Below are 115,343 nucleotides of genomic sequence, written 5' to 3'. Positions count from 1 at the left end.
CGAGCCGCCAGCTGGTCAGGAGGGCCGCGACCGCGCCGGCGGCGACGGCCGCGCCGATCCGGTACAGCCAGCGGCGGATCTTGGGGTCGTCGAGCGCCGCCGCGGCGGCGCTGCCCTCCAGCCGCTCCTTCACCGGAGTCTCGTCATGCTCGTCACGCGCCTCTTCGGACTCGGGTCGCGCCCTGGCATTCTGCGTGTTGCCCCGCTCCATGATCGCCATTTGTGACGCTCCGTGTTCCTTTCCCATCGGGGGCATGATCCTCCGTGCGCAGAGTAATCATCGGGAGGGTGGGCGACCAGTCATGCCGGGTTAATAGTTTTGTCGCCCCACGTCAGTGATTCTCTTACGGCACGGATGGGTAGGCCAGTACTAATCTCCTTCCGCCGGTGTTGTCCTGTGTGCCCCCTTTGATGCCCCCGCACACGGCGTCTAGCGTTCCGGTGTGACACAAACCCATGACCTCACCGCCACCCGGATGGCCGCGGCCGTCCGCGACCGGGACGTATCCCCGGTCGAGCTCGCCGACCATTACCTGGACCGCATCGAACGGCTGGACGAGCAGGTGGGGGCCTACGTGACGGTCACCGCCGAGCGCGCCCGCGAGGAGGCGCGCCGCGCCGAGAAGGCGGTGCTGGAGGCGGACGACCCGGCGGAGCTGCCGCCGCTGCTCGGCGTCCCGGTGCCGATCAAGGACCTGAACATGGTGAACGGCGTCCGGATGACGTTCGGCTCGGCGGTCTACGCCGACCTGGACGGGTTCGCCGACGACCACGTCGTGGCCAAGCTCGCGGCGGCCGGGACGGTGCTCCTCGGCAAGACCGCGTCCCCCGAGTTCGGGCTGCCCTGCTACACCGAGGGCGCCGTGTCGCCCCCGGCCAGGACGCCGTGGGACCCGTCCCGGTCGGCCGGCGGTTCGAGCGGCGGCGCCGCGGCGGCGGTCGCGGCCGGGCTGGCGCCGATCGCGCAGGGCAGCGACGGCGGCGGCTCGATCCGGATCCCGAGCAGCGTCTGCGGGCTCTTCGGGATCAAGCCGACCCGCGGCCGGGTCTCCCAGGGGCCGGTCATCCCCGACCTGTTCGGGCTCTCCACCAACGGGCCGATCGCGCGCACCGTCCGCGACGCCGCCCTCATGCTCGACGTCATGTCGGGCCACATGCCGGGCGACCTCTACCGGGCGCCGGAGGCGGACGGGCCGTTCCTCGCCCGCGCCGACCGCGCGCCGGGACGGCTGCGGATCGCGCGGAGCCTCCAGCCGCCGGTGCCGGACGTCGAGGTCCACCCCGACTGCGTCGCCGCCTACGAGGACGCGTCGGCGCTCCTCGAGGAACTGGGCCACGAGGTCGTGGAACTGCCGCAGGTGCTCGGCTCCGACCTAGTCCCCCACTTCGCGGCGCTGTGGGGCGTGATGGCGACGATGACGCCCGTGCCGGAGGGGGGCGAGGACCTGCTCCAGCCGCTGACCCGGTGGCTGCGCGGGCACGGCGAGCGGACGACGGCGCCGCAGCTGTTCCAGGCCCACGCGGCGCTCCAGGGGGCGCTGCGCGCGGCGTTCCCGGTGATGGACGAGTTCGACGCGATCCTGCACCCCACGCTGGCCATGCCGCCCGTGCCGGTCGGGTACTTCCACGACCAGGAGCCGGAGGAGAACTTCCGGCGGCAGACGCACTTCACGCCGTTCTGCGCGATGTACAACATCTCGGGGCAGCCCGCGGTGAACGTCCCGCTGCACTGGACCGGCGACGGCCTGCCCATCGGGATCATGCTCGCCGGGCGGCTGGGCGGGGAGGGCACGCTGATCTCGCTGTCCGCCCAGCTGGAGGAGGCGCGCCCCTGGATCGGCCGCAAGCCGCCTGTCTGGACGGCGTGACGCGGCCCGCAAAGGGCATGGTGCAGGCGTGGGCGACGACGAACTGATCAGACTGGCCGGGCACCACGGTGTCGCGACGCGCTACGAGGACTGGCGGGGACGGGAGACGGCGGTCCCGCGCGACACGCTCGTCGCCGTCCTCGCGGCGCTGGGGGTGGACGCCTCCACCCCCGGCGCCGTCCGGACGGAGCTCGACCGCCACCGGGAGCGGGCGCGGGGACTGCCGCCGACCCTCGTCGTCCGCCGGGCCGGCGGCGGCACGGCCGACCGGATCCGCGCCGCCCTCGCCGGCCACCTCGGCGGCGGCGCCGAGGTGGAGGTCGAGTCCGCCGCCGACGAGGTGCTGGCGCCGCCGCGCCCCGCCGACGCGTCCCCCGCCGAGCGCTCCTTCGAGCCGCTGGACGCCCTCGGCGACGTCCCGCCCGGCTGGCGCGGCCTGCGTGTCCGGGACGGGGCGCGGACGCAGTACACGCAACTGCTGGTGGCCCCGGACGCGCTGGAGCCCCCGCCCCGGATGTGGGGGTTCACGGCGCAGCTGTACTCGGTGCGGTCCGCCGCGTCGTGGGGCCTCGGCGACCTGGGGGACCTGGCCGACCTCGCGCGGTGGAGCGGCGGGGAGCTCGGCGCGGGCTTCGTCCTGGTCAACCCGCTGCACGCGACCGAGCCGGTCCCGCCGGTCGGGGCGTCGCCGTACTCGCCGATGAGCCGCCGCTTCCCCTCGCCGCTCTACCTGCGGATCGAGGACATGCCCGAGTACGCGGAGCTGCCCGCCGGGGACCAGGAGCGGTTCGCGGCCCTCGCCGCCGGGCTTCGCGACCGGCAGGGCCTGCTCGACAGGGATGCGGTCTGGGCGGCCAAGCTGGAGGCGCTGGAGGCGATGTACCGCCACCGCCGGTGGCGCGACCCGGAGTTCGAGGAGTTCCGGCGCCGCGAGGGTGCGGCACTGGAGGGCTTCTCGACGTGGTGCGCCATCAGCGAGGAGCAGGGGACGACGGACTGGCGGCGCTGGCCGTCCACGCTGCGGCGGCCCCACGGCCACGGCGTCGTGGACGCCCCGCGGTACCACGAGCGCGCCGGCTTCCACGAATGGCTCCAGTGGCGGCTTGACGAGCAGCTCGCGGCGGCGCAGCGCGCGGCTCGCGACGCCGGCATGCCCGTCGGGATCGTCCACGACCTGGCGGTGGGGGTGCCGCACGGCAGCGCCGACGCCTGGATCTACCGCGACTCGTGCGCGCCGGGGATGAGCGTCGGCGCGCCCCCGGACGAGTTCAACCAGCGCGGCCAGGACTGGGGGCAGCAGCCGTGGCGGCCGGGCGCGCTCGCCGACTTCGGCTACCGGCCGTTCCGCGAGATGGCCGCGGCCGCGCTCAGGCACGCCGGCGGGATCCGCCTGGACCACGCCATGCAGGTGTCGCGCCTGTGGTGGGTGCCCGAGGGGGCGTCCCCCGCCGACGGCACCTACGTCCGCTACGACCGGGACGCCCTGCTCGGCTCCCTGGCCTGGGAGGCCGAGCGGTTCGGCGCCGTGGTCGTCGGCGAGGACCTCGGCACCGTCGAGCCGGAGGTCCGCGAGGCGCTGGCCGACAGCGGCGTCCTCGGCACGTCCCTGCTCTGGTTCGAACGGGACGGGAAGGGCCGCCCCAAGCCGCCGGGCCGGTGGCGGGAGCTCTCCCTCGCGACCGTCGGCACCCACGACATGCCGCCGATCACCGGGTTCGTGCACGGCGACCACATCGACCTCCGCGACCGCCTGGGGCTGCTGACCCGCCCCCGCGCCGAGGAGGAGGACGACCATCGTCGGCAGCTGGCCGACTGGCTCGCCGTGCTGCACGCCGAGGAGCTGCTCTCCGACCCGCCGGCCGAGGTGATGCGGGCGCTGGCGGACGGCTCCGCCGCCTACGACGAGGAGATCGTCACCGCCCTGCAGGAGTTCCTGACCCGCACCCCGGCCCGTCTGATCGGCATCTCCCTGGCCGACGCCGTGGGCGAGCGCCGCACCCAGAACCAGCCGGGCACCGTCGACGAGTACCCGAACTGGCGGGTCCCGCTGGGGGACGCGGAGGGCCGTCCGGTCCTGCTGGACGACCTCAAGACCCGCGACGCGCTCAGGCTCTTCAGGCGAGCGCCGATGTGATGCGCTTCGTGACGTCGTGGAGAAGCGTGTCGGGGGCGATGTCGGCCGCCGCGACCGCGGAGAAGAGGGCGGGCAGCCCCGGAAGGGGGTAGTCGTCGTCCGCCAGGACGGCCTTGCCCAGCGGGTGGCGGGAGAGGGATTTGCGGGCGCGCGCCCAGGCGGCCTGGACCTCCTCGGGCGAGGGGACGCCGAAGCCGTGCCCGACGGGAGCGGCGTGCCGGAGCTTCACCAGGGCGCCGTCGGTGAAGTCGGCGGCGAGCCTGCAGCGGTCGCCGAGGTCGGCGCGGACGAGGACGTCCAGGCGGGTCATGACCGTGCAGGGGGTGCGGCAGCGGGCGGCGCAGTCGCCCAGCGCGGACGCGACCTGGCTGTGGTGGCGGTCGAGGTAGGCGCGCCAGCCGGGCGGCGGCTCCTTGGCGACGCGCAGGGTGCGCTCGCAGGCGGCGCGTTCCGGCCGGGTGTGGTCGCACACGCGGGTCGAGCCCGGCTCGACGGGGACGCCGAAGCGGCTGCCCTCGCCGCCCACGGCCGCCGCGATCAGGGCCGGGTCGCCCGCGTGGCCGAGGACGGGCTCCCAGGCCAGCATCGGGAGGTACTCGCCGGCGATGTGGACGGCGGAGACGAGCGCGGCCATGTCGCGGCGGTGCCAGCGGATCGCGATGACCTCCAGCAGGAGGCGGTACGCGGGGCGGAGGCTGGCGAGCGCCCCTCGGGGCCGCTCCCGGGGCGCCTGCGGCATGCGGCTGGCGCGGGCCCGGTCGAGGAGGTCCCGCGGGACCTCGCCGGCCTCCTCGGGCATGCCGAAGTCCTCGGCGTCGAGGTCGAGGACGCGCTGCCCGAACGCGCACAGCGCCGCGACCCGCGCCGCGCGGCCGTCCGCGACCCGTGCGGAGCGGCCGTCCGCGACCCGCGCCGCAGAGCCGTCCGCGGCCCGTGCCGCAGGGCGGTCGGCGGGCCGCGCCGCAGAGCCGTCCGCGGCCCGCGCCGCAGGGCCGTCCGCGACCCGCGCCGCAGAGCCGTCCGCGGCCAGGGCGCCTTCGGCGACCAGCGCCTCCAGGTCGCCGAAGGCGTAGCGCCGCGCCAGTGCCGCCAGAACGTCCCGAGCCGTCTCCACCGCGTCCCCTCCCCGTGACCATGCAACGATCGCATGGTCACGGGGCCTGTGGGACAGCCAGGGGCGGCCAGGTTAGGGCGATGCCTCACCCTCCGGTCAGGCGATTACCTTGTGGGGGGCGACCCTCCACACCCCCCGGTCAGGCGATTACCTTGTGGGGGGCGACCCCCCACACCCCCCGGTCAGGCGATTGCCTTGTGGGGGGCGACCCCCACACCCCCCGGTCAGGTGGAGGCGGCGTCCTTCGCACGGGCGCGCAGGGCGCGCGCGACGCCGTCGCGCCCCTCCGACAGCAGCCGGCGCAGCGCCGCCGGCGGGTCGCTCTCCGCGATGTAGGCGTCGGTGCGGTCGACCGTGGACTGCTCGATCACCAGGAAGGGGTAGGCGACCTCGGCGAACGTCTGGGACATGTCGCTGGTCCACTCCTTCCACACGCGCCCGACCTCGGCGAAGTACTCGTCGACGTAGGGGACGAGCAGCTCGGCCTGGTCGGGCTCCACGAAGCCGCCGAGCGTCGCGCGGTAGACGGCGTTCGGCAGGTCGCCCGCGATGATCCGCTCCCACGCGGCCGCCTTCGCCTCGGCGGTCGGGATCGCGGCCTTGCAGGCGGCGGCGTGCCGCTCGCCCGCGGCGGTCCGGTCCCGCTCGTGCTCGGCGTCGATCTCGGCCTCGCCCGCCTTGCCGGTGACGACGAGGCGGCGCAGCAGCGCCCAGCGCAGGTCGGTGTCGACGGTGAGGCCGTCGAGGACCTGCGAGCCGTCCAGCAGGCCCTGGACGAACGCCAGGTGCTCACCGGTGACGGCGGACGCGGCGAACGCCTGCGTGTAGGCGAGCTGGAGGTCCGAGCCGGGCCGGGCCTCGCGGGCCAGCTCCGACAGCGTGTCCGCCATCAGGGCGAGGCCCTCCTTGCGCCACGCCGGGTCCGCGTACTGCTGGACGGCGGTGCGCGCCTGCCGCAGCAGCGTCTGCGTGACCGAGATGTCGGTGACGCCGCGGATGCCCTTCACGACGAGCCGGACGTAGTCGCGCGTCGCCATCTCGGCGTCGCGCGTCATGTCCCACGCCGACGACCAGCACAGCGCGCGCGGCAGGCTCTCGGTGATCTCGCCGATGTCCTCGACCAGCGTCTTCAAGGAGTGCTCGTCGAGCCGCACCTTGGCGAAGGTGAGGTCGTCGTCGTTGACCAGGACGAGGTCGGGCCGCTTCTTGCCGACGAGCTGCGGGACCTCGGTGCGGGCGCCGACCACGTCCAGCTCGACCCGGTCGCGCCGGACGAGGCCGTCGGCGGTCCTGTCGTACAGGCCGATGGCGAGGCGGTGGGCGCGCAGCGTCGGGTAGTCGGCCTTGGCCTCCTGCAGCACGGCGAACGAGGAGAAGTTCCCGTCGGCGTCGAGCTCGTACTCGGGCCGCATCGTGTTGACGCCGGCGGTCTCCAGCCACTCCTTCGACCAGGACGCCAGGTCGCGGCCGGACGTCTCCTCCAGCGCGCCCAGCAGGTCGGTCAGGACGGTGTTGCCCCACGCGTGCCGGTCGAAGTAGCGCCGCACGCCCTCCAGGAAGTTCTCGAGGCCGACATAGGCCACGAGCTGCTTCAGCACGGACGCGCCCTTGGCGTAGGTGATCCCGTCGAAGTTCACCTCCACCGCGCGGATGTCGGGGATGTCGGCGGAGATCGGATGCGTGGAGGGCAGCTGGTCCTGCCGGTAGGCCCACGCCTTCTCCAGGTTCGCGAACGTCGTCCACGAGCCCTTCCACTTGGTGGCCTCCGCCTGGCACAGGACGCTCATGTACGTGGCGAACGACTCGTTCAGCCACAGGTCGTCCCACCAGCGCATGGTGACGAGGTCGCCGAACCACATGTGCGCCATCTCGTGCAGGATCGTCTCGGCGCGCCGCTCGTAGGCCGCGTCGGTCACCCGGGACCGGAAGACGTAGTCCTCCAGGAACGTGACGCAGCCCGCGTTCTCCATGGCGCCCGCGTTGAACTCGGGCACGAAGAGCTGGTCGTACTTGGAGAACGGGTACGGGCGGCCGAAGACCTTCTCGAAGTAGCCGAAGCCCTGGCGGGTCACGTCCACGATCGCGTCGGCGTCGAGGTGCTCGGCCAGCGAGGCGCGGCAGTACACGCCGAGCGGGATGACGGTGCCGTCCTCGCGGCGGTACTCGTCCCGGACGACGTGGTACGGCCCGGCCACGAGCGCGGTGATGTAGGTGGAGATCTGCGGCGTCGGCAGGAAGTGCCACGTCCCGCCCTCGGCCGTCTCGGCGGCCTCGTTGGTGACGACCTGCCAGTCCTGCGGCGCCTTCACGGTCAGCTCGAAGGTGGCCTTCAGGTCGGGCTGGTCGAAGCAGGTGAACATGCGGTGCGCGTCGGCGGTCTCGAACTGCGAGTACAGGTACACGCTGTCGTCGACCGGGTCCACGAACCGGTGCAGGCCCTCACCCGACCGTGAGTACGCGCAGTCGGCCACGACCCGCAGCTCGTTGTCGGCCTCCAGGCCGGGCAGCGGGATCCGGCCCTTCTCGGCGTCGTAGGAGCCGGGGTCCAGGGCCTTGCCGTTCAGCGTCACCTCCCGCACGACGGCGCCGTGCAGGTCGATGAAGGTGGACGCGCCGGGCTCGGCGCACCCGAACCTGACGGCGGTGGTGGAACCGAACCGCTCCTCACCCGTCGTGAGGTCCAGGTCGACCATGTACGACGCGACGCTGAGCAGCCGGGCCCGTTCCCGCGCCTCGTCGCGCGTGAGGTTGCCTGCCACATGAACTCCTTGGTCGGCTTAAAGGCTTGGTGCCCTCATGTCTACCAACCGGACGGCCGATCGGCCCGTCCGCCACGGTCTTCGGCGGCCTCTCGCCGAGGGGAATCGGGACGGGGACCCCCGGGTTGTGGCATGGGAGACATGGACACTTTCTAGGAGGCGACGTTGCCCGAGGACGTTCCCACACCGGTGGACTTCTGGTTCGACCCGCTCTGCCCCTGGGCGTGGATCACCTCCCGCTGGATCCTGGAAGTGCAGGAGCAGCGGCCGATCGACGTCCGCTGGCACGTGATGAGCCTGGCCGTCCTCAACGAGGACAAGGACATCCCGGAGGACTACCGCCGGGGGCTCGCCGACGCGTGGAAGCCCGTGCGCGTGTGCATCGCCGCCGAGCAGAAGTACGGCCCCGAGGTGCTCGGACGCCTCTACACCGAGATGGGCACCCGCAGGCACCACGAGCGGCAGAAGTTCGACCGCGCCTTCTTCGAGGCGTCGCTGACGGCGGCCGGGCTCGACCCGGGCCTCGCGGACGCCGCCGAGTCCACCGACTACGACGGCGCCGTGCGGGCCTCCCACAAGGACGGGATCGACCGCGTCGGCCAGGAGGTCGGCACCCCGGTGATCGAGGTCGAGGGCCACGCCTTCTTCGGCCCGGTCGTCACGCCCATCCCGCGCGGCGAGGACGCGGTCAAGCTCTTCGACGGCGTGCTGGCGGTCGCGAGCACCCCCGGCTTCTTCGAGCTCAAGCGCACGAGGACCGAGGACCCCAGCTTCGACTGAGCGAAGGCCGCGGCCGCCCGTGCGGACGGGCGGCCGCGGCCCCGCGCGCCCCGGCCTTCCCGGCGAGCCACACATGGGTTGCTATTGCGAGCATGTTGCAACAACCACGTGAATGCCGACAAACTGGTCCTGCTAGCTGCGAAGAGGTAGGGGTGGTCAAGTCGTGCACGTACCGGACGGATTCATCGACGCACCGGTCTCGATCGCGGCGGGCGCCGTCGCGGTGGCCGGGGTCGGGGTCGCGCTGCGCGGGGCCCGGCGCGAACTGGACGACCGCACGGCGCCGCTCGCCGGGCTGACGGCTGCGTTCGTGTTCGCCGCCCAGATGCTCAACTTCCCCGTCGCCTCGGGGACGAGCGGCCACCTGCTCGGCGGGACGCTCGCCGCGATCCTCGTCGGGCCCTATACCGGCGTCCTCTGCGTCTCGGTCGTCCTGCTCATGCAGGCGCTGCTGTTCGCGGACGGCGGCCTCACCGCGCTGGGCGTCAACATCACCACGATGGCGCTGGTCACCGTGGTCGCGGGCTACGGGCTGTTCCGGCTGCTGCTGCGGGTGCTGCCCAAGTCGCGCGCCTCGGTGTCCGGGGCCGCGTTCGCCGCGGCCGTCGTCTCGGTGCCCGCCGCGGCCGTCGCCTTCACCCTGATCTACGCGGCGGGCGGGACGGCGGACGTCTCGATCGGCAAGGTCGCCGCCGCGATGATCGGCGTCCATGTGCTGATCGGCATCGGCGAGGCGCTGATCACCGCCGTGACCGTGTCGAGCGTGCTCGCCGTCCGGCCCGACCTCGTGCACGGCGCGCGCGGCCTGATGAAGCCGCTGGAACTGCGCACCGCCGGCCGCGACGCCGCCGAACCCGAGCCGTCCCGGGCCTGAGGAGGAAACGATGACCACCAAGCGCTTCCTCGCCGGGTTCCTGCTCGTCTCGCTCGTCCTGGCCGGGATCGTCAGCTACTACGCCAGCGCCAGCCCGGACGGCCTGGAGAAGGTCGCCGAGGACAAGGGCATCAGCGCCAAGGAGAAGGACCACTCGCTCGAGGACTCCCCGCTCGGCGACTACGGCGTCAAGGGCGTCGACGACGCGCGGCTGTCCGGCGGGCTGTCCGGCGTGATCGGCGTCGGCGCCGTGCTCCTCGTGGGCGGCGGGCTGTTCTGGGCCGTCCGGCGGCGCGGTCCCGCCACCGCGGATACGGCCCCGGAGCACGACGACACGGCGCCGTCCGAGCCGGCCCGGAAGGGCTGATGGGCGCGGGCCATGCGCACCGGCTCTACGTGCCGGGCGCCTCACCGGTGCACCGGCTGCCGCCGCAGTGCAAGCTCGTCGCCGTCCTGGCGTTCGTCCTGCTCGTCGTCGCCACCCCCCGCGAGCGGATCTGGGCGTTCGGCGTGTACGCGCTGCTGCTCGCCGCCGTCACGGCGGCGGCCCGGATCCCGTTCGGGACGGTCGCGCGGCGGATCGTGATCGAGGTGCCGTTCGTCGCGTTCGCCTTCCTCATGCCGTTCGTCGCGAACGGTGAGAAGGTCGCCGTCCTGGGGCTGAGGCTGAGCGAGAGCGGGCTGTGGGGCGCCTGGAACATCCTCGCCAAGGGCACCCTCGGCGTCGTCGCCTCGATCCTGCTGGCCGCGACGACCGAGCCGCGGCTGCTGCTGCTCGGCATCGAGCGGCTGCGGATGCCGCAGCTCATCACGCAGATCGCCACCTTCATGCTGCGGTACGGCGACGTCGTCGCGGCGGAGCTCGGACGGATGAGGGTCGCGCGGGCGTCCCGCGGCTTCGAGGCGCGCGACATCCGCGCGACCGGCGTGCTCGCCAAGTCCGTGGGCGCCCTGTTCCTGCGCTCCTACGAGCGCGGTGAACGCGTGCACCTGGCCATGGTGAGCCGCGGATACGAGGGCCGGATGCCGGTCGTCGACGCCGTGGGCGCGACCGCCGCGCAGTGGACGGCCGCCGCCGCGCTGCCCTTGGCCGCGGCCATCGTCACTTTGGCTGCTTGGATGGCCCCTTGACCCCGTCGCTTGAGGTGAAGGGCCTCGCCTACGCGTACCCCGACGGCACGCAGGCGCTGTTCGGCGTCGACCTGACGGTCGGGCGCGGCGAGCGCGTCGCGCTGCTCGGACCGAACGGCGCCGGCAAGACCACGCTCGTCCTCCACCTGAACGGCATCCTGCACGGCGGGCTGGGCGAGGTCCGGGTGGGCGGCCTCGCGGTCGACCCGAAGGACAGGAAGGCCCTGCGGGAGATCCGCCGCCGCGTCGGCATCGTCTTCCAGGACCCCGACGACCAGCTGTTCATGCCGACCGTCCGGGAGGACGTCGCGTTCGGCCCGGCCAACCTCGGCCTGCGCGGCCCCGACCTCGACCGCAGGGTGCGCGACGCGCTGGCCCGCGTCGGCATGCTCGACGCCGCCGACCGCCCGCCGCAGCACCTCAGCTTCGGGCAGCGCCGCCGCGTCGCGGTCGCCACCGTCCTGGCGATGGAGCCGGAGATCCTCGTGCTGGACGAGCCGTCCTCCAACCTGGACCCGGCGAGCCGCCGCGAGCTCGCCGAGATCCTGCTGAGCCTGGACGTGACGGTCCTGATGGTCACGCACGACCTCCCGTACGCGGCGGAGCTGTGCCCGCGCTCGGTGATCCTCGCCGGCGGCGTCATCGCGGCCGACCGCCCCACCCGCGACCTGCTCACCGACGCCGAGCTGCTCGCGGCGCACCGCCTGGAGCTTCCGTTCGGGTTCGACCCGGCGGCCGCCCTGCGCTGACCGCGCCCTGACCTGCGCGCCGGCCCCGCGCCGGCACTTCCGCCGTTCCGCTTGCCTCCCCGGCGACGCTCCGCCAGACTCGTTGTCCTGACCGTGGAAACGATTTTCATACCCAGAATGGGGGCATTCGTGAAGGTTGCGTTCGTCGGCAAGGGCGGCAGCGGCAAGACGACCCTGTCGGCGCTGTTCGTCCGCCATCTGGCCGGGCTCGGGCTGCCCGTGGTCGCGATCGACGCCGACATCAACCAGCATCTCGGCGTGGCGCTGGGGCTGGACGAGGGCCGCGCCGCCAAGATCCCCGCGCTGGGCGACCGGCTCGCCGCGCTCAAGGAGCACCTGCGCGGCGACAACCCGCGCATCTCCTCGGCGTCCGCGATGGTCAAGACCACCCCGCCCGGCGCCGGGTCGCGGCTGCTGCGGTTCCGCGGCGACGACCCGTTCCACGAGGCCGGCCAGGAGGTGGACGGCGTCACGCTGCTCGCCACCGGCCCGTTCAACGACGACGACCTCGGCGTGGCCTGCTACCACTCCAAGACCGGCGCGGTGGAGCTCTACCTCAACCATCTCGTCGACGGGTCCGGCGAGTACGTCGTCGTCGACATGACCGCCGGCGCCGACACGTTCGCCTCCGGGCTGTTCACGCGGTTCGACCTGATGTTCCTGGTCGCCGAACCCACCCGCAAGGGCGTCGGCGTCTACCGGCAGTACACCGAGTACGCCCGCGACTACGACGTGGCCATCCGCGTCGTCGGCAACAAGGTCCAGTCCGAGGAGGACCTCGCCTACCTGCGCGAGCACGTCGGCGACGACCTGCTCACGTGGCTCGGCCAGTCCGCCGCCGTCCGGGCGCTGGAGCAGGGCCGGCGCGGCGTCGACCTGGAGGAGGGCAACGTCGCGGCCCTCGACCGCATGCGCGCCGAGGTGGACGGGTGCGCCAAGGACTGGGACGAGTTCCAGCGGCAGGCCGTGGAGTTCCATGTCAAGAACGCGCGGAGCTGGGCGAGCCGGGCCGTGGGGGAGGACCTCGAAGCCCAGGTCGACCCCGGTTTCCGCTTCCCCGTCCCCGCCTCGTAGTGCCTACCGCGGGTAGTCCGGGCCCTACCGGCGGAGACGAAACCGCACTACCCTGCCCGCCATGACGATGCGGCGGATGCTCGCGATGACGGGCGGCGCGGTGGTCCCCATGGCCCTCCTCGCCCTGGTCTTCGGAAACCAGTGGGTCGTCGAGGAGATCAACAAGAGCCACATCAAGTACGACGAGGGCATCGGGCCCGTGGTGACGTGGCTGTTCACGCTCGCCTGGCGGATCACCCCCGCGGGCGGCCTGGACGTGAAGCAGGTGGTCCTGGACGACTTCAGCCTGCTCGTCTTCTTCGGCGTGCTGGTGGCGCTCGTGATGGCGGGCGCCCGGCTCGCCGATCCGGAGCGCGGCCCGTTCGGCGCGCTGATCATCGGCTGGTGGGCGGCGGTCGTGGCGGGCGGCGTGTCCGGGATCGTGGCCGCGCCGCTCACCCGCTGGGCGTTCGAGTTCCGGGAGACGCCGTTCGGCAGCACCTTCAGCAGCACGGTCGGCCAGGGCGCATCCTTCGGCTTCGCGTTCGGCTGGCTGGCCGGGCTCGGCGCCCTGGGCGGGTTCTTCCTCGCCCGCTCGCGCGGGGGCGGAGCCCTGCCTCAGCAGCCGTACGCTCCGGCCCAGCCCTACCCGGGCCCGCAGGGCATGCCGCAGCAGCCGTATTCGCAGCAGCCCTATCCGCAGCAGATGCAGCCGCACCCCTCGGCCGTCCCCTACGTCCCGCCGCAGGGGCAGCCGCAGCAGCCCGTGTGGGGCGCCGGGCCCGGCCAGCAGGCCCCGCAGCCGGGGCAGCCTCCGCAGCCGGGCCGGTTCGGTGTGCCGTCCGTGCCGCCGCAGCCCTCCGCGCCTCCGCAGGAGCAGGAGGCCCCCGCCGGGCAAGAGGAGCCGGACGGGCGGCAGGAGAAGCCGGACGAGGCGCCGAAGGGGCCGGAGGAGCCGAAGGACGGCCAGGAGAAGGCCGAGAACGGCCCGGAGGAGCCTGAGGGCGGAGCCGGGGACGCGCCGGAGGACGCCCCCGAGGAGGACGACCTCGACCTCGCCGACCGGACGATGATCGACCGCAGGCGGGACGACGACACCTGACCCGCTCGCGCGTGCACGTCGCGGGCCTGCGACAATCGGGCCCATGCGCGTGTTTCTTGGATCCGACCATGCCGGCTTCGAACTGAAGGAGCACCTGGTCTCCTGGCTGAAGCAGAACGGGCATGAGGCCGTCGACTGCGGCGCGTTCGTGTACGACGCCGTCGACGACTACCCGCCGTTCGTCCTGCGGGCGGCCGAGCGGACGGCGGCGGAGCCGGGGACCCTCGGCGTCGTGATCGGCGGCTCCGGCAACGGCGAGGCGATCGCCGCGAACAAGGTCAAGGGGGTGCGGGCCGCCCTGGTCTGGAACGAGGACACCGCAGTGCTCGCCCGCGAGCACAACGACGCGAACGTGATCGCTCTCGGGGCGCGGCAGCACGACCTCGACACCGCGACCCGCTTCGTGGAGCTGTTCCTCGGGACGCACTACTCCAAGGAGCCGCGCCACACCCGGCGGATCAGGATGCTCGGCGCCTACGAGCACACCGGCGAGCTGCCCCCGCTGCCGCGCGAGGGCTGAGCGCCCGGAGCCGTCCGGCTAGCGCCCGTTCTCCGGGGGCTTGCGGGGGCCGCGCTTGTCGAGGCGGCGCCGCTCGTTCTTCGCCGCCCTGGTCCGCCTGGCGGTGTCGCCGGCCTTCCCCCCGCCCGTTCCGGACGCGGCCGCGGTCCCCGGGTCGGCGGCGGGCGGCTCCCCGCCCGCGGGGCGCGGGCGCGAGACGTCGCGGGCCCGCATCGCCGCGTCCACCGTGATCCGCATGCCCGGCTGCACCATGGGCCGCTCCTTCCGAGATAGTCGCAAGGCCACATTTACCCCGTTTTCGCGTAGCATGATCGTTACACCGGGTCACTGGTGCCCTCGGATACTGACCCTCCGGGTGCATTGCTCGGTACAGTGCCGGAGTCATGCTTCAACGTCTGGTGCAGCTGCTCCCGCCGCGAGTGCGTGCCGTGCTGCGCAAGATCCCGTTCCTGGTCGTGCTCTACCGGTGGCTGAGACGGGGCTCTCTCACCAGGGATCGGTACGTCTTCGCCGCGCTGGCGCTGCTCGCGGTCGCGATCGGGCTGGCGTCCGGCGACTCGCGGGGGCTGGCCCCGTCCGGCGCGCTGGTGCTGATCGTGGTGGTCGGCGGGCTGCTGCTGAAGGTGCGGAGCCTGGTCGCCCTCCTCGGCGTCGTGGTCGCGATGGCCGCCTACAACGCCTGGAAGGACGTCGCCGCGATCGGGCCCGGCATGATCGCGACGCTGGCCATCACCGCGGTGCTCGCGCTCACCCTGGCCCGGACGCGCCAGCAGCTCGGCGTGCAGGGCCTGCGCGGCGACTCGATGCTGCTGGAGCTGCGCGACCGGCTGCGCCGGCACGGCGAGATGCCCGAGCTGCCGGACGGCTGGAACTCGCAGGTCGTGATGCTGCAGGCCGGGGGCTCGTCGTTCGGCGGCGACTTCGTGGTGTCGGCCTCCGACGGCGACACGCTGGAGGTCGCGCTGGTCGACGTCTCCGGGAAGGGGACCGACGCCGGCACGAGGGCGCTGATGCTGTCGGGCGCCTTCGGGGGCCTGCTTGGATCGGTCCAGCCCGGGAGTTTCCTGCCCGCCTGCAATACCTATCTCCAGCGCCAGCGGTGGGACGAGGGCTTCGTGACGGCCGTGCACGTCGTGGTCGACCTGCGCACGGGCGAGTACAGGGTCGAGTCGGCGGGGCATCCGCCGGCCGTCCAGTTCGACGCGGGCAGCGGCGCCTGGCAGGTCAGCTCCGCCAAGGGCGTCGTGCTCGGCGTGGTGCCCGACCTGAACTGCGTCCCCGAGCGGGGGCAGCTGCGGCCGGGCGACGCGCTGCTGCTCTACACCGACGGCCTGGTCGAGTCGCCGGGCAGCGACCTCGACGCCGGGATCGACCGGCTCCTCGGTGAGGCGGAGCGGCTCGTCCCGCAGGGGTTCGGCAGCGGCGCGCGGGAACTGGTGGAGACGATGGCCGCGGCCCGCGACGACGACTGCGCCCTCGTCCTGATCTGGCGCACCTGACGGGTTCGCGCCTGCCGAGCCGGCACCGTGCTCCTACCTGCTCAGTGCTTGTGCTTGCTTTTCGCTTTGCCGTGCTTCGCCGGGTGCTTCGCCTTGGGAACCGGCTTGTGCTTCTTCTCCTGCGGTTTCTGCTTGGGCTTCTGCTTGACCGCCTTCGCGGGGGGCCGCTTGGAGGATCCGACCCGGATGGCGGTCGGCTTCTTCTTCGCGGGCGCGTCGGTGACCGCCGGCGCGGACGGGGCCGGTGCGCCCGGTCGGGCGGGGGAATCGGCCTTGGCCCCGGTGAGCCCGAGGACGATCGCGCCCAGCAGGAGCGTTCCCGCCGCGGCGCCGGCGCCCGCGAGCAGCCGGGTCCGGGTGGACGTCGTGGCGTCGGCCACGCCGAGCGGTGTGTACGCCCTGGTGTCCTCGGCGCTGGAATCCCGGGACCGGAACGGCGTCGGGGCGCCCGGGACGGGGCGCCGCCGGGAGCGCGGCGTCAAGGAGGACCGCGGTGCGGCGGGCGCGGTGTGCAGGGGCGCCTCCTGCGCCGCCGCGGGCGGCGGCGTGAGGCGTCCGGCGACCTGCGGCTGCGGCTGCTCGACGAGGGCGAGCAGGAGGTCGGTCGCGGTGGGGCGGTCCGCCGGGTCCTCCGCCAGCGCCCACCGGACGGCCGGGACCAGCGAGTCCGGCAGGCCGGACAGGTCGGCGTCCCCGGCGGCGGTGCGCAGGGTCGCGGGGTCGCCGCCGATCGGCATCTGCCCCGTCCCGGCATGGGCGATGAGGCAGCCCCAGGCGAAGATGTCGGCCGCCTGGGAGGCGGGCCCTCCGACGAGGACCTCCGGAGCGATCCACCCAGGGGTGCCGAACACCTGACCGGTCGTGGCGGTCTCCTCGACCGCGTCCTGGCTTCCCGCGATGCCGAAGTCGATGACGCGGCATCCGGACAGGGTGAGCATCACGTTGGCGGGCTTGATGTCGCGGTGCACGAGGCCGGCGGCGTGGATCGCGGCGAGCGCCGAGGCGACGCCGACGGCGACGCCGTGCAGGTCGGCGGGCGGCAGCGGGCCGCCGGCGGCGAGCCGGTCGTGCAGGGACACGCCCCCCACGTAGTCGGTGACGAGGTACGGGAGTCCGTCGTCCTCGCCCTGCGCGAGGACCCGCGCGGTGCAGAACGAGGCGACCCGGCTCGCGAGGCTCGCCTCGTCGTGGAAGCGCCTCCGGTAGGACGGGTCGTCGGCGAGGTGCGGGTGGATCGTCTTCACCGCGACGCGCCCGCCGGACTCCGGGTCGGCCCCGAGGTAGACCGTTCCCATGCCGCCGGATCCGAGCCTGCCCAGCAGCCGATGGCCGCCGACCTCTCGGGGGTCGGCGGGTTCGAGTGGCCTGAAGTCAGTGTCCATACGGTGCTCCAGCACCCCCCTTCCGTCTCTCCCGTCCACCCATCCCCTTTCGGCGGCGAATTATGGCGGCTTTTCCGGAGGAAGGTCGAAACGTGATCGTCACGTCGATGTAGCACCCAGTGCACCGGGGGCGTGCACAGTGAATGAAGCGGTGCCCGCGCGGGCGGCTCCCCAGGGGTGGGAGGCGCCGCCCGCGCGGGCACCGGTCCGGTATGTGGTGATGTTTCGCAGGGCAATGGCCCGGTAAGAACCAGTTCTGCGTCACCCCCCGACGCGTCGACGCGGCGCGGCGCCGGCCGCCGCGTGCGAGCGGGAAGGGGGAGGGGCGCCGGGTGCGGATACTCGGGGACCTGCTGACGCCGTCGTGCTGGTCGGTGCGGACCCGCGTGACCGTCGCCGCGACCCTGATCGTCGCGGCCCTCCTGATCGTCGGCGTCACGCTCTTCTACCAGGTCCTACGCAGCACCATCTACGGGGGCCTGCACGACCGCGGCACCCTCGCGGTCAACGACCTCGCCACGCACGTGCGCGAGACCGACATCAGAGGGACGCTTCCCGTCCAGGATCCCGGCGTCCCCCTCCTCCAGGTCGTGGACGGCGAGGGCGGCGTTCTCGCGGCCAGCGAGCCCCTGCGCGGCCACGGCCCGGTGAGGGTGCCGGTCTCACCGCAGCCGGGCCGTCCCGAGTACCGCACCCTGCATTGGACGGAGACGTCCGACGTCTACTTCGTCTCCGAGCGGGTGAACACCCGTTTCGGTGAGCGGATCGTCTTCGCGGGCGCGCCCATCACGACGTTCACCCGCTACCGGGGCGTGTTCGTCGGACTGCTCACCGTGACGGTGCTGGTGGCGACGGCCGCGGTGGGCTGGATCGTGTCGCTGTCGGTGCGGCGGGCGCTGCGGCCGGTGCGGGTGATGCGAACCGAGCTGGCGGAGATCACCGGCGGCGCCGACCGCCGGGTCACGGTGCCGGAGCCGAACGACGAGGTGTCCGACCTGGCGGAGTCGGTGAACGTGACCCTGGACCGCCTGGAGGACGTCCTCGCACGGCAGCGCGCGTTCGTCGCGGACGTCTCGCACGAGCTGCGCAGCCCGCTGACCGGCCTGCGCACCCAACTGGAGGCTGCGCTGGAGCGGCCGCTGGACGAGGACTGGCCCGCGGTCGCGCGGGCGGCCCTCGGCGACGCCGACCGGCTGCAGGGCATCGTCAGCGACCTGCTCATCCTGGCGCGGCTGGGCGCGGGCGTGCAGGTCCCGCGGGAGCGGATCGACCTCGGCGAGCTGGTCCGGGCGGAGGCGAGCCGACGGCCCCGCCGGGTCCCGGTCGAGGTCGCGGCCGAGGAGGGCGTCACGGTCCGCGCCACCGAGGCCCATCTGATCAGGCTGCTGACGAACCTGCTGGACAACGCCGAGCGGCACGCGGAGTCGCGGATCTGGATCACCGTGGCCGCGGACGGCCCGGACGCGGTGCTGGAGGTCCGCGACGACGGCGCCGGGATCGCGCCGGAGGACCGCGAGCGGATCTTCTGGCGGTTCCACCGGCTGGCCGAGGGCCGCGAGCGCGACCGCGGCGGCACCGGCCTCGGGCTGACGATCTCCCGCGACATCGCCCGCGCGCACGACGGCACGCTCGTCGCCGCCGACAGCGACCGGGGCGCCCGGTTCGTCCTGCGCATCCCCCGCGAAGAGCCCTAGGGGAGGGCGAGGGGCGGGCGGCGTTCGCCGTGCCGGGTCGCGCGCTCGAACGCGCGGCCGATCCGCAGGACGGCGAGGTCCGCGTGGTGGGGGCCGACGATCTGCAGCCCGACCGGCAGCCCGTCCGAGGTGAACCCGGCGGGCACCGACAGCGCGGGGCACCCGGTCGCCGAGATCAGGTAGCACGACCGCATCCACTCCAGGTAGTCGCGCATGGGCCGCCCGGCGACCTCCTCCGGGTACTCGGCGGCGGCGTCGAAGGGCGGGACCTGGCTGACCGGCATGAGCAGCGCGTCGTAGCGCTCGAAGAACTCCCGGACGCGGTGGAACAGCGCCGTGTGGAGCGTCTCGGCACGGCCGAGGTCGGCGCCGGTGAGCGAGCGGCCTGCGTCGATGTTCGCGGCGAGGGAGGGCTTGAAGTCGGCGCGGCGCTCGTCCAGCAGGGGGCGCAGGGTGATGTCCCAGTGCCAGGCCCGCAGGGTCCGGAACACCTCGTCGGCGCCGGCCAGGTCGGGCGAGGCCTCCTCGACCGCGCAGCCCAGCTCCTCGAACACCTTGGCGGCCGGTTCGAGGGCGGCGGTGACGGCCGGGTCGACGGGGATCGTCCCGCCGAGGTCGGGGGACCAGGCGAGCCGCAGCCCGGCGAGGTCGCGGTCGAGCGGCACGGCGAACGCCGAGCCGGGCGTCTCCAGCGCGATCGGGCTGCGCGGATCGGGCCCGGCGAGCACCGACAGCAGCAGCGCGACGTCGGCGACGTCGCGGGCCATCGGGCCCTGCACGCCCAGCGTCGACCAGCCCGCGAGCACCGGCCAGGACGGCACCCGGCCCGGCGACGGGCGGAACCCGACGACGTTGCAGAACGACGCGGGGTTGCGCAGCGAGCCGCCCATGTCGCCGCCGTCCGCGAGCGCCTGCATCCCGCACGCCAGCGCGGCCGCGGCGCCGCCGCTGCTGCCGCCCGCCGACCGGGACGGGTCGTAGGGGTTGCGGGTGAGGCCGAACACGGGGTTGAAGGTGTGGGACCCGGCGGCGAACTCCGGGGTGTTGGTCTTGCCGAGGGTGACGGCGCCCGCGGCGCGGATCCGCTCGACGACCAGTTCGTCGCGGTCCGGGACGTGGTCGGCGAAGATCGGCGATCCGGACGTGGTGCGGACGCCGGCGGTGGCGTGGGTGTCCTTGTGCGCCACGGGCAGGCCGTGCAGCGGGCCCGGCGGCTCCCCGGCGGCCAGCCGCTCGTCGGCCTCGCGCGCCTGCCGCTCCGCCCGCTCCGCGACCAGCGTGACGATGGCGTTGACCTGCGGGTTCGTCCGCTCGATCTGATCGAGATGGGCCTGCAGGACCTCGCGCGCAGACAGGTCGCGGGCGGCGATCCTGCGCGCCAGGTCGCGGGCGGACGCGAAACAGATCTCCTCGGACACGTGCCCTCCTCCTGCGCGGGGTCCCCACCAGTGTCCACCCCGCATGCCGGGTGTTCACAGGGTGAGGTCATCATGCAGGGGAGGCCGACGGAAGGGGCGCCGTGACGGAGCGGGTCGGGGCGCGCGGGCTGCTGCGCCGCGTGCTGGACGGCGGCGCCTGGACGTCCTGGGACGTCCCGCCCGCCGGGGGGCCGCCGCCAGGCTCCGAGTACGCCGGGGACCTCGCCGCCGCCCGCGAGCGCAGCGGCTGCGACGAGGCGGTCCTGACCGGGGAGGGCCGGCTGCGGGGGCGCCGGGTCGCGTTCGTCGTGTCGGAGTTCCGGTTCCTCGCGGGCTCGATCGGCCTCGCCACCGCGGACCGGATCGTCGCGGCCGTCGAGCGCGCCACCGCCGAGGGCCTCCCGCTGCTCGCCGCGCCGTCCTCCGGCGGCACCCGCATGCAGGAGGGGACGGCCGCCTTCGTGCAGATGGCGCGCATCACCGCCGCGGTGATGGCGCACCGCGCCGCCGGCCTGCCCTACCTCGTCTACCTGAGGCATCCCACGACCGGCGGGGTGTTCGCCTCGTGGGGCTCGCTCGGGCATGTGACGGCCGCCGAGCCCGGCGCGCTGATCGGGTTCCTCGGGCCGCGCGTCTACGAGGGCCTGCACGGGGAGCCGTTCCCGCCGGGGGTGCAGGTCGCCGAGAACTTGGCGGCCAAGGGCCTGCTGGACGCCGTGGTGGCCATCGACGATCTCGCGGAGGTCGCCTCCGCCGCCCTGGACGTCCTGTGCGGGCGGCCGCCCTCGGCTCCGGCGCCCCTGCCCGAGAGCGTTCCCCCGGAGGGGACGGCGTGGGACTCGATCGAGCGGTCGCGCCGCCCGGACCGTCCGGGGGTCCGCGAACTGCTGCGCCACGGCGCCACGGACGTGACGCCGCTCTCCGGCACCGGCGAGGGGGAGGCGGAACCCGGCCTCCTGCTCGCCCTGGCCCGTTTCGGCGCGGCGCCGTGCGTCCTGGTGGGCCAGGACCGGCGCGGCCGGCGCGGCGGCCACCCGCTCGGCCCGGCCGGGCTGCGCGTCGCGCGGCGCGGCATGCGGCTGGCCGCCGAGCTGGGCCTGCCGCTGGTCACCGTGGTCGACACGCCCGGCGCCGTCCTGTCGGCGGACGCGGAGGAGGGCGGGCTCGCGGGCGAGATCGCCCGCTGCCTGGCCGACCTGATCACCCTTCCGGCGCCGACGCTCTGCCTGCTGCTGGGCGAGGGCACGGGCGGCGCGGCGCTGGCGCTCCTGCCCGCCGACCGCGTCCTGGTGGCCCGGCACGCCTGGCTCTCGCCGCTGCCGCCCGAGGGCGCCTCGCTGATCGTCCACCGGACCCCGGCGCGGGCCGGCGAGATGGCCGAGGCGCAGGGCGTCCGGTCGGCGGACCTGCTGCGCGGCGGGCTGGCGGACGCGCTCGTCGACGAGCGCCCGGACGCCGCCGACGAGCCGGAGGCGTTCTGCCGCCGCGCCGCCGCCGCGGTGGAGCGGGGGCTGTCCGGCCTCGCGCCGACCGGCCCGGCCGCCCGCCAGGCCCGCTACCTGAATGCGGGCCGGTACTCCGGCTTTCAGGCGGGGTGAAGGCCCGCGCTGGTAGGGCTGCTAGGCCCAGGCAGTGCCTTGACCGGGACGGTTCTGCTGGTCGATGTACTGCTTGACGACGCTCAGCGGTGCGCCGGCGACGGGCACGGCGAAGTACTGGAACTGACCAGAGCTTGCCGGCCCGGTGGTGGTGCACCAGGTGGGGGAACTCCTGCCGCAAGCAGCTCCGGCTCGATACGCTCGTGGTCGTGCAGTTGCGGTACAACTACCGGGTGTACCCGGACGCTGCTCAGCGCGTCGCGCTGGCTCGGGCGTTCGGGTGTGCCCGTGTGGTTTTCAACGACGGTCTGAGGCTGCGCCAGCGGGCCCGCGAGGCGGGCGAGGAGTACATTTGCGACGCGGAGCTGTCCCGCCGGGTCATCACCGAGGCCAAGAGGACCCAGGACCGGGCGTGGCTGGGCGAGGTGTCGGCCGTGGTGTTGCAGCAGGCCTTGGCGGACCTGAATACGGCGTACCGCAACTTCTTCGCCTCGTTGTCGGGCAGGCGTAAGGGCCGCGCGGTCGCTCCGCCCCGGTACCGCTCGCGCAAGGACAACCGGCAGGCCATCCGTTTCACCAGGAACGCCCGGTTCAAGGTCCTGGTCAACGGCCGTCTTCGGCTGCCGAAGATCGGCGATGTACCGGTGCGCTGGTCCAGGAGCCTGCCGTGCGAGCCGACCTCCGTGACGGTGGTCAAGGACGCGGCGGGGCGGTATTTCGCCTCGTTCGTCGTCACGGCCGACGACTGGCCCCTGCCGCCGGTGGAGTCGAAGATCGGTATCGATCTGGGGTTGACTCACTTCGCGGTCCTGTCGGACGGCACGAAGGTGACCGCGCCGAAGTTCATGCGCCGCGCCGCCCGCAGACTCAAGCGGCTGCAGCAAGACCTGGCGCGTAAGCAGAGGGGCAGCAACCGCCGCAAGAAAGCCGTCGTGCGGGTCGCCCGCGCTCACGCGCGAGTGGCCGACACCCGGCGGGACTGGCAGCACAAGCTGTCCACGGCGATCATCCGCGACAACCAAGCGGTGTACGTCGAGGACCTGTGCGTGGCCGGTCTGGCCCGGACCCGGCTCGCCAAGAGCATCCTTGACGCCGGGTGGGCCGACTTCACCGCCATGCTGGAGTACAAAGCCGCCCGGCACGGTCGCACCTTCGGCCGGGTGGACCGGTTCTTCCCCTCCACACGCATGTGCTCGCGGTGCGGCCGGATCAACCAGAAGATGCCGCTCGACGTCCGGTCGTGGGCCTGCCCGTGCGGGGCGGTGCACGACCGGGACGTCAACGCCGCGATCAACATCCTGGCCGCCGGGCAGGCGGACAGGCTAAACGACCGTCGAGCGCGGGTAAGACCGGGACTCGTCCCGGCACCGCGCAGTGAAGCGGTAACCTACCCGGACGCCGCGCGGTCCACGCGCAGCGTGGAGGGAATCTCCGTCCCTTAGGACGGAGAGGATGCCAACGTCAGGGATCATGACCGAGACCGTGCCGCAGGCCTACGACGCCATCGCCGACCTCTACGCCGACCTCTTCCGCGACGCGCTCGACGAGCTCCATCTGGACCGGGCGATGATCAGCGCGTTCGCGGCGATGGTCCCGGCGGGGCCGGTCGCCGACCTCGGCTGCGGCCCCGGCCGCGGGACGGCGCTGCTGCACGACCTCGGCGTGGACGCGTTCGGGCTCGACGTGTCGCCCGGCATGATCGCGCGGGCCCGCGCCGACCATCCGCACCTGCGTTTCGACGAGGGCGACATGACGGCGCTCGACCTCCCCGACGGCGGGCTGGCGGGCGTCCTCTCGTGGTACTCGACCATCCACCTGGCGCCGGAGGAGCTCCCGCTGGCCTTCGCCGAGTTCCACCGGGTGCTGGCACCCGGCGGCCTCGTCATGCTCGCGTTCCAGTCGACCGACGAGGGCGAGGCGGAGGCGTTCGACCACAAGGTCGCCCTCGCCTACCGCAGGCCCCTCGACGACATGGCCGAGCTGGCCGCCCGGGCGGGACTGGTGGAGGTGGCGCGGCTGCTGCGCCGGCCGGCGGAGAACGAGCGCCCCATCCCCTCGGGCTGCCTTCTGGCCCGCAAACCCTGAGGCCGCGCGGCAGATCAGCGGCGGGTTCGAGAGGCGTGCCGCCCGAGAGGACCATGCCCGGTCCAACACCCCTCCCCCGTACGGGGGAGGGGTTTCGCGCTCGCGGGTGATCAACCGGGCCGGGGCGGCTGTGAGGGTGGGGCCATGACCCTTGCGAGCACGCCATCGGTTCCGTTCGCGCGGCTGCGCGCGGGCTGGAACGCCGCCCACGAGCCGGTCGCGGGCGTCCCGCGCTGGGCGCGGATCGCGGCCATGGCCGTCCCGTTCACCGTCCTGCCGTCCGGCCTGTGGCGGATCGCGGCCTTCGCCTTCCATCTGCCGATCCTCAGCGACGGCGGCCTCGACACGGGGGACGCGGGGGGCGACGTGCCCGGCTGGCTGCCGCTGGAGGCCTACGTCGTGCTGCTGTCGATCTTCTCGGAGGCGGTGGCGTTCACCGCCGTCGGTCTGATCGCCCGGTGGGGCGAGGTGTTCCCGCGGTGGGTGCCGGGCCTGCGGGGGCGGCGCGTGCCGGTGCTGGCGGCCGTGGTCCCCGGCCTCACGGGCGCCGCGATCCTGACCGCGATGTGGACGGTCTCCATCGTGAACTGCCTGGTGTTCCAGGAGACCATCCAGGGACGCCCGCTGCCGGAGGGCTTCCCCGTCAACTTCGACAACTGGCAGGGCTTGCTCGGCGTGGTCGCCTACGCGCCGCTGGTGGCATGGGGACCGCTGCTCGCCGCCGTCACCCTCGCCTACTACCGCCGCCGCACCCGCGCGTCCTGATCGGTCCGGAAGGCGACGCGGTCAAGCCGGATCGGTGTGGCGGTCTCCATGTACTCGGCATAACGCTCGGCGTTGGCCAGGTGATGCTCGGCCTCCTCGGCCGGCGTCATCCCCCGGAACGGCTTGATCTCTTTCTTGTCGCTCATCGTTCTTTGCTCAGGCGTAGGGGTCGGGGGAGGCGAGGGCCAGGCGGCAGAGGTCGTCGAGGGTGTCGTCGGTGTAGTCGGGGGGCAGCTCGATGCCGAGGGTCCGGAAGACGCCCCGGATCTCCTCGGCGCTCGGGACGCGGCCCAGTTGCATGCTCCGCAGCGCGTGCAGCGGCAGCCGCCTGGCCTGCTGGAAGCTCACGTGCAGCTCCGTCTCCCAGGACAGGTACGTCGGGGTGCCGCTGTTGATCACCAGGGCGGGGAACTCGGGGCCCCGCTGGGTGAAGATGAGGCAGCTCGTCGACAGCTCGTAGCGCAGCAGCGAGTACGCCGACGCCAGCCGGACGTCGATGTCGAGCAGCTCGTACCGCTGCTGGTACCAGGAGGCCGCGAGGATCGTCGCGAACAGCTCGCGGCGGGTCTCCTCCACCGTCCAGGTGTGCTCGGGGCTGTCGGGATCGGTCGCCAGCCGCTGGTGCAGCCGGACGTACTCGCGGCACAGGTCCGGGTTCATCGGGTCGAGGATCTCCAGCCGGAAATCCAGCCTGCGCCGCAGCGGCTGGGCGGTCGCCACGCACTCGGGCAGCGTGACCGCGCGGATGTAGGCGCCCGTCCCGCCCCGGAAGACCCAGCGGTCGGTGGTGCGGCGCGCCTCGGTCAGGACCCGGTTGCACTCGGTCCCGCTGATGACGCGCACGTCCAGCTGCTTCTGCAGGGCCTCCACCGACTTCTGCACCTCGACGCCGCGGGTGTCGCTGCGGGCGCGGTCGCGCAGCAGCACGATGGCGACCACCGCCAGCGTCGCCATGGTCGCGCTCTGCACGAGCTTGGTCGAGGCGATGCCGGCGATGTCCAGGGCGAGGATGACGACCGCCAGGGCGAATGCGACGGCGACGTCGACATAGGCCGTCAGCATCTTCCAGATCCGCTGCATCCACCGCTCCCGTCACGCACCGCCACAGGGCCGCGACGATCCTAACCAGTCCGGTCCGGATGCCAGAGCCCTTTGCGCACGGGGGTTCCAGCGGTTCCGCCGGGTGGTGCGCGCTCCCCGGACGGGGGATGGGCCACGGGGGCTACTGGGGAGTACGGTGTCCGGGACCGAGGGAGGGCCGTATGGCGTCGTTGACCGAGAAGCTGCCGCCGGGAGTGTCGGGGGCCGTGCTCCGCGCCGTGTTCGCGCTGCCGGGGCCTGTGAAGAGGCTCATCGCCGGTGCGCCCGTGCGCAGGGACGGCCAGCTGCTGGCGCTGGACGCGCAGCTCCTGCTGACGGTGATGCGGCTGGAGGGCGAGCAGAGCCTGGCCGGGGGTTCGGTCGGGGACGCCCGGCGGGGCATCGCCCGGGGGCAGGCGTACCTGCCCAGGGTGCCGGCGCGGCCGGTCCGGACTCGGAAGGTGGACGCGGGCGGCGTGCCCGCGCGCCTCTACACGCCGAAGGGCCTCGCTGAGGGGTCGCCGCTGCTCGTCTTCTACCACGGCGGCGGATGGGTCATCGGGAGCCTCGACACCCACGACACCGTGTGCCGGTACCTCGCCGTGCACGCGGAGGTGCGGGTGCTGTCGGTGGACTACCGGCTCGCGCCCGAGCACCCGTACCCGGCGGCGGCCGAGGACGCCCTCGCCGCCTACGAGTACGCGGTGGCCAACGCCGGGGACCTCGGCGCCGATCCCGGGGCCGTCGCCGTCGGCGGCGACAGCGCCGGCGGCAACCTCGCGGCGGTCGTGGGCGTGCTGGCGCGGCGCACGCCGGACTTCGCGCTGCTGTACTACCCGGCGACCGACATGTCCGTCCGGCGGCGGTCGCGGGAGCTGTTCGCGGACGGGTTCTACCTGACCGACGACGACATGACGTGGTTCAGCGACCACTACTGCCCGCAGGAGCGGCGCGCCGAACCGCAGGCCTCGCCGCTGCTGGCCGAGGACCTCGCGGGCTTCCCGCCCACGTACCTCGTCACCGCCGGCTTCGATCCGCTGCGGGACGAGGGCGAGGAGTTCGCGGCGCGGCTGCGGGAGGCCGGCGTGCCGGTCGCGCTGAGGCGCCAGGAGGACCTCATCCACGGGTTCGCGAACATGTGGTCCCTGGGCGGCCGGTTCCAGGAGGCGGCGTCCGAGGCGGCCGGGGCCCTGCGCACCGGTCTGTACGCGGGGCCCCGGGTCCGGGAGAGCGGCCGGGACTAGAGGGGCAGCCCCGTGAGGACCATGACCTTCTCCTCGGTGTAGTCGGCGATCGCCGACCGCAGCCCCTCGCGGCCCACGCCGGAGTCCTTCACGCCGCCGTAGGGCATCTGGTCGGCGCGGTAGGACGGGACGTCGCCGATGACGACGCCGCCCACCTCCAGCTCGCGGTGGGCGCGGAACGCGATGTCCAGGCTCCGGGTGAACACGCCCGCCTGGAGGCCGAACTTGGAGTCGTTGACGAGGGCGAACGCCTCGTCGGCGCCGTCCACGGGCTGGACGAACATGACCGGCCCGAAGACCTCCTCGCGGGAGATCTTGGAGTCGGCCGGGACGTCGGCGAGGACGGTCGGCGCGTACGCGGCGCCCTCGCGGGTGCCGCCGGTGAGGACGCGCGCGCCCGCCGCGACGGCCTCGTCCACCCAGGCCTCCACGCGCTCGGCGGCCTCCTGGTTGACGAGCGGGCCGACCTGCGTCTTGTCGTCCCACGGGTCGCCGGTGACGAGGGAGTCGACCGTGTCGACCAGCTTCGGCAGGAACTCGTCGAGGACGGTCCGGTCGACGTAGACGCGCTGGACGGCGATGCAGCTCTGCCCCGCCTGGTAGTTGGCGAACAGCCCGATCCGCTTGGCGGCCCAGTCGAGGTCGGCGTCGGGCAGCACGACCGCCGCGCCGTTGCCGCCGAGTTCGAGGGTGACGTGCTTGCGCGGCGCCCGTTCCCTGATCGCCCAGCCGACGGGCACGGACCCGGTGAACGACACGATCGGCAGCCGCGGGTCGTCGACCAGGGCGGAGGCCCGGTCGTTCGGCACCGGCAGGACCGAGAACATCCCGGCGGGCAGGTCGGTCTCGGCGAGCAGCTCGCCGAGCAGCAGCGCCGACAGCGGCGTGGCCGGGGCGGGCTTGAGCACGATCGGGGCGCCCGCGGCGATCGCCGGCGCGATCTTGTGGGCGGCGAGGTTCAGCGGGAAGTTGAACGGCGAGATGCCGAGCACCGGGCCCTTAGGCACGCGGGTGACGTAGGCCATCCGGCCCTCGGCGGCCGGGTCGGTGTCGAGCCGCTGCGTCGTGGCGGAGATGCGGCGCGCCTCCTCGGCGGCGAACCGGAACGTGGAGATCGCGCGGGCCACCTCGCCGCGCGCCCACAGCAGCGGCTTGCCGTTCTCGCCGGTGATCAGCCGGGCGACCTCCTCGGCGCGCTCGACGAGCCGCGCGGACACGTGCGCGAGGGCCTCGGCCCGCACGTGCAGCGGCAGCGCCGCGGCCTCCCGGCGGACGGCGTCGGCCGCGGCGACCGCCTCCTCCACCTGCACGGGCGTCGGCACGGCCGCCGTCCCGACCACGCGGCCGTCGTAGGGATGCGTAACGGTCAGCTCACCGTCACCGGTCTCGGGCCGGCCGGCCAGCCAGAATGGGGTCACGTTCATGCTGTTCACGGTAGCCACGGCGAGCCCGATTGGGAGTCGCCATCATGTCCAATCCTTTCTTCCCCGTTGGACGTGATGGCGAGCGCGATCCACAGCTCGGCGCGGACGGCCGGATCGTCGGGGTCGCGTCCGAGGACCTCGGCCGCCTTGCGCATCCGCGACCGGAGCGTGTGCCGGTGGACCCCGAGCGCCCGCGCCGCCGCCTCCCCCTGCCCGTTGGCCAGGACATAAGCCCGGACGGTCTCGACAAGGTCCTCGGCGCGCAGGGGGGCGAGGAGGGCATCGGCGAAGGCGTGCGCGGCACCGGGCTCCATCAGTCCGAGCACGCCCTGGCCGGGGAGCCGGGAGTAGTGGAGGACGTCCCGGCCCGACCGCCCGGCCGCCGCGAGGGCCTCCTCGGCCTGCCGCAGCGCGGCGCGCAGGTCACCGGAGGCGGGGTCGCTGACGCCGACCGCCCCGCTTCCGGCGAGAACACGCTCGACCATCTCGAGCGCCTCGTCCGGCACGATCACGGCGATGTGCCCGCCGAGCGGCAGTGCCGGGCACCTCGCTCCGATCGCGTCCGACTCCAGCGCGTCCAGGGCGGCGGCGCCGCCCGCGCAGGCCAGGACCCGGACGGGCCCGCGCGGGACCGCCGGGCCCTCGCCCGGGCGCCCGAGCAGCAGCGCCGCCAGCGACGCCCGCAGCTCGCGCCCGGTGCGCGGCGTCTCCGACTGGAGCGTCAGCAGGGCGACCGCGGCGCCCACGATCGTGTGCGCGGTGGGAGGGAGCGGCGCGTCGGCGCCGACCGCGAGGAACCCGCGCGGCCGCCCGCCCAGCCCGATGCGCTGCACCACGATGTGGTCGTCGGGGACGGCCAGCGCCACGCTCGCGGCCGGGCCGCCCTTCCCCGGCCGGCGCCGCAGCCGGGCCAGCTCGGGCGCGAGGTCCGCGGCGCGCTCGCGGGCCCGGGCGGGCTCGGCGTGCCGCACGTCGCCGGACGCGTCCAGCAGCAGCGCCCACCCGCCGAGCAGCCGGGCCAGCCGGGAGACCAGCGCGCCGGGCCCGGTGAGGGCGGCGCGGGTGAGCTCGCGCTGGGCGTGGAACGCGCGGGTCACACCCTCGTACCACTCGGCGGCGAGCACCCGGGACACCGCCTTTCCGATCGCGATGAACGGGGTCGGGCGCGGCACCTCCAGCAGCACGAGCCCCTGGTCGCGGGCCGCCGCGAGCAGCTCGGCGGGGACGGTGTCGTGGATGACGCCGACCGCGAAGCCGAGCCCGGCCACGCCCCGCGCGACCAGCCGGGACACGTAGTCCCCGGCGTTGGCGGCGGTGAGCCGCATGCCCGTGGTCAGGACCAGCTCGCCGCCCTCCAGGAAGGGGGTCGGGTCCTCCAGTTCGCTCACGGCGACCCACACGACCGGGGTCGCGGGGAGCGGTCCGGTGAGCGACCGCAGGCCGAGCTGGGGGAGGGCGGCCACGGCGGCCAACGTGGGCGGCATGTCAATCCCTGTGCAAAGTGTCTACCTCGCCGGACGGATTTCGCCGTCCCGTACTGTTCATCGTAGGCGGCGCCCGGCTTATGTTCGGGCCATGACCAGCCTGGACAGCACCCTCGGCGCGAGCGGCTTCCGCCTGCCGCAGGAACGCCGCGTCGTGACCGAGATCCCCGGCCCCCGCTCCCGGGCGCTGCACGAGCGGCGCCTCGCGGCGGTGCCGCCGGGCGTCGGCAGCGTCCTGCCGGTGTACGTGACGGACGCGGGCGGCGGCGTGGTCGTCGACGCCGACGGCAACTCGCTGATCGACTTCGGCTCCGGCATCGCGGTGACGAACGTCGGCAACGCCAACCCCCGCGTCGCGGAGCGGGTGAAGGCGCAGGCCGAGCGGTTCACCCACACCTGCTTCATGGTCGCGCCGTACGAGTCGTACGTCGCGGTGTGCGAGAACCTCAACCGGATCACGCCCGGCGACCACGAGAAGCGCTCCCTGCTGGTCAACAGCGGCGCCGAGGCGGTGGAGAACGCCGTCAAGATCGCCCGGTACGCGACGGGGCGGCAGGCGGTCGTGGCGTTCGACCACGGCTACCACGGCCGGACGCTGCTGACGATGACGCTGACCGCGAAGAACATGCCCTACAAGCAGGGGTTCGGCCCGTACGCGCCCGAGGTCCACCGGATGCCGCTCGCCTACCCGTACCGCTGGCCGACCGGCCCGGACAACTGCGGCCCGGAGGCGGCGGCGCAGGCGATCGACCAGATCACCAAGCAGATCGGCGCGACGAACGTCGCGGCGCTGCTGATCGAGCCGATCCAGGGCGAGGGCGGGTTCATCGAGCCCGCGCCGGGGTTCCTGCCCGCGCTCGCCGAGTTCTGCCGCGCCAACGGGATCCTGTTCATCGCCGACGAGGTGCAGACGGGCTTCGCGCGGACCGGCGACCTGTTCGCCTGCGAGCACGAGGGGATCGTCCCCGACCTCGTCGCGACGGCGAAGGGCATCGCCGGCGGGCTGCCGCTGGCCGCCGTCACCGGGCGCGCCGACATCATGGACAAGGTGCACGGCGGCGGGCTCGGCGGCACCTACGGCGGCAACCCGCTCGCCTGCGAGGCGGCGCTCGCCGTCCTGGAGGAGATCGAGGAGGGCAAGCTCACCGAGCGCGCCCGCCGGATCGGGGAGGTCATGCTGCCCCGGCTGCACGCCCTCGCCGAGCGGCACCCCGCGATCGGTGACGTGCGCGGGCGCGGTGCGATGATCGCCATCGAGCTGGTGCGGGAGGGGACGAAGGAGCCCGACCCCGAGCTGACCGCGCGGATCGCCCGCCGCTGCCACGAGAACGGCCTGCTCGTGCTGACGACCGGGACGTACGGGAACGTGATGCGCTTCCTGCCGCCGCTCGTCATCCCCGAGGACCTGCTCATCGAGGGACTGGACGTCCTGGAGGCGGCCTTCGCGGGCTGACCCCGCGCCGTCGCGGCCCGCAGGCCTCCGCCCGGAGGCCTGCGGCACCCGGACCGCGGCGGTTCCGCCGGCGATCCGGGTCAGGCCGCGCCGAGGCTCTCCGGGTACAGCTCGGCGAGGATGTCGTAGGAGCGCAGCCGGTCGGCGTGGTCGAAGACCTGCGTGACCGCCATGACCTCGTCGACGCCCGTCCGGCCGACCAGCTCGTCGAGCTGCTTGCGGACGCCGTCCGGGCCGCCCACCACCTGGTCGGCCAGCCGCGCGTCGATCATCTGCCGCTCCAGCGGCGTGTACGGGTGGGCCGCGGCCTCCTCCGGCGTCGGCAGCGGCCCCGGCCGCCCCTGCCGCAGCCGCAGGAACGCCAGCGCCTGCGGCGCGGCCAGCTCGCGCGCCCGCTCGTCGGTCTCGGCGGCCGTCACCGAGACCCCGATCATCGAGTACGGCTCGTCCAGCGCGCCGGGCCGGAACGACTGCCGGTACAGCGTCAGCGCGGGCACGGTGTTCTCGGCGCTGAAGTGGTGCGCGAACGCGAACGGCAGGCCGAGCAGGCCGGCGAGCCGCGCGCTGTAGCCGCTGGAGCCGAGCAGCCACACCGGCGGCTCGTTCCCGGCGGCCGGGGTCACCTTGCTGTCCGCGGCGAAGTAATTGCGCAGCTCCACGACCTGCTCGGGGAAGTCGTCGACCGACAGCGCGTCCGGGGACCGGCGCAGCGCCCGCGCGGTCGCCTGGTCGGTGCCGGGCGCGCGGCCGAGGCCGAGGTCGATGCGTCCCGGGTGGAGCGCCTCCAGCGTCCCGAACTGCTCGGCCACGACCATCGGCGCGTGGTTCGGCAGCATGACCCCGCCCGACCCGACCCGCATCCGGGTGGTGGCCGCCGCGACCTGGCCGATCAGCACGGCGGTCGCCGAGCTGGCGATGCCCGGCATCGCGTGGTGCTCGGCCAGCCAGTACCGGTGGAAGCCGAGCCGCTCGGCGTGCCGGGCCAGGTCGAGGGTGTTGCGCAGCGCCTGGGCCGAGGTGGAGCCGGCGGCGACGGGGGCGAGATCGAGGACGGAGAAGCGCACGGTCATACCGTGGCCAACCCGCGCCGGGCCGGTCCTCTTCCCGCTAGCCCTTCAGCGCGGCGAGGACGGCGGCGGCGGCGGCGATCGCGATCACGACGGGGGCCGTGATGCTCAGCCACGACCAGTTCACCAGCGTGCGGGCCCGCGCGGGGTCCTCCCCGAACCGGGTCTCGGCCCGGGTGTACAGGAGGGCGGCGACCACGACCAGCGGCAGGAAGGCGAAGGTCGCGAGGAGGCCGAGGACGAACGCGAGCGCCTGCCCGAACCGGGTGTAGGTCCCGTCCGGGCCGATGCCGAACGCGAGGCGGGGAACGGGCGCCGCTGCGGGCACGGCGCCGGACACGGCTTCGGTCATGTGCGTGCCTCCAAGGATGCCCCGGCCTTCGGACCGGGGAGGTAACGGGCTTTTGTGGAGCAGGTTGGGGGAGCCGGGGCGTTTCGGCGTCTGCCATGTTGGCGCGTGCCGAGGCTGCTAGAACGTGGGTCATGGCGCGGCAGGTCAGGCGGGCGTTCAAGTTCCGCTTCTATCCCACGGGCGAGCAGGCGGCTGAGCTGTCGCGCACGTTCGGCTGCGTGCGGCTGGTGTACAACAAGGCGCTGGAGGAGCGGACCCGGGCCTGGCGCGGCGAGCGGCGCCGGATCTCCTACGTGCAGTCGTCCGCCGCGCTGACGCAGTGGAAGAAGACCGAGGAACTGGCGTTCCTGTCGGAGGTGTCGTGCGTGCCGTTGCAGCAGGCGCTTCGCCATCTTCAGACGGCGTTCAACAACTTCTTCGCCAAGCGTGCCGCCTACCCGCGGTTCAAGTCGCGCAAGAAGTCCCGCGCGTCGGCCGAGTACACGCGCAGCGCCTTCACTTGGCGTGCCGGGTGTCTGACGCTGGCGAAGATGGACGCGCCGCTGGACATCCGCTGGTCGCGTCCGCTGCCCGAGGGCGCGGAGCCGAGCACCGTTACGGTGTCGCGCGACAGCGCCGGCCGCTGGTTCGTCTCGTTGCAGTGCCAGGACACCATGACACCGGCCCCCGCCACTGATGCAGCGGTCGGCGTGGATGCCGGGATCACGGCGCTGGTGACCCTGTCCACCGGGGAGAAGGTCAGCAATCCCCGGCACGAGCGCCGTGACCGGGCCCGGCTGGCCAAGGCGCAGCGGAACCTGGCCCGCAAGGCCCCCGGTTCGGCGAACCGGGACAAGGCCCGCCGCAAGGTGGCCCGCGTGCATGCGCGGATCGCCGACCGGCGCCGCGACTTCCTGCACAAGCTGTCGACCCGTCTCGTCCGTGAGAACCAAGCGGTCGTGATCGAAGACCTCGCCGTCGGCAACCTGCTCAAGAACGGCAGGCTCGCGCGCGCCATCTCGGACGCAGCCTGGCGGGAACTGCGCTCGATGCTGGAGTACAAGTGCGCCTGGTACGGCCGCGACCTGGTCGTGGTCGACCGCTGGTTCCCCTCCTCCAAGCTGTGCGGAACCTGCGGCACGGTCCGCGCCGAGCTGCTGCTGGCCGTCCGGGAGTGGACGTGCGAGTGTGGCGCGGTGCATGACCGCGATGTGAACGCGGCGCGCAACATCCTGGCCGCCGGGCTGGCGGCGTCCGCCTGTGGAGACGGTGTGAGACCTCAACGGGACTTCTCCCTGACGGGGCGGTCGTCGGTGAAGCAGAAACCCAGCGGGCGACCGCTGGAATCCTCTGTTTTCAGGCGGAGGAGGAAGTCAAGAGCGCACCGATCTCTAGGGCGGTGTGACCTGGATCATAGCCGCGGGGGCCGTGGCGCGCGAGGGGCCGGCCGCCTTCGTCCGGCGGCCGGCCCGAGGGTGCGGCTCAGCGCAGGTCGAGGCCGAGCAGGACGGGGTCGTGGTCGGACGAGCGGAACGCGTCCGGCCGGTAGAACGCGGGCGGGTTGTACTCGGTGTTGTAGTCGAGGAACACCGGCTCGTCGCTGTTGACGTGCCAGATCGTCGCGCCCGTCACGCGGCGGGACAGCGCCCTGCCCGCGAGCGCGTGGTCCAGCTCGCCCGACTGGCCGTCGAACACGTAGCTGTAACGCTGGCTCGGGCGGACGAACCGCTCCGTCTGCCCGACGAGCCCGGCGCCCTTGAGCTTCTTCACCGGGTCCTCGGCCGTGTAGGCGTTGAGGTCGCCGACGACGAGCGGGTTCGGGACGCCGGCCGCGAGCGCGGCGACCGCCTCGGCCTGGGAGACGCGGCGGGCGTTGTAGCAGCCCTGGCCGTCGCCCTGGTCCTTGTCGGCGCCCGTGGCGTCGCCGCAGCCCTTCGACTTGAAGTGGTTGACGATCATGGTGAACGCCGTCCCGCCAGCCCGGGGGCGGAACGTCTGCACCAGCGGCGGGCGGTCGAACACCGGGTCCTGCGACGAGCGCGCGTCGCCGACCGGCGTGACCTTCGCCGGCCGGTAGATGAGCGCGACGTGGATCTCGTCGGTCCCCGGGTACGGGTGCTTCACCCACGCGTACGTCCCGGCGCCGGCGGCCTGGTTCAGCCGGTCGACGATCGCCCCCACGGCGGTGTCGCCGTTGTTCTCGACCTCCATCAGCCCGACGACGTCGGCGTCCAGGCCCCGCAGCGCGGCGGTCAGCTTGGTGAGCTGCCGCTCCTGCTCCTCGGCGGTGTCCGCGCCGCGCTTGTCCAGCGTCGTGAACCAGTTCAGTGTGTTGAAGCTCGCGACGCGCACGTCACCGCCGACGTTCCGCGGCCGGTTCCGCCGCGGGTTCTCGTTGTCGAAGTGGGCCGGCCTGGTCGGCTGGAGCGCGTAGTCGCCGAACTGGTAGGTGAGCACGCCGGTCAGCCCGGTCGTGGTGTTCCCGATCCGCAGCACGCGGGGGTCGGTGTACGGGATCGTCGCGGGGTTCTGCACGTTCGACCCGTCGTCGACGAGAAGCCGCCGCGCGTCGTTGCCCGCCTGGGTGGAGCCGTGGCCCTCGGTCGGCTGGAAGAGGCGGCCGCCCGCGGAGACGGTGATCTGCCCGTACCGGCCGAGCTGGTAGGTCTCGGTGGCGGTGAGCCGCTGGCCGAACCGCAGCAGCATGCCCTCGTACTGCTCCATGGCCGCGCCGCCCTTGAGCGGCAGCCGGACGGCCGCGGGCGCGACCTCGCCCGTCCCGCACACGTCCACGGCCGAGACCGGCGACAGCTCGGTCAGCCCGTTGTACTCGACGGCCTTGCCGGTGACCAGGACCCGGTCGCCGACCGCGACGTCCGTGGTCGAGTAGACGAACAGCCCGTCGGACGTCCGGGGGTCCGAGTCGGGCGTCGGGTCCTGGACGAAGAAGCCCTTGAGCTGGTCGGAACGCTGGAAGTCCGCGGTCACGACGCCCTCGACCCGGACGGTCCGCCCGGCGAGAGGGGTCGCGCCGCCGCTGCCCTGGACCTCGGAGATCTGGTGGTCGGCGGGGGTGCCGCAGGTGGGCGGCTCCGCCGCGGCGGCCGCCTGGACGCCGGCGGCGAGGCCGGCGGTCAGGACGGTCGCGAGTGCTGCTGCTGTTCGGCGCATGCCGGGAGGGTACGGGCGGGCCTCGGCGGCTCAGCGAACCGTTAATGAAGACTCCACCAATTCGCAACGGACGGCTCTCCGGCCGGCGCGATTAACAGACCCGGGTGCCGCCGGGGGTCTCCAGGAGGGTGATCAGGCGGGCCAGGCCGTCCTCGCCGTACCCCTCCTCGACCGCGCGGTCGAGGAGGCTCTGCACGGAGAGCAGGTATCCGGGGTCCACACCCTGGTCGCGGCTCATCTCGACAAGGCCGGGGAACGCCACCCGGCTGGTCGCGACGCTGGAGACGCTGGTGGCGAAGTCGCCCTCCTCGACGGCGCGGGCCTGTTCGGGGAGCGTGCCCAGCATCGCGGTCAGCCAAGCGGTGGCCATCGGCTCGAAGTCCGTGGCCGCCACCTTCTCCGACCGGACGAGCGCGAAGGCGTGCTGGAAGCCGGCGAACATGCCGTACATGGCGTCCAGCAGGGCCAGGTCGAACAGCGGCGCGAGCCCCGGGTCGGCCCCGAGGAATTGCGCCCGGCCCAGCACCTCGAGCGTCTCGCGGTGCTCCTCGAACGCCCCCTCGTCGCCGCTGTAGAGGATCAGCGCCTCCGGCCGTCCGATCATCGGCGGGACGGCCATGATCCCGCCGTCCACGTACCGGGCGCCGAGCCCGGCGACGCGGTCGGCCATGGCGCGGGCCTGCCGCGGCGTCCCGTTGGTGAGCTGAACGATCGTCCGCCCGGCCGCCGCGCCGGTGTCGAGGACCTCCTCGGCGTTCGCGTACACGGACAGGCACACGATCACCAGCGGGCTCGCGGAGATCGCCGCCGCGGCGCTCTCCGCCTCCACCGCGCCCTTGGCCGCGAGGGGCCCGGCCTTGGCGCGCGAGCGGTTCCAGACGGTCACCGTCCGCCCGTCCTTCAGCAGCGCCTCGGCGAGCGCGCTGCCCATCAGCCCCAGTCCGAGCACGGTCACGGATGTCGTCATTTCGGTTCCTTCCGGTAGTAGGGCCCAGCGTGCTGCGGGCGGGTTCGGGAAAGGTTCGGGCCGCATTACGGTGGGTCCATGCGCTTCGGGGTCCTCGGTCCGCTCGAGGTGCGGACGGAGGACGGCCGCCTCGTCCCGGTCCCGGACCGGAAGGTGCGGGCGCTCCTAGCCGACCTCCTCGCGCACGCCGGGCGCGCCATCCCCGCCGACCGCCTCGTCGACGACCTGTGGGGCGACGCGCTGCCCGCCGATCCGGTCGCGACGCTGCGGGCCCGCGTCTCCCAGTTGCGCCGGACGCTGGAGGACGCCGAACCGGGCGCTCGCGCGCTGGTCGAGACCCTCCCGCACGGGTACCGGCTGGCCGCGCGGACCGACGCGCTCGACTTCGCGGACCTCGCCGGGCGCGCGGCGGACGAACCCGGCCCGGCCGCCCGGGCCGCGCGGTTCGCCGAGGCGCTGGCGCTCTGGCGCGGCCCGGCGTTCGCCGACTTCGCCGACGCGCCGTTCGCCGCCCCCGAGATCGCCCGCCTGGACGAACTGCGCCTCGCGGCGCTGGAGGGGCGCGCCGAGGCCCGCCTCGAACTGGGCGAGGACGCGGCACTGGCGGCCGAGCTGCGCGGGCTGGTGGACGAGCACCCGTTCCGGGAGCGGCTGCGCGCCGCCCACATGCGCGCCCTGTACCGCGCGGGCCGTCCCGCCGAGGCCCTCGCCGCCTACGACGACCTGCGCGTCCGGCTGCGCGACGACCTGGGCCTGGACCCCTCTCCCGCGCTGGCGGCCCTGCACGCGTCGATGCTCCGCCGCGATCCGGCGGCCGGCGGGCCGCGGGGCAACATCCCGGCCGACGTCGCGCCCCTCGTCGGCCGGGACGCGGCCGTCCGGGAGCTGGCCGCGCTGCTGGAGGAGTCGCGGCTGGTGACGCTGCACGGGATGGGCGGGGTGGGCAAGACGCGGCTCGCGGTGGCGGTCGCGCGCGCCGTGCGCGACCGGGGCGAGGCGTGGCTCGTGCGGCTCGACGAGGGTCTGGAGGCGGGCGCGACCGCCGACGACGCGGCGTCGTTCGCGGCCGGGGTGCTCGGGCTGCGCGACGACGCGGGCTCCGGCGGCGGCCCGGCCGCGCGGCTCGGCGAGGCGCTGGGCGGCAGGCGGGCGCTGCTGGTCCTCGACAACTGCGAGCACGTCGCCGAACCGGTGGCGCGGCTGGCGGCGGCGCTGCTGCGGGACGTCCCGGACCTGCGGGTCCTCGCCACCAGCCGGGAGCCGCTCGCGATCTCGGGGGAGCGGCTCTGGACGGTCCCGCCGCTGGACGCCCGCGCCGCCGCCGCGCTGCTCGCCGAGCGGGCGGGCCTAATACCCGGCCAGGGGAACGCCAAGGCGATCGCGGCGGTGTGCGACCGGCTCGACGGCGTCCCGCTTGCGCTGGAGCTGGCGGCGACGCGGGTGCGGGCGCTCGGCCTCGCCGGCCTGGCCGAACGGCTGGACGACCGCTTCCGGCTGCTGTCGTCCGGCGCCCGCGATGCCCCGCCCCGGCAGCGGACGCTCCGCGCCCTCATCGACTGGAGCTGGGAGCCCCTGGACGAGCGCGAGCGCGCGGCGCTGCGGCGGCTGGCGGTCCACGCGGGCGGCTGCACCCTCGACGCGGCCGAGGCGGTCTGCGGCGCCGGCGTCGAGACGCTCGCGAGCCTCGTCGACCGGTCGCTGGTCGTGGCCGGGGAAGGGCCGCGGTACCGGCTGCTCGAGACGGTCGCCGCGTACGGCGCCGAGCGGCTCCGGGAGGCGGGCGAGCAGGAGCGGGTGCGCCGCCGCCATGCCAAGTACTACATCGGCCTGGCCGACCGCGCCGACCTGCGCGGCCCCGGCCAGCGCGACGCCCTGCGGCGGCTGCGCGCGGAGACCGGCAACCTGCGGGCCGCCCTCGACGGCGCCGTCCGGGGCGGGGACGCCGGCCTCGCGCTGAGGCTGGTGAACGCGATGGGCTGGGCCTGGTTCCTGTGGGGCCGGGCCGGTGAGGCGCGCCGGGCGTTCGAGCGGGCGCTCGCCGTGCCGGGCGCGGCGGACCGGTCCTCCGCGGCCCGGGCCCGGACCTGGCACACCGGGTTCGCCATGCTGGACGGCGACGGCGCGGACCGCGACGAGCGCGTCCGGGAGGCACTCGCAGCCGACGGCGACCCCTGGGCGCACTGGTTCCTCGGGTTCGTCCGGGCCGGGTTCGGGGACCTGGAGCCGATCGGCGGTCTCACCGCCCGCGCGCTCGACGGGTTCCGCGCCCGCGGCGACGCGTGGGGCGAGGCGGCCGCGCTCGCCGTGCGGGCCGCGCAGGCGCTCTCGGCCGGCGACCTCGCCCGCGCCGAAGGCGACGGCGAGCGGGCCCTGCTGCTGTTCGGCGCCGCGGGCGACCGGTGGGGACGCCTCCAGGCCACCGAGACGCTCGGCCTGCTCGCGGAGGTGACCGGCGACTACGCCCGCGCCCGTGACCTCCACGAGAGCGGCCTGCGCGACGCCGAGGAGCTCGGCCTCTGGGCGGAGGCGTCCGGCCGCCTGGCCCGCCTCGGCCGCGTCGCGCTGCTCGAAGGCGACCTCGACGGCGCCGACGACCTGCACGAGCGCGGCAGGCGGCTGGCCGTCCGCGAGTCGCACCGCCGGATGGAGCACTTCGCCGAGGTCGGCCTCGCCCTCGCGGCGCGCAGGCGCGGGAACCTGGACGAGGCCGAGGCGATCCTGCGCCGCTGGCTCGGCTGGTGCCGCGACATCGACGGCGCCCCGGGCCTCGCCTTCCTCCTGGCCGAGCTGGGGTTCATCGCCGAACTGCGGGGCGACGCGGGCCGGGCGCTCGACCTGCACACCGAGGGCCTGGCCGCGGCCCGCGCCACCGGCCACCCGCGCGCGGTCGCGCTCGCGCAGGAGGGCCTGGCCGGTGCGCTCTCCCTCGCGGGCCGCCGCGCGGAGGCGGCGGAGGCGCTGGCCGCCGCGTCACGGGCCCGGGCGGCGGCCGGCGCGCCGCTGCCCGAGGCGGAGCGCGGCGACGTCGACCGGATCGCCGCCCGCCTCGGCTAGGAGCGGCGGGAGAACGCGAGTGGGAGGGCCAGCAGGATCACGGCGGCCGTCAGGGCGAACGCGACCGGGTAGCCGGTCGCTGCGGCGGCGAGGCCGAACGCGGCGCCGCCGACGCCCATCCCGCCGTCGTAGCCGACGTTCCACAGCGCGCTGACCGTGCCGTAGCCGGACGCGGGCGCACGCTCGAACATCATCGCCATGCTCGCGTTCTGCGTGACGCCGAAGCCGGCGCCGAACACCACCATGGCGGCGAGGACGGCGACCGTGTTCGGCACCAGGGCCAGCAGCGCGACGCCGGACGCGGCGACGGCCACGGCGGGCATGAGCAGCCGCCCGGCGCCGTGCCGGTCCCCGACCCGTCCCGCCCACAGCCGCGCGAGCGTGGTGGAGGCCGGCTGGACGAACAGCGCCGCCGCCGCGATCCCGGCGGGGACGGCGTCCGGCAGGAAGGTGACCAGGATGCCCGCCGCCATCGCGGTCGAGGCGAACGCGACGGCCGGGCGCAGCAGCGCCGCCGACCGCAGGCCCGCGGCGATGCCGAACGGCCGCTCGGGCTCCGATGACGTGGTGGGCGGGCCGGTGATCCTGCGCGGCAGGCCGGGCAGCACCGCCAGCGCGGCGAGCGAGGCGGCGGCGCCCGCGACGAACACCGGCGTGTAGCCGACCTTGCCCGCGAGCCACACGCCGAGCGGCAGCGCGAGCAGCGACGGCACCCCGGCCACGACCCCGAACAGCCCGATCCCCTCGCCGCGCCGCTCCGCCGGGACGAGCGCCGCGAGCAGCGCGCCCGTGACCACCACGGTCACCGCGAAGCCGAGTCCGCGGACCAGGCTCACCGCGGTGATGGTCGCCATGGACGAGGAGAACGGCAGCGCGAGCGTGGGCGCCCCGAGCAGCAGGATCCCCGCCGCGAGCACCCGCCGGTGCCCGAACCGGTCGAGCAGCCGGGGCAGCGAGAGCTCGGCGAGCACCGTCGTCAGCATCAGCGCGCCCGTGGTGACGCCGGCTCCGACGCCGCCCGCGCCGCCGTCCACCGCGTACATCGGCACGACCGAGAACAGCAGGAAGAACCCCGTCAGCGTGGTGAAGGCGCCCGCGAACACCAGCGCCAGATGCCGCCCGACCAGCCGCGGCCGTGCGGCGCCGACGGTGCTCGGATGCGGCAGCGTCCCCTGTATCTCGCTCATGGGGATGACCGTAAGGGAGCATCCGGCCTGCTATATGGTCCAATTTCATGGCAATCGAGTGGGCCGGTTCGTCGCCGGAGCTGCTGCTGAACCTCGACCGGGACGCGACCGGGACGCTGCGCTCGCAGCTGGAGACCGCGCTGCGCGACGCGATCTGCACCGGACGGCTGAAGGCGGGGGAGCGGCTGCCGTCGTCCCGGGAACTGGCCCGCCAGCTCGGCGTCTCCCGCGGCCTCGTGCAGGAGTGCTACGGCCGGCTCAACGCCGAGGGGTTCCTGTGCGCGCGGACGGGGTCGGCCACGCGGGTGGCGCCCGTCCGCGTCGTCCCCGACGAACCGGCGCCCGCCGCGCGGCCGGTGGCCTCCCGGCTCCGCGTCGACTTCGCCGCGGGCGTGCCCGACCTGGCGTCCTTCCCGCGCGGCGACTGGGTGTGGGCGCAACGGGAGGTGGCCCGCACGGCGCCGAACGAAGCGCTCGGCTACGGCGACCCGCGCGGCAGCGAGGTCCTGCGGAACGTGCTCGCCGGCCACCTCCGGCGGGTGCGCGCGGCGGTCGCCGAACCCGAGGACATCGTCGTATGCACCGGATTCGCCCAGGGGCTCGGCATCGTCCTGCACGTCCTGGCCCGCCGGGGCGTCCGCCGCGTGGCGTTCGAGGACCCCGGCTACGGCGACGGCGCGACCATGACCGCCGCGGAGCGCGCCGGGATCGAGGCGGTGCCCGTCCCCGTCGACGACCTCGGCCTGGACGTGGACGCCCTCGACGCGAGCGGCGCCCGCGCCGTCCTCGTCACCCCGGCGCACCAGTGGCCGACCGGCGTCGTGCTCGCGCCCGAGCGGCGCCGCGCCCTCGCCGACTGGGCGTGCGAGCGGAACGGGATCGTCGTCGAGGACGACTACGACGCCGAGTTCCGCTACGACCGGGAGCCCGTCGGGTCGGTGCAGGGACTCGCGCCCGGCCGCGTCATCGGCCTCGGAACGGTCAGCAAGTCGCTGGCCCCGGCCGTCCGGCTCGGCTGGATCCTGTGCCCGCCCTCGCTGACCCGGGCGGTCGCGGAGGAGAAGCGCCTCGCCGACCGCGGCTCGCCCGTCCTCGACCAGCTCGCCCTCGCCGCGCTCCTGGAGTCCGGCCGCTACGGGCGGCACCTGCGCCGGATGCGGCCCGCCTACGCCGCGCGCCGCGCGGCGCTCGTGGCGGCCCTCGCCGAGCACGCGCCCGGCGTGCGCCTGACGGGACTGGCCGCCGGGTTCCACGCCGTCGCCCACCTCCCCGACGGGACGGACGAGCGGCGAGTCGTCGCCGAGGCGCGCAGGCGGTCGGTCGGCCTGTACGGGATGAGCACCTACCGGGCGTCCGGCGCGGCCGGGCCGCCGCGGCTCGTCCTCGGCTTCGGCGCCCTCACCGAGACCGCCATCCGGGACGGGATCGCTGAGGTGGCCGACCTCCTCCGACCTTAAGTCGAGTGCTAACAACGGCACCCAGGCATGTGAGAGGACTTCATTCCGCGCGCCGCGCCGGGTGGGGGACAGTCGTCAGCATTCGGTTTCCAGCCCCCCTCCCGGAGCGAGAATGCGCTATCGCAGCCTGCTCACCACCGCGGCCCTCGGCGCGGCCCTCGCAGTGCCCGTCGCCGCCCCCCACGCCGCCGCCGCGCCGTCCGGCTGCGACGCCACCGACGCGGAGCTCTACGCGGCGCCGCCAGCGGCGGTCGCGGGGAGTCCGGGCGACGTGCTCGCCTGCCGCCCGGCGAAGCTGACCAACATCCCCGGCGACATCCCGATGAAGGCGTGGAAGGTCCGGTACGTCTCGACCGACGCCAAGGGCGCCAAGAGCGTGGTGACCGGGACGGTCGCCGTCCCGGACGCGGCCTGGACGAAGGGCGGGTCCCGCCCGACCGTCGCGTTCAACCCCGGCACGCTCGGCTCCGGCCCGCAGTGCGCGTTCTCCAAGCAGCTCGCCGGCGAGTACGTCGACATGTACGAGGGCCCCAACCTGGCGCTGTTCCTCAAGGCGGGCTTCGCGGTCGCCGCCACCGACGGCGCCGGATACCTCAACGGGCAGGTCCACACGTACATGGTCGGCGCGAACGCCGGGCACGCGCTGCTCGACGCCGTCCGGGCGTCGCGCCGCATCCCAGGGGGAGGCCTCACCGCGGACGGGAAGGTCGGCATCTCGGGCTACTCCGAGGGCGGCGCCGCCGCGCTGTGGGGCGCGCAACTCGCCTCGTCCTACGCGCCGGAACTGGACGTCGCCGGCGCGGCGGCGGGCGGCGTGCCCGGCGACCTCAAGCTGACGGCCAAGCAGCTGAACGGCAGCCTGTTCGCCGGCTTCCTCGCCGACGCGCTCGTGGGCCTGCACGCCGCCTACCCGGAGATGCCGTTCGACGAGCTGATGAACGCCCGGGGCGCCCAGGCGATCAAGGACGTGAAGTCGAACTGCCTGTACGGGACGCTCGCCGTGTTCCTCGGAGCGAAGGTCGAGGGCTTCTCCAAGGACGGCCTGTCGCTGGAGCAGATCTACGCGCTGAAGGGCCCCGGCGGCGCCACGTGGGGCGGCATCGTCGACCGGCAGAAGCTCGGGGTCGGCATCGGCACCCCCTCGTCCGGCGCCAGGTACACGATCGGCTTCCCGGTGTTCCAGTACCGCGGCTGGCTGGAAGAGATCATCCCGCACGAGACCGAGGACGCCACCCGCCAGGCCTACTGCAAGGCCGGCATCACCACGACGTGGAAGAACACCTACCCGGCCGAGCACCTGTCCACCGACTGGGGGGCCGCCGGGGACGTGACGAACTTCCTCGGCGACCGCTTCGAGGGCGAGCCCGCGCAGGGTGACTGCTGACCCGCGCCGCCGAGACACACCCGATTCGAGACCAAGGGAGTCGTGATCATGACAGCGGGCGTCGCCGACGTCGGCAGCCGCACCCCGCAGCCGGACATCTCCGGCACCGTCCCGTTCCCCGAGCGCGTCGCGGTCGTGGTGTTCGTGGTCGGGCCCATCGCCGGGCTGCTGGGCGCCGTCCCCTTCCTGTGGGGCTGGGGGATCAGCTGGACCGACGTCGCCATCTTCGCGTTCCTGTATCCGCTGAACGCGATCGGCATCACCGTCGGCTACCACCGGCACTTCACGCACGGCGGCTTCAAGGCCAAGCGGTGGCTGCGGATCGCCCTCGCGATCCTCGGCGGGCAGGCCATGCACGGCTCGGTGGTCCGCTGGGTCGCCGACCACCGCCGCCACCACAAGTACGCCGACCAGGAGGGCGACCCCCACTCGCCGTGGGCGTACGGGCCCGGCGTGTGGGGCCTCACCAAGGGCCTCTACCACGCGCACATGGGCTGGCTGTTCGGCAAGGAGCGCACGTCCCGCAGCAAGTACGCGCCCGACCTGCTGAAGGACAGGGACATCCGGTTCCTGTCCCTCGACCCCGTCTACGCCGTGATCGTCCTGTCGACGTTCCTCGTCCCGATGGGGCTGGGCGCCCTGCTCACCTGGTCGTGGCACGGCGCCGTCACCGCGCTGTTCTGGGGCGGGGTGATGCGCGTCTTCGTCGGCGACCACATCACCTTCTCGATCAACTCCATCTGCCACGTGTTCGGCAAGGAGGACTTCCGGACCCGCGACCGGGCCCGCAACGTGTGGTGGCTGGCGATCCCGTCGTTCGGCGAGTCCTGGCACAACCTGCACCACGCCGACCCCACCTGCGCGCGGCACGGCGTCCTCAAGGGCCAGATCGACATCAGCGCCCGCGTCATCTGGATCTTCGAGAGGCTCGGCTGGGTCTGGGACGTCCGCTGGCCCGACCAGGAGCGCCTCGCCGCCCGCCGCGCTACCGCCCCCAGCACCGGAGAACGAGCATGACCGGCCTGCCCGAACTCGACCGCACGCCGCTGATCGAGCGGCTCACCCGCTTCGCCAAGGACTTCCCCGGCGACCGCGCCTACACGTTCATGGACTACATGACGGACCCGGACGGCATCGCCACCCACGTCACCTGGGGCGAGCTGGACCGGCGCGCCCGCGGCATCGCCGCCGCCATCCGCCGGGCCACCGAACCCGGGAGGCGGGTCGCGCTGCTCGCCCCGCAGGACCTGCACTACGTCACGTCCTTCCTCGGCGCCATGTACGCCCGCGTCATCGGCGTCCCGCTGTTCTCCCCGGACCTGCCCGGCCACGGGGACCGCCTCCTGGCCGTCTACCAGGACGCGGACCCCGACGTCGTGATCACCACGAGCGCGTCGCTGCCGCACGTCCGCGCGTTCCTCGGGGGCGGGGACGTGCGGCGGCCCGCCGAGGTCATCGTCGCGGACGAGGTGGACGCGGACCTCGACTGGACGCCCGAGCCGATCGACCCGGACGACGTCGCCTACCTGCAGTACACCTCCGGCTCGACCCGCACCCCCGCGGGCGTGATCATCACGCACGGGAACTTCGCCACGAACGCCGAGCAGCTGTGGCGGACGTTCGACGGCATCCCGCGCGAGTCGTCCGGGGTGAACTGGCTGCCCGTCTTCCACGACATGGGCCTCGTCACGACCGTCGCGCTGCCGCTGGTCTACGGCAACCCGGGCGTGATCATGGACCCGGTGGCGTTCGTCATGCGGCCCGTCCGCTGGCTGGAGCTGCTCAGCGCGCAGACCCACGCGTTCACCGGCGGGCCCAACTTCGCCTACGAGTACCTCACCGCGCAGGTCACCGAGGAGGAGAAGGCGAAGCTCGACCTGAGCGGCGTGCAGGTCTTCATGAACGGCGCGGAGCCGATCCGGGAGAGCACGCTCACCGGGTTCTACGAGGCGTTCAAGGACTGCGGGCTGCGGCCCGAGGCGCAGGTGTGCGCCTACGGGCTGGCCGAGGCGACCGTGTACGTGTCGGCGTCGTCCCGGTTCCGGAAGCCGACCCGTGTCGCGTTCGACCACGAGGGGCTGCGCCGGGGGGTGGCCGAACCGTGCGGCGCGGACGCGCCGGGCGCGATCCAGCTGATCGCCTGCGGGACGTCCTACGGCCAGCACGTGGCGGTGGCCGACCCTGAGACCGGCGTCCGGCTCCCGGACGGCAGGGTCGGGGAGATCTGGGTGCACGGCCCGAACGTCGCGGCCGGCTACTGGGGGCGCCCCGAGGCCACGAAGGAGACGTTCGAGGCGGAGCTCGCCGACCCCGGCGACCTGCCGAGCGGCCCGTGGCTGCGCACCGGGGACCTCGGCGTCCTGCACGGCGGCGAGCTGTTCGTCACCGGCCGGATCAAGGACCTGGTCATCGTGGACGGGCGCAACCACTACCCGCAGGACATCGAGGTCACCGTCTCCGGCGCGCACAAGGCGATCCGCCGCGAGTACGCCTGCGCGGTGGCCGTCGACACCGGCGACACCGAGGGCCTCGTCGTGGTCGCCGAGCGGAACCGCCGGGTGCCGATCGCGCTGCTCGACCGCGAGGAGGCGGCGCGGGCGGTGCGGGCGGCGGTGAAGCAGCAGCACGACCTGCGCGTGCACGACTTCGTGCTGATCGAGCCGGGCGGCCTGCCGCGCACCAGCAGCGGGAAGATCGCCCGGTCCGCCTGCCGGCAGGCCTACCTCGACGGGACACTGCCGGTCGCCGAGGCGGCGCCCCGGCCCGAGTGAGCCCGGTCGCGCCGCTCAGGCGTGCTCCCCGTCGGCGCCGCCGCGCAGCCAGACGGGGAGCAGCAGCATCAGCTCCAACCGGACCGCCGGGTCCTCGAAGTCGTAGTCGAACAGCTCGTGGAGCTGCGCCAGCCGGTACCGGACGGTCTGCGGGTGCACGCACAGCGCCTCCGCCGCGTCGGTCGCGTTGAAGCCGTGTCTGAGGCACTCCAGCAGCGTCTCCGCCAGCCGGACGCCGCGGGATCTGCCGAGCGCGGTGAGCGGGGCCAGCCGGCGCCGCGCCGCCGCCTCGGCGAGCGTCCAGCCCTCCTGCAGCAGCAGGTCGGGCACGTACCGGTCGGCGTGGACGAGCGTGCCGGGGCCCCGCCGGTCGAGGCGCCCGGCCGCCATCGAATCGAGCGTCCGGTGCGCCCAGTGCAGCGAGATCCCGGCCCGGTCCAGCGGCACGGACGGCCCGACCGCGCCCGCCCAGCCGCCGAGGGTGGCGGTCAGCCGGTCGGGGCCGCCCGGGCGGTCCGGGTCGGGCATCACCAGGCACGGCCGCCCGCGGTCGAGGCCGCTCAGCAGGGACGGCGGCAGCCCGGCCGGCCCCTCCCCGCCGCTGCCGGGCCGCGGCTCCAGCACGATCACGGCCAGCCGCTCCGGCAGCGGCCACCCGGCCAGGACGGCCTGCTCGGCGACGACGTCCCGCGGCGCCGGCGGGTCGGACAGCAGCAGGCTCATCAGCCGGCCGCGGCGCTGCTCCCGCTCGCCCGCGGCCTTCTCCCGCGCCCGGGCGTAGCCCTGCGCGGCGGCGGACGCCAGCAGGTCCAGGTACGCGAGGTTCGCCTCGGTGAGCGCGATCACCAGCTCGCTCGGCTTGTTCAGCCGGCCGGCCTCCCGCGACAGGTACCGCCACGCGGTCCTGGACGCGACCCGCATCGCGTTCTGCAGGTGCTCCAGCCCGCGCCCCTCGACCGCCTCCCCGTAGCCGATGTCGAAGTAGACCTGGTGCACCTCCTGCCACGAGGCGTCCGGGTCGGCGATCATCTGGACGAAGTGCCCCATGCCCTGTGCCGTGGCGAGCCGCATCGCCTCGGTGTAGACGGGGTCGTCCGGCCGCGCGTACTCGGGGACGTGCCGCAGCACGCCCTCCACCATGGAGTCGACCAGGTCCGGAAGGTGCGGGCGCATCCACTGCGCCTCTTCGCGCGGTATGTCGCGCCAGGGCTCCCTTGACAGATCGTCGATGCGGGCGGGCCCGTCGTGCAGCGCCGTCAACGTGTCACCTCCGTCAGAGGACACCCGGATCGCCAGGCTAGGGAGCACGCGTCGCACAAGACACTCACCTCGGTGACAAGGCCGCCCGATTCCTTGTCACGCCCGGCGGATGCGCCTGGTCGCACCGCACAAGGAGTGGTCCGCTCACGCCGCGGCGAGGGTCAGCAGGACGACGGCCGCCCCGGCCCCGGCGAGTCCCGCGGCCTGCGTCCCCGACAGGCGCTCGCGGAGCGCCGTCACGCCGAGCAGCACCGGGACCACCGGGTACAGCGAGGACAGCACGACCGCGATGACGACGAGCTGCTGCCGGGTCGCGAGGAGGTAGCAGACGAGCGCCGCCGCCGCGAGGCCCCCGTTCACCGCCGACCAGAGCCCCACCGTCCCGCTCGGGAGGCGGCGGCCGGGCGAGCACATCATCGGCGCGATCGCGAGGACGGCCGCGACCCGTCCCGCCGCGACGGGCCAGACCCCGGAGTCCTCGCCCGCCTGCGCGAGGGCCAGGTACTGGACGCCGATCCCGGCTCCCGAGAGCGCGCCCCACGCCAGATCCCCGGCGGCCACGTCGGGGGACGGGACCGCCGGCGCCGCCGCGACCGAGCACACCAGCCCGCCGGCCTGGCCGAGCAGGGCGACGGCGACGGGATCGGCGCGCCGCGACAGCAGCCCGCCCCAGACGTCGGCGACGCCGTAGAGCACCGCCGAGGCGAGGGCCAGGAGGACGCCCGTCATGCGCGTCCCGCGTCGCGCTCCGCCTGGCCGACCGGGCAGACGCCGCCGCTCGTGCAGCACCCCCGGTCGCAGAGCCGGCAGATGACGTCCGAGTCGCCGATCTCCTCGTACAGGCGGGCGAGGAGCTTGGACAGCAGCCCGGTGAGCGCCTCGCGCTCGCCGTCGTCCAGCACGGCGAGCACCCCGGCCAGCGGCGCGTCCCGCGCGGCGAGCATCCCGCGGACCGCCTCCTCGCCCTCCGGTGTCAGCAGCACCTGGACGGCGCGCCCCCCGCCGGGGCGCCGGTCGACCAGGCCGGCGGCCTGGAGCCCGTCCACCATGCGCGCGGCGGCGGACTGGGTCAGCCCGACGCGCCGTCCCAGTTCGGTGACGCCGAGGCCGGGCGCGTGCGCCAGCACGACCAGCGCCGCCGCGCCGCTCGCGCTCACCCGTCCCGCGCCCGTCGCCCCGGCCAGCACCAGGTCGGTCACCGCCAGCGAGGCGGCGCCCAGCAGGTTCGCCACTCTGTCATGCATGAGTCATGCATGTTAGCAGCCGGTGATCGCGCGGTGCCCGGCCGGGCACCGTTTGCGTGCCATGCTGGCGGGGTAGCGCTGCATCTCGGAGGTCGCCTGATGGATCGCGGAGCCGTGCCCGTCGCGGGTGAGGACGAACGGCGGCGGATCGCCCGCACGGACGTGCTGCTCGCCGATCCCCGCCTCGTGCGCGCGGCCGGACGGCTCGGGCGCGGCGTCGTGAAGGCGGCGGTCGTCGCGGCCCAGCGCCGGGCCCGCGCCGGCGAGATCGCGCCGGAGGCGGTGGCCGACGCCGCCGTCGCGTCGCTCCCGCCGAGCGCCTCCGGGCTCCGCCCGGTGATCAACGCGACCGGCGTCCTGCTGCACACCAACCTCGGGCGGGCGCCGCTGTCGGCGGCGGCCCGCGAGGCCGTGGCGGTGGCGTCCGGCGCCACCGACGTCGAACTCGACCTGGAGACCGGCCGCCGCGCCGGGCGGGGCCGCTCGGTGCTCGCGGCGCTCCTGGAGCGGGTGCCGCAGGCGGAGGCCGCGCACGTCGTCAACAACGGCGCGGCGGCGCTGGTGCTGGCCGCCACCGCGCTCGCGCCCGGCCGGGAGATCGTCATCAGCCGCGGCGAGATGGTGGAGATCGGCGACGGGTTCCGCATCCCCGAGCTGCTCGCCGCCACCGGCGCGCGGCTGCGCGAGGTCGGCACCACGAACCGGACCTCGCCGGACGACTACGCGGCGGCCGTCGGCGCGGAGACCGGCTTCATCCTCAAGGTGCACCCCTCGAACTTCCGCATGACGGGCTTCACCCGGGGCGCGGACGTCGCGGAGCTGGCCGGGCTCGGGGTGCCGGTCGTCGCTGACATCGGCTCCGGGCTGCTCGCCCCCGAGCCCCTCCTGCCGGACGAGCCCGACGCCGCGTCCTTGCTCAAGGCGGGCGCCGACCTGGTCACCGCCAGCGGCGACAAGCTGCTCGGCGGGCCGCAGTGCGGACTCCTTCTCGGCCGGGACGACCTGGTGCGGCGGCTCGCCCGCCACCCGCTCGCGCGGGCGCTGCGGGTCGACAAGCTGACCCTCGCCGCCCTGGAGGCAACCCTCCGGGGGCCGCGGACCCCGACCTGGGAGGCGCTGCACGCCGGCGCCGGGGCCCTGCGGGAGCGGGCCGAGCGGCTCGCCGCCCGGCTGCGGGACGACGGCGTGGAGGCCGAGGCCGTCGAGAGCGAGGCGGCGGTCGGCGGCGGCGGCGCGCCCGGCGTCGTCCTGCCGAGCGCGGCCGTGGCGGTCCCCGAGCCGTACGCGGCGCGGCTGCGCCGGGGGACGCCCGCCGTGATGGGGCGGGTCGAGGACGGGCGGTGCCTGCTCGACCTGCGCTCCGTGCCGCCGGACGATGACGCCGTCCTGGCCCGGGCCGTCCGGGCGGCGGCGCGATGACCCACGTCGTCGCGATCGCCGGGCACGTCGACCACGGCAAGTCCACGCTCGTCCGCGCCCTCACCGGGATGGAGCCCGACCGGCTGGAGGAGGAGCGGCGGCGCGGCCTCACCATCGAGCTCGGCTTCGCCTGGACGGCCCTGCCGGGCGGCGACCGCATCGCCTTCGTGGACGTCCCGGGGCACGAGCGGCTCGTCACGACGATGCTCGCCGGGGTCGGGCCCGTCCCGGCCGTCGTGTTCGTGGTGGCCGCAGACCAGGGCTGGCAGCGCCAGTCCGAGGAGCACCTGGCGGTGCTGGACGCGCTCGGCGTCCGCCACGGCCTCCTCGTCGTGACGCGCCGCGACCTCACCGACGAGGCGACCGTGGGCCGGGTGCGCGAGGAGGCGCTCGCCCACCTCGCCGCCACCTCGCTCGGCCGCGTCGAGTCGGTGGCGGTCAGCGGCGCCACCGGCGACGGCCTCGACGAGCTGCGCGCGGCCCTGGAGCGGCTCACCGGCTCCCTCCCGGCCCCTGACCAGGACGCCGACGTCCGGCTCTGGATCGACCGGGTCTTCACCATCCGCGGCAGGGGAACCGTCGTGACCGGCACGCTCGGCGCCGGGACGATCAGCGTCGGCGACCGCCTCGCCTTCGGCGACGCCCTTCTGCGCGTGCGCGGGTTGCAGAGCCTCAAGGAGGACCACCAGGAGATCGGCGCCGTCGCCCGCGTCGCCGTCAACCTGCACGGGAACGCGGGGGAGATGGGCCGGGGCGACGCCCTGCTCACCCCCGGGCGCTGGCTCACCGCCGACGTGGTCGACGTCCGGCTGCGCGGTGACGCCGCACCCGATCTGCCGCGCGAGCTGACGCTCCACGTGGGCTCGGCGGCCGTGCCGGTCCACGTCCGCCCCCTCGGGGACGACACGGCCCGGCTGTCGCTGCGCCGCCCGCTGCCGCTCCGCGTCGGGGACGTCGCCCTGCTGCGCGACCCCGGGCGGCACCGCGTCCCGGCGGGGGTCACGGTCCTGGACGTCCGCCCCGAGCCGTTCACGCGGCGCGGTGCGGCGGCGGCACGGGCCCGCGTGCTCGCCGAGATGACCGGACGGCCGGACGGCGCCGAGGAGGTCCGGCGCCGGGGCCTGATCAGGCGCTCGGACCTGGTGGCGATGGGCGTCCCCGTCCCCTTCGAGCCGGTCGCGGGGGAGTGGCTCGCCGACCCGGCCCTCTGGAAGGACCTGCGCGAGCGCCTCGCGGCGGCCGTCGACGAGCACGCCAAGGCCCACCCCACCGACCCCGGGCTCCCGGCCGACGCGGCCCGGCGCGCCCTCGGCCTCCCCGACCGCGTCCTCGTCGACGCCCTCGCCGAGGGCCTCGGCAGGCGCGACGGCAGGATCTACGGCAGGGCGACCGCGCCCGAACTGCCGCCGCCCGTGCGCGCGGCCGTCGACGCCGTCCGCCGCGATCTGGCCGCGGCCCCGTTCCAGGCTCCGGACGCGAACCGCCTCGCCGAACTCGGCCTCACCCCGAGGATGCTCGCCGTCGCAGCCGCGACCGGCGAACTCCTCAAGGTCGCCGACGGCGTCGTCCTGCTCCCCGGCGCCGACGCCCGCGCCGCCGAGCTGCTAGCCGCACTCGGCGGCCCCTTCACCCTGAGCGAGGCGCGCCGCGCCCTCGGCACCACCCGCCGCGTCGCCGTCCCGCTCCTGGAGTACCTCGACGACAAGGGCTACACGGTCCGAGTAGACGACCTCCGCCGCCGCTGCACCGAAAGGAAGCCATGACCGACGCTCCCCCGAAACGGCTCACCCAGTACGCGCATGGCGGCGGGTGCGCCTGCAAGATTCCGCCGGGGGAGTTGGAGGAGGTCGTCGCGGGGCTGGGGGCCGCGCCCGCCTCGCCCAACGCCGACCTGCTCGTGGGGCTGGAGACCGGGGACGACGCGGCCGTGGTCCGGCTCCAGGACGGCCTCGCCGCCGTCGCCACCGCCGACTTCTTCACGCCCGTCGTCGACGACCCGTACGACTGGGGGCGCATCGCCGCCGCCAACGCGCTGTCCGACGTCTACGCGATCGGCGGCCGGCCCATCGTGGCGGTGAACCTGCTCGCCTGGCCGCGCGAGGTCCTCCCGTTCGACCTGGCGCGCGAGGTCCTGCGCGGGGGGCTCGACATCGCCGCCGAGGCGGGCTGCCACGTCGGCGGCGGCCACAGCGTGGACGACCCCGAGCCCAAGTACGGCATGGCCGTCACCGGGGTCGCCGACCCCGCACGCCTGCTGCGCAACGACACCGGCAAGCCGGGCACGCCGCTCAGCCTCACCAAGCCCCTCGGCCTCGGCGTCCTGAACAACCGGCACAAGGCGACGGGCGAGGTCTTCGCGCACGCCGTGGAGACCATGGCCGCGCTGAACCGCGACGCGTCCGCCGCCGCGCTGGACGCCGGGATCGTCTGCGCCACCGACGTGACCGGCTTCGGGCTCCTCGGCCACCTCTACAAGATGGCCCGCGCGTCCGGGGTGACCGCCGTGGTCGACGCCGCCGCCGTCCCCTACCTCGACGGCGCGCGCGCGTCCCTCCGGGACGGGTACGTCAGCGGCGGCACCCGCCGCAACCTCGACTGGGTCGCCCCGCACACCGACTTCGGCGCCGTCGGCGAGGACGACCGGCTCCTGCTCGCCGACGCCCAGACCTCCGGCGGCCTCCTGCTCGCCGGCGAGATCCCCGGCGCCCAAGTCATAGGCGAACTCATCCCCGCAGCCGACCACCCCCTGATTGTCCGCTGAAGCCCGAGTTTCGAGCACCCCGCGACAACCCCTACAGTCGCGATCGCGTCCGAAGGCAGGTTCGAGCTTGCGAGAACCTGATCGCGCAGCGAGCCGCAAGGCGAGCCGGAGCGATGCCAGCGATCGCCCGCGTTTCTCGACGATGGAGGGCCGCCAGGCCCGAAGGAGGAGAGAAACGCATTACAACTCGGTTCCTGTCCGGTCGGTGATGCCGGCGCGCTCCTGGTACTCGCGGACCAGGGCGCCGGCGGCCGGGCCGCGTGGGCGGCGGCCGGGGCGGATGTCGACCGACAGCGCCTTCGCCTCCTGGATGTGCGTGTTCGGGTCCAGGGACAGGTGCAGCAGTTCGTTCGCCGCGTCGCCGCGGCTGTAGCCGTTCGGGCCCCAGTGGTAGGGCAGGCCGATCTGGTGCAGCTTCCTGCCGTCCACGGTCAGCGGCGCCATCCGATCGGTCACCAGCACACGCGCCTCCACGACGGCGCGCGGGCTGACGATGGTCGCCCAGCCGCCGTGCTCCAGGCGCCGCTCGGCCGCCAGTTCCGGCGAGACCTCGCAGAAGAACTCCGGCTGCAACTCGGCCAGGTAGGGCTGCCAGCGCGACATGCCGCCCGCCGTGTGGTGCTCGGTGAGCCGGTACGTCGTCACCACGTACGGGTAGGTTCCGGCTCCCGGGTCGGTGCCGCTCGGCGCGTACCGGTTGTCGGGGTGCGGCGGCGGCAGGTGCCGGACCGGGTTGCGCTGCTGCTTGTAGAGCGGGTTCTGGAACGGCGACTCCTGCGGCTCGTAGTGCGTCGGCAGCGGCCCGTCCGTCAGCCCGGCGGGCACGTACAGCCACGCCTTGCCGTCCGCCTGCATGATGAACGGGTCGTTGCCGGCGAGCGCGTCCGGTCCCGTCGCGTCGCGCGGCGGCTTGTAGTCCGGCGGGCGGTCGGCGACGAAGTCGGGCACGTCGTGGCCCGTCCACTCGCCCTTCTCGGCGTCCCACCAGATCAGCGCCTTGCGGTCGCTCCACGGCCTGCCGTCCGGGTCGGCGGACGCCCGGTTGTAGAGGATGCGGCGGTTCATCGGCCACGCCCAGCCCCACTCGGGCGCCACCCAGTTCTGGTCCTGGCCGGGCTTGCGGCGCGCGGTCTGGTTGACGCCGTCGGTGTAGCAGCCGCAGTAGATCCAGCAGCCGCACGAGGTGGACCCGTCGTCCTTCAGCTGCGTGTAGGAGGACAGCGGGTTCCCGTCGGCGTCCCGGCCGTTGATCTCGGCGAGGACGGCCTCGGCGTCCGGCTCGGCGATCTCGCCGTGCGTCGGGTAGTCCCACGTCAGGTCCAGGACGGGCCGGTCCATCTCGTCGGTGGAGCCGGCGAGCTTCTCCCTGACGAGGCGGCCGAGGTGGTACATGAACCACAGGTCGCTGCGCGTGTCCCCGGCGGGCTCCACCGCCTTGTGGTGCCACTGCAGCATCCGCTGCGTGTTGGTGAAGCTGCCGTCCTTCTCGGTGTGCGCGGCGGCCGGCAGGAAGAACACCTCGGTGCCGATGTCCTCGGTGCGCATCTCGCCCGACTCGATCTCCGGGCCGTCCTTCCACCACGTCGCCGACTCGATCAGCGAGAAGTCGCGGACCACGAGCCAGTCGAGGTTCGCCATCCCGAGGCGCTGGATCTTGGCGTTGGCGGATCCGACGGCCGGGTTCTCGCCCATGAGGAAGTAGCCCTTGCACACCCCGTCGATCTGCGCCATGGACGTCTCGTAGGTGCTGTGCGAGCCGGTCAGCCGCGGCAGGTAGTCGAAGCGGTAGTCGTTGTCGGCGGTCGCCGCGTCGCCCCAGTACGCCTTCAGCAGGCTGACCATGTAGGAGCGCATGTCGCCCCAGAAGCCCTTGCGCGCCGCCTCCGCCTGGATGAACGTGTCCAGGTCCTGGTTGCTGTGGGCGTGCGGCATCGGGATGTAGCCGGGCAGCAGGTTGAACAGCGTCGGGATGTCGGTCGAGCCCTGGATGGACGCGTGGCCGCGCAGCGCCAGGATGCCGCCGCCGGGACGGCCGATGTTGCCGAGCAGCGACTGCAGGACCGACGCCGCCCGGATGTACTGGACGCCGACCGTGTGCTGGGTCCAGCCCACCGCGTACGCGAACGCCGTCGTCCGGTCGCGGCCGGAGTTCTCCGTGACCATCTCGCAGACCTTGAGGAACTGGTCCCGGGGGACGCCGCAGATCCGCTCGACCATCTCCGGCGTGTACCGCGCGTAGTGCCGCCTGAGGACCTGGAACACGCACCGCGGGTGCTCCAGCGTCGGGTCCCGCTCCGGGTCGCCCACGCCGATCGCCGCGCCGCCCGAGCCGTGCGCCTCGCCGCGCGCGGCCTCCTGGACGGCTCCGACGCGGTCCTCGTACTCCATGTCGCGCTGGCCGGACGCCGCCTGGACCTCCATGCCCTCGTACTGCCACGTGCTGTTGTCGTAGCTGCGCTGCTCCGGGTCCAGGCCGGAGAACACGCCGTCCAGGTCCTCGGTGTCGCGGAACTCCTCGGTGAGGATCACCGACGCGTTCGTGTAGGACAGGACGTACTCGCGGAAGTACTTCTCGTTCCGCAGGACGTAGTTGATGATCCCGCCGAGGAACGCGATGTCACTGCCCGCGCGCAGCGGGACGTGGGCGTCCGCGAGCGCGCTCGTCCGCGTGAACCGCGGGTCCACGTGGATCAGCTTCGCCCCGCGCGCCTTGGCCTCCATCACCCACTGGAACCCGACCGGATGGCACTCGGCCATGTTCGAGCCCTGGACGACGATGCAGTCGGCGTGCTGGAGGTCCTGCTGGAAGGTGGTCGCGCCGCCGCGTCCGAACGAGGTTCCCAGACCGGGAACGGTGGAGGAGTGTCAAACGCGGGCCTGATTCTCGATCTGCACCGCGCCGAGCGCGGTGAACAGCTTCTTGATCAGGTAGTTCTCCTCGTTGTCGAGGGTGGCGCCGCCGAGGCTCGCGAAGCCCAGCGTCCGCCGCACCGGCACGCCGTCCTGCTCCCACTGCCAGCCGTGCCGGCGCGCCTCGACCACCCGGTCGGCGATCATGTCCATCGCCGTGTCGAGGTCGAGGGACTCCCACTCGGTGCCGTGCGGGCGCCGGTACAGGACCCGCTGCTCGCGGGCGTCCCCGGTGGTCAGCTGCAGGCTCGCGGAACCCTTGGGGCACAGCCGCCCCCGGCTGACCGGCGAGTCGGGGTCGCCCTCGATCTGGGTGACCTTGCCGTCCTTGACGTAGACGTCCTGCCCGCAGCCGACGGCGCAGTAGGGGCACACCGACTTCACGACCCGGTCGGCGGTGCTCACCCGCGGCGTGATCCGCTCGGTTCCGGCGCTCCTGGCCGCGGCGCCCCGCCCGAGGGGGTCGTCGCCGCTGAACTGGCGGTAGACGGGCCACGACTCGATCCATCTCCGAACGCCCACGTCCCACCGCCTTCCTCAGCTTGATCCGCCGCCCACCTACCCGCCGCCCGTTCCGCGAAACACGGGGCGGCGGGCGGCGGGCGGCGGGGTCGCGTCAGCGGGCGGCGAACGCGGCGAGGTTCGCGGAGACCGGCTCGGGCCGGCCGCCGTTCTGGACGGCGGACGCGGTCAGCACGTCGATGTGCTGGTAGCCGGGCGCGACGACGTCGCCGGGCTGAGGGTCGCCGCCGAGGCCGCCCTCCGCCTCCAGGTTGAGCGTCGGGTTCGCCGTGACGCCGTCCTCGTGGACGGCGTCGTCGGCGATCCCCGGTGCGGCGGCCAGCGCGATGTCGGTGACCATCCGCGTCGGGAAGTAGTGCTCGGTGAAGTCGAGCGGGTGCTCCGACAGGCTGCGGGCCAGTTCGGCGATGTCGGTGACCTCCTTGCCCGCGGACGTGAACGGGGTGCCGTCCTCGGCCTTGTACACGGGGTCGTCCGGGGCGCCGACGCGGTCGAAGTTCCGCCACGTGTACAGCGGGCCGCGCGGCTCGTCCGGGATCGCCTTCTTCTCGGTCCCGAGCAGCCGGGACAGGCCGCCGAGCCCGATGCCGACGAGGTCGTTCGGCGCCGGGAACTCCTTGTCGACGATCTTCCCGCCGTCCCAGAACCCGAGGCTGGCCTGCATGAACGCGAGCGGCTGGGAGTTGTCGTCCAGCAGCCCGCCGAGCGCGGCGGCGTTGCTGAACCGGAAGTCCTTCACCGTGGGGGAGCCCGTGAGGAACGTCGGGTAGTCCTTGGAGAACAGGATCCGGTAGGTGGAGTCGGTGTTGAACGACGACGGCACGTAGGTCGCGAGGTCGGAGACGCCGCCCGGGTCGAGGCGCGCCGCCAGGCCCGCGATGCCGAGCAGGTTCATCGTCTCGGTGTTGACCACCGCGGGGGCGGACAGGGCCCGCGGGATCGCACCGCTCTCCAGCCCCGCCTGGACGGCGCCCGCGCCGAACTTCAGCAGCGGGATCCAGTCCTCGGGGAAGTCCCCGCCGAACCCGGGAAGCGCCGTCGAGATCCGGGTGTCGAGCGCGAAGTAGCCGGAGCACTGCTCGTACCCTGCGTCGCCCGTGGTCGAGTGGTCGCCGTCGAAGTCCCATTCGGCGAAGAACGCCGTCAGGACGCCGCCCAGCGAGTGCCCCCCGCACATCATCTTCCGCTTGCGCGCGGCCGGGTCGGGAAGCTCCCTGACCATCAGGTCGTACTGGTCGCGGACGGTCTGCTCAAGCCCGACGCTCTGGAGCCACTTCACCTGGTCGTTGGTCTGGTACCCGGCGAACTTCCGGCCGTCGACCTCTTTCTGCCGGTAGTAGTAGTCGATGGCGAGATGGGCGTTCCCCGCCCGGAGCCCCGCCTGGATCCCGGTGCCGTCCTCCAGGCAGTTGGACCGCCGGTCCAGCGCCCAGAACTCGATGTGCTTCCCGCGCTCGGCCGCGGCCGAGACCGTGTTGCGCGCGACGCTGTCGAACGCGCCCGCGCCCTCCAGGATGCCGGGCTGCGCGACCAGGATCCGGTCGGCGTCGGCCGACGCGGCGGGACCGTCCTTGTGCCGGAACCGCAGGTAGGACAGCCAGTCGCAGGCCTCCGGATGCGGACCGGCCGACGCGGGCAGCGGCACCCTGACCCGCACGACCGACTCGGCGACGTCGGTGACGGGCGAGCTGGAGGCGACCGGCGCCTCGGTCCGGCCGGTCTCGCGCGCGCCAACCGGTCCGGCCGCAGCGGTGACGGCCAGCAAGGAAGCAGCCGACGCGGCCACGGCGAGAGCGAAGCGAACCGGGGAGTGCGGGGGGCCGCCCCCCACACGCGGCAGTGCCGCGAACGCGCCGAGGGGGAGAGGGGACCGTCCCATCACGTGCTCCTTCCGAGCGTGATCGGTTCTGGTCCGACAATGGACCTGTCGGCCCCTCTGCGACAGTCCCGCGCTTGCGCAATCTCCGCCCGGCGCTTGTGCCTCCGCGACAAGACCGGCCCCGGCGCGCTCCGCGGAACCGCTCAGCCGAGGACGGCCGCGCCGACCGCGCCGATCCGCTCGGCGAACTCGGCCCGCTCGGAGGGCGACAGCGCCCGCTCGTAGACGGCGGCGGAGAGCCGGTCGGTGATCTCCTCCGCCTCCACGCGCCGCGTCCTGAGCGCCGCGCAGTCGGGGAGGTCGCCCTGCCAGCCGAAGAAGCGCGCGATGTCCGGCCCGTCCTGCGTCAGGATCGCCTCCAGCGGGGAGAGCCCGACGGCGGTCGTCGCGACGAGATGCAGGCCGCCGCGCAGTTCCCGCAGCACCTGCACCAGCTGCATCAGCCGGGCCCGGGTGGCGTCCGGCAGCGTTTCGGCGCGCCAGCCGCAGAAGAGCGGCAGCCCCGATCCCTCGGCCGCGCGCACGACGCGCTCCGCCAGCTCGCAGAGGCGCGGGTCCTCCGGCAGGTGGGCCTCGCCCCAGGCCGCGCAGCCGAGGATGTACCGCCGCGTCGCCTCGCGCGCCCCGGCGACCGCGACCCCCTCGTCCCACTGGGCGCGGACGAAACCGGGCTCGAACCAGCCGAGCGCCGCCGAGACCACGTCGGCGTCGACGTCGCCCATCACCCCGCCCCGTCCGGCGAAGTAGTACGCGAACGGGTTGTCGTACCCCTGCTCCTTGCCGTGCTCCGCCGTGCCGCGCGACAGCATCCACCGCGACCCGACGTCGTGGATGATCTTGTCGGCGGCGCGGACGGTCTCCGCGGCGCTCAGCTCGCCCATCGCTGCTCTCCCGCTTTCTCGCTGATCAAGTAAGCGAAAGGTTACTGCCCGGTCGGGGCGGTCCCGCAAGGGGATCGGCCCGGGGCCCGCCTGGACCGCGGACGTCGAAGCCGCCGCCGCAAAGCGCGGCAGGGGCCGTCCTCGACGAGGACGGCCCCTGCCCGGTGCCGCGCCGGGTCAGATCGCGACGGGTTCGGTGACCGTGCGGTCCTCCGCGGCGGGCCGCTCCGCGGGACCGCCGCGCAGCGGGGTCTCGCGGATGAACCAGGCGGCGACGATGGCCAGCAGGGTGAACGCGGAAGCCCAGAGGAAGACGTTGTGGACACCGGAGGCCACCGCGTGCTCCACGGCGTCGCGCACCTCGGTCGGCATCCGCTTGAGCAGCGCCGGGGTGAGCCGGCCGCCGCTGCCGGAGATCGACTCGCCGGCCTTCTCGCCCAGCCGGTCGCTCAGCCCGCCGGTCAGGCGGCTGCTGTAGATCGCGCCGAGGATCGACACGCCGAGCGAGCCGCCGATCGTCCGGAACAGGGTGGCCGCGCCGCTGGCCGCGCCCATGTCCTTCAACTCCACGCTGTTCTGCGCGATGAGCATCGTGTTCTGCATCAGGAAGCCCATGCCGGCGCCCAGCACGAGCATGAACAGACCGGTGGTGAGCTGGGTGGAGTCCACGGTGAGCCGGGACAGCAGCAGCATGCCCGCGGTCATGACGACCCCGCCCACGATGGGGTAGACGCGGTAGCGCCCGGTGCGGGTCACCAGCTGCCCGACGGTCATGGTGGTGACGAGCATGCCCATCATCATCGGCAGCAGGAGCAGGCCGCTGTTGGTGGCCGAGGCGCCCTGCACCAGCTGCTGGAACTGCGGCAGGAAGGTCACCGCGCCGAACATCCCGAAGCCGACCAGGAAGCCCAGCACCGAGGCCAGCGTGAAGTTGCGGCTGCGGAACAGGCTCATCGGCAGGATCGGGGACTCCGCGCGCATCTCCCACAGCACGAACAGGACCAGCAGGACGGCGGCGCCGGCGCCGAGGCCGATGATCACGGCGGAGGCCCAGGCGTACTCCGTGCCGCCCCAGCTGGTCATGAGCGAGAGGCAGACGATGCCGGCGGTCAGCAGGACCGCGCCGATGTAGTCGATGCGGGCCGTGCTGCGGGGACGCTTCGGCAGGTGCATGGTCAGCGCGGTGACCACCAGGGCGAGGGCGCCCAGCGGAAGGTTGACGTAGAAGGCCCACCGCCAGCTGAGGTGGTCGGTCACCAGGCCGCCCAGCAGCGGGCCGCCGATGAAGGCCAGCGGCATGACCGCGGCCATCAACCCCTGGTAGCGGCCGCGCTCACGGGGCGGCACCAGGTCGCCGATGATGGCCATGGCGCCGACCATGAGGCCGCCGGCGCCGAGGCCCTGGACGCCGCGGAAGGCGATCAGCTGCGTCATGCTGTGCGCCATGCCGGCCAGCGCCGACCCGGCCAGGAACACCACGACGGCGGCCATGAACATGCCCTTGCGGCCGTACATGTCGCCGAGCTTGCCCCAGATCGGCGTCGCCGCGGCGGTGGCCAGCGTGTAGGCGGTGACCACCCAGGACAGGTGCGCCACCCCGCCCAGCTCGCCGACGATCGTGGGCATCGCGGTGCCGACCACCATGTTGTCGAGCATGGCGAGCAGCATGCCGATCATCAGCCCGCTCATCACGATGTACACCTGGCGCTTGCTCCGAGACGGCTCCGCCGTCCCGCTCTTCGTGAGTGATGTGCTCATCCCTGTCCCCGCTCCGTCCGACTTACCTGCCGCCCGGCTAGTTCGTACCTGCCGTACGGTAGACTCGGAACTAGCCGGTCGTCAAGTAAGTTGAGGGGGAGGACGCGATGACCCGCCGTCGAGGCGACACCCGCGCACGGATCCGCAGTGTCGCGCTGGAGCTGTTCGCCGAGCAGGGGTACGAGAAGACCTCGCTGCGCGAGATCGCCGAACGCCTCGATGTGACGAAGGCGGCGCTCTACTACCACTTCAAGACCAAAGAGGACATCGTCGGCAGCCTCTTCGAGGACTTCCGCGCCGAGGGCGAGGAACTCCTGGAGTGGGCGCGCGGGCAGCAGCCCACCCCGGCGTCGCGGCGGGAGTTCGTGCGCCGCTATGCCGAGATCATCGAGGGCCCCGGCAAGGAGATGATCCGCTTCATGCAGATGAACGAACCGGCCGTCCGAGAGCTGAAGGCCGCCTCGGACCTGCGCGAGCGCATGAAGTCGTACGCCGAGTTCATGGTCGACGAGAAGGCGGGCCTGCCCGACCAGATCCGCGCCCGCCTGGCCCTCCTCACGCTGCACATGACCCACTTCGCCATGCGCGACACCGCCTTCAGCGAGGACGAGTTGCACGCCGCCGCCCTCGAGGTGGCCCTCGGCCTCGTCCCCGACGACCGGCCGAGCCCGCCGGCCGAGTGACCGGAAGGCCGCCGGCCGGGAGCCGCCCGCGGGCGGCTCCCGCCTAGACCGCGGACTCGCCGTGCAGGGCCACGTGGGGCGGAACCGGGGAAGTGCCGCCGGACGGGCTGTGCCAGTCGAAGCACACCACGACGGCGTCGTCGGCGAGGTCGGCGCCCTCGTGGAACTCGATGAGCTCGTCGATGACGGTCAGCGGGACCTCGGCCGCGGGCTGCAGGCGGCTGCGCCGGGTGGCCTGCTCCAGCAGGTGCGTCCCGTACTCGCCGCCCTTGGCCTTCGCGCCGAAGACCCCGTCGCTGACGATCACCAGCCGGTCGCCGGGTTCGAGCCCGAACCGCTGGGGCCGGTACTCGGTGTCGGGGAACATGCCGAGCGGGAGCTGCTGCTCCAGCGGCACCCGCGTCACCTCGGAGCCGCGCATCAGCAGGAGCCGCGGGGAGCCCGCGTCGATGACGTGCACGGTCCCGTCGACGAGGTCGATCCGCATGACGAGGGTCTCGGTGAACTCCCGGCCGCCGTAGCGCACGTGCACCATGTCGTTCGCCAGGCTCGCCTGCTCGCCGAGGTCGGCGCCCGACCGCCGGGCGTTGCGCAGCGCGCCGACGGTCAGCGACGTCAGCAGCGCCGCCTTGATGCCGGTGCCCGCGCCGTTGGTGACGGTCAGCGCCAGGTGGTCGTGCTCGACGGACCAGTCGAAGTTGTCGCCGCCGATCGAGTAGGCCGGCTCCAGGTGCCCCGCGAGGCTGAACGAGGTGTCCGCGTGCGCGTGGCCGGGGAGGAGCTGCCACTGCAGTTCGGCGGCGAGCGTGAGGCGGTGCCGCCGCCTGGCCCGCTCGTACCGGTCGGTCCGGGTCCACGCGACCTTCAGCGCGCTGCCCAGCAGCTCGCCGATCTCGGCCAGCTCGGCCGTCTCGGCCGCGGTCCACGGGGCGGACGAGCCGACCTGCAGGACGCCGATCCGCTCGCCCCGCGCGCTGACCGGTATATAGGTCCCGGTTTCGCCGGACCCGTCGCCGTCCTCCGCGGGGGCCACCAGGACGCGGCCGGTGGCGAACGAGCGCCCGGCGGGGCTCTGCCGGATCCCGATCGGCTCGGTGGCCTCCTCGGGCGGCTCGACGGCCTCCTCGGCGGCCGCCACCGCGGCCCGCGCCTCGCCGGCCGGGGCCGCCGGGCCGCCGGGGCGCGGCGCGGCCAGCAGGGGCGCGACCGGCATCAGGGCGCGCGAGTGGTAGTCGGAGACCAGGAGCCGGGCGGTGGAGACGCGGGGGTACTCCCGCGAGAGCGTCGCGGCCAGCACCTCGGGCAGCGCGTACGCGGGAGCGGCGCGCAGCGCCCGTTCGACCCTGGCCGGGGGGCTGCCGTCCCCTTCGGCCGGGCGGCCCCGGCCACTCTCGGCCGGGCGGCCGTGCTCATCCCCGGCCGGGCGGCCGTGCGTGCTCATCGAGACCCCATCTCATACTGCCTGCCGACGCGCCGGACGCGGCCGCGTCCCGGTGCGGCCGGTCCGCGTACGGTGACCGGACCGCAGGAGCGGCCGTCCCCCTCGACCGGCCGTTCGACCGCGGGAACGCGGCTCTGTCATCGGGTCCGCCCCGTGTCGGACGCAGGACCGCACGGGAAGACTGCCAAAGAGTTTGCCGTATGGCAAATACTTGATATCGAGCTGCGGAAGAAGCAGGTACGAACTGGCCGGAACCGGGCGCCGGTCAGGCCGTCCGGGACCCGAGGACCCCACCGCCGCGCTCGCGCCGCTCGCCCGCCTGACCGAACTCCGTGAGCGCGTCGAGCAGCCGGGCCCGGGACGCGGGGGACATCTGCGCCAGCACGTCGCGCACCGCCGCGCGGCGCCGCCGGACCAGCTCGGCGTGCAGCCGCTCGCCCTGGTCGCTCAGCCGCAGCACGATCTCGCGCCGGTCGGTGCGGGCGGACTCCCGCACCAGCAGCCCGGCCGCCTCCAGCCTGTCGCACAGCCGGCTCGTGGACGAGGGGATCGCGCCGAGCTCCTCGGCGAGCCCGCCGAGGTTCAGCCGGCCGAACCGCGCGATCACCTCCACGGCGCGCAGCTGGATCGGCGAGATGGCGGGTTCGAGGCCCTGGTCCGCGCGGTTCCAGAGCAGCGTGGTCGCGCTCAGCACGCGCTCCACGGCGGCCGCGACGTCGTCCGGCACGGCGCCGGCCACGTCGCCCGCCTGCTCTTCGCCTGACGGCCGCGGTCGTCGCTGACTCACACCCCAGCCTTTCGCACGGAGTCCCCTTCGGCGGCCCTTCCCTCCGGCCCCCGGCGGCCCCGCCGCGCCGCCTCCGGTCGGGACCGGACGGTACGGTCGCGGGCCCTACCACGATAGGGGGTCGGACCGTCACGGCGCGACGCCCGTGCCCGCGCGCGGGCGGTGGCCCCCTCACCGGACCTGCCCCGCCGCCGGGAGCGTACGCGATACGGAGGCGTCGCGGCGGCGGACGGGGCGGCGCGACGACCGGCGCGCATCCGAACCCGGCGGCCCCGCCGCGCGTACGACGTGAGGGGGGCCCGCGGGCCCGGGACGGCGAGAGCGTGGATGGACAGGGATCGTGAAGCCTGCGCGAGGTGACCGGAGTGGGTGACCGGAGTGGGTGACCGGGCGGCGAGCGCCGGACTGGTGTCGCGGCTCCTGGAGGCGCTGGAGGACGACTGCGCGGAGTGCGGGGGGACGGGGAGCACGCCGAACGAGCGGTGGCTCGCCTGGCACCGGCGGGCCGGCGAGCTGATCGCGGTCGCGCAGGCCGCCCGCCGCGCCCACGAGTGGCGTCCGGCTCCGGGCGCCCCGCCCGGGGCCCCGCCCGGGGCCGCGCCCGTCGCCGCGCCCGAACGGCCCGCCGCCGCCGAACCCGCCATCGTGACCGCCGTGGAACGCGCTATCGACGACCACATGAAGGCCCGCCCGTCCGAGCCGGAGAAGGAGCGCTGCGCCGCGTGCCGGGGGCTCGGCAGGGAGCTCACCCCGGCCGGGCGGCAGCTCGCCGAGATGCTCGCGCGGCACGGCTTCGTCCGGCGGGAGTGGGACGGAGGCTAGGGAGCGAGGAGGATCTCCAGCATGCGTTCCCCCGGGTCGGGTCCGGACTCGGGGACGAGGTAGCCGCCCGCCCAGACGCGCAGCATCAGCTGCGCCCGAAGACGTGCCTCCTGCTCATCGAACCCGAGGCCTTCCAGGCAGGCGACGATGTGCCCGAGCAGGGCCCGGTCGGCGTGCCGCACCGCCTCCTCCGCCGCCGGCTCGTGCTGCGCCCACAGCCGCATCGCCCGGTCGATCGGCGCGACCTCGCGGCCGAGCGCCTGGATGCGGCGCAGCCGCTCGCGCGGGTCGGCGGTGCTGCCGAGCGCGAGCCCCAGCATCTCGTCGGTCCGCTCGTGCGCCCACCGGTCCAGCAGCGCCCGCATCAGCTCGGGGCGGTCCCGGAAGTGCCAGTAGAAGCTGCCCTTGGTGACGCCGAGCCGGGCCGCCAGCGTGGTGATCGCCACGCCGCGCTCGCCCGCGCGGGCCAGCTCCCCGTAGGCCGCCTCGATCCAGTCGCGGCGCGCCACCCTGGGCCGGGCCGCCCTCTCGCCGCCCGTCCCCTCGACGCCCGCTCCTGTGCCGGCCGTTCCCGTGCCGCCCGTCATCCGATCCCCTGCCTCCGCCGCCGGGCCGCCGTCACACCAGGGTCACCGGGCCGGGGTCCAGTCCCAGCTCGATCCTGCCGTAGAGGGCGTACGCCGCGTCCGGTTCGAACACCACGTGCCCGGAGATCGTATTGACGTCCCGCTGCGCCCGCTGGAACGGGGAGTCGCTGAACTGCGCGCTCGCCCCGGCGGCCGAGCACAGGTCGTTGACGACCCGCCGGGCGGTCCCGGCGACGTGCGCCGCCACGAGCCGGGCCCTGGCGCGGCGCCGCATATCGCAGTCCCCGTCCGCCACGGCGCGGACGACGCCGCGCAGCGCGTCCTCCAGCAGCAGCCGGGCGGCGGCCAGGTCCGCGGTCGCCGCCGCGAGCCGGACCTGCGCGCCCGTGGTCTCGCGCTGCCGCTCGCCGGAGTAGGCCATCACCCGGCCCCGCGTCCGCTCGGCGAACCGCGCCAGCACCCCCTCGGCCACGCCGAGGACGGGCGCCGCGCCGGTCAGCGCGAAGACGGGCACGAGCGGCGTCCGGTAGAGCGGCCCGGGGTGGACGAGGGAGCCGGGCGAGCGCCCCTCCGCCAGGTCGGCGAGCGGCACCGACCGGTGCGCCGGGACGAAGACGTCCGGCACCTCGATGTCGTTGCTGCCGGTGCCCCGCATCCCGCTGGTGTGCCAGACGTCGTGCACCGCCACCTCCTCGCGCGGCAGCAGGAACAGCCGCGGCTCGATCGCGTCGCCATCGGTGACCAGCGCCATGACCATCACGTGCCCGGCGTGCATCACCCCGCTGCCCCACGACCAGCGCCCGGTGACCCGGTGCCCGCCGTCCGCCGGCGCCGCCGTCCCGCCCGGCGACAGGACGCAGGGGATAAGCGCGTACGGCCGGTCGGCCCAGACCTCGGCCTGCGCCTGCTCGGGGAACAGCGCGACCATCCAGTTGTGCAGCGTGTAGATGACCGAAAGCCAGCCCGTGGAGGCGCATCCGGCGCCCGCCTCGCGGCACGCCGCCGCCATCGCCTCGAACCCGAGCTCGGCGCCGCCGAACCGCTTCGGCACCAGCATGTCGAACAGCCCGGTCCCGGCCAGGTCGGCGATGGTCTCGTCGGGCAGCCGGCGCGCGTCCTCGGCGGCCCGCGCGCGTTCGGCGAGCGTCGGCGCGAGGGCCCGCACGCGGTGCGTGATCTCATCTCCATACTCCATGGTACGGAACCATACTCCTAAGTATGGTGCGGTGCCGAGGCCCTCTCCGGTTTAGGTCCGGCCCCAGGGTTAGGTAGACGCCGACGAAGGGAGGAGCGATGCGTCCGCGCGGCGAGGTGGAGGTTGACGATGTCGGAGTGCACGCCTTCGAGGCGCCCACCGACGGGCCCGGCGGCAGCGAGGAGGACGGCACGCTCCGCTGGGATTCGACGACCCTCGTCCTCGTCGAGGTGAGCGCCGGCGGGCAGACCGGGATCGGCTACACCTACGGGGACGTGTCGGTCGCCGCGTTCGTGGAGTCCAAGCTGGCGTCCGCGGTGCGAGGCGCCGACGCGCTCGCCCCGCCTGCGGCCTGGGAGCGGATGTTCGCCGGGATCCGCAACGCCGGACGCCCCGGGGTCGGGGCGATGGCGGTGTCCGCCGTCGACGTCGCGCTTTGGGACCTCAAGGCGAAGCTGCTCGGGCTTCCGCTGTTCAAGGCGCTGCCGGCCTTTCACGACCGGGTGCCCGTCTACGGCAGCGGCGGCTTCACGAACTACCCCCTGGACCGCCTCGCGGACCAGCTCTCCGGCTGGGTCGGGCAGGGCATACCGCGGGTCAAGCTGAAGGTGTCGCGGCGGCCGGAGGAGGACCCGCGGCGGCTCGCGGCCGTCCGGGACGCGATCGGGGACGCCGAACTGTACGCCGACGCCAACGGGGCCCTGACGCGCAAGGACGCCCTGTACTGGGCGCGGCGGTTCGCCGAGGAGTGGGACGTCCGGTGGTTCGAGGAGCCGGTGAGCTCCGACGACGTCGTGGGCCTGCGCCTCGTCCGCGACGAGGGGCCGGGGCGGCTGGAGGTCGCCGCGGGGGAGTACGGGTTCGTCCTGAAGGACTTCGCCGACCTTCTGGACGGCCCCGCCGTGGACTGCCTCCAGGCCGACGTCACCCGGTGCGGCGGCATCACGGGCCTGCTCCAGGTCGCGGGGCTGTCCGCCGCGCGGCAGATCGACCTGTCCGCCCACTGCGCCCCGGCGGTCTCGGCGCACGCGTTCTGCGCGGTCGACCGCCTGCGCCACCTGGAGTACTTCCACGACCACGTCCGCGTCGAGGGGCTGCTCTTCGACGGAACGCTCACCCCGGAGGACGGCGCCCTCGTCCCCGCTTCCGACCGTCCCGGCCTGGGCCTGGACGTCAAGTGGAGCGACGCGGAGCCCTACCGCACGCACGGCCGCCGCTGAACCCGCCCCGCCACGGCGCCAGGTCGAGCTCCGGGTACCGGAGCGCCGTCCCGGCCAATGTCTCGGGCGTCCAGTAAGGATGGCCGGGCGGCGGGAACCCGAAGGCCTGGAGCTGCCGCGGATCGGCGCGGTGGACGAAGTCGACCCACGCCCGTTCGTAGCCGCGCATGGCCCATCCCATCCGCTGCCCCCAACCGACGCCGGACGGCCGGAACCCCAGATGCATGCTGTACCGGACGCCGCGCGGCGCGGTCAGCCCGGTGCCGCGATGGAAGGTCCCCGCCTCGAACGCGATGACCGTTCCGGCGGGCCCGGCACCCGACACCTCGGCCTCGTAGAGGTCCGGCCCGCCACCGGCGTCGAGGAAGCGCCCGGAGCCCGCCCGCCCAGGCCGCAGGAACCAGTTGGGCACCGAAGGCAGCGCCGCGGTGTGCCTGCGGGAGACCAGATGCGGCGGCCCGAGCTCCTCGGGCACGTCGCTGAGGAAGACGAACATCTCCAACTGCCGAAACTCGGCCGCTGTGCTCGGCACCAGGAGCGTGTGGTTGAGGTAGTCGCGATGCAGGTCCTGGTCGTAGTCGCAGGCGCCGGTGTACTTCGCCCAGGCCTCCGCCGTGTAGACGTGGAAGTCGCCGCCGCCAAGAAGCGCCTCGGCCAGATCGAGGACGCGGTGGTGGACGGCCAGGAGGCTGATCGCGGTGCTCGCGAAGGGGAAGGCGTCGATCCCCGCGAACTCGTCGCCGACGAAACGCTCCGCTCGCGGGTCGGTGCGGTCGTGGAAGCCCGCGGCCGTCGGGAACAGCAGGGGTAACTCGTCCACCGCCGCGCTCAGCTCGTCTCCCTGGAGAAACGCCGGGAGGATGACGAAGCCGTCGGTCTGCCAGGCCCGCGCGGCGTCCTTGAGGTCCATCGGCTCAGGATTCATCGAGTCGCGAGAGCCGGGCAAACCGTTTTCGCCGGCTGGAAGGCGGCGTGTCAGAGGGGGCGGTGGGGGGTCAGGGCCGGGGTGAAGCGGACGGGGAGGGCGGCCAGGCGGCGGACCCAGAAGGACGGGAGCCACATGAGCTCGTCCGGCTTCACCGCGAGCTCCATGTCGGGCAGCCGGTCGAGCAGCACCTCGACCGCCGTCCTGGCGACGACCTCGGCGAGTTCCGGGGCGGGGTAGGGGCATCCGTGGTCGCCGTGGCCGAACGACAGGTGGGCGCGGTTGCCCGCGCCGGCGCCGTGCGCGGGCGGCGCGACCTGGGGGTCGGCGTTCGCCGCGGCCCAGCCCAGGATCAGCATGTCGCCCGGACGGATCTTGCGTCCGGCCAGCTCGCAGGAGCGCACGGCGAAGCGGCCGATGTTGTTCTGGGACGGCGTGTCCTCCCACAGCACCTGGTTGAGGGCCTGCGAGACGCTGCCGCGGCCGCCCTGGAGCGTCACGGCGAACTGCTCGTCCACCAGCATCAGCCGCAGCGTGTTGCCGATCCAGTGGCCGGTCGGCAGGTGCCCCGCGCTGATCATCGGGATCAGGTCGCTGACCAGCTCGTCGTCGGTGTAGCCGGCGGGGTGGCGCAGCAGGCGGGACGTGACGTCCGCGCCGGGGCGCGCCCTGCGGGTCTCGGCCAGCCGCCGCATGGTCTCCTGGAGCCGCCCGTAGGCCGCGACGGCGTTCTCGTCGGAGCCCGCGACGTCCTGGATGTCGCGGATCATGTCCGGCACCTCGGCGTCGGGGACGCCGAACAGCCCGACCATGACCAGCGGCGGGAGCCGGTCGGCGTACTGGGCGCCGAGGTCGGCCTCGCCGTCCCCGGCGAACTCGTCGATCAGGTGGTCGGCGACGCGCTCGCAGATGCCCGCGAGCTCGGTGCGGTCGACGGCGTCCAGCGCGTCGCTGATCGCCGCGCTGCGCCGGTGGTGCTCCTCGCCCTCGGCGAGCATCACCGAGGGGTTCCAGCCGACGAACGGCAGCAGCGACCAGTTCTCGGGGACCATGTCCCAGGCGTTCCAGCGGCGGGTGTCGCGGGCGAACAGGGCGGGGTTGCCGGTGACGTGGTTGACCTCCCGGTACCCGATGACGTACCAGGCGGGGATGTCGCCTTCGAGCAGGACGGGCACGACCGGGCCGTGCTCGCGCCGCATCCTTGCGAAGAAGTCCTTCGGCCGCTGGTCGAACTCCTCCCCGTACAGGCGGACGGCGTTCTCGTCGGCGGGCGCCCGGGTGCTCTCCTCGGACTGCCCGCTCGGCTCGGTCTCGTCGGTCTGCTCGGTCTCGTCGGTCACTGCGCGGCCTCCTGGAGCGCGGCGGGGTCGTGGAGGGTGGTGAGGTGCCGGACGAGCGTGACCAGCACGCTCTTGCAGGAGTCGCGGCTCCGGGCGTCGCAGTCGACCAGCGGAACGTCCGCGGAAAGCGACAGCGCGTCGCGCACCAGGTCCAGCGGGGGGCGCGGCTCGGGGCCGTCGAACCGGTTGACCGCCACCACGAACGGCATCTTGTGGTGCTCCAGCCGGTCGAGCGGGTAGAAGGAGTCCTCCAGGCGGCGCGTGTCCACCAGCACGACGGCGCCCAGGCTGCCGGCGAACAGCTGGTCCCAGATGAACCAGAACCGCTGCTGGCCCGGGGCGCCGAACAGGTAGAGCACGCGGTGGGCGTCCAGGGAGATCCGGCCGAAGTCGAAGGCGACCGTGGTGGTGCGCTTGTCGGCGACGCGGCTCGGGTCGTCGATGCCGACGCCGGCCTTCGTCATGATCTCCTCGGTGCTCAGCGGGCGGATCTCGGAGATCGAGCCGACCATGGTGGTCTTCCCGACGCCGAACCCGCCCACGATCACGATCTTCAGCGCGTCCCGGACGCTGCGGCGCAGCGGCACGCCGCCCGCGGGGTCCGGTGCGCGGTCAGAGGGCTTTGAGTCCAACGAGCACCTCCTTCAGGGTCTCCAGGTCGGCGAGTCGCGTCGTCGCGGTGGCCGACGTCGGGTGGCGGACGGTGAGGTGGCCGGCGTCGCGCAGGTCGAGCACCAGGATCTTCACGACGCTGACCGGCAGCCGCAGATGGGAGGACAGCTCGACCACCGCCACCGGCTGGCGGCGGCACAGCCGCAGGATCGCGACGTGCTCGGACTGCATGCCCGGCGCCGGGTCGTTCTCGGCGACGACCAGCGTGACCAGGTCGAGGGCCGCGTCGTCGACCCGGCTGCGGCCGCCGGTCACGGTGTAGAGCCGGTCGGGGTCGTCGAGATCCAGGGGGCGCGGTTTCATCTCGACGCGGACGTGCGCGGAGCCGCGGTCAGGTAGCCGCCGATCTGCTCCACCAGCTCGTTCATGCTGTGCCCGACCAGGCCGACGTCGGCGTCCTCGCGGGCCACGACGGCCAGGTGCGCGCCCTCCCCGGCCGGGATGATCAGCAGCAGCCCGCCGGCGAACTCCACCATCGACTGGCCGGCGCCGACGCCCCGGCCGAACTCGTGGGAGGCGGTCATGGACAGGCTCTGGATGCCCGAGGCGATGGCCGCGAGCTGGTCGGCCCTGTCGTCGTCCAGGCCGGGGGTGTGGCAGATCCTCAGCCCGTCCCGGGACAGCACCAGGACGTGCTGGACGCCGGGGGCACGCTCCGCGAGGGACGTCAGGAGCCAGTCGAGTCGGTGCTCATCGGTGCTCATCGAGATCACGGGGCGGCGTCCGCCGCAGGCGCGCGCCCCTGCCTCCTATCTGTCGATCCTGCGGTCCGGACGAGCGCCGGGACCGGTCGGCCCGGCGGCCGTCCGGGGACGGGCCGCCGAACCATGAGCCCTACTGGTCGGGGTCTTCGGTGGACGTGGTCTCGCTCCGCCCGCCGCCGGACCCGGCGCCGCCGGGCATCCGGTGGCTCCCCGACGTCGACGCGCGGAACGCGGCGAACCGGGCACCCGGGTCGCGGGGCAGCGGAGGTGGCGCCTCCGGCTGCTCGACCGTCCCGGCGAGGGTGGCGCCGCGTCGGCGTTTCGGCAGGTAGGACGCCCCTTCGGAGGCGTCCGCGCCGGATGCCGCCGGTGCGGCGGACAGGGCCGGCACGGGTTCGCGGGCGGGCCCGCCGGCGGTCCTCGGCGTGCCGCCGATGGACTCCGCCAGGGTGCCCGCCGCGGTTCCGCCGGGGGAGTGGGTGACGAGCTGCCGCGGGATCAGCATGACCACGCCGACGCCGCCGCGCGAGGACGGCCGGAAGCTCACCCGCAGGCCGTGCTTGCCCGCCAGCCGCCCGACCACCGCGAGGCCCAGCCGCGTGCCGGGCAGCGAGGTCAGGTCGGCGGTCTCGGAGACCAGCCGCTCGGCGCGCTCCCGCTCGCGCTGGCGCATCCCGAGCCCGCTGTCCTCGACGGTGATGACGACCCCGGCGTCCTCCTCCTCGGCGTAGACGTGCACGGCCGAGCCGTGCGGGGAGAAGTTGGCGGCGTTGTCCATCAGCTCGGCAAGCGCGTGCATGACGCCCTCGGCGGCGAACCCGGCGATGGCGGCGGTGCTGGTCGAGTGGTACTGGACGCGCTGGTAGGAGGCGATCCGCCCCATGGCGCCGCGGATGACGCTCTCCAGCTTGATGGGCTTGGTCCAGCGCCGCCCCGAGCGCCCGCCGCTGAGCAGCGCGATGCTGTCGGCCAGGCGCCCCATCTGGGAGACGTGGTGGTCGAGGTCGAGCAGGTCGCCGAAGACCTCGTCCTCGCTGTAGCGGTCCTCCAGTTCCCGGAGCCCGGCGAGCATGCGGGTCGTCTGCGCCTGGATCCGCGCCGCCGCGCTGGCGGAGGCCGCCATGGCCGCCGCCCGGGTGCGCTCCCCGCCGGCCACGTCGTCGGCGACCGAGCGGAGGAGCCGGTCGAGCGCCGGGTGCGCGGGCGCCGGGAACTCGGCCAGCACGGACGCGGCCGAGGCGCGGTCGCTCCGGATCCGCTCGACCAGGACCGGCAGCGTCGAGTCGGCCAGCCGGACGACCTCGTCCTCCAGGGCGGCCAGCTCGGTCCCGGCGCGGGCCGCGCGCCGCTCGCTCTCCGCCACGCCCTCGGCCACCATGCGCACCAGGCGGCCCAGCAGGTGGTTCGGGACGGTCTGGAGCTCGGCGAGGGTCTCGTCCGGCGAGGCTCCGGCGTGCAGCCGCCCGATCAGTGCCGGGAGCGGTCCGTCGACCAGCTCCTGGAGCCTGCGCTCCAGGACGCCGCTCTCGGCCTCCACCCGGGCCAGCCGCTCGCGGGCGGCCCGCGCGCACTCGGCGTGGTAGGCGGCGACCCCGGCGGCGAGGCTCACCAGGAGCGCTCCCGCGCCGCCGCCCATCCCGACGACGGCGCGCGACTTCTCGTCCACCGCCAGAAGTGCGCCCAGCCATGCGCCGCCGGTGACGATGGCTGCGATCAACCAGACCCAGAACGCGCGTTCCAGCGGGGCGCGCTCCATGCGGGCTCGATTCGCTTCTGTTGCCATCCTCGTGTCCTCGTGAGCGTCGGTGACTGGCGCGCAGGACTCCTCGACCCGTCGCACGGCGGCCATATCGGTATAAGGCGTGATAAGGATGCATCAAATCGCCCCGGCGCACAGGGGATCGCCAAAACCCGATGATCTTTGATGGCGGCGCGGCAGGTGAGCGCGTTGCGGCGGATTCTCGACCGGCCGCGCCCGCGGGCTTCCGGTCCGGCGGGGCGGGCCGCCGGACCGGGGGCGGGGCGTCAGGGCCGGACGGGGCCGAGCGCGACCGGCAGGCTGAGGGGCCCGACCGTGAAGAACGAGGGCGAGTAGGGGATGTCGTCCGGGTCGATGGTGAGGGTGAGCTCCGGCAGCCGCCGGTACAGCGAGGCGAGCGCCAGCCGGCCTTCCAGGCGCGCCAGGGACGCGCCGATGCAGTAGCGGGGGCCGTGGCCGAAGCCGAGCCGCGCGCCGCGCTCCCGGGTGATGTCGAACCGGTCCGCGCTCTCGCCGTGCTCTGCCGGGTCGAGGCCGCTCGCCTGGTAGACCACGCCGACCGCCCGCCCCTCGGGGATGCGGACCCCGGCGACGGTCACCTCCCGCGCGGTGAAACGGAAGCTGGTCATCATCACCGAGTGCCGGTAGCGCAGGGTCTCCTCGACCACGTCGTCCCACCGGTCCTCGGCCCTGGCCAGTTCGAGCTGGTCGGGGTGCTGGGACAACGCCACGATGGCGTGGCCGAGCAGGTGGACGGTGGTCTCGTGGCCGGCGACGAGCATCAGCCACAGCACGCCGACCAGCTCGTCGGTGGTGAGCCGGTCGCCCTCATCGCTGGCCTGGACCAGCCCGGTGGTGAGGTCGTTCCCGGGCTCCGCGCGCTTCTTCTCCACCAGCCCGTGCAGGTAGGCCTGGAGGGCGTTCTGCGTCGCGAACGCCTCCTCGGGCGGGGTGGTGTGGGCGAGCAGCGCCGCGGTCCACTCGCGCACCCGGGGCCGGTCCTCGGCGGGGACGCCGAACAGCTCGCAGATCACCCACATCGGCAGCGCCTCGGTGAACGCGGGGACCAGGTCGACGCCGTCGCCCGCGGCCACGACGTCGTCGAGGAGGCCCTCCACGATCTGCCGGACGCGCGGCTCCAGCGCCTGCACCCGCGCGGGCGTGAACGCCTTGCCGACCAGCCCGCGCAGCCGCCGGTGGTCGTCGCCGTCCTTGGTGGACAGGTGGCCGCCCTGGACGATCGCGCGCAGCGGCCAGTCCTCGGGGATCGATCCGTCGTGCAGGGCGGGCCAGTGCCGCGGATCCCGCAGGAAGGTCCTGTTGTCGCCGGCGAGGATCTCCCGGACGGCATTGTGGGTCAATGCCAGGTAGGCGGGGACGCCGCCGGGGAACTCCACTTCGACCACCGGAGCGATCTCCCGCAGCCGTATGCAGGTGTCGAGCGGCGTTTCGTCCGCGGCGGGGAAGGAGGGCAGGGTCGTCGTCATTCCGTCCCATTCGAAGAGAGGCAAGTGACAGATGGCTTATCAATATCCCTTCTGATCATCGCCCGGCAAGACAATCGGAAATTAGGCCATAAGCTGCTTCGTATGGTATTTGCGGTATTCGCAGGTGTTCTTGTGGGCGCTGCGCCGCATGGGACCCGCGGGACGGCCGCCGGAGGGTGCTGACCGGAGGAGGCCCGGCCGCGAAAAGGCCGCTCACGGTGCGGCGATCCGACGAGGCGGGTCAACCCGACTGACCCTCGTGTTAACAAACCATCGGAACGTGTTACCTTGTGTGGCGCCCGGCCTCCGCCGACAGCCCCCCGTCGCGCGCGCCGGCCAGCGGGAGGTTCCGGCATGGGCAGGCAGAGCGCGGACGCGCGCGGACCTGAGCGGCGCCGCCAGGACATCGCCGACATCGTCCTGTCCGCGGGCTCGGTCTCCGCCGCGGGGCTCGCCGAGCGCTTCGGCGTCAGCCTCATGACGATCCACCGCGACCTCGACGAACTGGAGCGGCAGGGCGTCGTCCGCAAGCACCGCGGCGGGGTGACCGCGCAGCCGTCCGGGGTGTTCGAGAGCAACGTCGCCTACCGGATGAAGTCGATGCGGCCCGCCAAGGACGCCATCGCCGCGCGGGCCGCCGAGATGGTCGAGCCGGGCATGGCGGTCATGCTCGACGACTCCACCACGGCCCTGGCGCTGGCGCGCCGGCTGGCCGGGGCGGCCCCGCTGACGGTCGTCACCAACTTCCTGCAGGCCATCAACCTGCTGTCCGGTGAGCGCGACATCCGGCTGATGGCGCTCGGCGGCGACTACGACCCGCTGCACGACTCGTTCCTCGGGGTCTCGTGCGTGGACGCGATCGAGGCGCTCAACGTCGACCTGTGCTTCGTGTCGACGTCCGCGGTCTCCGGCGGATTCGCCTACCACCAGGAGCAGCGCATCGTCTCGGTGAAGCGCGCCATGCTCGGCGCGGCCGCCCGCAGCGTGCTGCTGATCGACCACTCGAAGCTCAGCCGGGTGGCGCTCCACCGGGTCGCGCCGCTGTCGGCGTTCGACCGCGTCATCGTCGACGACGGCGCCGACGCGGACGCGCTGCGCGGGCTCGACGAGCACAAGGTTGCCTACGAGCTGGCGGCGACCTGACCGGCGCCCGCCGGTGACGGGCGCCGCGGGGCGCCCGCGGGCCTGCCGCCGCATGCGCACATCGCCCGCATCGGCGGTGCCGAAACGGGCGGATCCAGGACCTTGACACCCTGATCAGGGCCCTTCTACTCTCAAGCTCACATTTTTCACCGTTATCTTCACAGTCCACCTTGTTGGGATTGCGATCGGAGTGGGCGAGTGGCGGGTTCCCCGAGCCGAGGCCCGGTGCCGTACGGCCTTCGCTGCGAGCACCGGGCGGAGCCGCTCGGGATCGACGAGCCCGAGCCGCTGCTGTCATGGCGGCTGTCCTCCGGCCGGCGCGGGGACGCGCCCGGCGGGTTCCGGGTACGGGTCCGCGCCGAGGACGGCGCCCAGGTCTGGGACTCGGGCCCCGTGGACGATCCGTCCGCCGTCTCCGTCCGCTACGGAGGCCCCGCGCTGCGGCCCCGCACCCGCTACCGCTGGACGGTCGAGGTCACCGGCACGGACGGCGCCACCGCGCGGGAGGAGTCCTGGTTCGAGACCGGGATGCTGAGCCCGTCCGCATGGTCCGCCGCCTGGATCACGCACGACCCGTCCGTCCAGGACGTGCTGGACGCGCCGGAGGAGGGCGAGGTCGCCCTCGCCGACCACGGCCTCCAGCCGGCCGTCCGGCTGCGCAGGGCGTTCGAGGCCCCCGCCGCACCGGTCGCCGCGCGGCTCTACGTCACCGCCCGCGGCCTGTACGAGATCCGCGTCAACGGGACGCGGGTCGGGGACGCCGAACTCGCTCCCGGCTGGACGGACTACCGCGACCGCATCGACTACCAGGCGTACGACGTCACCGGCCTCGTCCGGACCGGCGCGAACATGCTGGCCGCCACGATCGCGGACGGCTGGTGGAGCGGGTTCGTCGGCTTCGACGAGCGCCGCTCGGGCGCGCATTACGGAACGTTCCCGCAACTGCTGGCCGAGCTCCACCTCGTGCACGCCGACGGCTCCACCGACGTCGTCGCGACCGGCGGCGACTGGCAGAGCGCGCGGTCGCCCGTCCGGTACGCCGACCTGCTGATGGGGGAGTGCCACGACCTGCGCCGCGAGACCCCCGGCTGGGACCTGCCGGACGCGGGGCACGACGGCGAGGGATGGCGGACGGCGTGGGTCGCCGCCACCGACCGGAGCCGGCTCACGGCGTCTGTCGCGCCGCCGGTCCGCGCCGTCCGCGAGCTGCCGACGCGGACGGTCACCCCGCTCGCGGGCGGGGGGTTCCTGGTCGACTTCGGGCAGAACTTCGCCGGCCGCGTACGGCTCACCGCGCGCGGCCTGGCGCCCGGCGACCGGGTCGTCATCAGGCACGGCGAGGCCCTGGACGAGGCGGGCGCGCTCTACACCGCCAACCTGCGCACCGCCGACGCGACGGACGTGCTGATCGCGGGCGGGGAAGCCGAGACCGTCTTCGAACCGCGCTTCACCTACCACGGGTTCCGGTACGCGGAGGTGACCGGCCTGAGCGCGCTCGACGCGGGCGACATCACCGGCGTGGTGCTGCACAGCGACACGCCCTGGGCGGGGGAGTTCACCTGCTCCGACCCCGGCGTCGACCGCCTCCACGAGGCGATCTCCTGGGGGCAGCGCTCCAACTTCGTCGGCGTCCCGACCGACTGCCCGCAGCGCGACGAGCGGCTCGGCTGGCTGGCCGACGCGCAGGTCTTCCTGCCGACCGCCTGCCTCAACGCCGACGTGGCCGCCTTCTTCGACGGCTGGCTGCGCGAGGTGCGGGGCGCGCAGTCGCCGGACGGGGCGTTCGGCAACGTGGCGCCGAGGCTCGCGGGGGTGTCCGACGAGGGTGCGCCCGGCTGGGGAGACGCGGGCGTCCTCGTTCCCTGGCATCTCTACCGCGTCTACGGGGACGAGCGCTTCCTGGAGCGCAACCTCGACGCCATGTGCGCGTGGGTCGACCACGTCCACCGGCACAACCCCGACCTCGTGTGGAGCAACCGCACGGGTCCGCACTTCGCCGACTGGCTCGCGCCCACACCCACGCCGCGCGACGTCCTCGCCACCGCCTACTTCGCCCGCAGCGCCGCGCTGACGGCGCGCGCCGCCGAGGTCGTCGGCTCGGAGGAGGCCGCGGCGCGGTACGGCGCGCTCGCCGCCCACGTCCGCAAGACGTTCACCGAGCGGTTCGTGTCGGCGGACGGGCGGGTCCACGGCGACACCCAGACCGCCTACCTGCTGGCCCTCGCGTTCGAGCTCCTCCCGGACGACCTGGTCCCGGGCGCGGTGCGGCGCCTCGCCGAGCTGGTCGAGGAGGCCGGGCCCGGACTCACCACCGGGTTCCTCGGCGTGGGGCTGATCGCGCCGGTCCTCGACGCGCACGGCCGCGCTGACCTCGCGCACGCGCTGCTGCGCCGCACCGACCCGCCGTCCTGGCTGTACCCGCTGCGGCACGGCGCGACCACCGTGTGGGAGCGCTGGGACGGCTACACCCCCGAGCGCGGGTTCCAGGCAGCGGCGATGAACTCCTTCAACCACTACGCGCTCGGCTCGGTCGGCGAGTGGCTGTACCGGGGCGTCGCCGGCCTCGACCAGGCGCCCGGCTCGACCGGCTACCGCGAGCTGCTGATCCGGCCGAGGCCCGGCGCCCTCAGCGGGGCGAGCGCGCGGTACGAGTCGGTGCGCGGGCTCGTCTCCACCGGCTGGACCCGCCGCGACGGCGTGTTCGAGCTGCGGGTGGCGGTACCGCCGGGGGCGACCGCCACCGTCCACATCCCCACCGACGACCCGGCCGGCGTGCGGGAGGGCGGGACACCGGTGGCGGACGCCCCCGGAGTGTCGGTCGCCGGGACGGGGCCGCGGGAGCTGCGCTGCCGGATCGGCTCCGGAGACTACCGCTTCACGGCGGCCCTTCAATGACGTCCGTTCCCGCGCGGGACGGCCGCGGCCGGGACCGCCACCACCCCGGCGGTCCGCGCCGCGAACGCTAGGAGGAAAGATGACATCGTCGTTCGAGAGGGCGGCCCTCAGCCGCCGCGGATTCCTGCGGCTGTCCGGCGGCGCCGCCGCCGCGGCCGCGCTGCCGCTGGGCCTCGCCGCCTGCGGAGGGTCGTCGGGCGGCTCGGGAACCCTGCGCCTGGTGGGCGTCGCCGACCAGCAGAAGGCGCTCGACCTGCTCACCAAGGCCTACACCAAGGCCAAGTTCAGCACGTCGTTCGCGCCGACCGACCAGGTGCAGACCTCGGTGCGCACCCAGCTCGGCGCGGGCAACGCCCCCGACCTGCACGTGGTCTACCCTGGCAACGGCAGCGCCATGAGCATGGCGCAGATCGCGCAGGCGGGGCTGCTCGCCGACCTGAGCGACCAGGCGTGGACGAAGAAGATCCCGGCGAGCCTGAAGCCGGCGTTCCAGAAGGACGGCAAGACCTTCATCTACTCGGCCGGGTCGAGCGTCATCGGCGCGATCTACAACAAGAAGGCCTTCGCCAAGGCCGGAGTGGAGCCGCCGAAGACCTGGAGCGAGTTCCTCGACGTCTGCGAGAAGCTCAAGAAGAAGGGCACGGTCCCGATCGCGCTCGGCGCGCAGACCCCCTGGATCACGCAGCTGATCACCTACGCGCTGGTGCCGTCCACCGTGTACGCCAAGAACCCGCAGTTCGACGCCCAGATGCAGGCGGGCACGGCGTCCTTCGCCAAGTCCGGCTGGGTGGACGCGCTGAACATGTACCTGGACCTGCAGAAGCGCGGGTACTTCAACGACAACCCCAACGGCACCACCTTCGAGCAGGCGACGTCCATGGTCGCGACCGGCAAGGCCGCCATGGCGATCCAGGTCTCGGCCGTCCTGCCCGACTTCCGCAAGGCCGCACCGGACGCCGCCGACCTGTCGATGTTCCCGGTGCCCGCGGCGGACGACCCGGCGCAGGTGCGGATCCCCGCGGGGGTCGTCGTCGGGCTCGGCGTCAGCGCCCGCAGCAAGAACAAGGACGCCGCCGAGAAGTTCATCGAGTTCCTCGGCGAGCAGCAGAACATCAACCGCTGGGCCGAGGCCGTCGCGTGCGTCCCGCTCGTCCGCGACTCCTCCTCCAAGATCGACCCGGTGCTGGAGCCGTTCCTGCCGTACCTGGACGGCGACAAGGCCGACCCGTTCATGGACCAGGCGTGGCCGAACGCCGAGGTGCAGCCCGCCCACTTCGCGCTGGTCCAGGAGCTGCTCGCGGGCAAGACCACGGTTGCCGCGGGGCTGGCCAAGCTGGACGAGACCTACCGGAAGAAGTAGCCCGTGTCCCCGACCGCACGTCCGGCACCGGCCGCCTCGGCGGCCGGTGCCGCGGGCCCTCCCGAGCGCGGGGCCCGCCGCCCGGCGCCGTCCCGCCGCCGCAGGCGAGGCGGCTTCCTGACCCCGCCGTGGTGGTTCGCGGCGCCCGCCCTGCTGGTGTACGCGCTGATCGTCCTCTACCCGAGCGCGAGCGGGATCGTGTACGCCTTCACCGACTGGAACGGCATCGGCGACCGGTCGTTCGTCGGCGTCGACAACTTCGAGCGCCTGCTGCGGGACGACGCCGCGCGCGGCTCCCTGGTCAACACGCTGCTGCTGACGGTCGCGATCGTGTTCGTCCAGAACGGCATCGGACTGCTGCTCGCCCTGGGCGTGCACGCGCGCATCAAGTCGCGCACCGTGCTGCGGGTCGTCTTCTTCGCGCCCGCCGTCGTCAGCCCCGTGATGGTGGCGTTCCTGTGGAAGTACGTCTACAACCCGGCGCCGGACGCGGGGCTCAACGGCATCCTCGGCGCGGTGGGCCTCGGCTCGCTGCGCCAGGACTGGCTCGGCGACCCCTCGCTGGCGCTGTGGTCGGTGGCGGGCATGGTGATCTGGCAGTTCGCCGGCTACTCCATGGTCATCTTCCTGGCCGGGCTGGAGGGGGTGCCCGCGGAGCTGCACGAGGCCGCGATGATCGACGGCGCGGGACGGTTCCAGCGGTTCCGCAGCGTGACCTGGCCGCTGCTCGCCCCCGCCGTCACGATCAACGTGATGCTGTCCACGATCGGGGGGCTCAAGCTGTTCGACCAGGTCTACGCGGCCACGAGCGGCGGGCCCGGGCACGCCAGCGAGACGCTCTCGACCGTCCTGTACAAGCAGGCGTTCGTCTTCGGCAACTACGGCTACAGCACCGCGATCGCGCTGGTGCTGGCGCTGTTCGTCGCCGCGGTCTCGCTGATCCAGATCCGTTACCTGCGCGGCCGGGAGGTGGCATGAGCCTGCGCTACGGAGTACGCACGTTCGCCCTGGAGATCGTGATGATCGCGGTCGCGGTGGCGTTCCTGTTCCCGGTGTACGCGCTCATCACGCTGTCGATGAAGGACAAGCAGCAGATCGCGTCGGCGCCGCTGTCGCCGCCGACGTCGCCGACGTTCGGCAACTACTCCGACGCATGGTCGCGGGCGTCGCTGGGGTCGGCGCTGCTGAACAGCACCGTGATCACGGTGGCGAGCCTGGTGGCGCTCATCGCGATCGGGGCGTTCGCCGCCTACTTCCTCGCCCGCTGCGCCTCGCGGCTCGGCTACACGCTGTACGTGCTGTTCCTGCTCGGCATCGTGCTGCCGTTCCAGCTCGGGATGATCCCGCTGTTCAAGCTCGCCGACTCGGCGGGCCTGCTCGGCACCTACCAGGGAATGGTCATCTTCTACACCGGCATCCAGCTGCCGTTCACGATCTTCCTGTACACCGGGTTCATCCGGGCGCTGCCGGGCGACTACGCCAACGCTGCGCTGATCGACGGCGCGGGCCACCTCCAGGCCTTCACCCGGGTCGTGTTCCCGCTGCTGCGGCCGATCACCGGCACGGTGCTGATCCTCAACGCCGTGTTCATCTGGAACGACTTCTTCACCCCGCTGCTGTACCTGGGCGGCTCGGCGCGCGAGACGGTCCCGGTCCGGATCTTCGCGTTCGTCGGCCAGTACGTCTCGGACTACGGCCTGGTCTTCGCCGGCCTGGTCCTCGCCGCCCTCCCGATCCTCGCGATCTTCCTGGTCTTGCAGCGGTATGTGATCAAGGGGTTCGCGAGTGGCCTCAAGGGATGAGCGGAGCGAACCGGGGGGTGTGGGGGGTCGTCCCCCCACAGGAAGCAGGGGTGATCTGGGGGTTTCGGGGCGGTTGCGGGCGGTGCTGGATGCTCCGCCGCGGGCGTTCTCGCCTGCGCCGATCTGGTGGTGGAGCGGGGAGCGGCTCGATCGGCGGCGGTTGCGCGAGCAACTCGAACGGTTCGTCGACGGCGGCGTCCACAACCTGGTCGTGCTGAACCTGGCGCCGTCCGGCCCGATGTTCGGCGCGGACGCCGACGATCCGGCGTTCTTCTCCTCCGCGTGGTGGGACCTGCTGGACGGCGTCTGCGACGACGCCGCCGGACTGGGCGTCTCGCTCTGGTTCTACGACCAGCTCGGCTTCTCCGGCGCCGATCTGCAAGCGCGCCTGGTGCGCGACGTCCCGGGGTATGCGGGACGGTGGCTCCGCCCGGACGGGACGACGGAGGTGCGCGGCTTCGACTACCTGTCCGGCGAGGCGTGCGCGGAACTCCTCGACCGCGTGCACGGCGAGTTCGCGCGGCGGCTGGGGCACCGGCTCGGCAATGTGATCGTCGGGTCGTTCCAGGACGAGCTGCCGTCGCTGCCGACCTGGTCGGAGGCGTTCGCCGGCGAGTTCGAGCGGCGCCGCGGCTACGACCTGGCACCGCACCTCGGGACGCTGTGGGGGAGCGGGGACGGGGACGCCTTCCGGATCCGCCGCGACTACCACCTCACCCGCGCCGAACTGGCCGAGGAGGCGTTCTTCCGGCCGCTGGCCGAATGGCACGAGCGGTTCGGCCTGCTGCACGGCTGCGACCAGCAGGATCCGGCGCGGGCGGGGCATCCCGTGGACGGGGTCAGGCTGTACGCCGACTACGCGCGCACGCACCGCTGGTTCGGCGCCCCGGGCTCCGACCACCACGGCGACGCCCGCATCCACTCCTCGCTCGCGCACCTGTACGGCCGGGACCGCACCTGGATCGAGGCCTTCCACTCCAGCGGCTGGGGCGGGACGCTGGAGGAGACGTTCGACTGGCTGCTGCCGTGGCTGCGGTCCGGGGCGACCCTCTACAACCCGCACGCCGTCTACTACACGACCAAGGCGGGCTGGTGGGAGTGGGCACCGCCGTCCACCGACTGGCGTCAGCCCTACTGGCGGCACCACCGCGTCTTCGCCGACGCGGTCACGAGATTGTGCTCCGCCCTCTCTCTGGGGCGGCACGTGTGCGAGGTGGCGGTGCTGTTCCCGACCGCGACCGCGCAGGCCGGGACGCGGCTCGACGGCGTGGAACCGGACGCGGCCCGCGCCCAGGACGTCTACCGGGACCTGGTCGGCGACATGGCCTGGTTCCGGATGGTGCCCGGCGCGCTCGACCGGCTGGGGATCGACGCCGACGTCGTGGACGACGACTCAGTGCAGCGTGCGACGGTCGCGAAGGGGCGGCTGGAGGTCGCCGACGAGTCGTACAGGGTCGTCGTTCTCCCGTCCTGCACCGTGCTCGAAGGGGAGACGGCGCGGAGGCTGACCGCGTTCGCCGAGCACGGCGGCCGTGTCGTCGCGGTCGGCACGCCGCCCCGCCGCGGGGTCGGGGACCTGAACGCCGATGAGGCGGTGGCGCGGCTCCGCGCCGTGCTGGAGATCGTGCCCGACACCGGCGCTCTCGGCCAGGCTCTCGCCGGGGTGGGCCGGGTGGACGCGCCGGTCCCCGCGCTCGTCCGGGAGGTCGACGGGACGACGGTGGTGTTCCTGACGGCCGCGCCTTCGATGGCCAGCCGCGTTTCGGTGGGACGGCCCGACGAGCGCGGAGCCGACCTCGGCTGGCTCGACGTGACCTACGACTTCGACCCCGACCGGTACCTGCGGGACATGCGGGTGCGGGTCCGCGGCGTGACCGGCCCGGCGTTCGTCGCGAGCCCGTTCGGGGGCCCGCCGCGCCCGCTGGAGACGCGCGCGGTGGACGGGACGTCCGTCGAGGTGGTCGTCCCGTTCGACGACGGGCCCGCCGCGCTGCTCCTCTTCCCCGGCGGCGAGGAAGCCGCAGCCGAAGAACTGGCCGCCGCGCCCGAGGAGACCGTCCTCGATCTCGGCACGTCCTGGGCGATGGACCTGGTCCCCACCCTCGACAACACCTGGGGCGACTTCGCCCGGCCCGCCGGAGACGACGTCCCGCTGGAGTGCTGGACCATGAGCCACCGGACGGACGAGGAGACGGAGTGGTCCGACGCGCACGCCACGTTCGGCCCCCACGGCGTGTGGAGCAGGGAGGGGGAGGAGGAATGGCGGCCCTTCGTGTACTCCGACTCCCGGGGCATCCGCAAGGACACCTTGCACCGCGCATACCTCGGGCCGAAGGGGCACGTTCCTGAAGAGTTCCTCGACTTCGGCGAGGTCAAGGCCGGGGACGCGGTCGTGCTCCGGACCCGCCTGACCGTGCCCGGCGAAGGCGGCTTCGCGGCCGTGGGCGCGGCCGCCGCCAAGACGCTGCGGATCGACGGCGCCACCGCCCCGCTTGACGACCAGGGCTACCTGGCCATTGCCGAGACCCACGTTCCCGCAGGTGAACATGACGTCGAGGTCCGGCTCGTCCCCGACGAGGACGTGCGGCTGCGCGCCCACCTCGCCGTGGTCGGCGACCGCGACCGCTACCGGCGGCCGGAGTGGATCACTGCGGCGGGCCCGGCGCGGCCCGGGGCTGAGATCACGCTCAGCGCCCCCCTCCCGGCGTCCACCGCCGGAGCGGTGCTCCAGGTCGCCTCGGCGGCGTCCTGCCGCGTCCTCGTCGACGGCGAGGAGATCGGACGGCAAGGAGGGTTCGACCCGTACGCCGAGCAGGAGGTCCCGCGCGTCGGCCGCTACCGCGTGACGGGCGGTGAACTGGCCCTCGTCCTCACCGAGGGCGGCCCGTCCCCCGCGGTCCTCGTGGACGGACCGGTCGTGTCCGGCACCGGCTGGACCGCCGCGCGCGACGGCATCCCCGTGCCTGTCGCGGCGCGGCGCGCCCAGTACGGCGACCCCGCGTCCCTGCATCTGCGCCGGCGTCCCCACCCGCTCCCCGCCGCGACGTGGCTGGAGGACGATCCGGAAACGGACGCCGTGCTCCCGGCAACGCTCGCCATGCCTGACGCAGCGCCCCAGACGGAAAGGCTGCGTTTCACCGTCCCGCCCGGCGCGACACGCATGCACGTCGACGTTCGCGGTGAACTTCTGGAGGCGACCCTGGACGGGGAGCCCCTGCAACCGGCCCCGGAGATGCCGCTGCCGAGCCCGGGAGCGACACCAAGCCGGACGGCGGAGCTGCGCATCCGAACGCTCCCAGGCCATCAAGCGGGCGCGGCACTCGCGGGTCCGGTGCGTTTCACGGCGGGACCGGGCACGATCGAGCTGGGCGACTGGGAGGACGCGGGACTCGCCGGGTACAGCGGCGCCGTCCGCTACCGGCGCACGCTCCGCCTCCCGGCGCACCCGGCCGCGACGCTCGACCTCGGCCGGGTGCGCGGCACCGCCGAAGTCACCGTCAACGGCACCCCCGCCGGAGTGCGCATCTGCGCCCCGTACCGCTTCGACGTCGGCGCGGCCCTGCGCGAGGGCGACAACGAGATCGACATCCTCGTCTGCGGAACCCTGGCGCCCTACCTCGACGAGGTGAGCCCGACCCACTTCGTCTTCCCGGGCCAGCGGGCCTCCGGCCTCTACGGCCCGGTCCGCCTTCTGCTGGAGGTACCGGCCGCCCGCGGCACCGACTGAGCGGGACGGTCGTGCCGCGCGGCGGCCGGTACCCGCGTCACCTCACGAACTGGCGCGGTAGGGCGTTCGCCTGCGCGCGCGTGGCCGCTGCCGGGGCCGGGGCGACCCAGACCGGCTCCGGGTCAGGGTTCTTCGCGCAGGTGCGGTCGACCAGGCCGCGGTCGGCCGGCACCGTGCCATCGCGGAGATAGTCGACCAGGAGGTCGTCCAGGCACTTGTTGCCCGAGAACGTGATGGCGTGGCTGCCGCCGCCCTTCTCCACGACCAGGCGTGCGCTCGGCAGGGCCCGCGCCATGGCGACACCGCCCTCGTACGGGGTCGCCGGGTCGTCCGTCGCCTGGAACAGCAGCATGGGCGGCAGGCCCTTGCCGGTGATCCTGGTGCGGTGCCCCGCCTTGACGGGCCAGGTCAGGCAGCCCGCGTTGAACCACATGTTGTTGTACGTGTAGAAGGGCGCCTTCTCGTTGACCTTCGCCTGGTCCTTCCGCCAGTACCGGAAGTCGCGCGGCCACTTGCTGTCGCTGCACATCACGGCGTTGTAGATGTCGAAGGAGTCGTCCGCCGGGTCGGGCGCCGCGTAGCGCTCGTACGCGGTGACGAGGGGGGCGGTGTCACCAGAGTTGGTGTACGCGGAGAGCACCGTCGCGAGGCGGGGCCACCGCAGGACGTCGTAGCCGCCCGCGACCTGGGTGTCGTCGAACTCGTCGGGCCCGATCCGGCCGACGGGGTGCTCGCGCAGCCGGGTGCGCATCGCGTACCACTTGGCCTCGACCTCGTCGGGATCGGTGCCGAGGTGGTAGACGCCGTCGGCCTTGGCGACCCAATGGGTGAACGCCTTGAACCGCTTCTCGTGCTGGAGGTCCTGGAGGACGTTGTGGTCGTACCAGGAGACGGACGGCCCGACGATGCTGTCCAGGACGAACCGGCGGACGTGCCGCGGGTACAGCTGGGCGTACGTCGAGCCGAGCGTGGTGCCGTACGACCAGCCGAAGAAGTTGATCTTCTCGGCGCCGAGCGCGCGGCGGATCGACTCCATGTCCCGGACGTGGTCCACCGTCGACAGGTGCGGCAGCAGCGCGGAGTGCTTCTCGGTGCACTTCGCGACGTAGCCGGCGGCCTTCTCCAGCCACGCCCCCGTGGTGCCCTGGCTGACCTGGAAGTCGGGCCGCGGGCCGTCGAAGTAGTGCGGGTCGCAGGACATGCGCGGCTCGCTGTGCTGTGATCCGCGCAGGTCGAAGCCGATCCAGTCGTAGGCGGCGGCGACGTCGGGCGGCAGCTTGGCGGGGATCCAGCTCGCCATCCACAGCCCGCTGATGCCCGGCCCGCCCGGGTTGAGCAGGATCGGCCCCTGCCGCTCGCCCGGGGGAGCGGTGGCCGGCAGCCGGTTCAGCGCGATCTTGACGGTGCGCCCGTCCGGGCGGTCGTGGTCGAGCGGCACCTCGAGCATCGCGCACTGCAGCGCCGGGTTCGCGGCGTCGCCGCAGGACTTCCAGTCGAGGCGCGGCGGGTCCCCGGCCGCGGTCGCCGGCGGCGGCCCGGCCAGCGCCGTCGCCGCCAGCACGCCGCCGCACGCGGCGAGCGCCGCGCCCGCGCGTCTCTTGCTCGGTCGTCTCACAGACACCTCCAGAGGATCAGTGACATTGCAGTGTACAATTTCACCTTTCTTTCGTCATTGTCCGGAAACGGCAGCAGGAGCGCCTCGCGGCCGAAGAAGGCGCGCCACCTCGGAGAAGTCCCTTTCGGCGGCGCCGTTCAGAGCCGCCCGGGAGATCCATAACGCAGATCGATGGTGCGGTGTATGACCACGGCTCGTTTCCGCCCCACACACTGCGGTCGCACGCTTTCCCGACCCTCCGGGAGTTGGACCCCGGAGCCCTGCGATCCCGTCCGGTACCCCCTACCGGACGCCCGCCCCCTGGAGGAAAAACCCCCGTGAGAAACAGACGCAGATCGACCCGGTGCCTGCTGGCGTCAATGGCGGTCGCCCTCGGTACGACGTTCCTCGTCTCGCCCGCGAGCGCCGCCCCGACGGCTCCCCCGAAGCCCCCGCCCGCCAGCACGCGCCCGGACGGCGGCGGCGAGCGCCACGTCCAGAAGGCCCCGCTCCCGGCCAAGGACCGGCCGCCGCTCTCCGCGGACAAGAACGAGCTGAAGAGCAGCCCCGACCAGCCGAAGAAGCCGGCGGAGCACAAGCGCCCGTCCATGAAGGCCGCCCCGAAGGCGACCGCCAAGGCCGCCGCCGCGGCGTGCAGTGCGAGCGATTTCACGAGCCGTTCCGGAAGCGCGCTCGTCCAGCAGATCAAGTCGTCCACGACCGACTGCATCAACTCGCTGTTCAGCCTCACCGGCAGTGACGCGTACTACGCGTTCCGCGAGTCGCAAATGGTGAGCGTCGCCTATGGACTGCGCGACAACGCGGTCTACTACCCCGGTGACAACAGCACCGGCACGGCACAACTCGTCCTTTACCTTCGCGCCGGCTACTACGTCCACTGGTACAACCAGTCGACCGTGGGGACCTACGGCCCCTCGCTGAAGACGGCGATCCAGTCGGGCCTGGACGCCTACTTCGGCAACTCCAAGTCCTCGACCGTCAGCGACGCCAACGGCGAGGTCCTCGCCGAGGCGGTCACGCTGATCGACAGCGCCGAGGAGAACGCCCGCTACATCTACGTGGTCAAGCGGCTGCTGAACGGCTACAACAGCTCCTACGACGCGTCCTGGTGGATGCTCAACGCGGTGAACAACGTCTACACGGTGCTGTTCCGCGGCCACCAGGTCCCGGAGTTCGTCTCCGCCGTCCAGTCGGACCAGAGCGTGCTCGACACGCTCAACTCCTTCGCCGCGAACCACCTGTCCCTGCTCGGCACCGACCGCAGCTACCTGGCGTCCAACGCGGGACGCGAGCTCGGCCGCTTCCTCCAGCACGCCACGCTCCAGACCAAGGTCAGGCCCCAGGCCAAGGGGCTGCTCGGGCAGAGCGCCATGACCGGGAAGACCGCGCCGCTGTGGGTCGGCGTCGCGGAGATGACCGACAGCTACGACAAGGCGAACTGCTCCTACTACGACACCTGCGACCTCTCGCAGCGGCTCGCCCAGAACGTCCTGACCATCAACTACACCTGCAGCTCCAGCATCAAGATCCGAGCGCAGGACATGACCGCCGCCCAGCTGTCGGACAGCTGCGCCAGCCTCCAGAACCAGGACGCCTACTTCCACGGCCTGGTGAAGGACGGGAACAGGCCCGTCGCCAACGACAACAACACCACGATCGAGGTCTGCGTCTTCGACTCGAGCACCGACTACCAGACCTACGCCGGCGCGATGTTCGGCATCGACACCAACAACGGCGGCATGTACCTGGAGGGCGACCCCGCCGCCGCGGGCAACCAGCCGCGGTTCATCGCCTACGAGGCCGAATGGGTGCGGCCGGCGTTCCAGATCTGGAACCTCAACCACGAGTACACGCACTACCTCGACGGCCGCTTCGACATGTACGGCGACTTCAACGCCGGTGTCACCACGCCCACCATCTGGTGGATCGAGGGGTTCGCCGAGTACGTCTCCTACTCCTACCGCAAGGAGGTGTACGACGCGGCGATCACCGAGGCCGGGCGGAACACCTACGCGCTCAGCACGCTGTTCGACACCACCTACAGCCATGACACGACCCGCATCTACCGCTGGGGCTACCTGGCGGTGCGGTACATGTTCGAGAAGCACCCGGCCGACGTCTCGACCGTCCTCGGCTACTACCGGACCGGCAACTGGAACGCCGCCCGGACGTTCCTGACCAGCACGATCGGCACCCGCTACGACGGCGACTGGTGGACGTGGCTCGCCGCGTGCGCGTCCGGCGCCTGCGCGGGCGGCGGCGGAGGCGGCGGCAACCAGGCGCCGACCGCGGCGTTCTCCGCCTCGGCGAACGGCCTGGCGGTCTCCTTCACCGACCAGTCCACCGACTCCGACGGCACCATCGCCTCCCGGCGCTGGGACTTCGGCGACGGCGCCACCTCGACCTCGGCCAACCCGTCCCACACCTACGGCGCGGACGGCACCTACACCGTCTCCCTCACCGTCACCGACGACAAGGGCGCCACGGGCACCGCGACCAAGCAGCTGGCGGTGTCGGCCGGGGGCGGCGGCGGGACGACCGAGTGCACCGGGACCGACACCCGCCAGCTCGGCCAGAACTGCCAGCGCAGCAACCTGTCGGCCACCCAGGGAAACCTGGCCTACCTGTACCTCTACGTGCCGGCCGGCACGCAGTCGATCAAGATCACCTCGTCCGGCGGCACCGGAGACGCCGACCTCTACTACAACCCCACCAGCTGGGCCACGTCGACGTCCTACACCCAGCGTTCCGCCAACACCGGCAACGGCGAGACCCTGACCATCACCAACCCGCCCGCGGGCTACAACTACATCAGCCTCTACGCCAAGCAGGCCTTCAGCGGAGTGACGGTGAAGTCCGAGTACTGATCTGACACCCCCGCGACACGACCGCCGGGGCCGGACCGAAAGGTCCGGCCCCGGTTTCGTCACGCCATGAGCGGGCCGGTCTCCGGGTAGTGGCAGGCGACCTGGCGGCCCTCGACCATCGTGAGGGACGGCAGGTCGGTCCGGCACCGCTCCCGCGCCTTGAAGCAGCGGGGGTGGAACGGGCAGCCCGGCGGGAGCGAGGACGGGCTCGGCGGGTCGCCGCGGAGCACGATGCGCTCCCTCGCCCGCTCGGCCACGGGGTCGGGGAGCGGGACCGCCGACAGCAGGGCCCTCGTGTAGGGGTGCGCGGGCGAGCCGTAGACCACGTCCCGCGCTCCCGTCTCCACGACGCGGCCGAGGTACATCACGGCGATCCGGTCGCACACGTGCCGGACCACCGCCAGGTCGTGGGCGATGAACACGTACGCCATGCCGAGCCGGCGCTGGAGGCCGGCCAGCAGGTTGACGATCTGGGCCTGGATCGACACGTCCAGCGCCGACACCGGCTCGTCCGCGACGACGAGCCGGGGACCGGTGACCAGGGCGCGGGCGATCCCGATCCGCTGGGCCTGCCCGCCGGAGAACTCATGCGGGTACCGGTCGATGTGCTCGGCGCCGAGCCCGACGTACTCCAGCATCTCCTGGACGCGGGGCCGCGGGTCCCGCTCGCCCTGCACGCGCAGCGGCTCGGCCACGATGGAGCCGACCGTGTGCCGCGGGTTCAGCGAGGCGAACGGGTCCTGGAAGACGATCTGCAGGTCGCGGCGGAGCGGTCGCATCGCGCGCTGGGACAGCCGCGTGATGTCCGCGCCGTCGAACACGATCCGCCCGGCCGTGGGGTCCAGGAGCCGGACGAGCATCCGCCCGGTCGTGGACTTGCCGCAGCCGGACTCGCCGACCAGGCCGAGCGTCTCCCCGGCCCGCACCTCCAGGTCCAGGCCGTTCACCGCCCGCACCGTGCCGCGCCGCGTCTGGAACGTCCTGGCCAGCCCTTCCAGCCGGAGCAGCGCCGTCATCCCGTGGTCCTCTTCTCGGTGGTGAACAGGTGGCAGGCCACCGGATGGGGCGTGCCGAGGAACTCCGGACGGGTGGTCTCGCACACGGCGAGGCGTTCGGCGCACCGCGGATGGAACGGGCACCCCGCCGGCGGAGACAGCGGAGACGGCGGGGTGCCCGGGATCGGGGCCAGCTCGCCGGGCGGGCCGGTGAGCCGGGGGAGGGAGCCGATGAGGCCGCGGGTGTAGGGATGCCGGGGAACGGCGAACAGCGCGTCGGCGGACGCCCGCTCGACGGCCCGTCCCGCGTACATGACCAGGACGTCGTCGGCGACCCGCGCGACCACCCCGAGGTCATGCGTGATCATCAGGACCGCCAGCCCGCGCTCGCGCTGGATCCGCGCGATCAGCTCCAGGATCTGCGCCTGCACGGTCACGTCCAGGGCGGTGGTCGGCTCGTCGGCGATCAGCAGGTCCGGCTCGCAGGCCAGCGCCATGGCGATCATCACGCGCTGGCGCATCCCGCCGGAGAACCGGTGCGGGTGGTCGCCCGCCCGCTCGCGGGGATCGGGGATGCCGACGTCGGCGAGCAGCCGGACGGCGTCCTCGCGTGCGGCGCGGCGGGACGCGCCGAAGTGCAGCCGCCGCGCCTCGGCGATCTGCTCGCCCACGCGGTACTGCGGATGCAGCGACGACAGCGGGTCCTGGAAGATCATCGCGACCCTCCGGCCGCGCAGCGCGCGCACCCGCTCGCGTCCCGCTCCGACGACCTCGGTACCGGCGAGCCGGATCGACCCCGTCACCCGCGCGCCGTCCAGCAGGCCCATGACCGCCAGGCTGGTCACGGACTTGCCCGACCCCGACTCGCCGACGATGCCGAGGGTGCGCCCCGCCTCCAGGGTGAACGACAGCCCGTCCACCGCGCGGATCGTCCCCTTGGCGGTAGGGAACTCGACCGCGAGATCCCGCACGCTCAACAGGTTCGTGCGTGCTCTCTGTGGGGGACTCATGCGTGCTCCTTGTGGGGGGCGACCCCCCACACCCCCCGGAATCGCTTCGCTCATGCGTGCTCCTTGTGGGGGGCGACCCCCCACACCCCCCGGGTTCGCTTCGCTCATGCGTATCTCACCTGCGGGTCGATCGCCGCGTACAGCAGATCCACGACGAGGTTGGCGAACGTGATGAAGAACGCGGCGAGCAGCGCGACGCCCATCACGACCGGCTGGTCGGACTTGTCGATCGAGTCGATGGTGAGCCGCCCGATGCCCGGCAGCCCGAACACGCTCTCGGTGATCACGGCCCCGCCGAGCAGCGCGCCGAGGTCCATCCCGAAGACGGTGAGGACGGGGGTGAGCCCGGCGCGCAGCCCGTGCTTGCCGACGACCGTCCGCTCGGGCAGGCCCTTGGCGCGTGCCGTCCGGATGTAGGGCTCCGCCATCGTCTCCACCATCGACGCCCGGGACAGCCGCGCGTACATCGCCGCGTACAGGAGCGCGAGCGCGACCCACGGCAGGACGAGGTTCTTCGCCCAGGTGACGGGGTCCTCCGCGAACGGCGCGTAGCTGGAGTAGGGGAGCAGCCCGCCGATCTGGACGACCAGGACGGTCAGCGCCATCGCCGTGAAGTAGATCGGCAGGGACGCGGAGGTGAGCGTGCCCACCATCAGCGTCCGGTCGAGCAGCGAGTCCTTGCGCAGCGCCGAGACGACGCCGACGGTCACGCCGCCGGCGAGCCACAGGACCGCCGCGCCGATCCCGATCGAGACCGTGGTCGGCAGCCGCCGCATCATCAGGTCCCAGACCGGCATGTTGTTCTGGTAGGAGAACCCGAGGCACGGGAAGTGGCACTGGACGGCCTGCGGCCCGGTGCCGTAGCTCCGGCCCGCGAAGATGCCGCCGAGGTAGTCGGCGAACTGCCGCCACAGGGGCCGGTCCAGCCCCATCTGGTGGTGGAGCATCGCGAGCCGCTCCGGCGTGCACGACTTGCCGCACGCCTGCAGCGCCGGATCGGCGGGGAGCACGTAGAAGATCGTGAAGGTCACCGCGCAGATGACGAGCAGCACCCCGGCGACCCCGGCCAGGCGCACCGCGACGTACCGGATCACCGGCCCGCCCCCTTCGGGTCGAGGGCGTCGCGGAAGGCGTCGCCGAGCAGCGTGAACGCCAGTACGGTCAGCAGCAGGCAGACGCCGGGGACCACGAAGAACGTCGGGTCCACCTGGTACCAGTCGATCGCCTTGGCCATCATCTGCCCCCACGACGCGTTCGGCGGCCGGACGCCGATCCCGAGGAACGACAGCGCCGCCTCGGTGCCGATGTTGACCGGGATGGTGAGCGTCGCGTACACCAGGACCGGCGCCAGCAGGTTGGGCATGACCTCGCGGAAGACGATCCGGTGGCGCGGCATGCCGGTGGCGCGCGCGGCCTCCACGAACTCCCGGTGGCGCAGCGAGAGCGCCTGCCCCCGGACGATGCGCCCGATGTAGGGCCAGCCGAAGAAGCCCATGACGAACACCAGCTCCAGCGTCCGGTTCCCCTCGGGCAGCACCGACACCAGAGCGATCATGAAGATGAGCTGCGGGAACGACAGCACCAGGTCCATGACGCGGCTGATCGCCGCGTCGATCCGGCCGCCGGCGAAGCCCGCGGTGAGCCCGAGGGCGGTCCCGGCCGCGGTGGCGACGCAGGTCGCCGCGACGGAGATCAGCAGCGAGATCCGGGCGCCGTAGACCATGCGGCTGAACACGTCCCTGCCGGTGCCGGGCTCGACGCCCAGCCAGAAGTCGCCGTCGATCCCGCCGAACGCCCCCTTGGGCGCCCCGGCGAGCGCCTTGTCGATCTTCTCCGGGTGGAACTCGTTCGGGCCGTGCCCGTTGAGGGCGGTGAGCAGCGGGGCGGCGAGCGCGAGCAGCACGAACAGCGCGACGATCGCCAGTCCGGCGAGGGCGGCAGGGTCGCGGCGGAGCCGCCCGCCGGCCAGCGCCCACGGCGACCGGCCGGCGGGCGCCGGCACGCCGCCCGCCGCCTCGATGAGGGGCGGGGCGGCCACTACATCACCCCGATGGTGGCGAAGTCGAACTCGCCTTCCCAGATGGCGTGGCCGAACGTGCCGGTGACCTTGGAGCCGCGCAGCAGCGGCAGCTTGTCGTGGATCAGCGGGACCATCGGCGACAGCCCCATCAGCTCCCGGTCGAGCGCCGTCCACGCGCCCGGGTCGGTCCCCTTCACGGCCGCGCCGATCTTCTCGTTGACGGCCTCGTCGTTCAGCTGCGAGACGACGGTGTTGCCCTTGGGCGCGATGTTGCGCCCGTCGAAGATCGGCGGGATGAACGAGGCCGCGGACGGGTAGTCGGCGCACCACCCGTAGAAGACGAGTTCGTCCTCCTTCGCCGTGTCGCCGATGGTGTCGTAGTAGACGCTCTTGGCGACGGAGTTGATCTGGACCTTCACCCCGACGCGGGCGAGCGACTGCTGGACCGCCTCGGCCTCGGCCTTGCCCAGTTCGCTGCTGGTGGTCGTCAGGTCGATCGAGAACCCGGAGCCCTTGCCGGCCGCCGCGAGCATCTGCTTGGCCTTCACCGGGTCTCCGGTCGGCGGCGCCTGGTAGACGTCCTGGGCCCGCCCGCCGGTCATGGCAGGGGGAAGGTAGGAGCCGGCCAGTTCGCCGACGCCGCTGCCGCCGTGCGCGGTGCGGTAGGCCTCCTTGTCGACCGCGTACTGCATCGCCTGCCGCACCTTGGGGTCGTCGAACGGCGGCTTGGAGGTGTTCATCGCCAGGAACCGGGTGCACAGGCTGGTCGCGCTGACGAACCGCTTCTTCACGTCCGGGCGGGTGAGGATGCGGGGCATGCTCGCCGCGGCGACCGAGTACAGCGTGACGGCCCGCTGGTCCTTGCCCTGGTCGGCGATGAGCCGCTGGTCGATGGTGGCCTGGGCGAGGCCCTCCTCCACCACGATCCTGTCCGGGTTGGCCTGGCGGACGCCGTCGGTGGCCCTGTCCCAGTGCGTGTTCCTGACGAGGATCAGCCGCTGGCCGCGGTCGTAGGACTCGACCTTGTAGGGACCGGAGGAGAAGGGGCGCTTGTCGAAGTTGACGCCGGTGTCCTTGGCCTTGGGGACGGGGGCGAAGGTCGGCAGCGTGGTGACCTTCGGCCAGTCCATCGACGGTTCCTTCAGCCGGAACACGATCGTCCGCGCGTCCGGCGTCGCGATGGAGTCGAGGCCGCCCTTGTCCTTGTACGGCCCCTTGTAGGCGTCGCCGCCCTTCAGCATCGTCCGGGCGTACCCGGGGCCTTCCGGCAGGTCGGGCGCGAACGAGCGCTCGACCCCGTACTTGACGTCGGCGCTGGTGATGGGCGTCCCGTCCTCGAACTTCAGGCCCGGCTTGAGGCGGAAGGTCCACGTCCTGCCGTTGTCGGAGGTGGTGCCGGTGTCGGCCGCGAGGTCCGGGACGACCTTCGTGCCCTCCTGGCCCTCCTTCGCGGCGTAGGTGGTGAGCGTCCGGTAGAGGAGCCGCGTGCCGAAGTCCATCGCGAACATGACGTAGTTGCGCTGCGGGTCGAGATGGGCGAAGTCCTGCGTGTAGAGGACGGTGAGGGTGCCCCCGGACCTGGCGGCGGAGGAGTCGTCGCCCGAGCCGCAGGCGGACGCGCCGCCTGCGGCGGCCGCGAGGGAGAGGGAGAGGGCGAGGCAGGTCCTGGCCGGACGTTTCATGGCGTCTCCGTGCATCGTCGGGCGGAGTGCCATATAAAATAGTACAGTGCAATTGCACTACAAGCCCCGTTATCGAATCTCCACCTCCAGGACTTTCACATGGACGACCCTGCAGCCGGCCGTTTCGCGACGGGCAGCCACGACCTGCCCGTCTCCGAGACCCTCGCCTCCTTCATGACCCGTGACTGGGCCCCGAGCGGGAAACCGCTCCCGGTGCGCCAGTCCGTGGCGCCGTACGCGGAGAAGCGCCGCGCGGCGCTGTCGGCCCTCTTCCCCGGCGAGCGGCTCGTCCTGCCCGCCGGTCCGCCGAAGGTGCGCAGCAACGACTGCGACTACCGCTACCGCCCGCACACCGCCTACGCCCATCTCACCGGGGACACCGCCAAGGACACCGGCACCGGCGCCGTCCTGGTGATGGAGCCGACGGGAAGCGGGCACGACGCCGTCCTCTACCACCGGCCCCGGTCCCCACGCGACGACGCCGGCTTCTTCCGCGACCGCCGGCACGGGGAGTTCTGGGTCGGCCCCCGCGCCGCCCTCGCCGAGACCGAGGAGAAGCTCGGGCTCGCCTGCGCGCCGCTGGACGACCTGGCCGACGCGCTCCGCGGCTCGGTGCCGACCCGGGTGATCCGCGCAGTGGACCCCGAGGTCGACCGGGCCGTCCCGGCGCGCGCCCTCGAGGCCGACGCCGAACTGGCCGCCTGCGCAGCCGAGCTCCGGCTGGTCAAGGACGACTGGGAGATCGCCCAGCTCCAGGCCGCCGTCGACCACACGGTGGACGGCTTCACCGCGGTCGCCGCCGGGCTGAAGCGCGTCACCGGGATGCCGCGCGGCGAGCGGTGGGTGGAGGGCACCTTCGAGCGCGTCGCGCGCATCAAGGGCAACGGCGTCGGATACGAGACCATCGCCGCGGCCGGCGCGCACGGGTGCGTCCTGCACTGGACGCGCAACGACGGCACGCTGCGCCTCGGCGAGATGCTCCTGCTCGACGCCGGGGTGGAGACCGACACCCTCTACACGGCCGACATCACCCGCACCCTCCCGATGAGCGGGTGGTTCACCCCGCGGCAGCGGCAGGTCTACGACCTCGTCTACCACGCGCAGGAGGCGGGTCTGGCGGCCGTCCGCCCGGGCGCGAGCTTCCGCGACTTCCACATGGCCGCGATGCGCGTCATCGCCGAGGGGCTCCAGGACTGGGGCGTGCTGCGCAGCGCGGAGGACGCGCTCGATCCCGAGTCGGGCATCTACCGCCGCTACACCCTCTGCAGCAGCGGGCACATGCTCGGTATGGACGTCCACGACTGCGCGGCGGCGCGGGCGTCCCAGTACCTCGACGGGGAACTGCGCCCCGGGCACGTCCTGACCGTGGAGCCGGGCCTCTACCTTCAGCCCGACGACCTGACGCTGCCCCCGGAACTGCGCGGCATCGGCGTCCGCATCGAGGACGACATCCTCGTCACCGAGACCGGCGCCCGCCTGATGTCCTCCGCCCTGCCGCGCCACCCCGAGGAGATCGAGAGCTGGATGCAGTCCCTCAACGACTGACAGGCCGGCGCGCGTGTGGGGCGGTGCCGTGCCCGGATCTCCGGGCACGGCACCGCCCCTGTGCGCAGCGCCGACGAGGTCAGCCGCTGAGCAGTGACACCCCCAGGCCGGACAGGGCCCGGCCGATGGGCTCGTGGATCATTCCGCATCCCGAGTTCGGTCCGCCGCTCAGGATGCCGTGGGCGTAGTTGCCGTCGAAGACGCCGCTGCCGCTGTCACCGGGGCCGTCGCACGCGGTGCTCCAGGTCATGCCGGACAGCGTCCGGTCCGGGTAGGAGACGGTGGCGTCGACCTCGGTGATCGACCCGCACGTGTAGCCGGTGGTCGAGCCCTGCTTGCAGACGTATCCGCCGACGTAGTCGCTCTCGCTTCCGTAGATGGACGTCTGGGGGAGCACCCAGCCCCTGGGCTGCCACCAGCCCGGATCGTCGACCGACACGGCCGCGTAGTCGCCGTACCAGCCGAAGGTGTAGTCGGCGGCGCCGCCGACGTTCTGGTAGCCGTAGCTGTAGGTGGACACGTCCCACCAGTAGCCGATCTCGGCGCAGTGGCCCGCGGTCAGCATGTAGTACCGGCTGCCCGAGTACGTCATGAACGCGCTGGTGCAGCGCGCCCCGCCGGTGAAGATGGCGAGGCCGGACCGCAGCGGCGGGTCGCAGGCGTAGTCGTCCTGGCAGTACCGGGGCACCGACTTGTGGGCGTAGGTAGACACCCGCACGGCGCCGCCGAACGTCCGCCGCGCCCAGCCGACGACGTCGCGCTGGGCCGGGGTGAGCGGAGCGCCCTTGAGGCTGCTCAGCTTGACCACGTTCCCGGACGTGACGATGCCGGTCTGCAGGCCGTTCTTCGCGCCCTTGTTGGCCTCGGCGACCCGCTTGGCGAGCGAGGCCGACACCTGCTGGAGATGCCCGAAGCCGTACCGGACCTTCTTCGTCCTGGTGGCGCTCAGTCCGGCGGTCTTCGCCTTCGACCGCACCTTGGCCGACGCACTGGCACCGGTCACGCCGACGGTGAGTTCGCCGCCGTGCGCCTGGTCGATCCAGGCGCCGCCGTACGCCGCGCCGAGATCCTTGCCGAGCCGCGCGGCCAGCTTGAACTGCGCGGGCTGCCGGTCGGCCCGGCGGCGCGCCTCGGCCGCCGGGACGCCCTGGTCCTTGGCGATCTGCTTGACGAGTGTCTCCTTGGCCTCCTGCTGGATCTGGGTCTGGGACCTGCGGTCGGGGGAGGGGGCGGGGGGCGCGCCACGGTCACCGGGGGCGTCGGCGCGGGCCGGCGCGGTCAGTGAGGCCGCGGTCAGAGCGGCGGCCACGGCGACGGCCGCGGCGGCCCTTCTGCGCTTCGGGCGGACCATACGGGGGTTCCTCCTTCGCGGACGGGGGTGCCGCGGCGTCCGGCCGCGGCGTCCGCTAATGCAATGTGAAATTGCACTGTAAAATGTGAAACGTCACTTGCCAAGAGTGATCGCTCCGGCGAAGGCCCAGCTCGGACGGGTTACGGCCGGATCCGGCCAAGCGCCCCCGTGGAGGGGGGACGGTGGACGGGGGACGTGGTCAGCGGTGGTCGCCCCGCACGTGGTCGAGGTGGCGCGTCATGAGCTCCCGCGCCTCCTCGGCGTCGCCGGCGACCAGCGCGTCCAGCAGGGCGAGGTGCTCCTCCGCCGACGCCACCAGGGTCTCCGTCGAGGCCGGACGGATGAGGCCGTGCATCTGCGAGCGGCCGCGCAGGTCGAGGATCGTCTGGACCAGCGTCCGGTTGCCGGTGAGTTCGAGCAGTCCCGAGTGGAACCGGTGGTCGGCGTCGAGGAAGCCGATCGGGTCGCCTTCCCGCGCGGCCGCGAGGGCCTCCTCGGCGAGGGCGCGCAGCCGCGGGCGGGCCGCCTCGGGAACGGCGCCGGCCAGCCGGGCGACGGCGGGGACCTCGACCAGTTCCCTGATCTCGGTGAGTTCGGCGAGGTCGCGGGCGGACGGCCGCACGACGCGGAAGCCCCGGTTGCGCACGGCCTCGAACAGGCCGTCCCGGACCAGGTCGATCATGGCTTCGCGGACCGGAGTGGGGGAGATCCCGAACTCGTCCGCCAGGGCGGGGGCGGAGTACACGACGCCCGAGCGCAGCGTGCCCGTCGCCAGCGCCTTGCGCAGCGCCTCGGCCACCTGACCGCGCAGACTGCTCTGGCCGCCGAGGTCCGGCAGCCCGACCATGGCATCGGCCACCGGATCCATACGCCCTCCTCACCCACGATCAGAATACCGCCACGTAGACGGCCCGGAGCCCGGCGTCCCGCCCCGGCGCGGCATGATCACATCCGCGGGCTCAGACCAGCGGGTGGACCTGGGGATGGGCGTGCCACCAGGCGCCGAAGGCCGGGTGGGCGTCGGTGTGCTCCACGTAGGCGGCCGCCAGCCCCCGGTAGAGGGCCGCGGCCTCCTCCTCGCCCAGGCGGTCGCGGCGCCAGGCCACGATGAGCCTGCCGACCTGCGGCTCCCCGGCGAGGGGCCGCACGACCGTGCCGGGCTGCGGCGGCCAGGACGGGTCCACCAGCCGGACGCCGTGCCCCGCCGCGACCAGCGGGCACGCCGACCCGCTCGGCGCCTCGTAGCGCACGATCGGCTCGAAGCCGGCGGCGCGGCACGAGGCCCGCAGGGACGACAGCGAGCCGTCGTCGGCGCCCGGCGGGGCCACCCACGACTCGTCGCGCAGGTCGAACAGGTCGATCTCGTCCCGGTCGGCGAGCGGATGGTTCGCGGACAGGGTGACGAAGATCGGGTAGCGCGGCACCAGGGTGCGGGTGACCACCGGCGCCGCCAGCGGGATGTCGAACCCCTCCATGAGCCCGAGCAGCGCCGCGTCGAGATGGCCGCGGGCGAGGGCGTCGCCCAGCAGGGCGGAGGAGGGCTCGATGCGCAGCGAGATCTCGCGGTCGGGCAGCGCCTCGCCGACCCGCGCGACGATGCTCCCCACGCAGGCGAGATGGACGCACCCGAGGCCGAGGGCCTCCTGCGGGCCGCGCGGTCCGCGCAGGTCGCCGAACAGGGTGTCCATCTCCGACAGGATCGTCCGCGCCCGGCTGATGACCTGGCTCCCGAGCGGGGTCGGCTCCAGGCCGGACCGGCTGCGGGTGAACAGCGCCCCGCCGACGATCTCCTCGACCCGGCGGAGCTGGTTCGACATCGCCGGCTGGGACATCCCCATCCGGGCCGCCGCCCGGGTGACGCTCCCGGTCTCCGCCATCGCGCACACCATGCGAAGGTGACTGATGTCGAGATCCATAGCTGGAAATTATGCATCAGCCGATGACGTCCGACTCGGACCGGCCGCAATAATTCCCGTACTCCTCCACAAAGGTAGGCGATCCGGTATCAGCGGCCCCTCACCCTCGGTCTTCTGGGCCGTGATCGCGCGGATGGAAGAAGGGAGACCCCGTCTCGTCGGCCTCCAGGAGAGCCCTTCTCACCCCTTTGCCTCTCCTGGGGGCCGAACGCGCCCCCGGGAAATTCTCGTGGAAAGCGATCGCTTATGCCGGAACAGTCGCAGACAGCGGAGATGGCGGGTGCGGAACCGGCCGCCGGCGCCTTCCGGGCATGGCCTCTGCCGCCCAGTCCCAAGGCGGCGGCGGTCGCGCGCTCCATCGCCCGGTCGGTGCTCGGTGAGCTGGGCCTGCCCTCGGCCGCCGTCCGCGACGCCCAGACGGTCATCTCCGAGCTCGCCACCAACGCCGTCGTGCACGGCGACCGGGAGCGCGCCGAGGTGTGGGCGCATCTCGCCCGCCGTCCCTCCCTGCGGCTCACCTTCGAGGTGTTCGACGCCGGACCCTGGCGCGGTCCGGGCGCCACCGGGCCGGCGGACACCGACGCCCTGCTCGGCGGCGGGCCCTCGGACGCCTGCGGCGGCCGCGGCCTGCTGCTCGTGAACGCGCTCACCGGAGAGGCGGGTGGACGCTGGGGCGTCCGCCCCGCCCGAGCCCGGCTCGGTCCGAGCCCGGTCTCCGGCAAGGCGGTCTATTTCACCCTTCCGCTGCCGGAGGGGTCGGCGGCCCTTCTGTCACCGCCGCCGCCCGGGCCGGTGCCGTCGTGGGACCTGTGCTGAGCGGGCGCCGTCACCGGCCCTCGGGCCGGTCGGCCCAGATCCCGCGGACGTGCCGCAGGTGGTGGCGCATGAGCGCCTCGGTGGCCCGCGCGTCGCCGCTCGCCACCGCCTCGATCAGCTCCTCGTGCTCGCGCGCGGACGGTTCGAGCTCGCCCCGCTCCGCCAGCGTCGGCACGCCGTAGAGCCGCGACTTGTAGCGCAGCTCGCTCACCAGCCGGACGAGCTGGGCGTTGCCGCCGAGCCCGAGCAGGGCGAGGTGGAAGCGGTGGTCGGCGTCGATGTAGGCGAGCACGTCCCGCTTCTCGGCCGCCGCGACGATCTCCTCGGCGAGCGGCCGCAGCGCGCGGACCTCCGCGGCCCGGCCGGCCCGCGCGACCCGCACGACGGCGGGGATCTCGATCAGCGCCCGGACGTCGGTGATCTCGTCCAGCTCGTGGTCGGACAGCTCGCTGACCCGGAAGCCCTTGTTGCGGACGACCTCGACCAGCCCCTCCCGGGCCAGGTCGATCATGGCCTCCCGGACGGGGGTCGGCGACACCCCGAACCGCTCGGCGATGGCCGGGGCCGAGTAGACGACGCCGGAGCGCATCTCACCGCTGACGATCGCCGCGCGCAGCGCGTGGGCGATCTGGACCCGGACGCTCTTCCGCGGGCCGAGCGAGGGCAGGTTCAGCATCGGGTTCGCGACCCCCGGGCCTCGGTGACGGGTGGGCAGGGAGCAGAAGACTGCAGGTGAAATATGGTATTGCATTCGTCATCGCTCGGTGAGGCGGGCGAGGATCCGGTCCTTGCCGCTCTGCCAGTTGGCCTTCAGGGCCTCGACGGCCCCCTCGACGTCCGAGGCGACCAGGCGCTCGGCGATCCGCTCGTGCTCCTCGGCCGAGCGCTCCAGCACCTCCCAGTCGCCCACCACGACGCGCTCGTAGCGGTGCATGGTGAGCTTGAGGGAGGTGATGAGGTCCATCAGGCGCTCGTTCGGGCAGCCCGAGAGCAGAAGGTCGTGCCAGGCGTCGTCGTAGCGCTCTATCACCGCGTGCTCCGCCTCGGGGACGGAGAACGCGCGGGCCTCTTCCAGCAGCCGGGGGGCGACGGTGCGCAGGAACTCGGGGTCGGTCAGCTCCAGCGCCAGCGACTCCAGCGCGGCGACGATCGTGGTGAGGTCGTCGAACTCCTTGGGGCTCATCGGCGCGAACCGGAACCCCTTGCCGCGCTCGCTCACGATGATGCCCTCGCGCTCCAGCCCGATCAGCGCCTCGCGGAGCGGGGTGCGGCTGACGCCGAGGTCGGCGGCCAGCACCATCTCGTTGATCGCCTGTTCGGGGGCGAACTCGCCCTTGCCCAGCCGGTCGAGGATCTCGTCCTTGATCTGTTCGCGCAGGGGGCGGCGGTCGATCGGCATGCTGTCGTCTTCCTCTCCTGGGGTGACCGGACGGTCAGGCCGTGCCCGCGCCGTCGACCGGGATGACCGCTCCGCTGACGAACGAGGCATGGTCGCCCGCGAGGAACGCCACCATCGCCGCGATGTCGGCGGGCCTGCCGATCCGGCCGAGGGGGCGGTCCGCCGCGTCGGCGTAGAACGCCTCCGCCGGCTCGCCGAGCTGGCGGGCCTCCTCGGCGAGCATGCCGGTGTCGGTGTCGCCGGGGCACACGCAGTTGACCCGGATGTTCTGCGGCCCGTGGTCGATCGCCATGGCCCGGGTCATGTTCACCACGGCCCCCTTGGAGGCGCAGTAGGACACCGCCCGCGCTCCCCCCTGAATGCCCCAGCCGGAGCCGGTGTTGATGATACTGCCGCCCCCGGCGGCGGCCATCAACGGTATCGCCGCCCGGCTCATCAACATGATCGATCTGACGTTGACGGCCATCACGAGGTCCCAGTCGTCTTCGGCGATCTCCAGGACGGTGGAGCGGCGGATTATGCCCGCGTTGTTGAACAGGACGTCCACCCCGCCGTAGGCGTCCCGGGCGGCGGCGACGATCCGCTCGCAGTCGGCCGCGGCGGAGACGTCCCCGCGCACGAACGCGGCGCGGCCGCCCGCGGCCCCGATCGCGGACGCCGCCTCCGCCCCCGCCGGGTCGACGTCGGCCAGGACGACCGCGGCGCCGAGCCCGGCCATCAGCTCGGCGGCGGCCCGGCCGATGCCGCCCGCGGCCCCGGTGACCACGGCGGTCTTGCCTTCGAGTGAGTTCACGTTCGCGCTGCCTTTCCTCGGGCGGTCATCGGACGGGGTACATGGCGAACCGGCCGTGGCCGGTGAGCACGGGCAGGTGGCCGCGCAGGTCGGCGTCGAGGTCCTCGTCGCCGGTGTCGACCATCAGGGGCCGGCCGCCGAGCGACGCGAGCTTGGCCTCGGTCGCCACCACCGCGAGCCGGTCGCGGCCGGCCGCGCGCAGCACGGCGGGGGAGATCTGCTGGTTGCCCCTGCCGAACAGGAAACCCTGCCCGCCGATCGGAGTCACGGCTATCCACGCCGGGGCGGTCTCCACCAGCGCCTCCAGTTCGGCGGCGGAGACGTCCGCCGCGACGACGGTCCCGCCGCCCGCCAGCACGTTGACGCCCATGAGGGGGACGTCGGCGCCGAGCGCGGCAGCGACGGCGCGCATGGTCGTGCCGGGCCCGAGCACAAGCAGATCGGACGGCCCGGCGCGTTCCGCGAGGCCCGCGGCGATGCCGGACACCGACGACGGGTCGGCGACCGTGCCGCCCACCTTCCGCTGCTGGATGCGCACCGGTATGTCGGGCACCCGCAGGTGTCCGTACAGGCGCGCGGAGACCCGGCCGTCCCGGACGGCGTCCTCGTCCAGGTCCATCACCTCGGCGTCCCGGATCCGCACGCCGCCCGCGGCCATCAGGGCGGCCGCCTCCCCGGCGGCGCGAGGGGTGGCCCCGAACACCGCCGAGTGCATCTTCACGCCGGTGGGCACGCCGAGCACGGGGACCGCGGAGCCGACCGCGTCCAGCACGTCGCGCGCCGTCCCGTCGCCGCCCGCGAACAGCAGCAGGTCGACGTGCGGCGCGAGCGCCGCCGCGGCGCGCACGGTGTCGGCCGCCGCGGTCGGCTCGCCGGGCTCGTACCGGACGTCGGGGACCAGCCCGGCGCCCGCGACGGCGTCCTCTCCCATGGGCCCGCCCGCGGTCGGCACCGTGAACGGGCCGCCGAGCCGGGAGCGCAGTTCCGCCAGCGCGACCTCGGCGCGGCGCGACGCGCGCGGCGTCGCGCCGAGCGCGCGGGCCTTCTCCTGGACGTCGGCGCCGTCGCTGCCCTTGAGCCCGACCCGGCCGCCGAGCCCGGCGACCGGGTTCACCACCAGCCCGACCCTCATCGCGGCGCCCTCATTCCCCGAGGACCTTCCGGCGGTAGGCGCGCCAGGTGACCGCCCAGGTGGCCGGGTCGTCCAGGACGTCCTCGCGGGCGCGGTGCACGGTGGAGCGGTGCGGCGCGGTCCGGACGGTCTCCGGGTCCTCGTAGGCCTCCCGGGCGACCTCGGCGAGGATGGCGGCGTACTCGTCGAGGTCGGCCCTGGAGTAGGACTCGGTCGGCTCCAGCGTCATAGGCTCGGGGACGATGTACGGGTGGTGGCTCGTCCAGTAGTGGGTGCCGAAGTCGGCCGCGCGGAGGCCGATGTCCCCGCTGTGCACGCCGGTCTCCTCGGCGAGCCGCTCCCAGCTGTAGCGGACCTGCTCGATCCGCGGCCGCCCCGGCGCGTACGGCACCGACGCCCCGCGGATCTGGAGCACCTTCGCCATCAGGTAGTTGTTGTTGAGGACGGCCGTCTCCGCGGCCTCGCGCAGCCCCTCCCCGCCCAGTGACATGATCCAGGCGTAGGCGCGGACCAGGTTCGGCACGACGCCGTAGAACGGCCGGATCTTCCCGATCGACTCGGGCCGGTCGTCGTCCAGCCGGTACCGGGTGCCATCGAACTCGACGGTCGGCGTGGGCAGGTAGGGGGCGAGCTCCGCGGTCACGCCGCAGGCGCCCGCGGCGGGCCCGCCGCAGGCGTGCGGCGTGGAGAACGTCTTGTGCAGGTTGAAGTGGCACAGGTCGAACCCGGTGTCGCGGGCGCGGGTGATGCCGAGGATGCCGTTGGCGTTGGCCTGGTCGTAGGCGCACAGCCCGCCGGCCTCGTGCACGATCCGGACGAACTCCTCGATCCGCGGGTTGAACAGCCCGGTGTCCTCGGGGTTGGTGATGAGCAGGGCCGCGGTGCGGGGGCCGACGGCCCGCCTGAGCGCCTCGATGTCGGGGTAGCCGTCGGCGTCCGGGTACAGGGTGATGACCTTGTACCCGGCCGTCTTGGCGCAGGCCGCGTTGGAGGGGTGCGAGAAGATCGTGGTGATGACCTCGTCGCGGGTCTCGGCCTCCCCGCGCGCCGCAAAGTAGGCGCGGATCATCGCGACGTTGGTGTAGATCGCGGCGGAGCCGGCGCCCGGCTGGAGCGTGAACCGGTCCATGCCGGAGATCTCGCGCAGCAGCCCCTCCAGCCGGTACATGATCTCCAGGACGCCCTGCACGGTCCGCTCGTCCTGCAGCGGGTGGAGGCCGGCCACCTTCGGGTCGCGGACGAACCGGTCGTTGACCTTGGGGCTGTACTTCATGGTGCAGGTGCCCTGGCCGACGTCGACGTTGAGGTCGGCGCCGAGGTTCTCCTGCGACAGCCGCAGGTAGTGCCGGAGCACCTGGGGCTGCGACAGCTCCGGCAGCGCGGGCGGCGCGGCGCGGCGCAGCCCGTCCGGGAGGACGACGTCCGCGGGCACCCCCGGCGCGGGCGGCAGCACGCCGCGCTCACCCGGGGAGCCCAGCTCGAACAGCAGCGGCTCGTCCCAGCGGGCCTGGTGGAACCGGCGCAGCGGGGGCTTCGGCCCGATCTTCGCGTCGGCGGGGGCGAGGGGGGAGGGGGTCGGGCCCGTCTTCACTTCACGATCTCCTGGAGGGTCTCGGCCAGCCGGTCGATGTCGTCCTTGGTGTGGATCTCGGTGACGCAGTACAGCGCGTCGGTCCCGGACAGGACCCTGCCGCCGAAGATCCCGTGGTCCAGCAGCGCGTCGCCGACCTCGGCGGCGGAGCGCGAACCGGTGAAGCGGAGGGTGAAGTCGGCGAAGTGGGGCGCGTCCGCGTAGGGGGCCTCGACGCCGGGCACCTGGGCGAGCCGGTCCAGCGCGTACCGGGTGTTAGCCAGGATCGTCTCCGCGACGTCCCGCATGCCCTGCGGACCCATCAGCGCCAGGAAGACCCCGGCGGCGATGCCGTTCAGTGCGGCGGCGGTGCCCACCCACTCCTTGCCCTCCTCGCGGACGGCGAAGGAGGTGCGCTCGTAGGCCACGTCCCCGAAGCCGTATTCGCCCTCGACACTGGTGGGCGCCAGGCCGAACAGCCGGGAGGGGAACTCGCCCACGTAGAGCTCCTCGTCCCGCGTCGCGATGAAGCCGCCGTTCATCCCGCCGTAGCTCATGGGCAGCCCGAGCGGCTGGACGTCGCCGCAGACGATGTCGGCGCCGTACTCCGCCGGCGGGGTCACCACCCCCAGGGAGATGGGGTTGCAGCCGACGACGTACTGGGCCCCGGCCTCGTGCGCGATCTCGGCCAGCGACGGCAGCGCCGGATCCAGGATCCCGGACGCCGAGGGCGCCTCCGCGAACACCGCCGCGACGTCCCCGGCCGCGAGCTCCGCCCGCACGGCGGCCGGGTCGGCCAGCCCGGTCGCGGGGTCCACCGGCACGAGCACCACCTCGTGGACGGGACGCACATAGTCCTGGATCTTGGACAGCTTGTCCGGGTCCACGGCCGTCACCAGCAGCAGCCGCCGGGCGCCGGTGATCCGCCCCGCCATGCGCAGCGCGGTGGCGGCGGCCTGGTGGCCGTCGTACACCGGCACGCTCACGACGTCCATCTCCAGCAGCTCGCCCATCAGCGACTGGTACTCCCAGAGCGCCTGGAAGCGGCCGTGGTCCTCGTACGGCTCGCCCGCGTACGCGGTGAGGAACTCGCTCCGGTTGACCACCTCGTCGACCACCGCGGGCACGTGGTGGTGGTAGCACCCGGCGCCGAGGAAGCTCAGCGACTCCTGGGCGCTGGTGTTGCGCCGCAGCAGCCCGCCGACGTGCCGGACCAGCTCGGCCTCGGAGCGCAGCGGCGGCGGCAGGTCCAGCGGGCGGTCCAGCCGGATGCGGCCGGGCACGTCCGCGTAGAAGTCCTCGACGCTCTGCGCCCCGATCGCCGCCAGCATCGCCCGCCGCACCGCCGGCGCCGAGTTCGGGATGTAGGGGTGCGCGTTCATCTCGCTCTCCTTCACATTCCTTGCCTCACCCTCTTGACGAAAACACATGATGCAGTGTGCTGTATACAGAATTATCCCGAATCTCCTGGGGAGGCAAGATGGCGACCAACCCCGAACGGTCGATCATCGGACGCCGGACCGTCCTGACCGCCGGAGTCGCCGGAGCCGTCTCGGCGCTGCTCGGCGCGAGCGGCTGCGCCACCGGAGGCGGCGCGAAGAAGGCCGGGCCCGCGCTCAGCGCGGGCGCACAGGCCAAGATCGAAGGGAAGGTCAGCGTCTGGTCGTGGGACGTCGCGGCGAAGGCGCTGAAGCGGCTCGCCCCCGCCTTCGAGCAGCGCCATCCCGGGACCAGCGTCGACGTCGTCGACATCGGTTACGACAACGCCTACGACAAGATCACCGTGGGGCTGAAGTCGGGGAAGGGCCTGCCCGACGTCCTCACCATCGAGGGCACGCGGCTGCCCGGCTACATCGGCGCCTTCCCGGGCGGGCTGTACGACCTGACGCCCCTCGCCGGCGCCCGCGAGGCCGAGTTCGCCCGCGCGGCGTGGAAGGACGTCACCGACGGCCACGGCAAGGTCTTCGCCCTGCCCTGGGACGGCGGGCCCTGCGCCCTCTACTACCGCACCGACATGTTCGAGAAGGCCGGCGTCGACCCGGCGGGCATCGCGACCTGGGACGACTACGTCCGCGCCGGCGAGCAGATCAAGGCCAGGACCGGCAAGAAGCTCCTCGTCATGGACCCGCAGGAGGACAGCATGTTCCCGATGCTGCTCCAGCAGCAGGGGCAGGGGTACATCCGCGACGGGAAGGTCGCCGTGGCGGACCGAGAGGCCGTCCGCGCCGCGACACTGCTCAAGACGCTCGCCGACAAGGACCTCATCGCCTTCGAGAAGGGCTGGGACGGCCTCGTCTCCGCGACCAAGGCGGGCAAGGTCGCCACCACCCCCTACGCGGTTTGGTGGTCGGGCACTCTCACCGACGAGATGCCCGAGCTGAAGGGCAAGTTCGGGGTCGTGCCGCTGCCCGCGTTCGACCAGGGCGGGGTGCGGACGTCCAACGACGGCGGGTCGACGCTCGCGGTCAGCGGCCGCAGCGCGAACGCGCGGGCGGCGTGGGCGTTCATCGAGTTCGCCCTCGCCGACACCGCCAACCAGGTGTCCATGCTGAAGAACGAGGGCCTGTTCCCCGCCTACCTGCCCGCGCTGAAGGACCCGTTCGTCACCGCGCCGCAGCCCTACTACGGGGACCGGCCCGTCTTCGCGACGTTCGCCGACCTCGCGAACAAGGTCCCGCCGATCGAGATCACCAAGGACGCCCCCAAGGCGCGGGACGTCGTCCTCCGCACCGTCTCCGGAATCGTGCTGCACGGGGACGACCCGGCGAAGGCCCTGGGCTCGGCGGCCAAGCAGATCGCCGCCGCGACCGGCCGGCCGATCGCCGGGTGACGCCGTGGCCGTCGACGTGACGAAACGGAAGGCCGGAGCCGCCTCGGCGGACCGGCCGGACGCGCCGCCGCCCCGGTGGCGGGAGCGGTGGCGCCGCCGGACCACTCCGTGGGTCTTCGCGGGCCCGGCGGCGGCGCTGCTGGCGTTCTTCTTCGCCTATCCGCTGCTGGCCGGCCTCTACCAGAGCTTCACCGCCGACCGCGACGGCGTGACGACCTGGGTAGGGCTCGCGCAGTACCGCCGCATGGCGGCGGACCCGGTCTTCTGGGCGGCGCTGCGCAACACCGGCCTGATCCTGCTCGTCCAGGTCCCGGTCATGATCGGGCTGGCGCTGCTGCTGGCGTTCGGGCTGAACCAGTCCTGGCTGCGGCTCCGCTCGGGCTTCCGCATCGCCTACTTCCTGCCCGCCGTCACGATGCTGGTCGCCTACTCGGTGGTGTTCCGCGTCCTGCTCAAGACCGACGGCGGCCTGGTGAACCAGCTGCTCGACGCGGTGGGCCTGCCCGCCGTCGACTGGCTGAACGGCCCCGGCTGGGCGCGGCTGGCGCTGATCGGCTCGATCACCTGGCGGTGGACGGGCTACAACGCGGTCATCCTGCTCGCCGGGCTCCAGGCGATCGGCCGGGAGCAGTACGAGGCGGCCGCCATCGACGGCGCCGGAGCCGTCACCACCTTCGTCCGGGTGGTCATGCCGCAGCTGCGCCCCGTCATCCTGTTCTGCTCGGTGACCTCGACGATCGGAACGCTCCAGCTCTTCGACGAGAACTACGTGCTGACCGGCGGCGGACCCGGCAACGCCACCACCACGCCCGTCCTCTACCTGTACAAGGTCGGCTTCGAGCAGCTCGACTTCGGCTACGCGGCCGCCATCTCCTGGGTCGTCGTCGCGGTCATCGGGCTGATCTCCTACGCCCAGTTCCGCTTCTTCGGGAAGGAGGCGTCCCGGTGAGCCCCGCCGCCCGAGGAAAGGGCCGTCCCAGGGCGGGCCGGGTGCTCGCCTCGCTGCTGCTCCTGGCCGGCGCGGTCGTCAGCGCGGCGCCGTTCTACTGGATGGTGGTCGCCTCCACCCGCGACGACTCCGAGCTGTTCGCGTCCCCGCCGCCGTTCCTGCCTGGCGGGCGCTTCCTGCACAACCTGGTGGAACTGGAGCACAGCATCGGCTTCGGCCGGGTCATGCTCAACAGCGCGGGCGTCGCCGTCGTCTACACCGTGCTCAGCTCGCTGGTCTCCGCCATGTGCGGGTACGCGCTGGCCAAGTACCGGTTCCGGGGACGGCGGCTGCTGCTCGGCGCGGTGCTGGCGACCATGATGATCCCGTTCCAGGTCCTGCTCGTCCCGCTGTTCCAGATGATGGCGAGCCTCGGATGGGTCGACACCTACCAGGCGGTGATCCTGCCGTTCCTGGCCAACTCGTTCGGCATCTTCCTGATGCGCCAGGCGTTCCTCGGCTTCCCGGACGAGCTGATCGAGTCGGCCCGCATCGACGGCGCGGGCGACCTGCACATCTTCTACCGGGTCGTCCTGCCGGTGGTCAGGCCCCAGTTCGGCGCGCTGGTGATCTTCACCTTCATGACGCAGTGGAACGCCTTCCTGTGGCCGCTGCTGATGCTGAACACCGAGGACAAGTACACCGCGCCGGTCGCGCTGTACACGCTCATCGGCCAGAGCCACGTCGACTACACGGGCCTGATCCTCGGCTCCTTCCTGGCGACGCTCCCGCTGATGGCCATCTTCTTCCTGTTCCAGAAGCAGTTCGTTTCCGGGCTCCTAGGAGGGGCGGTTAAAGGATGATTCGGGTGCGGGGGCTGCTTTATGGCGGGGACTACAACCCCGAGCAGTGGTCCGAGGAGGTCTGGGCGGAGGACGTCCGGCTGATGAACAAGGCCGGGGTCAACCTGGTCACGGTCGGCGTGTTCTCGTGGGCGCGGCTGCAACCCGGCCCGGACGAATGGGACTTCGGGTGGCTCGACCGGCTGCTGGACCTGCTCGCCGCGCACGGCGTGGCCGCCGATCTCGCCACCGCCACCGCGTCGCCGCCCGCGTGGCTGGTGCGCGCCCATCCGGAGGTCCTGCCCGTCACGGCGGACGGGGTGCGGCTGGAGTTCGGTTCCCGCCAGCACTACTGCCCCTCCTCGCCCGTCTACCGGGAGTCGGCGGCGCGGCTGGCCCGGATGATCGCTCGGCGGTACCGCGACCATCCGGCGGTCGTGCTTTGGCACGTCCACAACGAGTACGGCGACCATGTGACCGAGTGCTTCTGCGCGGCGTCCGCGGCCGACTTCCGGGCCTGGCTGCGGGAGCGGTACGACGGCGTCGCGGAGCTGAACCGCGCCTGGGCGACCGACTTCTGGTCGCAGCGCTACGGCCGGTGGGAGGAGATCGAGCCGCCGCGCACCGCGCCCGGACCGGTGAACCCGACGCAGCTGCTCGACTGGCGCCGGTTCTGCTCCGACGCCCTGCTCGGCTGCTACCTGGCGGAGAAGGCCGTCCTGGACGAGGACGGCGGGGGCCTCCCGGTGACGACGAACTTCATGTCGATGTTCAAGCCGCTGGACTACTGGAAGTGGGCGGCGCACGAGGACGTCGTGTCCGACGACGCCTATCCCGACCCGGCCGACCCGGCGGCGCACGTGAACGCCGCGATGAACTTCGACCTGATGCGCTCGCTGAAGGGCGGGCGGCCGTGGCTGCTCATGGAGCAGGCGCCGTCGGCGGTGAGCTGGCGCCCGGTCAACGTGCCGAAGCCGCCCGCGCTGGGCAGGCTGTGGTCCTTCCAGGCGGTGGCGCGCGGCGCGGACGGCGTCCTGCACTTCCAGTGGCGGGCGTCGCGCGCCGGGGCCGAGAAGTTCCACAGCGCGCTCCTGCCGCATCGCGGCACGGGCTCGCCGCAATGGGACCGGACCGTGCGCCTCGGCCGCGACCTCGCGCGGCTCGCCGAGATCGCCGGTACCCGAACCACGGCCGATGTCGCGATCGTCCTGGACTGGGAGTCCTGGTGGGCCCTGGAACTGGACGACCACCCCTCGTCCCGGCTCCGGCTCAAGGACCTGACGCTGTCCTGGTACGGGGCCGCGTACGCGCGCAACGTGACCGTCGACTTCGTCCCCCGGGGCGCTGATCTGGCGCCGTACCGGGTCGTGCTGATGCCCAACCTCTACATGGTGAGCGACACGACGGCCGCCTGGCTCGGCTCGTACGTCGCGGGCGGCGGCCGGCTGGTCTGCGGCTTCTTCAGCGGCATCGTCGACGACCACGACCATGTGCACCTGGGCGGCTACCCGGCACCGCTCCGGGACGTGCTCGGAGTCGTCGTCGACGAGTTCTGGCCCGTGCCGGACGGCGCGTCCGTCGATGTGGCGTTCGGCGACCGCACGCTCCCGGCGACGCTCTGGAGCGAGTGGCTGGAGACGGCCGGGGCGGACACCGCGGCCGTCTACGGCCCCGGTGCGCTCGCCGGGCGACCGGCCGTCACCCGCAACGCGCACGGCACGGGCCGGGCCTGGTACGTGAGCTGCCATCTGGACGACGGCATCGCCCACGTCCTGGACGAGGCGTTCGCCGACGCCGGCGTCCGGCCGGTGCTCGACGTCCCGGCCGGGGTCGAGGCGATCCGCCGCGACGGGCCCGGCGCGTCCTACCTCTTCCTGCTCAACCATCGCGACGCCGAGACGGACGTGCCCGTCCCGGACGGCGTCGACCTCCTGTCCGGTGCCGCCGTGCGGGACGCGCTGCGGCTGCCCCCGCTCGGGGCGGCGGTGCTCAGGACGGCCCACCCCCACCCCGAGAGGTGATCATGCGACGATCGCGCAACGTCCTGGCCGGGCTGACGCTCGGCTCCGCCCTCATCACCACCGCCGTGCCGGCGTCCGCCGCGGAGACCACGGGCCCGGAAGGCTACGCCGACGTGCTCGACATGCACGGCGTCCCGGCCAACGCCCTGCCCGCGGAGGTCAACGAGGTCAACGTGTTCAGTGACCGCGGCGCCTGGCACGCCTACGCCCTGCCAGGGCCAGGCGACAAGGACGCGTACGGCGGATTCTCCGGGCCGCTCTACATCGCCCAGGAGTACCCGTGGTGGCTGAGCAAGGCCTTCAGCCGCATCAGCCTGCGCGTGGACGGCCGGGACCTCGACCTCGGCGCCGCCGGCGCGCCCCGGCTCACCGCGCTGCCCGGGATGCTGCGCCAGGTCTACGACCTCCCCGGCCTGCGGCTCACCCTCGAACTGCGCTTCGCCTCCGGGCACAGCGCGCTCGTCCGGGCGTCCGTCGCCAACACCGGGTCCGGCACCCGGACGGTGGAGGTCGGCTGGAGCGGATCGCTCCTGCGCCCGGACGACGAGCCGATGAAGAGCGCGCCGTCCCTGGGCGCCACGCCGCGCGGAGTCGAGGTCGGCTTCGCCCGCGTCCGCGAGCAGTGGGACTACCTCACCGACGGCACCGAGCGGTTCGAGGTGACCCACGCCGAGCCGGTCCGCACCACCGTCACCGGCGACTCCTACCGCACCGGCCTGGTGCGGCCGCTCACCCTCGCGCCGCGCGGCTCGTCCACGCTGACCTGGGCCGAGACCTACACCTTCACCGCCGCCGAACGCGAGCGGGAGGCCCGGGTCGTCCGCGACCTGCTGCGCCGCCCCGGTAAGGCGATCGGCGACACCGACGCCCGCTGGCGCCGGTACGTCGCGGACGTCACCGACGGCGTGCCCGCCGGGCGGCGGCGCCTCGCGGTCAAGGCGCTCGAAACCCTCGTCACCAACTGGCGCGGCCCGGCCGGGAGGCTCGAACACGGCGGCGTCACGCCGTCGATCTCCTACAAGTGGTTCACCGGCGGCTTCTGGGCCTGGGACACCTGGAAGCAGGCGGTCGGCGTGGCCCGCTTCGACCCGGCGCTCGCCGAGTCGCAGATCAGGTCGATGTTCGACCACCAGGTCACCGCGGCCTCGCGGACCCGGCCGCAGGACGCCGGCATGATCCCCGACTGCCTCTTCTACAACGACCCGGCCCGCGGGGGCGGCAACTGGAACGAGCGCAACACCAAGCCCCCGCTGGCCGCGTGGGCGGTCTGGGAGACGTACCGGCGAAGCGGCGACGTCCGGTTCCTGCGCGAGATGTACCCGAAGCTCCTCGCCTACCACGACTGGTGGTACCGCAACCGGGACCACGACCACGACGGCCTCGCCGAGTACGGCGCGACCGTCGACCCGGCCAACGACACGCCGGAGGCCCGGCGGCAGGCAGCCGCGTGGGAAAGCGGCATGGACAACGCCCCGCGCTTCGACGCCGCGCTCGGCACCACCGCCGTGGAGAACCGGGACGCCGCCGGACGGGTCGTCGGCTACTCGCTGAACCAGGAGTCCGTCGACCTCAACTCCTACCTCGCCGCCGAGAAGGGGTACCTCGCGGCGATCGCGCGGCGGCTCGGCGACCGGGCGGCGTCCCGGCGCCTGACCGCGCAGGCGCGGACGCTGACCGCCGCGATCCGGACGGCGATGTACGACCCGGCGACCGGCTTCTTCTACGACACCGACCTCGCGTCGGGCCGGCGCCTCACCGACCGGGGCCGCGGCATCGAGGGCGCGATCCCGCTGTGGGCGGGCGTCGCGACGGGCCCGCAGGCCGCCGCCGTCCGCGGCAGGCTCACCGATCCGGACGAGTTCGCCACCCCGATGCCGTTCGCGACGGTGTCGAAGAGCTCGCCGTACTTCGCCCCGGAGAAGTACTGGCGCGGCCCCGTCTGGCTCGACCAGGCCTACTTCTCCCTGAAGGGCCTGGAGAGGTACGGCTACCGCGCCGACGCGTCCGCTCTGGCCGACCGCCTGCGCGGCTCGGCGTCGGGCCTGCTCGGAGACGGACCGATCATGGAGAACTACAACCCGCTGACGGGCGCCCCGCTGAACTCGACCAACTTCAGCTGGTCCGCCGCCCTGCTGCTGGCCCTGGACTGAGACGACCGGGCCCGGGCCCCCCCGCGGGGGGGCGGGGCCGGGGGGTGGGCCGCCGCGGTGAGGGGGTGGGGGGGGAGCC

Annotated in this window: 91 protein-coding genes and 1 pseudogene (1 of these 92 running past the window's edge); 44 read left to right on the top strand and 48 right to left on the bottom strand. The window is 73.5% G+C overall.

Features of this window, described 5'->3' with window-relative positions; all coding sequences use genetic code 11:
- Positions 1–220 carry the 5' end (the start) of a nuclease-related domain-containing protein gene (locus ABWI07_RS30925; protein WP_149261452.1) on the bottom strand. It extends 593 nt beyond the left edge of the window, so the window shows 220 of its 813 coding nt (coding positions 1–220); the start codon lies at positions 218–220; its stop codon lies beyond the left edge, outside the window.
- A gap of 223 nt (positions 221–443) precedes the next feature.
- Here ABWI07_RS30925 and ABWI07_RS30920 point away from each other — a divergent pair, with 223 nt between their 5' ends.
- Both ABWI07_RS30920 and malQ read left to right on the top strand, forming a co-directional pair.
- On the top strand, positions 444–1,868 hold the full coding sequence (locus tag ABWI07_RS30920; protein ID WP_149261453.1) for an amidase: 1,425 nt from the start codon (positions 444–446) through the stop codon (positions 1,866–1,868).
- 28 nt (positions 1,869–1,896) lie between these two features.
- Entirely contained in the window at positions 1,897–4,002 is a 2,106-nt protein-coding gene (gene malQ, locus ABWI07_RS30915) for a 4-alpha-glucanotransferase (RefSeq protein WP_353820687.1), read from the top strand.
- Here malQ and ABWI07_RS30910 read toward each other — a convergent pair.
- Positions 3,983–5,116 carry a hypothetical protein gene (locus ABWI07_RS30910; RefSeq protein ID WP_353820686.1) on the bottom strand — a complete coding sequence of 378 codons (1,134 nt, stop codon included), beginning with the start codon at positions 5,114–5,116 and terminating at the stop codon, positions 3,983–3,985. The genes malQ and ABWI07_RS30910 overlap by 20 nt on opposite strands.
- 224 nt (positions 5,117–5,340) lie before the next feature.
- The gene (gene pepN, locus ABWI07_RS30905; RefSeq protein ID WP_353820685.1) at positions 5,341–7,875 is read right to left on the bottom strand and encodes an aminopeptidase N; all 2,535 of its coding nucleotides are present in this window, start codon (positions 7,873–7,875) and stop codon (positions 5,341–5,343) included.
- Positions 7,876–8,040: 165 nt separating this feature from the next.
- Between pepN and ABWI07_RS30900 the strand changes: the two genes are divergently transcribed.
- The 8 genes from ABWI07_RS30900 to ABWI07_RS30865 all read left to right on the top strand — a co-directional run bounded on the left by ABWI07_RS30900 (position 8,041) and on the right by ABWI07_RS30865 (position 14,084).
- Positions 8,041–8,655, top strand: coding sequence for a mycothiol-dependent nitroreductase Rv2466c family protein (locus ABWI07_RS30900; protein ID WP_149261457.1), 615 nt, complete (start codon positions 8,041–8,043; stop codon positions 8,653–8,655).
- Positions 8,656–8,818: 163 nt separating this feature from the next.
- On the top strand, positions 8,819–9,529 hold the full coding sequence (locus tag ABWI07_RS30895) for an energy-coupling factor ABC transporter permease (RefSeq protein WP_200842091.1): 711 nt from the start codon (positions 8,819–8,821) through the stop codon (positions 9,527–9,529).
- 10 nt (positions 9,530–9,539) lie between these two features.
- Complete coding sequence (locus ABWI07_RS30890; RefSeq protein ID WP_353820684.1) at positions 9,540–9,896, top strand: PDGLE domain-containing protein; 357 nt, start codon at positions 9,540–9,542, stop codon at positions 9,894–9,896.
- Entirely contained in the window at positions 9,896–10,660 is a 765-nt protein-coding gene (gene cbiQ / locus ABWI07_RS30885; protein WP_353820683.1) for a cobalt ECF transporter T component CbiQ, read from the top strand. The genes ABWI07_RS30890 and cbiQ overlap by 1 nt, the downstream gene beginning before the upstream one ends.
- Positions 10,657–11,409 carry an energy-coupling factor ABC transporter ATP-binding protein gene (locus ABWI07_RS30880; protein ID WP_149261459.1) on the top strand — a complete coding sequence of 251 codons (753 nt, stop codon included), beginning with the start codon at positions 10,657–10,659 and terminating at the stop codon, positions 11,407–11,409. Before cbiQ ends, ABWI07_RS30880 begins: the two co-directional genes overlap by 4 nt.
- Positions 11,410–11,538: 129 nt before the next feature.
- Positions 11,539–12,483: an ATP-binding protein gene (locus ABWI07_RS30875; protein ID WP_200842093.1), complete on the top strand. Its 945-nt coding sequence runs from the start codon at positions 11,539–11,541 to the stop codon at positions 12,481–12,483.
- Between the two features lie 61 nt (positions 12,484–12,544).
- A complete protein-coding gene (locus ABWI07_RS30870) occupies positions 12,545–13,564 on the top strand; it encodes a hypothetical protein (protein ID WP_353820682.1) in 1,020 nt (339 codons plus the stop codon).
- A gap of 43 nt (positions 13,565–13,607) precedes the next feature.
- Complete coding sequence (locus ABWI07_RS30865; RefSeq protein WP_353820681.1) at positions 13,608–14,084, top strand: ribose-5-phosphate isomerase; 477 nt, start codon at positions 13,608–13,610, stop codon at positions 14,082–14,084.
- An 18-nt stretch (positions 14,085–14,102) separates the two neighbouring features.
- On the opposite strand, the gene ABWI07_RS30860 is transcribed toward ABWI07_RS30865, so the two are convergent.
- Positions 14,103–14,336: a hypothetical protein gene (locus ABWI07_RS30860; RefSeq protein ID WP_149261463.1), complete on the bottom strand. Its 234-nt coding sequence runs from the start codon at positions 14,334–14,336 to the stop codon at positions 14,103–14,105.
- Between the two features lie 131 nt (positions 14,337–14,467).
- Between ABWI07_RS30860 and ABWI07_RS30855 the strand changes: the two genes are divergently transcribed.
- A complete protein-coding gene (locus ABWI07_RS30855) occupies positions 14,468–15,583 on the top strand; it encodes a PP2C family protein-serine/threonine phosphatase (RefSeq protein ID WP_149261464.1) in 1,116 nt (371 codons plus the stop codon).
- A gap of 41 nt (positions 15,584–15,624) precedes the next feature.
- On the opposite strand, the gene ABWI07_RS30850 is transcribed toward ABWI07_RS30855, so the two are convergent.
- Complete coding sequence (locus tag ABWI07_RS30850) at positions 15,625–16,965, bottom strand: serine/threonine-protein kinase (RefSeq protein ID WP_149261465.1); 1,341 nt, start codon at positions 16,963–16,965, stop codon at positions 15,625–15,627.
- A 332-nt stretch (positions 16,966–17,297) separates the two neighbouring features.
- Here ABWI07_RS30850 and ABWI07_RS30845 point away from each other — a divergent pair, with 332 nt between their 5' ends.
- The gene (locus tag ABWI07_RS30845) at positions 17,298–18,659 is read left to right on the top strand and encodes a sensor histidine kinase (RefSeq protein ID WP_353820680.1); all 1,362 of its coding nucleotides are present in this window, start codon (positions 17,298–17,300) and stop codon (positions 18,657–18,659) included.
- On the opposite strand, the gene ABWI07_RS30840 is transcribed toward ABWI07_RS30845, so the two are convergent.
- Positions 18,656–20,122, bottom strand: a complete 1,467-nt coding sequence (locus ABWI07_RS30840; RefSeq protein WP_149261467.1) for an amidase — start codon at positions 20,120–20,122, stop codon at positions 18,656–18,658. The two genes, ABWI07_RS30845 and ABWI07_RS30840, sit on opposite strands and share 4 nt — an antisense overlap.
- A 56-nt stretch (positions 20,123–20,178) precedes the next feature.
- On the opposite strand from ABWI07_RS30840, the gene ABWI07_RS30835 reads away from it, so the two are divergent.
- From ABWI07_RS30835 to ABWI07_RS30820, 4 genes are all read left to right on the top strand, one after another.
- Positions 20,179–21,675, top strand: a complete 1,497-nt coding sequence (locus tag ABWI07_RS30835; protein ID WP_149261468.1) for a carboxyl transferase domain-containing protein — start codon at positions 20,179–20,181, stop codon at positions 21,673–21,675.
- A gap of 209 nt (positions 21,676–21,884) precedes the next feature.
- The gene (locus ABWI07_RS30830) at positions 21,885–23,117 is read left to right on the top strand and encodes an RNA-guided endonuclease InsQ/TnpB family protein (protein ID WP_353820679.1); all 1,233 of its coding nucleotides are present in this window, start codon (positions 21,885–21,887) and stop codon (positions 23,115–23,117) included.
- Between the two features lie 28 nt (positions 23,118–23,145).
- Entirely contained in the window at positions 23,146–23,760 is a 615-nt protein-coding gene (locus ABWI07_RS30825; RefSeq protein WP_353820678.1) for a class I SAM-dependent DNA methyltransferase, read from the top strand.
- Between the two features lie 144 nt (positions 23,761–23,904).
- On the top strand, positions 23,905–24,525 hold the full coding sequence (locus tag ABWI07_RS30820) for a hypothetical protein (protein WP_149261471.1): 621 nt from the start codon (positions 23,905–23,907) through the stop codon (positions 24,523–24,525).
- On the opposite strand, the gene ABWI07_RS30815 is transcribed toward ABWI07_RS30820, so the two are convergent.
- Together ABWI07_RS30815 and ABWI07_RS30810 are read right to left on the bottom strand one after the other, a co-directional pair.
- Positions 24,498–24,671 (bottom strand): hypothetical protein, encoded by a 174-nt coding sequence (locus ABWI07_RS30815; RefSeq protein ID WP_160161022.1) that lies wholly within the window; start codon positions 24,669–24,671, stop codon positions 24,498–24,500. The genes ABWI07_RS30820 and ABWI07_RS30815 overlap by 28 nt on opposite strands.
- Before the next feature lie 10 nt (positions 24,672–24,681).
- Positions 24,682–25,605 (bottom strand): hypothetical protein, encoded by a 924-nt coding sequence (locus tag ABWI07_RS30810; protein WP_149261472.1) that lies wholly within the window; start codon positions 25,603–25,605, stop codon positions 24,682–24,684.
- A 182-nt stretch (positions 25,606–25,787) separates the two neighbouring features.
- Between ABWI07_RS30810 and ABWI07_RS30805 the strand changes: the two genes are divergently transcribed.
- Positions 25,788–26,849: an alpha/beta hydrolase gene (locus ABWI07_RS30805; protein ID WP_149261473.1), complete on the top strand. Its 1,062-nt coding sequence runs from the start codon at positions 25,788–25,790 to the stop codon at positions 26,847–26,849.
- Here ABWI07_RS30805 and ABWI07_RS30800 read toward each other — a convergent pair.
- Positions 26,846–28,273 (bottom strand): aldehyde dehydrogenase family protein, encoded by a 1,428-nt coding sequence (locus ABWI07_RS30800; RefSeq protein WP_353820677.1) that lies wholly within the window; start codon positions 28,271–28,273, stop codon positions 26,846–26,848. The genes ABWI07_RS30805 and ABWI07_RS30800 overlap by 4 nt on opposite strands.
- Before the next feature lie 5 nt (positions 28,274–28,278).
- The gene (locus ABWI07_RS30795) at positions 28,279–29,757 is read right to left on the bottom strand and encodes a PucR family transcriptional regulator (RefSeq protein ID WP_353820675.1); all 1,479 of its coding nucleotides are present in this window, start codon (positions 29,755–29,757) and stop codon (positions 28,279–28,281) included.
- 91 nt (positions 29,758–29,848) lie between these two features.
- On the opposite strand from ABWI07_RS30795, the gene gabT reads away from it, so the two are divergent.
- The gene (gene gabT, locus ABWI07_RS30790; RefSeq protein ID WP_353820674.1) at positions 29,849–31,210 is read left to right on the top strand and encodes a 4-aminobutyrate--2-oxoglutarate transaminase; all 1,362 of its coding nucleotides are present in this window, start codon (positions 29,849–29,851) and stop codon (positions 31,208–31,210) included.
- 80 nt (positions 31,211–31,290) lie between these two features.
- Here gabT and ABWI07_RS30785 read toward each other — a convergent pair whose 3' ends face one another.
- Positions 31,291–32,280: an LLM class flavin-dependent oxidoreductase gene (locus tag ABWI07_RS30785; protein WP_149261477.1), complete on the bottom strand. Its 990-nt coding sequence runs from the start codon at positions 32,278–32,280 to the stop codon at positions 31,291–31,293.
- Positions 32,281–32,317: 37 nt separating this feature from the next.
- The gene (locus ABWI07_RS30780) at positions 32,318–32,629 is read right to left on the bottom strand and encodes a hypothetical protein (RefSeq protein ID WP_353820673.1); all 312 of its coding nucleotides are present in this window, start codon (positions 32,627–32,629) and stop codon (positions 32,318–32,320) included.
- A gap of 131 nt (positions 32,630–32,760) precedes the next feature.
- On the opposite strand from ABWI07_RS30780, the pseudogene ABWI07_RS30775 reads away from it, so the two are divergent.
- A pseudogene (locus ABWI07_RS30775) lies at positions 32,761–33,978 on the top strand (RNA-guided endonuclease InsQ/TnpB family protein); the annotation flags it as partial.
- 112 nt (positions 33,979–34,090) lie between these two features.
- On the opposite strand, the gene ABWI07_RS30770 reads toward ABWI07_RS30775, so the two are convergent.
- Complete coding sequence (locus tag ABWI07_RS30770) at positions 34,091–35,779, bottom strand: ExeM/NucH family extracellular endonuclease (protein ID WP_353820672.1); 1,689 nt, start codon at positions 35,777–35,779, stop codon at positions 34,091–34,093.
- A 91-nt stretch (positions 35,780–35,870) separates the two neighbouring features.
- The gene (locus tag ABWI07_RS30765; protein ID WP_353820671.1) at positions 35,871–36,746 is read right to left on the bottom strand and encodes an NAD(P)-dependent oxidoreductase; all 876 of its coding nucleotides are present in this window, start codon (positions 36,744–36,746) and stop codon (positions 35,871–35,873) included.
- A gap of 78 nt (positions 36,747–36,824) precedes the next feature.
- Between ABWI07_RS30765 and ABWI07_RS30760 the strand changes: the two genes are divergently transcribed.
- The gene (locus ABWI07_RS30760; protein WP_353820670.1) at positions 36,825–39,800 is read left to right on the top strand and encodes an ATP-binding protein; all 2,976 of its coding nucleotides are present in this window, start codon (positions 36,825–36,827) and stop codon (positions 39,798–39,800) included.
- Here ABWI07_RS30760 and ABWI07_RS30755 read toward each other — a convergent pair.
- Positions 39,797–40,987, bottom strand: a complete 1,191-nt coding sequence (locus ABWI07_RS30755; protein ID WP_353820669.1) for an MFS transporter — start codon at positions 40,985–40,987, stop codon at positions 39,797–39,799. The genes ABWI07_RS30760 and ABWI07_RS30755 overlap by 4 nt on opposite strands.
- A 47-nt stretch (positions 40,988–41,034) precedes the next feature.
- On the opposite strand from ABWI07_RS30755, the gene pdxR reads away from it, so the two are divergent.
- The 4 genes from pdxR to ABWI07_RS30735 all read left to right on the top strand — a co-directional run bounded on the left by pdxR (position 41,035) and on the right by ABWI07_RS30735 (position 46,599).
- A complete protein-coding gene (gene pdxR, locus ABWI07_RS30750; protein WP_353820668.1) occupies positions 41,035–42,444 on the top strand; it encodes a MocR-like pyridoxine biosynthesis transcription factor PdxR in 1,410 nt (469 codons plus the stop codon).
- A 112-nt stretch (positions 42,445–42,556) separates the two neighbouring features.
- Positions 42,557–43,828 carry a lipase family protein gene (locus ABWI07_RS30745; protein ID WP_353820667.1) on the top strand — a complete coding sequence of 424 codons (1,272 nt, stop codon included), beginning with the start codon at positions 42,557–42,559 and terminating at the stop codon, positions 43,826–43,828.
- Positions 43,829–43,876: 48 nt separating this feature from the next.
- Positions 43,877–44,845 (top strand): acyl-CoA desaturase, encoded by a 969-nt coding sequence (locus tag ABWI07_RS30740; protein ID WP_353820666.1) that lies wholly within the window; start codon positions 43,877–43,879, stop codon positions 44,843–44,845.
- Positions 44,842–46,599 carry a fatty acyl-AMP ligase gene (locus ABWI07_RS30735; RefSeq protein WP_353820665.1) on the top strand — a complete coding sequence of 586 codons (1,758 nt, stop codon included), beginning with the start codon at positions 44,842–44,844 and terminating at the stop codon, positions 46,597–46,599. The genes ABWI07_RS30740 and ABWI07_RS30735 overlap by 4 nt, the downstream gene beginning before the upstream one ends.
- Before the next feature lie 15 nt (positions 46,600–46,614).
- Here the strand turns inward: ABWI07_RS30735 and ABWI07_RS30730 are convergent, their stop codons facing one another.
- The 3 genes from ABWI07_RS30730 to ABWI07_RS30720 all read right to left on the bottom strand — a co-directional run bounded on the left by ABWI07_RS30730 (position 46,615) and on the right by ABWI07_RS30720 (position 49,103).
- On the bottom strand, positions 46,615–47,883 hold the full coding sequence (locus tag ABWI07_RS30730) for a PucR family transcriptional regulator (protein ID WP_353820664.1): 1,269 nt from the start codon (positions 47,881–47,883) through the stop codon (positions 46,615–46,617).
- A gap of 120 nt (positions 47,884–48,003) precedes the next feature.
- Positions 48,004–48,588 carry a hypothetical protein gene (locus tag ABWI07_RS30725; protein WP_353820663.1) on the bottom strand — a complete coding sequence of 195 codons (585 nt, stop codon included), beginning with the start codon at positions 48,586–48,588 and terminating at the stop codon, positions 48,004–48,006.
- Positions 48,585–49,103 (bottom strand): MarR family winged helix-turn-helix transcriptional regulator, encoded by a 519-nt coding sequence (locus ABWI07_RS30720; protein ID WP_353820661.1) that lies wholly within the window; start codon positions 49,101–49,103, stop codon positions 48,585–48,587. Before ABWI07_RS30720 ends, ABWI07_RS30725 begins: the two co-directional genes overlap by 4 nt.
- 99 nt (positions 49,104–49,202) lie before the next feature.
- On the opposite strand from ABWI07_RS30720, the gene selA reads away from it, so the two are divergent.
- The 3 genes from selA to selD are packed head-to-tail and all read left to right on the top strand — an operon-like array spanning position 49,203 to position 53,283.
- Positions 49,203–50,522, top strand: coding sequence for an L-seryl-tRNA(Sec) selenium transferase (gene selA / locus ABWI07_RS30715; protein ID WP_353820660.1), 1,320 nt, complete (start codon positions 49,203–49,205; stop codon positions 50,520–50,522).
- Positions 50,519–52,285, top strand: a complete 1,767-nt coding sequence (gene selB, locus ABWI07_RS30710; RefSeq protein ID WP_353820659.1) for a selenocysteine-specific translation elongation factor — start codon at positions 50,519–50,521, stop codon at positions 52,283–52,285. The genes selA and selB overlap by 4 nt, the downstream gene beginning before the upstream one ends.
- Complete coding sequence (gene selD / locus ABWI07_RS30705; protein WP_353820658.1) at positions 52,282–53,283, top strand: selenide, water dikinase SelD; 1,002 nt, start codon at positions 52,282–52,284, stop codon at positions 53,281–53,283. The genes selB and selD overlap by 4 nt, the downstream gene beginning before the upstream one ends.
- A gap of 180 nt (positions 53,284–53,463) precedes the next feature.
- Here the strand turns inward: selD and fdh are convergent, their stop codons facing one another.
- From fdh to ABWI07_RS30685, 4 genes are all read right to left on the bottom strand, one after another.
- A complete protein-coding gene (gene fdh, locus ABWI07_RS30700; RefSeq protein ID WP_353820657.1) occupies positions 53,464–56,715 on the bottom strand; it encodes a formate dehydrogenase in 3,252 nt (1,083 codons plus the stop codon).
- A gap of 94 nt (positions 56,716–56,809) precedes the next feature.
- Complete coding sequence (locus tag ABWI07_RS30695; RefSeq protein ID WP_353820656.1) at positions 56,810–58,594, bottom strand: hypothetical protein; 1,785 nt, start codon at positions 58,592–58,594, stop codon at positions 56,810–56,812.
- A gap of 143 nt (positions 58,595–58,737) precedes the next feature.
- Positions 58,738–59,475, bottom strand: a complete 738-nt coding sequence (locus tag ABWI07_RS30690; protein WP_353820655.1) for an SCO6745 family protein — start codon at positions 59,473–59,475, stop codon at positions 58,738–58,740.
- A 177-nt stretch (positions 59,476–59,652) separates the two neighbouring features.
- Positions 59,653–61,233, bottom strand: a complete 1,581-nt coding sequence (locus ABWI07_RS30685; protein ID WP_353820654.1) for an MDR family MFS transporter — start codon at positions 61,231–61,233, stop codon at positions 59,653–59,655.
- 107 nt (positions 61,234–61,340) lie between these two features.
- Here ABWI07_RS30685 and ABWI07_RS30680 point away from each other — a divergent pair, with 107 nt between their 5' ends.
- Positions 61,341–61,916, top strand: a complete 576-nt coding sequence (locus ABWI07_RS30680) for a TetR/AcrR family transcriptional regulator (protein WP_149261495.1) — start codon at positions 61,341–61,343, stop codon at positions 61,914–61,916.
- A 43-nt stretch (positions 61,917–61,959) separates the two neighbouring features.
- Here the strand turns inward: ABWI07_RS30680 and ABWI07_RS30675 are convergent, their stop codons facing one another.
- Complete coding sequence (locus ABWI07_RS30675) at positions 61,960–63,357, bottom strand: PP2C family protein-serine/threonine phosphatase (protein WP_149261496.1); 1,398 nt, start codon at positions 63,355–63,357, stop codon at positions 61,960–61,962.
- Positions 63,358–63,622: 265 nt separating this feature from the next.
- Positions 63,623–64,144: a MarR family winged helix-turn-helix transcriptional regulator gene (locus ABWI07_RS30670; RefSeq protein ID WP_149261497.1), complete on the bottom strand. Its 522-nt coding sequence runs from the start codon at positions 64,142–64,144 to the stop codon at positions 63,623–63,625.
- Positions 64,145–64,513: 369 nt separating this feature from the next.
- On the opposite strand from ABWI07_RS30670, the gene ABWI07_RS30665 reads away from it, so the two are divergent.
- The gene (locus ABWI07_RS30665) at positions 64,514–64,966 is read left to right on the top strand and encodes a hypothetical protein (RefSeq protein ID WP_149261498.1); all 453 of its coding nucleotides are present in this window, start codon (positions 64,514–64,516) and stop codon (positions 64,964–64,966) included.
- Here ABWI07_RS30665 and ABWI07_RS30660 read toward each other — a convergent pair.
- Both ABWI07_RS30660 and ABWI07_RS30655 read right to left on the bottom strand, forming a co-directional pair.
- Complete coding sequence (locus ABWI07_RS30660) at positions 64,963–65,553, bottom strand: TetR/AcrR family transcriptional regulator (RefSeq protein WP_353820652.1); 591 nt, start codon at positions 65,551–65,553, stop codon at positions 64,963–64,965. The genes ABWI07_RS30665 and ABWI07_RS30660 overlap by 4 nt on opposite strands.
- A gap of 31 nt (positions 65,554–65,584) precedes the next feature.
- Positions 65,585–66,748 carry an acyl-CoA dehydrogenase family protein gene (locus tag ABWI07_RS30655; protein ID WP_353820651.1) on the bottom strand — a complete coding sequence of 388 codons (1,164 nt, stop codon included), beginning with the start codon at positions 66,746–66,748 and terminating at the stop codon, positions 65,585–65,587.
- Between the two features lie 98 nt (positions 66,749–66,846).
- On the opposite strand from ABWI07_RS30655, the gene ABWI07_RS30650 reads away from it, so the two are divergent.
- Positions 66,847–67,968: an enolase C-terminal domain-like protein gene (locus ABWI07_RS30650; RefSeq protein WP_149261501.1), complete on the top strand. Its 1,122-nt coding sequence runs from the start codon at positions 66,847–66,849 to the stop codon at positions 67,966–67,968.
- Here ABWI07_RS30650 and ABWI07_RS30645 read toward each other — a convergent pair.
- The 7 genes from ABWI07_RS30645 to ABWI07_RS30615 form a co-directional block, all read right to left on the bottom strand.
- Positions 67,922–68,878, bottom strand: coding sequence for a phytanoyl-CoA dioxygenase family protein (locus ABWI07_RS30645; protein ID WP_149261502.1), 957 nt, complete (start codon positions 68,876–68,878; stop codon positions 67,922–67,924). The two genes, ABWI07_RS30650 and ABWI07_RS30645, sit on opposite strands and share 47 nt — an antisense overlap.
- Positions 68,879–68,943: 65 nt before the next feature.
- Positions 68,944–70,233 carry a cytochrome P450 gene (locus tag ABWI07_RS30640; RefSeq protein ID WP_353820650.1) on the bottom strand — a complete coding sequence of 430 codons (1,290 nt, stop codon included), beginning with the start codon at positions 70,231–70,233 and terminating at the stop codon, positions 68,944–68,946.
- A complete protein-coding gene (locus ABWI07_RS30635) occupies positions 70,230–70,865 on the bottom strand; it encodes a GTP-binding protein (RefSeq protein ID WP_375708346.1) in 636 nt (211 codons plus the stop codon). The genes ABWI07_RS30640 and ABWI07_RS30635 overlap by 4 nt, the downstream gene beginning before the upstream one ends.
- On the bottom strand, positions 70,846–71,208 hold the full coding sequence (locus ABWI07_RS30630; RefSeq protein WP_149261504.1) for a DUF742 domain-containing protein: 363 nt from the start codon (positions 71,206–71,208) through the stop codon (positions 70,846–70,848). Before ABWI07_RS30630 ends, ABWI07_RS30635 begins: the two co-directional genes overlap by 20 nt.
- Positions 71,205–71,609 (bottom strand): roadblock/LC7 domain-containing protein, encoded by a 405-nt coding sequence (locus tag ABWI07_RS30625; RefSeq protein WP_149261505.1) that lies wholly within the window; start codon positions 71,607–71,609, stop codon positions 71,205–71,207. The genes ABWI07_RS30630 and ABWI07_RS30625 overlap by 4 nt, the downstream gene beginning before the upstream one ends.
- Before the next feature lie 130 nt (positions 71,610–71,739).
- The gene (locus tag ABWI07_RS30620; protein ID WP_353820649.1) at positions 71,740–73,392 is read right to left on the bottom strand and encodes a sensor histidine kinase; all 1,653 of its coding nucleotides are present in this window, start codon (positions 73,390–73,392) and stop codon (positions 71,740–71,742) included.
- A 242-nt stretch (positions 73,393–73,634) separates the two neighbouring features.
- Positions 73,635–74,855: a cytochrome P450 family protein gene (locus ABWI07_RS30615; RefSeq protein ID WP_353820648.1), complete on the bottom strand. Its 1,221-nt coding sequence runs from the start codon at positions 74,853–74,855 to the stop codon at positions 73,635–73,637.
- 354 nt (positions 74,856–75,209) lie between these two features.
- Between ABWI07_RS30615 and ABWI07_RS30610 the strand changes: the two genes are divergently transcribed.
- The 6 genes from ABWI07_RS30610 to ABWI07_RS30585 all read left to right on the top strand — a co-directional run bounded on the left by ABWI07_RS30610 (position 75,210) and on the right by ABWI07_RS30585 (position 85,782).
- Complete coding sequence (locus ABWI07_RS30610) at positions 75,210–75,998, top strand: DeoR/GlpR family DNA-binding transcription regulator (RefSeq protein WP_353820647.1); 789 nt, start codon at positions 75,210–75,212, stop codon at positions 75,996–75,998.
- Positions 75,999–76,223: 225 nt separating this feature from the next.
- Positions 76,224–78,893 carry an alpha-L-rhamnosidase gene (locus ABWI07_RS30605; RefSeq protein ID WP_353820646.1) on the top strand — a complete coding sequence of 890 codons (2,670 nt, stop codon included), beginning with the start codon at positions 76,224–76,226 and terminating at the stop codon, positions 78,891–78,893.
- A 79-nt stretch (positions 78,894–78,972) separates the two neighbouring features.
- A complete protein-coding gene (locus tag ABWI07_RS30600; RefSeq protein ID WP_149261509.1) occupies positions 78,973–80,253 on the top strand; it encodes an ABC transporter substrate-binding protein in 1,281 nt (426 codons plus the stop codon).
- A 3-nt stretch (positions 80,254–80,256) separates the two neighbouring features.
- Positions 80,257–81,231 (top strand): carbohydrate ABC transporter permease, encoded by a 975-nt coding sequence (locus ABWI07_RS30595; RefSeq protein WP_149261510.1) that lies wholly within the window; start codon positions 80,257–80,259, stop codon positions 81,229–81,231.
- Positions 81,228–82,055, top strand: a complete 828-nt coding sequence (locus ABWI07_RS30590) for a carbohydrate ABC transporter permease (RefSeq protein WP_353820645.1) — start codon at positions 81,228–81,230, stop codon at positions 82,053–82,055. The genes ABWI07_RS30595 and ABWI07_RS30590 overlap by 4 nt, the downstream gene beginning before the upstream one ends.
- Before the next feature lie 82 nt (positions 82,056–82,137).
- Complete coding sequence (locus tag ABWI07_RS30585) at positions 82,138–85,782, top strand: glycosyl hydrolase (RefSeq protein ID WP_353820644.1); 3,645 nt, start codon at positions 82,138–82,140, stop codon at positions 85,780–85,782.
- 37 nt (positions 85,783–85,819) lie between these two features.
- On the opposite strand, the gene ABWI07_RS30580 is transcribed toward ABWI07_RS30585, so the two are convergent.
- The gene (locus tag ABWI07_RS30580; RefSeq protein WP_200842097.1) at positions 85,820–87,397 is read right to left on the bottom strand and encodes an alpha/beta hydrolase; all 1,578 of its coding nucleotides are present in this window, start codon (positions 87,395–87,397) and stop codon (positions 85,820–85,822) included.
- A gap of 359 nt (positions 87,398–87,756) precedes the next feature.
- Here ABWI07_RS30580 and ABWI07_RS30575 point away from each other — a divergent pair, with 359 nt between their 5' ends.
- Positions 87,757–90,264, top strand: coding sequence for a collagenase (locus ABWI07_RS30575; RefSeq protein WP_353820643.1), 2,508 nt, complete (start codon positions 87,757–87,759; stop codon positions 90,262–90,264).
- A 59-nt stretch (positions 90,265–90,323) separates the two neighbouring features.
- On the opposite strand, the gene ABWI07_RS30570 is transcribed toward ABWI07_RS30575, so the two are convergent.
- The 5 genes from ABWI07_RS30570 to ABWI07_RS30550 all read right to left on the bottom strand — a co-directional run bounded on the left by ABWI07_RS30570 (position 90,324) and on the right by ABWI07_RS30550 (position 95,971).
- Complete coding sequence (locus ABWI07_RS30570) at positions 90,324–91,280, bottom strand: ABC transporter ATP-binding protein (RefSeq protein WP_353820642.1); 957 nt, start codon at positions 91,278–91,280, stop codon at positions 90,324–90,326.
- Positions 91,277–92,269 (bottom strand): ABC transporter ATP-binding protein, encoded by a 993-nt coding sequence (locus tag ABWI07_RS30565; RefSeq protein WP_353820641.1) that lies wholly within the window; start codon positions 92,267–92,269, stop codon positions 91,277–91,279. Before ABWI07_RS30565 ends, ABWI07_RS30570 begins: the two co-directional genes overlap by 4 nt.
- 104 nt (positions 92,270–92,373) lie before the next feature.
- On the bottom strand, positions 92,374–93,363 hold the full coding sequence (locus ABWI07_RS30560) for an ABC transporter permease (protein WP_149261515.1): 990 nt from the start codon (positions 93,361–93,363) through the stop codon (positions 92,374–92,376).
- Positions 93,360–94,307 (bottom strand): ABC transporter permease, encoded by a 948-nt coding sequence (locus ABWI07_RS30555; RefSeq protein WP_149261516.1) that lies wholly within the window; start codon positions 94,305–94,307, stop codon positions 93,360–93,362. The genes ABWI07_RS30560 and ABWI07_RS30555 overlap by 4 nt, the downstream gene beginning before the upstream one ends.
- Positions 94,307–95,971 (bottom strand): ABC transporter substrate-binding protein, encoded by a 1,665-nt coding sequence (locus ABWI07_RS30550; RefSeq protein WP_149261517.1) that lies wholly within the window; start codon positions 95,969–95,971, stop codon positions 94,307–94,309. The genes ABWI07_RS30555 and ABWI07_RS30550 overlap by 1 nt, the downstream gene beginning before the upstream one ends.
- A gap of 99 nt (positions 95,972–96,070) precedes the next feature.
- Between ABWI07_RS30550 and ABWI07_RS30545 the strand changes: the two genes are divergently transcribed.
- Positions 96,071–97,516, top strand: coding sequence for an aminopeptidase P family protein (locus ABWI07_RS30545; RefSeq protein ID WP_353820640.1), 1,446 nt, complete (start codon positions 96,071–96,073; stop codon positions 97,514–97,516).
- Between the two features lie 79 nt (positions 97,517–97,595).
- Here ABWI07_RS30545 and ABWI07_RS30540 read toward each other — a convergent pair whose 3' ends face one another.
- The 3 genes from ABWI07_RS30540 to ABWI07_RS30530 form a co-directional block, all read right to left on the bottom strand.
- Positions 97,596–98,867, bottom strand: a complete 1,272-nt coding sequence (locus tag ABWI07_RS30540; RefSeq protein ID WP_353820639.1) for a S1 family peptidase — start codon at positions 98,865–98,867, stop codon at positions 97,596–97,598.
- Between the two features lie 199 nt (positions 98,868–99,066).
- Positions 99,067–99,735, bottom strand: a complete 669-nt coding sequence (locus ABWI07_RS30535) for a GntR family transcriptional regulator (protein WP_149261520.1) — start codon at positions 99,733–99,735, stop codon at positions 99,067–99,069.
- A gap of 91 nt (positions 99,736–99,826) precedes the next feature.
- The gene (locus ABWI07_RS30530) at positions 99,827–100,783 is read right to left on the bottom strand and encodes a LysR family transcriptional regulator (RefSeq protein WP_149261521.1); all 957 of its coding nucleotides are present in this window, start codon (positions 100,781–100,783) and stop codon (positions 99,827–99,829) included.
- A gap of 273 nt (positions 100,784–101,056) precedes the next feature.
- Here ABWI07_RS30530 and ABWI07_RS30525 point away from each other — a divergent pair, with 273 nt between their 5' ends.
- Positions 101,057–101,599, top strand: coding sequence for an ATP-binding protein (locus tag ABWI07_RS30525; protein ID WP_160161023.1), 543 nt, complete (start codon positions 101,057–101,059; stop codon positions 101,597–101,599).
- 10 nt (positions 101,600–101,609) lie between these two features.
- Here the strand turns inward: ABWI07_RS30525 and ABWI07_RS30520 are convergent, their stop codons facing one another.
- From ABWI07_RS30520 to gcvPA, 6 genes are all read right to left on the bottom strand, one after another.
- On the bottom strand, positions 101,610–102,275 hold the full coding sequence (locus tag ABWI07_RS30520; RefSeq protein ID WP_149261523.1) for a GntR family transcriptional regulator: 666 nt from the start codon (positions 102,273–102,275) through the stop codon (positions 101,610–101,612).
- A gap of 78 nt (positions 102,276–102,353) precedes the next feature.
- Positions 102,354–102,998 carry a GntR family transcriptional regulator gene (locus ABWI07_RS30515; RefSeq protein WP_149261524.1) on the bottom strand — a complete coding sequence of 215 codons (645 nt, stop codon included), beginning with the start codon at positions 102,996–102,998 and terminating at the stop codon, positions 102,354–102,356.
- A gap of 34 nt (positions 102,999–103,032) precedes the next feature.
- The gene (locus ABWI07_RS30510; RefSeq protein WP_149261525.1) at positions 103,033–103,791 is read right to left on the bottom strand and encodes an SDR family NAD(P)-dependent oxidoreductase; all 759 of its coding nucleotides are present in this window, start codon (positions 103,789–103,791) and stop codon (positions 103,033–103,035) included.
- Between the two features lie 25 nt (positions 103,792–103,816).
- A complete protein-coding gene (locus tag ABWI07_RS30505) occupies positions 103,817–104,923 on the bottom strand; it encodes an ATP-NAD kinase family protein (RefSeq protein ID WP_353820638.1) in 1,107 nt (368 codons plus the stop codon).
- A 10-nt stretch (positions 104,924–104,933) separates the two neighbouring features.
- A complete protein-coding gene (gcvPB, locus tag ABWI07_RS30500) occupies positions 104,934–106,514 on the bottom strand; it encodes an aminomethyl-transferring glycine dehydrogenase subunit GcvPB (protein ID WP_353820637.1) in 1,581 nt (526 codons plus the stop codon).
- Entirely contained in the window at positions 106,511–107,875 is a 1,365-nt protein-coding gene (gene gcvPA / locus ABWI07_RS30495) for an aminomethyl-transferring glycine dehydrogenase subunit GcvPA (protein ID WP_353820636.1), read from the bottom strand. Before gcvPA ends, gcvPB begins: the two co-directional genes overlap by 4 nt.
- A 98-nt stretch (positions 107,876–107,973) precedes the next feature.
- Here gcvPA and ABWI07_RS30490 point away from each other — a divergent pair, with 98 nt between their 5' ends.
- Genes ABWI07_RS30490 through ABWI07_RS30470 form a run of 5 tightly spaced genes read left to right on the top strand, consistent with a single transcriptional unit; the run spans position 107,974 to position 115,264 of the window.
- Positions 107,974–109,323 carry an ABC transporter substrate-binding protein gene (locus ABWI07_RS30490; protein ID WP_149261528.1) on the top strand — a complete coding sequence of 450 codons (1,350 nt, stop codon included), beginning with the start codon at positions 107,974–107,976 and terminating at the stop codon, positions 109,321–109,323.
- Positions 109,324–109,327: 4 nt separating this feature from the next.
- Positions 109,328–110,272, top strand: a complete 945-nt coding sequence (locus ABWI07_RS30485) for a carbohydrate ABC transporter permease (protein WP_353820635.1) — start codon at positions 109,328–109,330, stop codon at positions 110,270–110,272.
- Positions 110,269–111,114, top strand: a complete 846-nt coding sequence (locus ABWI07_RS30480; RefSeq protein ID WP_353820634.1) for a carbohydrate ABC transporter permease — start codon at positions 110,269–110,271, stop codon at positions 111,112–111,114. The genes ABWI07_RS30485 and ABWI07_RS30480 overlap by 4 nt, the downstream gene beginning before the upstream one ends.
- Positions 111,111–113,114, top strand: coding sequence for a beta-galactosidase (locus tag ABWI07_RS30475; protein WP_353820633.1), 2,004 nt, complete (start codon positions 111,111–111,113; stop codon positions 113,112–113,114). Before ABWI07_RS30480 ends, ABWI07_RS30475 begins: the two co-directional genes overlap by 4 nt.
- Before the next feature lie 2 nt (positions 113,115–113,116).
- Positions 113,117–115,264, top strand: coding sequence for an MGH1-like glycoside hydrolase domain-containing protein (locus ABWI07_RS30470; protein WP_353820632.1), 2,148 nt, complete (start codon positions 113,117–113,119; stop codon positions 115,262–115,264).
- Positions 115,265–115,343 lie beyond the last annotated feature (79 nt).

It is taken from the genome of Actinomadura sp. NPDC000600 (genome assembly GCF_040492135.1).
Classification (GTDB): domain Bacteria; phylum Actinomycetota; class Actinomycetes; order Streptosporangiales; family Streptosporangiaceae; genus Spirillospora.
Note: the sequence above shows the minus strand (reverse complement) of the source record. Positions and strands in the feature narration are given on the sequence as shown.

Excerpts from the sequence above, each read along its gene's own strand:
- pdxR (WP_353820668.1), top strand. The coding sequence starts at position 41,035 with ATGGCAATCGAGTGGGCCGGTTCGTCGCCGGAGCTGCTGCTGAACCTC.
- ABWI07_RS30650 (WP_149261501.1), top strand. The coding sequence starts at position 66,847 with ATGCGTCCGCGCGGCGAGGTGGAGGTTGACGATGTCGGAGTGCACGCC.
- ABWI07_RS30740 (WP_353820666.1), top strand. The coding sequence starts at position 43,877 with ATGACAGCGGGCGTCGCCGACGTCGGCAGCCGCACCCCGCAGCCGGAC.
- ABWI07_RS30600 (WP_149261509.1), top strand. The coding sequence starts at position 78,973 with ATGACATCGTCGTTCGAGAGGGCGGCCCTCAGCCGCCGCGGATTCCTG.
- gabT (WP_353820674.1), top strand. The coding sequence starts at position 29,849 with ATGACCAGCCTGGACAGCACCCTCGGCGCGAGCGGCTTCCGCCTGCCG.
- ABWI07_RS30475 (WP_353820633.1), top strand. The coding sequence starts at position 111,111 with ATGATTCGGGTGCGGGGGCTGCTTTATGGCGGGGACTACAACCCCGAG.
- ABWI07_RS30520 (WP_149261523.1), bottom strand. The coding sequence starts at position 102,275 with ATGCTGAACCTGCCCTCGCTCGGCCCGCGGAAGAGCGTCCGGGTCCAG.
- ABWI07_RS30840 (WP_149261467.1), bottom strand. The coding sequence starts at position 20,122 with ATGCGGGGTGGACACTGGTGGGGACCCCGCGCAGGAGGAGGGCACGTG.
- ABWI07_RS30470 (WP_353820632.1), top strand. The coding sequence starts at position 113,117 with ATGCGACGATCGCGCAACGTCCTGGCCGGGCTGACGCTCGGCTCCGCC.
- ABWI07_RS30725 (WP_353820663.1), bottom strand. The coding sequence starts at position 48,588 with ATGACGGGCGTCCTCCTGGCCCTCGCCTCGGCGGTGCTCTACGGCGTC.
- ABWI07_RS30850 (WP_149261465.1), bottom strand. The coding sequence starts at position 16,965 with ATGGACACTGACTTCAGGCCACTCGAACCCGCCGACCCCCGAGAGGTC.
- ABWI07_RS30855 (WP_149261464.1), top strand. The coding sequence starts at position 14,468 with ATGCTTCAACGTCTGGTGCAGCTGCTCCCGCCGCGAGTGCGTGCCGTG.
- gcvPA (WP_353820636.1), bottom strand. The coding sequence starts at position 107,875 with ATGAACGCGCACCCCTACATCCCGAACTCGGCGCCGGCGGTGCGGCGG.
- ABWI07_RS30675 (WP_149261496.1), bottom strand. The coding sequence starts at position 63,357 with ATGAGCACGCACGGCCGCCCGGCCGGGGATGAGCACGGCCGCCCGGCC.
- ABWI07_RS30820 (WP_149261471.1), top strand. The coding sequence starts at position 23,905 with ATGACCCTTGCGAGCACGCCATCGGTTCCGTTCGCGCGGCTGCGCGCG.
- ABWI07_RS30785 (WP_149261477.1), bottom strand. The coding sequence starts at position 32,280 with ATGACCGTGCGCTTCTCCGTCCTCGATCTCGCCCCCGTCGCCGCCGGC.
- selD (WP_353820658.1), top strand. The coding sequence starts at position 52,282 with ATGACCGACGCTCCCCCGAAACGGCTCACCCAGTACGCGCATGGCGGC.
- ABWI07_RS30825 (WP_353820678.1), top strand. The coding sequence starts at position 23,146 with ATGACCGAGACCGTGCCGCAGGCCTACGACGCCATCGCCGACCTCTAC.
- ABWI07_RS30695 (WP_353820656.1), bottom strand. The coding sequence starts at position 58,594 with ATGGGACGGTCCCCTCTCCCCCTCGGCGCGTTCGCGGCACTGCCGCGT.
- ABWI07_RS30755 (WP_353820669.1), bottom strand. The coding sequence starts at position 40,987 with ATGAGCGAGATACAGGGGACGCTGCCGCATCCGAGCACCGTCGGCGCC.
- ABWI07_RS30810 (WP_149261472.1), bottom strand. The coding sequence starts at position 25,605 with ATGCAGCGGATCTGGAAGATGCTGACGGCCTATGTCGACGTCGCCGTC.
- ABWI07_RS30550 (WP_149261517.1), bottom strand. The coding sequence starts at position 95,971 with ATGAAACGTCCGGCCAGGACCTGCCTCGCCCTCTCCCTCTCCCTCGCG.
- ABWI07_RS30530 (WP_149261521.1), bottom strand. The coding sequence starts at position 100,783 with ATGGATCTCGACATCAGTCACCTTCGCATGGTGTGCGCGATGGCGGAG.
- ABWI07_RS30690 (WP_353820655.1), bottom strand. The coding sequence starts at position 59,475 with ATGGGCGAGCTGAGCGCCGCGGAGACCGTCCGCGCCGCCGACAAGATC.
- ABWI07_RS30515 (WP_149261524.1), bottom strand. The coding sequence starts at position 102,998 with ATGCCGATCGACCGCCGCCCCCTGCGCGAACAGATCAAGGACGAGATC.
- ABWI07_RS30590 (WP_353820645.1), top strand. The coding sequence starts at position 81,228 with ATGAGCCTGCGCTACGGAGTACGCACGTTCGCCCTGGAGATCGTGATG.
- ABWI07_RS30800 (WP_353820677.1), bottom strand. The coding sequence starts at position 28,273 with ATGAACGTGACCCCATTCTGGCTGGCCGGCCGGCCCGAGACCGGTGAC.
- ABWI07_RS30680 (WP_149261495.1), top strand. The coding sequence starts at position 61,341 with ATGACCCGCCGTCGAGGCGACACCCGCGCACGGATCCGCAGTGTCGCG.
- ABWI07_RS30620 (WP_353820649.1), bottom strand. The coding sequence starts at position 73,392 with ATGGCAACAGAAGCGAATCGAGCCCGCATGGAGCGCGCCCCGCTGGAA.
- cbiQ (WP_353820683.1), top strand. The coding sequence starts at position 9,896 with ATGGGCGCGGGCCATGCGCACCGGCTCTACGTGCCGGGCGCCTCACCG.
- ABWI07_RS30770 (WP_353820672.1), bottom strand. The coding sequence starts at position 35,779 with ATGCGCCGAACAGCAGCAGCACTCGCGACCGTCCTGACCGCCGGCCTC.
- ABWI07_RS30655 (WP_353820651.1), bottom strand. The coding sequence starts at position 66,748 with ATGGAGTATGGAGATGAGATCACGCACCGCGTGCGGGCCCTCGCGCCG.
- ABWI07_RS30815 (WP_160161022.1), bottom strand. The coding sequence starts at position 24,671 with ATGAGCGACAAGAAAGAGATCAAGCCGTTCCGGGGGATGACGCCGGCC.
- ABWI07_RS30540 (WP_353820639.1), bottom strand. The coding sequence starts at position 98,867 with ATGGTCCGCCCGAAGCGCAGAAGGGCCGCCGCGGCCGTCGCCGTGGCC.
- ABWI07_RS30565 (WP_353820641.1), bottom strand. The coding sequence starts at position 92,269 with ATGAGTCCCCCACAGAGAGCACGCACGAACCTGTTGAGCGTGCGGGAT.
- ABWI07_RS30575 (WP_353820643.1), top strand. The coding sequence starts at position 87,757 with ATGGCGGTCGCCCTCGGTACGACGTTCCTCGTCTCGCCCGCGAGCGCC.
- ABWI07_RS30760 (WP_353820670.1), top strand. The coding sequence starts at position 36,825 with ATGCGCTTCGGGGTCCTCGGTCCGCTCGAGGTGCGGACGGAGGACGGC.
- ABWI07_RS30860 (WP_149261463.1), bottom strand. The coding sequence starts at position 14,336 with ATGGTGCAGCCGGGCATGCGGATCACGGTGGACGCGGCGATGCGGGCC.
- ABWI07_RS30660 (WP_353820652.1), bottom strand. The coding sequence starts at position 65,553 with ATGACGGGCGGCACGGGAACGGCCGGCACAGGAGCGGGCGTCGAGGGG.
- ABWI07_RS30490 (WP_149261528.1), top strand. The coding sequence starts at position 107,974 with ATGGCGACCAACCCCGAACGGTCGATCATCGGACGCCGGACCGTCCTG.
- ABWI07_RS30610 (WP_353820647.1), top strand. The coding sequence starts at position 75,210 with ATGGGCAGGCAGAGCGCGGACGCGCGCGGACCTGAGCGGCGCCGCCAG.
- ABWI07_RS30780 (WP_353820673.1), bottom strand. The coding sequence starts at position 32,629 with ATGACCGAAGCCGTGTCCGGCGCCGTGCCCGCAGCGGCGCCCGTTCCC.
- ABWI07_RS30525 (WP_160161023.1), top strand. The coding sequence starts at position 101,057 with ATGGCGGGTGCGGAACCGGCCGCCGGCGCCTTCCGGGCATGGCCTCTG.
- ABWI07_RS30615 (WP_353820648.1), bottom strand. The coding sequence starts at position 74,855 with ATGACGACGACCCTGCCCTCCTTCCCCGCCGCGGACGAAACGCCGCTC.
- ABWI07_RS30545 (WP_353820640.1), top strand. The coding sequence starts at position 96,071 with ATGGACGACCCTGCAGCCGGCCGTTTCGCGACGGGCAGCCACGACCTG.
- ABWI07_RS30745 (WP_353820667.1), top strand. The coding sequence starts at position 42,557 with ATGCGCTATCGCAGCCTGCTCACCACCGCGGCCCTCGGCGCGGCCCTC.
- ABWI07_RS30735 (WP_353820665.1), top strand. The coding sequence starts at position 44,842 with ATGACCGGCCTGCCCGAACTCGACCGCACGCCGCTGATCGAGCGGCTC.
- ABWI07_RS30685 (WP_353820654.1), bottom strand. The coding sequence starts at position 61,233 with ATGAGCACATCACTCACGAAGAGCGGGACGGCGGAGCCGTCTCGGAGC.
- ABWI07_RS30720 (WP_353820661.1), bottom strand. The coding sequence starts at position 49,103 with ATGCATGACAGAGTGGCGAACCTGCTGGGCGCCGCCTCGCTGGCGGTG.
- ABWI07_RS30795 (WP_353820675.1), bottom strand. The coding sequence starts at position 29,757 with ATGCCGCCCACGTTGGCCGCCGTGGCCGCCCTCCCCCAGCTCGGCCTG.
- ABWI07_RS30505 (WP_353820638.1), bottom strand. The coding sequence starts at position 104,923 with ATGAGGGTCGGGCTGGTGGTGAACCCGGTCGCCGGGCTCGGCGGCCGG.
- ABWI07_RS30630 (WP_149261504.1), bottom strand. The coding sequence starts at position 71,208 with ATGAAACCGCGCCCCCTGGATCTCGACGACCCCGACCGGCTCTACACC.
- ABWI07_RS30865 (WP_353820681.1), top strand. The coding sequence starts at position 13,608 with ATGCGCGTGTTTCTTGGATCCGACCATGCCGGCTTCGAACTGAAGGAG.
- selB (WP_353820659.1), top strand. The coding sequence starts at position 50,519 with ATGACCCACGTCGTCGCGATCGCCGGGCACGTCGACCACGGCAAGTCC.
- ABWI07_RS30765 (WP_353820671.1), bottom strand. The coding sequence starts at position 36,746 with ATGACGACATCCGTGACCGTGCTCGGACTGGGGCTGATGGGCAGCGCG.
- ABWI07_RS30805 (WP_149261473.1), top strand. The coding sequence starts at position 25,788 with ATGGCGTCGTTGACCGAGAAGCTGCCGCCGGGAGTGTCGGGGGCCGTG.
- ABWI07_RS30535 (WP_149261520.1), bottom strand. The coding sequence starts at position 99,735 with ATGGATCCGGTGGCCGATGCCATGGTCGGGCTGCCGGACCTCGGCGGC.
- ABWI07_RS30625 (WP_149261505.1), bottom strand. The coding sequence starts at position 71,609 with ATGAGCACCGATGAGCACCGACTCGACTGGCTCCTGACGTCCCTCGCG.
- ABWI07_RS30890 (WP_353820684.1), top strand. The coding sequence starts at position 9,540 with ATGACCACCAAGCGCTTCCTCGCCGGGTTCCTGCTCGTCTCGCTCGTC.
- ABWI07_RS30570 (WP_353820642.1), bottom strand. The coding sequence starts at position 91,280 with ATGACGGCGCTGCTCCGGCTGGAAGGGCTGGCCAGGACGTTCCAGACG.
- ABWI07_RS30870 (WP_353820682.1), top strand. The coding sequence starts at position 12,545 with ATGACGATGCGGCGGATGCTCGCGATGACGGGCGGCGCGGTGGTCCCC.
- selA (WP_353820660.1), top strand. The coding sequence starts at position 49,203 with ATGGATCGCGGAGCCGTGCCCGTCGCGGGTGAGGACGAACGGCGGCGG.
- ABWI07_RS30645 (WP_149261502.1), bottom strand. The coding sequence starts at position 68,878 with ATGGACCTCAAGGACGCCGCGCGGGCCTGGCAGACCGACGGCTTCGTC.